Annotated in this window: 110 protein-coding genes, 2 tRNA genes and 2 pseudogenes (2 of these 114 only partly in view); 74 read left to right on the forward strand and 40 right to left on the reverse strand. The window is 69.9% G+C overall.

Translation table 11 applies throughout. The features are described 5' to 3' along the window. On the reverse strand, positions 1–540 hold the 5' portion of the coding sequence (locus SALPAC4_RS0113160; RefSeq protein ID WP_019870721.1) for a 2-oxoacid:ferredoxin oxidoreductase subunit beta. 495 nt of this gene lie to the left of the window's left edge; 540 of the gene's 1,035 nt are visible here — the first part of the coding sequence; the start codon lies at positions 538–540; its stop codon lies off the left edge, out of view. Next, positions 533–2,380: a 2-oxoacid:acceptor oxidoreductase subunit alpha gene (locus SALPAC4_RS0113165; protein ID WP_019870722.1), complete on the reverse strand. Its 1,848-nt coding sequence runs from the start codon at positions 2,378–2,380 to the stop codon at positions 533–535. Before SALPAC4_RS0113165 ends, SALPAC4_RS0113160 begins: the two co-directional genes overlap by 8 nt. 745 nt (positions 2,381–3,125) lie before the next feature. On the opposite strand from SALPAC4_RS0113165, the gene SALPAC4_RS0113170 reads away from it, so the two are divergent. Both SALPAC4_RS0113170 and ndhC read left to right on the forward strand, forming a co-directional pair. After that, positions 3,126–3,770, forward strand: coding sequence for a C39 family peptidase (locus SALPAC4_RS0113170; RefSeq protein ID WP_019870723.1), 645 nt, complete (start codon positions 3,126–3,128; stop codon positions 3,768–3,770). A gap of 108 nt (positions 3,771–3,878) precedes the next feature. Next, positions 3,879–4,256: an NADH-quinone oxidoreductase subunit A gene (ndhC, locus tag SALPAC4_RS0113175; RefSeq protein ID WP_018741853.1), complete on the forward strand. Its 378-nt coding sequence runs from the start codon at positions 3,879–3,881 to the stop codon at positions 4,254–4,256. Positions 4,257–4,295: 39 nt separating this feature from the next. On the opposite strand, the gene folP is transcribed toward ndhC, so the two are convergent. Continuing rightward, positions 4,296–5,165, reverse strand: coding sequence for a dihydropteroate synthase (folP, locus tag SALPAC4_RS0113180; RefSeq protein WP_019870724.1), 870 nt, complete (start codon positions 5,163–5,165; stop codon positions 4,296–4,298). 153 nt (positions 5,166–5,318) lie between these two features. On the opposite strand from folP, the gene SALPAC4_RS0113185 reads away from it, so the two are divergent. The 4 genes from SALPAC4_RS0113185 to SALPAC4_RS0113200 all read left to right on the forward strand — a co-directional run bounded on the left by SALPAC4_RS0113185 (position 5,319) and on the right by SALPAC4_RS0113200 (position 7,725). Further along, a complete protein-coding gene (locus tag SALPAC4_RS0113185) occupies positions 5,319–5,936 on the forward strand; it encodes a DivIVA domain-containing protein (RefSeq protein ID WP_019870725.1) in 618 nt (205 codons plus the stop codon). Beyond that, a complete protein-coding gene (locus SALPAC4_RS0113190; RefSeq protein WP_019870726.1) occupies positions 5,933–6,454 on the forward strand; it encodes an SRPBCC family protein in 522 nt (173 codons plus the stop codon). Before SALPAC4_RS0113185 ends, SALPAC4_RS0113190 begins: the two co-directional genes overlap by 4 nt. Positions 6,455–6,517: 63 nt before the next feature. After that, positions 6,518–7,117, forward strand: a complete 600-nt coding sequence (locus tag SALPAC4_RS0113195) for a DNA-3-methyladenine glycosylase I (RefSeq protein ID WP_019870727.1) — start codon at positions 6,518–6,520, stop codon at positions 7,115–7,117. Continuing rightward, on the forward strand, positions 7,114–7,725 hold the full coding sequence (locus SALPAC4_RS0113200; RefSeq protein WP_019870728.1) for a hypothetical protein: 612 nt from the start codon (positions 7,114–7,116) through the stop codon (positions 7,723–7,725). The genes SALPAC4_RS0113195 and SALPAC4_RS0113200 overlap by 4 nt, the downstream gene beginning before the upstream one ends. A 28-nt stretch (positions 7,726–7,753) precedes the next feature. On the opposite strand, the gene SALPAC4_RS0113205 is transcribed toward SALPAC4_RS0113200, so the two are convergent. Continuing rightward, positions 7,754–8,545: an enoyl-CoA hydratase-related protein gene (locus SALPAC4_RS0113205; RefSeq protein ID WP_019870729.1), complete on the reverse strand. Its 792-nt coding sequence runs from the start codon at positions 8,543–8,545 to the stop codon at positions 7,754–7,756. A gap of 3 nt (positions 8,546–8,548) precedes the next feature. Next, the gene (locus tag SALPAC4_RS0113210) at positions 8,549–9,367 is read right to left on the reverse strand and encodes a PaaX family transcriptional regulator (RefSeq protein ID WP_019870730.1); all 819 of its coding nucleotides are present in this window, start codon (positions 9,365–9,367) and stop codon (positions 8,549–8,551) included. Between the two features lie 190 nt (positions 9,368–9,557). Between SALPAC4_RS0113210 and SALPAC4_RS26545 the strand changes: the two genes are divergently transcribed. Continuing rightward, positions 9,558–9,725 carry a DUF3117 domain-containing protein gene (locus SALPAC4_RS26545; protein WP_018729424.1) on the forward strand — a complete coding sequence of 56 codons (168 nt, stop codon included), beginning with the start codon at positions 9,558–9,560 and terminating at the stop codon, positions 9,723–9,725. A 238-nt stretch (positions 9,726–9,963) separates the two neighbouring features. Continuing rightward, positions 9,964–11,430: a leucyl aminopeptidase family protein gene (locus SALPAC4_RS0113220; protein WP_019870731.1), complete on the forward strand. Its 1,467-nt coding sequence runs from the start codon at positions 9,964–9,966 to the stop codon at positions 11,428–11,430. A 111-nt stretch (positions 11,431–11,541) separates the two neighbouring features. Here the strand turns inward: SALPAC4_RS0113220 and SALPAC4_RS0113225 are convergent, their stop codons facing one another. Next, positions 11,542–12,129: an O-methyltransferase gene (locus tag SALPAC4_RS0113225; protein ID WP_018729426.1), complete on the reverse strand. Its 588-nt coding sequence runs from the start codon at positions 12,127–12,129 to the stop codon at positions 11,542–11,544. A gap of 330 nt (positions 12,130–12,459) precedes the next feature. On the opposite strand from SALPAC4_RS0113225, the gene SALPAC4_RS0113230 reads away from it, so the two are divergent. The 3 genes from SALPAC4_RS0113230 to SALPAC4_RS0113240 all read left to right on the forward strand — a co-directional run bounded on the left by SALPAC4_RS0113230 (position 12,460) and on the right by SALPAC4_RS0113240 (position 15,141). Beyond that, entirely contained in the window at positions 12,460–13,737 is a 1,278-nt protein-coding gene (locus tag SALPAC4_RS0113230) for a S1C family serine protease (RefSeq protein ID WP_080640970.1), read from the forward strand. Positions 13,738–13,810: 73 nt separating this feature from the next. Beyond that, positions 13,811–14,239: a Sec-independent protein translocase family protein gene (locus SALPAC4_RS0113235; protein WP_019870733.1), complete on the forward strand. Its 429-nt coding sequence runs from the start codon at positions 13,811–13,813 to the stop codon at positions 14,237–14,239. Between the two features lie 140 nt (positions 14,240–14,379). Continuing rightward, a complete protein-coding gene (locus tag SALPAC4_RS0113240) occupies positions 14,380–15,141 on the forward strand; it encodes a tyrosine-protein phosphatase (RefSeq protein WP_019870734.1) in 762 nt (253 codons plus the stop codon). Between the two features lie 87 nt (positions 15,142–15,228). Here the strand turns inward: SALPAC4_RS0113240 and SALPAC4_RS0113245 are convergent, their stop codons facing one another. Genes SALPAC4_RS0113245 through SALPAC4_RS0113255 form a run of 3 tightly spaced genes read right to left on the reverse strand, consistent with a single transcriptional unit; the run spans position 15,229 to position 18,319 of the window. Further along, on the reverse strand, positions 15,229–16,377 hold the full coding sequence (locus SALPAC4_RS0113245; RefSeq protein WP_019870735.1) for an Mrp/NBP35 family ATP-binding protein: 1,149 nt from the start codon (positions 16,375–16,377) through the stop codon (positions 15,229–15,231). Between the two features lie 57 nt (positions 16,378–16,434). Next, positions 16,435–17,040: a DUF1003 domain-containing protein gene (locus SALPAC4_RS0113250; RefSeq protein ID WP_019870736.1), complete on the reverse strand. Its 606-nt coding sequence runs from the start codon at positions 17,038–17,040 to the stop codon at positions 16,435–16,437. Further along, positions 17,033–18,319, reverse strand: coding sequence for a magnesium transporter MgtE N-terminal domain-containing protein (locus tag SALPAC4_RS0113255; RefSeq protein ID WP_019870737.1), 1,287 nt, complete (start codon positions 18,317–18,319; stop codon positions 17,033–17,035). The genes SALPAC4_RS0113250 and SALPAC4_RS0113255 overlap by 8 nt, the downstream gene beginning before the upstream one ends. A 33-nt stretch (positions 18,320–18,352) precedes the next feature. On the opposite strand from SALPAC4_RS0113255, the gene SALPAC4_RS0113260 reads away from it, so the two are divergent. The 3 genes from SALPAC4_RS0113260 (at position 18,353) to SALPAC4_RS0113270 (ending at position 20,827) form a co-directional block, all read left to right on the forward strand. Beyond that, complete coding sequence (locus tag SALPAC4_RS0113260; RefSeq protein WP_019870738.1) at positions 18,353–19,222, forward strand: PhzF family phenazine biosynthesis protein; 870 nt, start codon at positions 18,353–18,355, stop codon at positions 19,220–19,222. A 101-nt stretch (positions 19,223–19,323) separates the two neighbouring features. Further along, complete coding sequence (locus SALPAC4_RS0113265) at positions 19,324–19,833, forward strand: hypothetical protein (RefSeq protein WP_027644485.1); 510 nt, start codon at positions 19,324–19,326, stop codon at positions 19,831–19,833. Positions 19,834–19,915: 82 nt separating this feature from the next. Next, complete coding sequence (locus SALPAC4_RS0113270; protein WP_019870740.1) at positions 19,916–20,827, forward strand: DMT family transporter; 912 nt, start codon at positions 19,916–19,918, stop codon at positions 20,825–20,827. 11 nt (positions 20,828–20,838) lie between these two features. Here SALPAC4_RS0113270 and SALPAC4_RS0113275 read toward each other — a convergent pair whose 3' ends face one another. Continuing rightward, positions 20,839–21,669 (reverse strand): SDR family NAD(P)-dependent oxidoreductase, encoded by an 831-nt coding sequence (locus SALPAC4_RS0113275; protein WP_027644486.1) that lies wholly within the window; start codon positions 21,667–21,669, stop codon positions 20,839–20,841. 153 nt (positions 21,670–21,822) lie between these two features. Here SALPAC4_RS0113275 and SALPAC4_RS0113280 point away from each other — a divergent pair, with 153 nt between their 5' ends. Continuing rightward, a complete protein-coding gene (locus SALPAC4_RS0113280; RefSeq protein WP_018740831.1) occupies positions 21,823–22,776 on the forward strand; it encodes an HpcH/HpaI aldolase/citrate lyase family protein in 954 nt (317 codons plus the stop codon). Positions 22,777–22,936: 160 nt separating this feature from the next. Then, positions 22,937–23,836 carry an SDR family NAD(P)-dependent oxidoreductase gene (locus tag SALPAC4_RS0113285; RefSeq protein ID WP_019870743.1) on the forward strand — a complete coding sequence of 300 codons (900 nt, stop codon included), beginning with the start codon at positions 22,937–22,939 and terminating at the stop codon, positions 23,834–23,836. Between the two features lie 86 nt (positions 23,837–23,922). Here SALPAC4_RS0113285 and SALPAC4_RS0113290 read toward each other — a convergent pair whose 3' ends face one another. Next, complete coding sequence (locus SALPAC4_RS0113290) at positions 23,923–24,423, reverse strand: DUF4190 domain-containing protein (RefSeq protein ID WP_019870744.1); 501 nt, start codon at positions 24,421–24,423, stop codon at positions 23,923–23,925. Positions 24,424–24,587: 164 nt separating this feature from the next. On the opposite strand from SALPAC4_RS0113290, the gene SALPAC4_RS0113295 reads away from it, so the two are divergent. Further along, positions 24,588–25,784, forward strand: coding sequence for an acyl-CoA dehydrogenase family protein (locus SALPAC4_RS0113295; RefSeq protein WP_019870745.1), 1,197 nt, complete (start codon positions 24,588–24,590; stop codon positions 25,782–25,784). Positions 25,785–25,792: 8 nt separating this feature from the next. Here the strand turns inward: SALPAC4_RS0113295 and SALPAC4_RS0113300 are convergent, their stop codons facing one another. The 3 genes from SALPAC4_RS0113300 to trxA all read right to left on the reverse strand — a co-directional run bounded on the left by SALPAC4_RS0113300 (position 25,793) and on the right by trxA (position 27,774). Then, positions 25,793–26,200 carry a CoA-binding protein gene (locus SALPAC4_RS0113300; RefSeq protein ID WP_019870746.1) on the reverse strand — a complete coding sequence of 136 codons (408 nt, stop codon included), beginning with the start codon at positions 26,198–26,200 and terminating at the stop codon, positions 25,793–25,795. A 114-nt stretch (positions 26,201–26,314) separates the two neighbouring features. Further along, complete coding sequence (locus tag SALPAC4_RS0113305) at positions 26,315–27,352, reverse strand: Rv2578c family radical SAM protein (RefSeq protein ID WP_019870747.1); 1,038 nt, start codon at positions 27,350–27,352, stop codon at positions 26,315–26,317. 59 nt (positions 27,353–27,411) lie between these two features. Then, on the reverse strand, positions 27,412–27,774 hold the full coding sequence (gene trxA / locus SALPAC4_RS0113310) for a thioredoxin (RefSeq protein WP_018721305.1): 363 nt from the start codon (positions 27,772–27,774) through the stop codon (positions 27,412–27,414). 553 nt (positions 27,775–28,327) lie between these two features. On the opposite strand from trxA, the gene SALPAC4_RS0113315 reads away from it, so the two are divergent. The 8 genes from SALPAC4_RS0113315 (at position 28,328) to SALPAC4_RS0113350 (ending at position 34,011) form a co-directional block, all read left to right on the forward strand. Continuing rightward, positions 28,328–28,846 carry a MaoC family dehydratase gene (locus tag SALPAC4_RS0113315; RefSeq protein WP_019870748.1) on the forward strand — a complete coding sequence of 173 codons (519 nt, stop codon included), beginning with the start codon at positions 28,328–28,330 and terminating at the stop codon, positions 28,844–28,846. Between the two features lie 116 nt (positions 28,847–28,962). Further along, positions 28,963–29,478, forward strand: coding sequence for a hypothetical protein (locus tag SALPAC4_RS0113320; protein WP_019870749.1), 516 nt, complete (start codon positions 28,963–28,965; stop codon positions 29,476–29,478). A gap of 35 nt (positions 29,479–29,513) precedes the next feature. Continuing rightward, complete coding sequence (locus SALPAC4_RS0113325) at positions 29,514–30,137, forward strand: TrmH family RNA methyltransferase (RefSeq protein WP_019870750.1); 624 nt, start codon at positions 29,514–29,516, stop codon at positions 30,135–30,137. 373 nt (positions 30,138–30,510) lie between these two features. Continuing rightward, a complete protein-coding gene (locus SALPAC4_RS27960) occupies positions 30,511–30,669 on the forward strand; it encodes a hypothetical protein (RefSeq protein ID WP_018218449.1) in 159 nt (52 codons plus the stop codon). A gap of 6 nt (positions 30,670–30,675) precedes the next feature. After that, on the forward strand, positions 30,676–31,551 hold the full coding sequence (locus tag SALPAC4_RS0113335) for a PH domain-containing protein (protein WP_018729446.1): 876 nt from the start codon (positions 30,676–30,678) through the stop codon (positions 31,549–31,551). Positions 31,552–31,563: 12 nt separating this feature from the next. Then, on the forward strand, positions 31,564–32,418 hold the full coding sequence (locus SALPAC4_RS0113340) for a PHP domain-containing protein (protein ID WP_019870751.1): 855 nt from the start codon (positions 31,564–31,566) through the stop codon (positions 32,416–32,418). Between the two features lie 38 nt (positions 32,419–32,456). Beyond that, complete coding sequence (locus SALPAC4_RS0113345) at positions 32,457–33,071, forward strand: MarC family protein (RefSeq protein ID WP_018729448.1); 615 nt, start codon at positions 32,457–32,459, stop codon at positions 33,069–33,071. A gap of 31 nt (positions 33,072–33,102) precedes the next feature. Next, positions 33,103–34,011: a RecB family exonuclease gene (locus SALPAC4_RS0113350; protein WP_027644488.1), complete on the forward strand. Its 909-nt coding sequence runs from the start codon at positions 33,103–33,105 to the stop codon at positions 34,009–34,011. Positions 34,012–34,039: 28 nt separating this feature from the next. Here the strand turns inward: SALPAC4_RS0113350 and SALPAC4_RS0113355 are convergent, their stop codons facing one another. Continuing rightward, positions 34,040–34,468 carry a Fur family transcriptional regulator gene (locus SALPAC4_RS0113355; protein WP_018734134.1) on the reverse strand — a complete coding sequence of 143 codons (429 nt, stop codon included), beginning with the start codon at positions 34,466–34,468 and terminating at the stop codon, positions 34,040–34,042. A gap of 216 nt (positions 34,469–34,684) precedes the next feature. Between SALPAC4_RS0113355 and SALPAC4_RS0113360 the strand changes: the two genes are divergently transcribed. Further along, entirely contained in the window at positions 34,685–35,167 is a 483-nt protein-coding gene (locus tag SALPAC4_RS0113360) for a DUF2231 domain-containing protein (RefSeq protein WP_019870753.1), read from the forward strand. A gap of 3 nt (positions 35,168–35,170) precedes the next feature. On the opposite strand, the gene SALPAC4_RS0113365 is transcribed toward SALPAC4_RS0113360, so the two are convergent. Further along, a complete protein-coding gene (locus SALPAC4_RS0113365; RefSeq protein WP_019870754.1) occupies positions 35,171–35,524 on the reverse strand; it encodes a hypothetical protein in 354 nt (117 codons plus the stop codon). A 94-nt stretch (positions 35,525–35,618) separates the two neighbouring features. On the opposite strand from SALPAC4_RS0113365, the gene SALPAC4_RS0113370 reads away from it, so the two are divergent. From SALPAC4_RS0113370 to SALPAC4_RS28520, 3 genes are all read left to right on the forward strand, one after another. Continuing rightward, positions 35,619–35,801, forward strand: a complete 183-nt coding sequence (locus SALPAC4_RS0113370) for a hypothetical protein (protein WP_019870755.1) — start codon at positions 35,619–35,621, stop codon at positions 35,799–35,801. A gap of 300 nt (positions 35,802–36,101) precedes the next feature. Further along, the gene (locus SALPAC4_RS0113375; RefSeq protein WP_019870756.1) at positions 36,102–37,025 is read left to right on the forward strand and encodes an endonuclease/exonuclease/phosphatase family protein; all 924 of its coding nucleotides are present in this window, start codon (positions 36,102–36,104) and stop codon (positions 37,023–37,025) included. Between the two features lie 70 nt (positions 37,026–37,095). Further along, complete coding sequence (locus SALPAC4_RS28520; RefSeq protein WP_050564983.1) at positions 37,096–37,425, forward strand: hypothetical protein; 330 nt, start codon at positions 37,096–37,098, stop codon at positions 37,423–37,425. Positions 37,426–37,439: 14 nt separating this feature from the next. Here the strand turns inward: SALPAC4_RS28520 and SALPAC4_RS28525 are convergent. Then, positions 37,440–37,805 (reverse strand): annotated as a pseudogene (locus SALPAC4_RS28525) (FmdB family zinc ribbon protein); the annotation flags it as partial. Continuing rightward, positions 37,696–38,325 (reverse strand): 5-formyltetrahydrofolate cyclo-ligase, encoded by a 630-nt coding sequence (locus SALPAC4_RS0113390; RefSeq protein WP_019870758.1) that lies wholly within the window; start codon positions 38,323–38,325, stop codon positions 37,696–37,698. The pseudogene SALPAC4_RS28525 and the gene SALPAC4_RS0113390, both read right to left, overlap by 110 nt. A gap of 124 nt (positions 38,326–38,449) precedes the next feature. Between SALPAC4_RS0113390 and SALPAC4_RS0113395 the strand changes: the two genes are divergently transcribed. The 6 genes from SALPAC4_RS0113395 (at position 38,450) to SALPAC4_RS0113420 (ending at position 44,842) form a co-directional block, all read left to right on the forward strand. Continuing rightward, entirely contained in the window at positions 38,450–40,630 is a 2,181-nt protein-coding gene (locus SALPAC4_RS0113395; RefSeq protein WP_019870759.1) for a GGDEF domain-containing protein, read from the forward strand. Between the two features lie 9 nt (positions 40,631–40,639). Next, a complete protein-coding gene (locus tag SALPAC4_RS0113400) occupies positions 40,640–41,596 on the forward strand; it encodes a UTP--glucose-1-phosphate uridylyltransferase (RefSeq protein WP_019870760.1) in 957 nt (318 codons plus the stop codon). Continuing rightward, on the forward strand, positions 41,593–42,906 hold the full coding sequence (locus tag SALPAC4_RS0113405; protein WP_019870761.1) for a molybdopterin molybdotransferase MoeA: 1,314 nt from the start codon (positions 41,593–41,595) through the stop codon (positions 42,904–42,906). Before SALPAC4_RS0113400 ends, SALPAC4_RS0113405 begins: the two co-directional genes overlap by 4 nt. 43 nt (positions 42,907–42,949) lie before the next feature. After that, positions 42,950–43,597, forward strand: a complete 648-nt coding sequence (locus tag SALPAC4_RS0113410) for a GNAT family N-acetyltransferase (RefSeq protein WP_027644491.1) — start codon at positions 42,950–42,952, stop codon at positions 43,595–43,597. 181 nt (positions 43,598–43,778) lie between these two features. Then, positions 43,779–44,597, forward strand: coding sequence for a divisome protein SepX/GlpR (gene sepX / locus SALPAC4_RS0113415; RefSeq protein WP_019870763.1), 819 nt, complete (start codon positions 43,779–43,781; stop codon positions 44,595–44,597). 171 nt (positions 44,598–44,768) lie between these two features. After that, positions 44,769–44,842, forward strand: a tRNA-Ala gene (locus tag SALPAC4_RS0113420). A gap of 167 nt (positions 44,843–45,009) precedes the next feature. Here the strand turns inward: SALPAC4_RS0113420 and SALPAC4_RS0113425 are convergent. From SALPAC4_RS0113425 to SALPAC4_RS25330, 3 genes and pseudogenes are all read right to left on the reverse strand, one after another. Beyond that, positions 45,010–45,600, reverse strand: a complete 591-nt coding sequence (locus tag SALPAC4_RS0113425) for a TetR/AcrR family transcriptional regulator (protein ID WP_019870764.1) — start codon at positions 45,598–45,600, stop codon at positions 45,010–45,012. Positions 45,601–45,618: 18 nt separating this feature from the next. Continuing rightward, positions 45,619–47,142 (reverse strand): MFS transporter, encoded by a 1,524-nt coding sequence (locus SALPAC4_RS0113430; RefSeq protein ID WP_223874755.1) that lies wholly within the window; start codon positions 47,140–47,142, stop codon positions 45,619–45,621. 165 nt (positions 47,143–47,307) lie between these two features. After that, positions 47,308–47,790, reverse strand: a pseudogene (locus tag SALPAC4_RS25330) (IS110 family transposase); the annotation flags it as partial. On the opposite strand from SALPAC4_RS25330, the gene SALPAC4_RS28530 reads away from it, so the two are divergent. Continuing rightward, positions 47,735–48,133, forward strand: a complete 399-nt coding sequence (locus SALPAC4_RS28530; RefSeq protein WP_223874756.1) for a hypothetical protein — start codon at positions 47,735–47,737, stop codon at positions 48,131–48,133. The pseudogene SALPAC4_RS25330 and the gene SALPAC4_RS28530 sit on opposite strands and share 56 nt — an antisense overlap. Positions 48,134–48,514: 381 nt before the next feature. Here the strand turns inward: SALPAC4_RS28530 and SALPAC4_RS0113445 are convergent, their stop codons facing one another. The 10 genes from SALPAC4_RS0113445 to SALPAC4_RS0113485 form a co-directional block, all read right to left on the reverse strand. Further along, positions 48,515–50,929: an excinuclease ABC subunit UvrA gene (locus SALPAC4_RS0113445; RefSeq protein ID WP_019870767.1), complete on the reverse strand. Its 2,415-nt coding sequence runs from the start codon at positions 50,927–50,929 to the stop codon at positions 48,515–48,517. Continuing rightward, the gene (locus SALPAC4_RS0113450) at positions 50,926–51,501 is read right to left on the reverse strand and encodes a TetR/AcrR family transcriptional regulator (RefSeq protein ID WP_019870768.1); all 576 of its coding nucleotides are present in this window, start codon (positions 51,499–51,501) and stop codon (positions 50,926–50,928) included. The genes SALPAC4_RS0113445 and SALPAC4_RS0113450 overlap by 4 nt, the downstream gene beginning before the upstream one ends. A gap of 11 nt (positions 51,502–51,512) precedes the next feature. Then, positions 51,513–51,860: a hypothetical protein gene (locus SALPAC4_RS0113455; RefSeq protein WP_019870769.1), complete on the reverse strand. Its 348-nt coding sequence runs from the start codon at positions 51,858–51,860 to the stop codon at positions 51,513–51,515. A gap of 196 nt (positions 51,861–52,056) precedes the next feature. After that, positions 52,057–53,502, reverse strand: a complete 1,446-nt coding sequence (locus SALPAC4_RS0113460) for an MFS transporter (RefSeq protein WP_019870770.1) — start codon at positions 53,500–53,502, stop codon at positions 52,057–52,059. An 853-nt stretch (positions 53,503–54,355) separates the two neighbouring features. Next, complete coding sequence (locus SALPAC4_RS27965) at positions 54,356–54,532, reverse strand: hypothetical protein (RefSeq protein WP_019870771.1); 177 nt, start codon at positions 54,530–54,532, stop codon at positions 54,356–54,358. Between the two features lie 120 nt (positions 54,533–54,652). Beyond that, positions 54,653–54,952 carry a hypothetical protein gene (locus SALPAC4_RS0113470; protein WP_019870772.1) on the reverse strand — a complete coding sequence of 100 codons (300 nt, stop codon included), beginning with the start codon at positions 54,950–54,952 and terminating at the stop codon, positions 54,653–54,655. Between the two features lie 463 nt (positions 54,953–55,415). Next, complete coding sequence (locus tag SALPAC4_RS27755) at positions 55,416–56,351, reverse strand: trypsin-like serine peptidase (protein WP_162562131.1); 936 nt, start codon at positions 56,349–56,351, stop codon at positions 55,416–55,418. A gap of 611 nt (positions 56,352–56,962) precedes the next feature. Beyond that, a complete protein-coding gene (locus tag SALPAC4_RS0113475) occupies positions 56,963–57,484 on the reverse strand; it encodes a DinB family protein (protein ID WP_033664920.1) in 522 nt (173 codons plus the stop codon). 211 nt (positions 57,485–57,695) lie between these two features. Next, positions 57,696–58,364, reverse strand: coding sequence for an esterase/lipase family protein (locus SALPAC4_RS0113480; RefSeq protein ID WP_019870774.1), 669 nt, complete (start codon positions 58,362–58,364; stop codon positions 57,696–57,698). A 160-nt stretch (positions 58,365–58,524) separates the two neighbouring features. Then, a complete protein-coding gene (locus tag SALPAC4_RS0113485; RefSeq protein WP_027644493.1) occupies positions 58,525–60,150 on the reverse strand; it encodes an alkaline phosphatase D family protein in 1,626 nt (541 codons plus the stop codon). A 226-nt stretch (positions 60,151–60,376) separates the two neighbouring features. Between SALPAC4_RS0113485 and SALPAC4_RS0113490 the strand changes: the two genes are divergently transcribed. The 8 genes from SALPAC4_RS0113490 to SALPAC4_RS0113525 are packed head-to-tail and all read left to right on the forward strand — an operon-like array spanning position 60,377 to position 68,348. Continuing rightward, the gene (locus SALPAC4_RS0113490) at positions 60,377–60,700 is read left to right on the forward strand and encodes an NADH-quinone oxidoreductase subunit A (RefSeq protein ID WP_019870776.1); all 324 of its coding nucleotides are present in this window, start codon (positions 60,377–60,379) and stop codon (positions 60,698–60,700) included. Then, positions 60,691–61,797, forward strand: coding sequence for a hypothetical protein (locus SALPAC4_RS0113495; RefSeq protein ID WP_027644495.1), 1,107 nt, complete (start codon positions 60,691–60,693; stop codon positions 61,795–61,797). The genes SALPAC4_RS0113490 and SALPAC4_RS0113495 overlap by 10 nt, the downstream gene beginning before the upstream one ends. Then, on the forward strand, positions 61,790–62,719 hold the full coding sequence (locus SALPAC4_RS0113500; RefSeq protein ID WP_019870778.1) for a complex I subunit 1 family protein: 930 nt from the start codon (positions 61,790–61,792) through the stop codon (positions 62,717–62,719). The genes SALPAC4_RS0113495 and SALPAC4_RS0113500 overlap by 8 nt, the downstream gene beginning before the upstream one ends. Positions 62,720–62,722: 3 nt before the next feature. Next, positions 62,723–63,286, forward strand: coding sequence for a hypothetical protein (locus SALPAC4_RS0113505; RefSeq protein ID WP_018729473.1), 564 nt, complete (start codon positions 62,723–62,725; stop codon positions 63,284–63,286). After that, positions 63,283–63,585, forward strand: a complete 303-nt coding sequence (locus SALPAC4_RS0113510; protein WP_018729474.1) for an NADH-quinone oxidoreductase subunit NuoK — start codon at positions 63,283–63,285, stop codon at positions 63,583–63,585. Before SALPAC4_RS0113505 ends, SALPAC4_RS0113510 begins: the two co-directional genes overlap by 4 nt. Continuing rightward, a complete protein-coding gene (locus SALPAC4_RS0113515; protein WP_019870779.1) occupies positions 63,582–65,447 on the forward strand; it encodes a proton-conducting transporter transmembrane domain-containing protein in 1,866 nt (621 codons plus the stop codon). Before SALPAC4_RS0113510 ends, SALPAC4_RS0113515 begins: the two co-directional genes overlap by 4 nt. 4 nt (positions 65,448–65,451) lie before the next feature. Continuing rightward, positions 65,452–66,942 (forward strand): complex I subunit 4 family protein, encoded by a 1,491-nt coding sequence (locus tag SALPAC4_RS0113520; RefSeq protein ID WP_019870780.1) that lies wholly within the window; start codon positions 65,452–65,454, stop codon positions 66,940–66,942. A gap of 5 nt (positions 66,943–66,947) precedes the next feature. Continuing rightward, positions 66,948–68,348, forward strand: coding sequence for an NADH-quinone oxidoreductase subunit N (locus SALPAC4_RS0113525; protein ID WP_027644496.1), 1,401 nt, complete (start codon positions 66,948–66,950; stop codon positions 68,346–68,348). Between the two features lie 119 nt (positions 68,349–68,467). On the opposite strand, the gene SALPAC4_RS0113530 is transcribed toward SALPAC4_RS0113525, so the two are convergent. The 5 genes from SALPAC4_RS0113530 to SALPAC4_RS0113550 all read right to left on the reverse strand — a co-directional run bounded on the left by SALPAC4_RS0113530 (position 68,468) and on the right by SALPAC4_RS0113550 (position 75,293). Then, positions 68,468–69,232, reverse strand: a complete 765-nt coding sequence (locus SALPAC4_RS0113530; protein ID WP_019870782.1) for an enoyl-CoA hydratase-related protein — start codon at positions 69,230–69,232, stop codon at positions 68,468–68,470. Between the two features lie 17 nt (positions 69,233–69,249). Next, positions 69,250–70,641: a ferredoxin reductase domain-containing protein gene (locus SALPAC4_RS0113535; RefSeq protein WP_019870783.1), complete on the reverse strand. Its 1,392-nt coding sequence runs from the start codon at positions 70,639–70,641 to the stop codon at positions 69,250–69,252. Next, positions 70,638–72,284, reverse strand: coding sequence for an amino acid adenylation domain-containing protein (locus SALPAC4_RS0113540; protein ID WP_027644497.1), 1,647 nt, complete (start codon positions 72,282–72,284; stop codon positions 70,638–70,640). Before SALPAC4_RS0113540 ends, SALPAC4_RS0113535 begins: the two co-directional genes overlap by 4 nt. Positions 72,285–72,532: 248 nt before the next feature. Beyond that, on the reverse strand, positions 72,533–73,189 hold the full coding sequence (locus tag SALPAC4_RS0113545) for a 4'-phosphopantetheinyl transferase family protein (RefSeq protein ID WP_019870785.1): 657 nt from the start codon (positions 73,187–73,189) through the stop codon (positions 72,533–72,535). Positions 73,190–73,601: 412 nt separating this feature from the next. Continuing rightward, positions 73,602–75,293, reverse strand: coding sequence for a dolichyl-phosphate-mannose--protein mannosyltransferase (locus SALPAC4_RS0113550; RefSeq protein ID WP_019870786.1), 1,692 nt, complete (start codon positions 75,291–75,293; stop codon positions 73,602–73,604). 85 nt (positions 75,294–75,378) lie between these two features. Between SALPAC4_RS0113550 and rsmI the strand changes: the two genes are divergently transcribed. The 10 genes from rsmI to SALPAC4_RS0113605 all read left to right on the forward strand — a co-directional run bounded on the left by rsmI (position 75,379) and on the right by SALPAC4_RS0113605 (position 86,226). Further along, positions 75,379–76,227 carry a 16S rRNA (cytidine(1402)-2'-O)-methyltransferase gene (gene rsmI, locus SALPAC4_RS0113555; protein ID WP_019870787.1) on the forward strand — a complete coding sequence of 283 codons (849 nt, stop codon included), beginning with the start codon at positions 75,379–75,381 and terminating at the stop codon, positions 76,225–76,227. Between the two features lie 89 nt (positions 76,228–76,316). Then, positions 76,317–78,119, forward strand: a complete 1,803-nt coding sequence (metG, locus tag SALPAC4_RS0113560) for a methionine--tRNA ligase (RefSeq protein ID WP_019870788.1) — start codon at positions 76,317–76,319, stop codon at positions 78,117–78,119. Between the two features lie 133 nt (positions 78,120–78,252). Continuing rightward, positions 78,253–78,495, forward strand: a complete 243-nt coding sequence (locus SALPAC4_RS0113570) for a DUF3311 domain-containing protein (RefSeq protein ID WP_018741926.1) — start codon at positions 78,253–78,255, stop codon at positions 78,493–78,495. After that, positions 78,495–80,159, forward strand: a complete 1,665-nt coding sequence (gene mctP, locus SALPAC4_RS0113575; RefSeq protein ID WP_018729486.1) for a monocarboxylate uptake permease MctP — start codon at positions 78,495–78,497, stop codon at positions 80,157–80,159. The genes SALPAC4_RS0113570 and mctP overlap by 1 nt, the downstream gene beginning before the upstream one ends. A gap of 54 nt (positions 80,160–80,213) precedes the next feature. After that, a complete protein-coding gene (locus SALPAC4_RS0113580; protein WP_019870789.1) occupies positions 80,214–81,149 on the forward strand; it encodes a TatD family hydrolase in 936 nt (311 codons plus the stop codon). Positions 81,150–81,228: 79 nt separating this feature from the next. Next, positions 81,229–82,101 (forward strand): 16S rRNA (adenine(1518)-N(6)/adenine(1519)-N(6))-dimethyltransferase RsmA, encoded by an 873-nt coding sequence (rsmA, locus tag SALPAC4_RS0113585; protein ID WP_018737329.1) that lies wholly within the window; start codon positions 81,229–81,231, stop codon positions 82,099–82,101. A 96-nt stretch (positions 82,102–82,197) separates the two neighbouring features. After that, entirely contained in the window at positions 82,198–83,145 is a 948-nt protein-coding gene (locus tag SALPAC4_RS0113590; RefSeq protein ID WP_019870790.1) for a 4-(cytidine 5'-diphospho)-2-C-methyl-D-erythritol kinase, read from the forward strand. Positions 83,146–83,244: 99 nt separating this feature from the next. Next, entirely contained in the window at positions 83,245–85,041 is a 1,797-nt protein-coding gene (locus tag SALPAC4_RS0113595; protein WP_019870791.1) for an ABC-F family ATP-binding cassette domain-containing protein, read from the forward strand. 103 nt (positions 85,042–85,144) lie between these two features. Continuing rightward, positions 85,145–85,600, forward strand: coding sequence for a DUF4383 domain-containing protein (locus tag SALPAC4_RS0113600; protein ID WP_019870792.1), 456 nt, complete (start codon positions 85,145–85,147; stop codon positions 85,598–85,600). 149 nt (positions 85,601–85,749) lie between these two features. Then, entirely contained in the window at positions 85,750–86,226 is a 477-nt protein-coding gene (locus SALPAC4_RS0113605; protein WP_018729492.1) for a DUF4383 domain-containing protein, read from the forward strand. A gap of 1 nt (position 86,227) precedes the next feature. On the opposite strand, the gene SALPAC4_RS0113610 is transcribed toward SALPAC4_RS0113605, so the two are convergent. Then, positions 86,228–86,911, reverse strand: coding sequence for a TetR/AcrR family transcriptional regulator (locus SALPAC4_RS0113610; protein WP_019870793.1), 684 nt, complete (start codon positions 86,909–86,911; stop codon positions 86,228–86,230). A gap of 311 nt (positions 86,912–87,222) precedes the next feature. Here SALPAC4_RS0113610 and SALPAC4_RS0113615 point away from each other — a divergent pair. From SALPAC4_RS0113615 to SALPAC4_RS0113650, 8 genes are all read left to right on the forward strand, one after another. After that, positions 87,223–87,294, forward strand: a tRNA-Gln gene (locus SALPAC4_RS0113615). Between the two features lie 100 nt (positions 87,295–87,394). Beyond that, positions 87,395–88,933 (forward strand): bifunctional UDP-N-acetylglucosamine diphosphorylase/glucosamine-1-phosphate N-acetyltransferase GlmU, encoded by a 1,539-nt coding sequence (glmU, locus tag SALPAC4_RS0113620; RefSeq protein WP_027644498.1) that lies wholly within the window; start codon positions 87,395–87,397, stop codon positions 88,931–88,933. Positions 88,934–88,986: 53 nt separating this feature from the next. Further along, complete coding sequence (locus SALPAC4_RS0113625) at positions 88,987–89,967, forward strand: ribose-phosphate diphosphokinase (RefSeq protein WP_018218501.1); 981 nt, start codon at positions 88,987–88,989, stop codon at positions 89,965–89,967. A 367-nt stretch (positions 89,968–90,334) separates the two neighbouring features. Continuing rightward, positions 90,335–91,036, forward strand: a complete 702-nt coding sequence (locus tag SALPAC4_RS0113630; protein ID WP_019870795.1) for a 50S ribosomal protein L25/general stress protein Ctc — start codon at positions 90,335–90,337, stop codon at positions 91,034–91,036. A 93-nt stretch (positions 91,037–91,129) separates the two neighbouring features. Beyond that, complete coding sequence (gene pth / locus SALPAC4_RS0113635) at positions 91,130–91,720, forward strand: aminoacyl-tRNA hydrolase (protein WP_019870796.1); 591 nt, start codon at positions 91,130–91,132, stop codon at positions 91,718–91,720. Between the two features lie 62 nt (positions 91,721–91,782). Next, entirely contained in the window at positions 91,783–92,610 is an 828-nt protein-coding gene (locus SALPAC4_RS0113640; RefSeq protein ID WP_027644499.1) for an inositol monophosphatase family protein, read from the forward strand. A 69-nt stretch (positions 92,611–92,679) separates the two neighbouring features. Beyond that, entirely contained in the window at positions 92,680–93,591 is a 912-nt protein-coding gene (cysD, locus tag SALPAC4_RS0113645; RefSeq protein WP_018729499.1) for a sulfate adenylyltransferase subunit CysD, read from the forward strand. Next, positions 93,591–94,898, forward strand: a complete 1,308-nt coding sequence (locus SALPAC4_RS0113650; RefSeq protein WP_019870798.1) for a sulfate adenylyltransferase subunit 1 — start codon at positions 93,591–93,593, stop codon at positions 94,896–94,898. The genes cysD and SALPAC4_RS0113650 overlap by 1 nt, the downstream gene beginning before the upstream one ends. Before the next feature lie 97 nt (positions 94,899–94,995). Here SALPAC4_RS0113650 and galE read toward each other — a convergent pair whose 3' ends face one another. After that, positions 94,996–95,979, reverse strand: a complete 984-nt coding sequence (gene galE, locus SALPAC4_RS0113655) for a UDP-glucose 4-epimerase GalE (RefSeq protein ID WP_019870799.1) — start codon at positions 95,977–95,979, stop codon at positions 94,996–94,998. Between the two features lie 170 nt (positions 95,980–96,149). On the opposite strand from galE, the gene SALPAC4_RS0113660 reads away from it, so the two are divergent. The 5 genes from SALPAC4_RS0113660 to SALPAC4_RS0113680 all read left to right on the forward strand — a co-directional run bounded on the left by SALPAC4_RS0113660 (position 96,150) and on the right by SALPAC4_RS0113680 (position 100,401). Further along, on the forward strand, positions 96,150–97,172 hold the full coding sequence (locus SALPAC4_RS0113660) for a hemolysin family protein (protein ID WP_019870800.1): 1,023 nt from the start codon (positions 96,150–96,152) through the stop codon (positions 97,170–97,172). 33 nt (positions 97,173–97,205) lie between these two features. After that, the gene (gene trpS / locus SALPAC4_RS0113665) at positions 97,206–98,231 is read left to right on the forward strand and encodes a tryptophan--tRNA ligase (RefSeq protein WP_027644501.1); all 1,026 of its coding nucleotides are present in this window, start codon (positions 97,206–97,208) and stop codon (positions 98,229–98,231) included. Between the two features lie 30 nt (positions 98,232–98,261). Then, complete coding sequence (locus SALPAC4_RS0113670; RefSeq protein WP_027644502.1) at positions 98,262–98,840, forward strand: 2'-5' RNA ligase family protein; 579 nt, start codon at positions 98,262–98,264, stop codon at positions 98,838–98,840. Positions 98,841–98,957: 117 nt separating this feature from the next. Continuing rightward, a complete protein-coding gene (locus tag SALPAC4_RS0113675) occupies positions 98,958–99,950 on the forward strand; it encodes a YihY/virulence factor BrkB family protein (RefSeq protein WP_019870803.1) in 993 nt (330 codons plus the stop codon). Between the two features lie 7 nt (positions 99,951–99,957). Continuing rightward, complete coding sequence (locus SALPAC4_RS0113680) at positions 99,958–100,401, forward strand: hypothetical protein (protein WP_018729506.1); 444 nt, start codon at positions 99,958–99,960, stop codon at positions 100,399–100,401. 75 nt (positions 100,402–100,476) lie between these two features. Here SALPAC4_RS0113680 and SALPAC4_RS0113685 read toward each other — a convergent pair whose 3' ends face one another. Together SALPAC4_RS0113685 and SALPAC4_RS0113690 are read right to left on the reverse strand one after the other, a co-directional pair. Next, a complete protein-coding gene (locus tag SALPAC4_RS0113685) occupies positions 100,477–102,108 on the reverse strand; it encodes a glycoside hydrolase family 13 protein (protein WP_019870804.1) in 1,632 nt (543 codons plus the stop codon). Between the two features lie 169 nt (positions 102,109–102,277). Continuing rightward, the gene (locus SALPAC4_RS0113690) at positions 102,278–103,345 is read right to left on the reverse strand and encodes a LacI family DNA-binding transcriptional regulator (RefSeq protein ID WP_019870805.1); all 1,068 of its coding nucleotides are present in this window, start codon (positions 103,343–103,345) and stop codon (positions 102,278–102,280) included. 342 nt (positions 103,346–103,687) lie between these two features. Between SALPAC4_RS0113690 and SALPAC4_RS0113695 the strand changes: the two genes are divergently transcribed. The 7 genes from SALPAC4_RS0113695 to SALPAC4_RS0113725 all read left to right on the forward strand — a co-directional run. After that, positions 103,688–104,989, forward strand: coding sequence for an extracellular solute-binding protein (locus tag SALPAC4_RS0113695; protein ID WP_027644504.1), 1,302 nt, complete (start codon positions 103,688–103,690; stop codon positions 104,987–104,989). A gap of 111 nt (positions 104,990–105,100) precedes the next feature. Next, on the forward strand, positions 105,101–106,114 hold the full coding sequence (locus SALPAC4_RS0113700) for a carbohydrate ABC transporter permease (RefSeq protein ID WP_027644505.1): 1,014 nt from the start codon (positions 105,101–105,103) through the stop codon (positions 106,112–106,114). Next, positions 106,114–107,058 carry a sugar ABC transporter permease gene (locus tag SALPAC4_RS0113705; RefSeq protein WP_020113500.1) on the forward strand — a complete coding sequence of 315 codons (945 nt, stop codon included), beginning with the start codon at positions 106,114–106,116 and terminating at the stop codon, positions 107,056–107,058. The genes SALPAC4_RS0113700 and SALPAC4_RS0113705 overlap by 1 nt, the downstream gene beginning before the upstream one ends. Before the next feature lie 59 nt (positions 107,059–107,117). Then, positions 107,118–107,459: a hypothetical protein gene (locus SALPAC4_RS0113710; protein WP_018741951.1), complete on the forward strand. Its 342-nt coding sequence runs from the start codon at positions 107,118–107,120 to the stop codon at positions 107,457–107,459. A gap of 291 nt (positions 107,460–107,750) precedes the next feature. Further along, entirely contained in the window at positions 107,751–108,812 is a 1,062-nt protein-coding gene (locus SALPAC4_RS0113715; RefSeq protein ID WP_019870809.1) for a BMP family lipoprotein, read from the forward strand. Positions 108,813–109,064: 252 nt separating this feature from the next. Then, on the forward strand, positions 109,065–110,600 hold the full coding sequence (locus SALPAC4_RS0113720; RefSeq protein WP_317888991.1) for an ABC transporter ATP-binding protein: 1,536 nt from the start codon (positions 109,065–109,067) through the stop codon (positions 110,598–110,600). Next, positions 110,597–111,272, forward strand: the 5' portion of a protein-coding gene (locus SALPAC4_RS0113725; RefSeq protein ID WP_019870811.1) for an ABC transporter permease. 638 nt of this gene lie beyond the right edge of the window; 676 of the gene's 1,314 nt are visible here — the first part of the coding sequence; the start codon lies at positions 110,597–110,599; its stop codon lies beyond the right edge, outside the window. The genes SALPAC4_RS0113720 and SALPAC4_RS0113725 overlap by 4 nt, the downstream gene beginning before the upstream one ends.

The raw sequence follows: 111,272 nt of genomic DNA on the forward strand, positions 1-111,272 counted from the left end.
GTCCGAGTCGATGGTGCGGGCCACAAACGTGGCCTCCGCGCCCAGCGCCAGCGAGAGCGGGTTGAACGGTGCGTCCGCCGAGCCGACCGGGGTCGACTTGGTGATCTTGCCAACCTCTGAGGTGGGGGAGTACTGCCCCTTGGTCAGGCCGTAGATCTGGTTGTTGAACAGCAGGATCTTCAGATTGACGTTACGCCGGAGCGCGTGGATCAGGTGGTTGCCGCCGATCGACAGCGCGTCGCCGTCTCCGGTCACCACCCAGACGGAGAGGTCGGGGCGGGTGGTGGAGAGGCCGGTGGCGATCGCTGGGGCGCGACCGTGGATCGAGTGCATCCCGTACGTGTTCATGTAGTACGGGAAGCGCGATGAGCAGCCGATACCGGAGACGAAGACGATTCGCTCCCGGGGGATGTTCAGCTCCGGCATGAAGCCCTGGACGGCGGCGAGGATCGCGTAGTCACCACAGCCGGGGCACCAGCGCACCTCCTGGTTGGACTTGAAGTCCTTCGCGGTGAGCTTGAGGGCGACGGGCTCAGACATTCTTCAGGACCTCTTCCAGCATCGTCTCCAGCTCGTTGGCGGTGAACGGCAGACCGTGCACCTGGTTGTAGCTGATCGCGTCGACCAGGTAACGGGCGCGGATCACCTGGGCGAGCTGACCGAGGTTCATCTCGGGGATGACCACCCGCTCGTAGGAGCGCAGTATCTCGCCGAGGTTGGCCGGCATCGGGGCGAGGTGCCGCAGGTGCGCCTGGGCGACGGAGAGCCCACGCTGGCGGAGGCCCCGGCAGGCAGCCCCGATCGGCCCGTACGTGGACCCCCAGCCGAGCACCAGCACCTGAGCGTCACCGTCCGGGTCCTCGACCTCGAGGTCGGGCACCGGGATCGCCTCGATCCGGGCGGCACGGGTCCGGACCATGAGGTCGTGGTTGGCCGGGTCGTACGAGATGTCGCCGGTCTTGTCGGCCTTCTCCAGCCCACCGATGCGGTGCTCCAGTCCGGGCGTGCCGGGGACAGCCCAGGGCCGGGCCAGGGTCTCCGGATCCCGCAGGTATGGCAGGAAGGTGGCGCCGTCCTCGCCGTTGGGCCCGGTGGCGAAGTCGACCCGCAGGTCGGGCAGGGACTCGACGTCGGGGAGCAGCCACGGCTCGGAGCCGTTGGCCACGTAGTTGTCGGAGAGGAGGAGCACCGGCGTGCGGTAGGTCAGCGCGATCCGGGCCGCCTCCAACGCCGCGTAGAAGCAGTCGGCCGGGGACTTCGGCGCGAGCACCGCCACCGGCGCCTCGCCGTGTCGGCCGAAGAGGGCCATGTTCAGGTCGGCCTGCTCGGTCTTGGTCGGCATCCCGGTCGACGGTCCAGCCCGCTGCACGTCCACGATGACCAGCGGCAGCTCCAACGCCACCGCGAGCGAGATGGTTTCGCTCTTGAGCGCGACGCCGGGGCCGCTGGTGGTGGTGACGCCGAGCGCCCCGCCGTACGAGGCGCCCAGCGCCGCGCCGATGGCCGCGATCTCGTCCTCGGCCTGCATGGTGAGCACGCCGAAACGCTTGTGCTTGCTCAGTTCGTGCAGGATGTCCGACGCCGGGGTGATCGGGTAGGCGCCGAGGAACACCAACAGCTCGGAGCGGACCCCGGCGGCCACCAGGCCGAGCGACAGGGCCGCGTTGCCGGTGATGTTCCGGTAGGTCCCCGGTGGCATCTTCGCCGGCTTGACCTCGTACCGGACCGCGAAGTCTTCGGTCGTCTCGCCGAAGTTCCAGCCGGCCTTGAAGGCCGCGACGTTGGCCCCGACCAGCTCCGGCCGGGTCGCGAACTTGCGCTCCAGGAACCGCAGGGTCGACTCGTACGGCCGGGAGTACATCCAGCTCAGCAGGCCCAGCGCGAACATGTTCTTGGCCCGTTCGGCGTCCTTCTTGGACACCTCGTGGTCGGCGAGCGCCCCGACGGTCATCGAGGTCAGCGCCACCGGGTGCACCGTGTAGCCGGCGAGCGAGTCGTCCTCGAGCGGGTTCGCCTGGTAGCCGACCTTGGCCAGGTTACGGCGGGTGAACTCGTCGGTGTTGACGATGATGTCGGCTCCGCGCGGCAGGTCGGCGAGGTTGGCCTTGAGCGCGGCCGGGTTCATCGCGACCAGGACGTTCGGCGAGTCGCCGGGGGTGAGGATGTCGTAGTCGGCGAAGTGCACCTGGAAGCTCGACACCCCGGGTAGCGTCCCGGCGGGCGCGCGGATCTCCGCGGGGAAGTTGGGCAGCGTGGAGATGTCGTTGCCGAGTTGGGCTGTTTCGGAGGTGAATCGGTCGCCGGTCAGCTGCATCCCGTCGCCGGAGTCCCCGGCGAAGCGGATGACCACGCGGTCCAGCTGGCGGATCTTCTTGGTCATGACCGCACCCCGCTTTGGTCGGCGCGGTCGCCCGGATCGCCGTACTCGCTCCTGACCTCGCCCTGCCCGGTCACATGGCCTCCTCGGCGCGCCGCCGTGACCCACCTCGTGTGGTTGTCCGGCATGCTGTCGTTTCTCACCTGAGAGCCTACGTCGGATCACCTCCTCGCCAGCTCGAGAGGTCCGTCGACTGGGACTCGATTTGGCGAGTAGATGACCGTTTCATCGCTATTTTTGATCGGCTGTCGTAATCCAGATCACCGATTACTTCGCCGCCCCGGTGGCCCTGGACTTCCGGCGCCCTTTTGGCTGCTCCGGGGGTGCTTGGCTGATCAGGGTCTGGTGGGTGGAAGGCGCTTCGTGGCCGCCGGCGCCGCCGCCACGGAGGCGCGCTTTAAGGTCAATTGAGTGTTTTGACCGAATTGCGGTTACTGAATGTGAGGTACCTGACCTTTTGTCGGGTGGTGTGGGTCACAGTCGGCGGGGAATCGGCGCCGGGGGCCGGTGGTTATACCTGGCGTAACCATGCGGGGTAGCCGTGAGCGCCCCGCCGGACCGCCGGCAACCGGTGGTCGCCCGCCCCGGAATGCCGTGGGGCCGGCGTTGGTTACATCCCCCGGGCCGCCCGAGTAGCACCCCCGGCCGGGCGAACCCCCTCTTTCGATTTCTTCTCGAACCACCTCGTGCGACCCGCTGGCGCGCCCCCTGCGCCCGCGGCACCCCCGAGCGGAAGGCTTCGATCATCATGCGTACCGACATCCTTCGTAAGACCGCCCTGACCGCTGCTGGCCTGATCGCCACCGGTGGCGCCATCGCCGCCCCCGCGACCGCCGCCTTCGCCGCCCCCACCGCGGCCCCCACCGCGCAGAGCGAGCGCGACGGCACCCGCGTACTCTCGGTCGACTACGAGGCCCAGCCGAACTTCTACTACTGCGGCCCCGCCGCCGCCCGTAACGCCCTGTCCGTGCAGGACAAGGACATCGACGTCTACTCGATGGCCGAGCGGATGGGCACCACCGAGTCCGGCACCGACTCCATCAACGACATCACCCCGGTGCTGAACACCGAGACCGGCCGCGACGTGTACCGCAGCGTCGAGATCTCCACCCCCGAGGCCGACGACAAGCAGACCGACACCCTGCGCGAGGACATCATCCGCACCGTCGATGACGGCCGCGCCGTCGTAGCCAACATCGCCGGCACCGCCACCGACACCAACGGCGAGAGCCACTCCTTCGCCGGCGGCCACTACATCGCCGTCAACGGCTACCGCGACGCCGGCGACCAGGTGAAGATCGCCGACTCGGCGAACCCGAACACCGCCGAGTACTGGATCACCACCGAAGCCCTCGCCGACTGGATCGCCACCCGCGGCTACTCCACCAGCTGACCACCGACCACACCGACCAGGGCCGGCCCCCACCCGGGGGCCGGCCCTCGTCGTCGTCCGCGGCCGGACGGGTGCGGGCCGGGGGCGGGACCGGTAGTCTGAGCCACCGTGACCGGTTACCTGGGCTCCTACACGACGCTCGGGCTCCTGCTCCTCGCCAGTCTGCTCTTCTTCGTGACGGCCTTCTCGGCCAACCGGGTGCTGCGTCCCGCCCGCCCTGCCGAGCCACCTGGTAAGCGCGCCAGCTACGAGTGCGGGCTGGACCCGGTCGGCGGTGATTGGGCCCAAGCCCAGATCCGTTACTACGTGTACGCCTACCTGTACGTGTTGTTCGCGGTCGAGGCGGTGTTTCTCTTCCCCTGGGCCGTGATCTTCAACCGGCGCGGCTACGGGCTGGTCACCGTCGTGGAGATGGCGATCTTCGTGGCGGTGCTGGCGCTGGGCATCCTTTACGCGTGGCGGAAGAACATCCTGCGCTGGACCTGACGGTACGGCCGTGCCGCTCCAGCCCCGGTTGGCGGTGCGTTACGCCAGGCCGCGCCGGGTGGAGGCGGGTGGGCGGTCGCCCCGGATGGTGGCCACCATGTCCAGGACCCGGCGGGTCGCCTGGACCTGGTGGGCCCGGAACACCCGGGCACCCAACCAGGCGGAGATTGCGGTGGCGGCGAGGGTGCCTTCCAGTCGTTCGACGGCCGGTAGGTCCAGGGTCTCGCCGATGAAGTCCTTGTTCGACAGGGCAACCAGCAGCGGCCAGCCGGTCCCGGCGAGTTCGTCGAGGCGGCGGGTGAGCTCCAAGGAGTGGTGGGTGTTCTTACCGAAGTCGTGGGCCGGGTCGATCAGAATGCCGTCGGGCCGTACCCCCAGCGACACCGCCCGCTCGGCGAGGCCGGTTACGGTCGCCACCACGTCTGCGAGCACGTCGTCGTAGGCGACCCGATGCGGCCGGGTCCGCGGCGTCAGCCCACCCGCGTGGGAGCAGAGCAGCCCGGCACCGGTCTCCGCCGCGACCTGAGCCAGCGCTGGATCGGTGCCGGACCACGTGTCGTTCAGCAGGTCCGCACCGGCGGCCACCGCCGCCACGGCTACCTCGGCCCGCCAGGTGTCGATCGAGATGACCACGTCGGGGAAGGCGGCCCGGACCGCGGCGATGGTGGCCACGGTCCGGCGGATCTCCTCGGCCACGTCGACCTCGGCACCAGGACCGGCCTTGACCCCGCCGATGTCGATGATGTCCGCGCCCTCGGCGATCGCGCGTTCCACCGCCCGGAGCGCGCTCTCCTCCCCGAAGGTCGCGCCCCGGTCGAAGAATGAGTCCGGGGTGCGGTTGATGATCGCCATGACTCCGAGCTCACCTGGGCCGAAGGTTCGCCGGCCGAGCCGCAGTGCGTCCGCCATCCCGCCTCCCGAGGGTGCCGCCGGACCTCCCGGCGGTCACGACGCTAGTCGGTCCGCACCGGGGCGGCTGGACCGGCGGTTGTTTCGCCTGCTCACTGGGGATCCGGGGTGGTGGGGTCGCCCCGCCCCGGTTAACGTGCCACGATTTGGTGCATGGGTCAGGTTCTGCTCCTGTTGGTCGCGGCGCTCACCGTCGCGGCGGTGGTCTTCGGTGTGGCGGTGTTGGTCACCGGTCGGGATTCGGGTCTTGTGCCGGCCGAGCCGGACGGGACGGCGGTACCCCTGCCCAGCACCCGCCCGCTGCGGGAGTCCGATGTTGGTCAGGTGCGGTTCGACACCGCGTTGCGCGGGTACCGCATGGCTCAGGTCGACCAGGCGATGCGCCGGGCGGCGTACGACATCGGCTACAAGACGGAGCTGATCGGGGTGCTGGAGGCAGAGGTCACCGCGTTGCGGGAGGGACGCAGCGCCGATGCTGACGCGCTTCTGCGCGCCCGCGAGGCGGCGGCCGGCGCGCACCCTGGGGCCGGCGGCGACTCGCCCGATGCGGCAGCGCGGCGGTCCCAACCGCACACCGGCGAGGCCGCTGACGAGTCGGCGGACGAGGCCCGCTCCGACGGCGCGGCCAAGCCAGATCCCGAAGCTCGGTCCGGTGACCAGACGCGGGCAGATTCCGCGGCTGGTTCCGGCGGCGAGGCCGTGGGTGACCCGGGGCACGACCCGCGGTCCGCGGGGGTAGCCGACTCGACCGCCCGGTCGGAGTCGGTGTGACGGCGGGGGACAGCGCCGAGGAGTGGGTCCCCTCGGACGGTGCTGACCTGCGGGAGGTGGCGCGGCCAGGGGGCGCCGAGGTTACCGCCGCGGTGATCGTTGACGCGTCGGCCGAGCAGGTCTTCGCGGCACTCGTGGCCTGGGAACGACAGGGCGAATGGATCCCCTTCACCAAGGTCCGGGTGGTCGAGGGTGATGGTGGCGAGGGCAGCCTGGTCGAGGCGGTCACCGCGGTCGGGCCGGCCACACTCCGCGACGAGATGCGGGTGGTACGGGTGGACGCACCGTATGAGGTGCGCGTGGTCCACTGCGGGAGGCTGCTGCGCGGCCCCGGCGTGCTGCGGTGCACCCCGCTGGCCGGCGGGCGGACCCAGGTCGTCTGGCACGAGTGGTTCCAGCTGCCGGGCGGGGCGGCCGGACGGGTCGTGTGGCCCTTCCTGTGGCCCGGTTCGAAGGTCGGCCTGACCCAGGCCCTCCGGCGCTTCGGGCGGCGGGTGGAGCAGGGCCGCCTCCCCTGATTCGCGGGCCGGGCCACGGCCGGTCGTGGTCGGGGCGTCGGTGGGGTGTCGTAGCGTTGACGCGTGACTGACCTCGTGATCGGTGCTGACGGTTCGTCTCGCTGCGCCTGGGGGGCGGGCACGCCCGACTACGCCGTCTACCACGACACCGAGTGGGGCCGCCCGTTGCGCGGCGACGACGCCCTCTACGAGCGGATGACGCTGGAGGCGTTCCAGTCCGGGCTGTCGTGGCTGACCATCCTCCGGAAGCGGGCCGCGTTTCGGAAGGCGTTCGACGGGTTCCGGATCGAGTCGGTGGCAGCTTTCTCCGCCGCGGACGTCGCCCGGCTGCTCGATGACACCGGCATCGTCCGCAACCGGGCCAAGATCGAGGCGGCGATCTCCAACGCCCGGGTCGCACTGGAACTTCCGGTCGGTCTCTCCGACCTGCTCTGGTCCTTCGCCCCGCCGCCGCGCCGCGAACGGCCCGCCTCGTTCGCGCAGGTGCCGGCGCTGACCGTGGAGTCCACCATGATGGCGAAGGCGTTGAAGAAGCGGGGCTTCCGGTTTGTCGGCCCGACCACCGCCTACGCGCTGATGCAGGCCACCGGCATGGTTGACGACCATCTCGTCGGTTGCCACGTGCCGGCTGGCGATGACGACGTGATGGGATGGGGTGCATGACGACCGACACCGCGGACCGGACCGACCGGACGCCCCGTGCCGACGGCGCGGACACCTGGGCCGTGTTGCTGCCGCCGGGGCGGTACGAGGCCGAGCGGCTCGTGCACCATGACACGCTCGAGCTGGTCGGTGCCGAGGGAGCCCGGCCGCGCCCCGGCGACCAGGTCGCGGTGCTCGCCGACGCGCCGTCGAGGTTGGTTGCGCTGGGTCAGGTCACCGACATCAGCGACCTGCGCCCGGACGGCCCGCCCGCGGAGCGGGTCGAGCCGCGGCTGGTGATCACGTACACCCGCCGGTCTTTCGACACCCCGGTGTTGGCCGATGCCCTGACGGTTGACGGGCCGGTCACCCCGCTGGACCCGACGGCGTTCCAGGCGCTGGCCGACCAGCTCGGTCCGCCCCCGCCACGGCAGTCCTGGATGGTCAGTCTCAACCTGCCGATCGAGGCCGTGTCACCGGCGGAGGCGGTTCGGGAGTTCTGGGCCTATGTGCAGGAGTTGGGCCCCCGCGAGCTACCCGCATTCGTCTGGCCGTCCGGCAACGAGCTGGCCATGCAGGCGTTCGTCCTCGGCGAGGAAGCCAACCAGGACCCGGAGGAGGACGACTGACCGGGGGCGGCTCCGCCCCCGGGTGTCGTCAGCGGCCCTCGAAGACCGGCTTCTGCTTGGCGACGAAGGCCATGGTGGCGGAGCGGTGGTCGGCGGTGGCGCCGCAGATCGACTGAGCCTGCGCCTCGGCGGCCAGGGCGTCGGCGAGAGTGCCCGCGTCCGCGATGGAGAGCTGTCGTTTGATCGCCCCGTACGCGATGGTCGGGCCCGCCGCCAACCGGGCGGCCAACTCCTGCGCCGCCGGCAACACCTCCTCGTCGGTCGCGACCAGCCGGTTGAGGAGGCCAAGCTGGTGGGCCTCCGCCGCCCGTACCGGCTCGGCGAGCATCAGCAGCTCGACGGCCTTGGCGTGGCCGACGAGCCGGGGCAGCGTCCACGAGGCGCCGGTGTCGGCGGCGAGCCCAACCTTGGCGAAGGCCATGAGGAAGCTGGTGGAGGGTCCACCGACCCGAATGTCGGCGAGGAAGGCCAGCGAGGCCCCCGCCCCGGCGGCCATGCCGCCCACGGCGGCGACGACGGGTTTGGCCAGGCCCGCCAGCCGGGCGACGATCGGGTTGTAATGCGTTCCCACGGTGTCGAGCGGGTTACCCTCGCTGGACTCCAGCGTCCGCACGTGTTCGCGCAGATCCTGGCCAGCACTGAACGAACCGCCCGACCCGGCCAGCACCACCGCTCGGCAGCTCCGGTCATTTTCCAGCTCGGCCAGGGCGTCCCGGAGCGCCTCCTTCAGCGCCGTGTCGAACGCGTTCATGGCCGTGGGGCGGTTCAGGGTGAGGGTTACGACGGCGTCGGTGCGGTCGATGAGGAGTGGCTCGGTCACGGTTCAATGACCCTTCTGTCCAGTGATGCGGTTACCGGCGTCGAGGCAGGCCTCGACGTAACGGTCGGCGGCCGGCCGTAGTCGGGCCGCGTGGCGGTCGAAGAAGCTGCCCGCGGCGGTGCCCGGCCAACGCTCGGGGAGCAGCGCCGGCGGCAGCTGCGGGTCCCGGAACAGGAAGGTGCGCCAGGCGTGCACGAGCCGAAACCGGGCGGCGTACGCCTCCTCGTCGGGACTGCGTACGGTGACCCCGCTGAGCAGCGCCCGCTGTTCGGCGACGAACTGCTCGTACGCCCGGCCGATCTCGGCCAGGTCCCAGGCGCGGCGGACGACGCCCATCGCGCCCGGCGTGCCGGCCGCGTGCGCGGCGGTGAACCGCTCGTAGCGCACCCCCGCCTCGTCGAGGAGCAGGTCAACGTCCTCGCCCGGTCGGGTGGCCACCCACGTGCACTCGTCGAGCGTGCCGTAGCCGAGGAAGCTCAGGTTCGCGGCGAGACGCTGGCGTTCCCGGCGGGTGGTTGGTGCCGCCACGACGAGCAGGTCGAAGCGCCCGTCCCAGCCGGTTTTGCCGGTGCGGTAGATCCGGGTAGCCGCCTCGTCCAACCGACGAGCGGCTTTCGGGGTGATCGCGTATCCGGGTCCGGTGGCCATCCGGAGGGGTTCGAGCCAGCCCTGGCGTACCATCCGGGAGACCGCCGTCCGTACTGCTGGCGGTGCGATGCCCAGTGGCGCCAGCAGCTTGACCAGGGCAGCGACCTGCGCCCGGCCACCTCGAGGTCGGAGGTGGTCACCGTAGAGGTCGAAGAGTGCCGACCGTGCCTGCATGACCGCACATTGTGACAGGCCTTCTCGGGATAAGCTAGGTTCTGTTACATCAATACTGCCTCGGTTTGGGTCCAGCGGTGTTCATCAGGGAAAATCGTTGGTCGACACCCCGGTGAAGGTTGCGGGTGGTCGTGGCGAAGTGGCTGTGGGGCAACCCACCGACCCTGGTTCAGGTCTGAGGGGAGACAACATGGCGGCGATGAAGCCGCGGACGGGCGACGGTCCGCTGGAAGTCACCAAGGAGGGCCGTGGCATCGTCATGCGAGTCCCGCTGGAGGGCGGTGGCCGGCTCGTCGTCGAGATGACTCCGGACGAGGCCAACGCGCTCGGTGCCGCGCTGAGGGCGGCTGCCGGCTGAGTATGGGCCGTCCGCGCCTCGCGTGGACGGTCCATCCGCCTCCTGATTCACCGGTGTTCCCATGTCGGTGGTCGTAGGCGTGCTGAAGCGGACGGCGAGGCGGTGGCCGCCCGGGACTCCGGGCGGCCACCGCCGGTCGTCGGCCGGCCCACCGCGCTGCCCCAGCAGCCATTTGCGGATATTTATCCTGTTCTGCGGAGGTCGCTCCGCAGGCTTCACCTGGAAGGTACGGCGTCGCGTGTTCGCCATCCGGCTACTCGCCGAGCCTGAGCGGCTCGATGTTCTGGCCCTGCCCGTCCGACCTGCCGCCGAGGCGGAACCGTCAGCTCAGCTGGTGCCCGTCGCAGCGGCCCTGCCGGACGGGGTCGCCGACGAGCTCACCGCGCTGCTGCCGGCCGCGCGCCTGGGCGGCGATGCCGGTCAGACCTGGAACCAGATCCGACCGGGACAGGCGCCGGGCCGCCTGGTCCCGTTCGGGATCGGGGCCGGGGACGAGGCGGCCTGGCGGACGGCCGGGGCCGCCCTCGCCCGAGCGGCGGCCGATGCGGCGCACGTCACACTCCCGCTCCCGGTGGCTGCCACCCCAGCGGCCGTACGGGGGCTGGTGGAAGGGTTGCTGCTGGCGTCGTACCGGTTCCGGCTCGGTGCCGACAAGGCCGTACCCGCCCTGGCCGCGGTCGACCTGGTGGTGCCGGATCCGGCGGAGTACGCCGACGTGGTCGCGGGTGCCCGCACCACCGCGGAGATGACCCGACTCGCCCGCGACCTGGTGAACATGCCCTCGTCGGTGAAGAACCCGCAGTGGTTCGCCGGGCAGGTGGCCGACGCCGCGGCCGGCGTCCCCGACCTGCACCTACGGGTCCGGGAACCGGATGAGCTGGCCGTCGAGGGCTTCGGCGGGATCGTCGCGGTCGGCACGGGCTCCGCCAACGGTCCCCGTCTGGTCGAGCTGGACTGGCGGCCGGCCGGAGCGCGGATGCACGTCGTACTGGTCGGCAAGGGGATCACCTTCGACACCGGGGGAATCTCGATCAAACCCCGGGCCAGCATGAAGCTGATGCGCAAGGACATGGCCGGTGCGGCAGCGGTGGTGGCGGCCACGCTGGGGGCGGCCCTGCGGCGGCTGCCGGTCCGGGTCACCACCCTCGCCCCGCTGGCCGAGAACATGGTCAGCGGCGCCGCGTTCCGGCCAGGCGACATCATCCGCCATTACGGGGGCGTGACCAGCGAGACCACCAACTCCGACGCCGAGGGCCGGCTGGTCCTCGCCGATGCGCTCGCCTACGCCGTACGGGAACACCAGCCCGACCTGGTCGTCGATCTGGCCACGCTGACCGGTGCGAACGCGGTGGCGCTGGGCAAGCGCACCGCCGCCCTGTACAGCGAGGACGATCGCCTCGCCGAGGACGTGTTGGCGGCGGTCAACGCGGCCGGTGAAGCGGCGTGGCGGTTGCCACTGCCGACTGACTACGTCGACTACCTCCGCAGTGACCTCGCCGATCTGTACAGTGCGCCGGCCCAGGGCGCCGGCTCGGTGGTGGCGGCGCTCTACCTGCGTGAGTTCCTCGGCGAACTGCGGGACCGTTGGGTGCACGTCGACATGTCGGCGCCGTCCTGGTCGGAAGGGGCGGAGGCGGAGTTGACCCCGGGCGCCACCGGCTGGGGTGTCCGTTCGCTCCTGCGCTGGCTGGAGACGCTCGGCTGACCTGCGTCGGGCCGGACGGCGGTGGCAGCCGGCCCGGTCGGCAGCCGGCCCGGCCCGAGTGGAGTGCCGGCTGCCCGCTGGAGCCCCAACAGACAGCCGGCCTCTGGTTGCCTAGCCGCGCACTGCGGTGAGGAGCCCGTGGCCGACCGGGAGCAGGGCGGGAATCCAGTACTCGGACTCCCGGATCGCCTTGATCGTCTCCCGGGTAGTCACCGTCTCCGGGTCCCGGGCGGCGGGATCGGCGATCCGGCCGTCGGCCAGGGCACCGTTGAGGGCGAGCACTCCGCCCGGGCGGAGCAGCCGGTGGGCGGCGTCCACGCAGGCGGCGAAGCCAGTCGCCTCGGTGTCAACGAACACCAGGTCGTACGCACCGTCGGCGAGGCGTGGCAGCACGTCCAGCGCGCGACCGGTAATGATCCGACTCCGGCCGGAGGTGAAGCCGGCCTCGGTGAAGATCCGGCGCGCGATGCGTTGATGCTCGATCTCACCGTCGATCGTGGTCAGCACCCCGTCGGGGCGCATGCCGCGCAGCAGCCAGACGCCGCTGACGCCGGTGCCGGTGCCGATCTCCACCACCGCGCGGGCGTTCCCCGCGGCGGCCAGCAGCCGCAGGGCCGCACCCGCACCCGGGGTCACCGCCTCGAGGCCGACCTCGTGGGCGAGGGCGCGGGCGGTGCGCAGTACGAGATCCTCGGTCACATACGACTCCGCGAGCTGCAGAGCCTGGGCCGAAGAGCCGGAATTGGCGACCGTGGCGATGGGGCACCTCCGGACGGCGTTCGGGTCAGAGCGGGCTCCGGGTGGTGCGGCAGCATGATCGGAACACGCCCTTCAGGGGTGAGTGGGGCACTGTGAGCCTAGAGGCGATGTGCACGGGGCGCAGCCGCGCGTCCCCACATCGACGATCACGGTGGGCGACCGTGACGGCATCCGTGGCTTCCGTGCAATCCTGGAGGCGGTGTGCGAACGAGTGCGACCGGTCAGGTGTGGTTGGCGCGGATGGACCCGCGACGAGTGGGAGGCAGCGACGTGACCGACGGCTGGGACTGGCGCCAGCCCGGGACGGGTGCCACAGTGGCGGGCTCGTCGTCGGCCGCTCCTCCGCCGGGTGGCCCGGGGGCGCCGTGGTGGTCTGACGCGTTGGCCGACCCGTGGCGGGACCCGATGGCACCGGCGGCGGTGGTCGTGCCCGCCGCGCCGGTTCCCGGTACGGAGACGGAGCCGGTCACCGACCCGGATTCGTCGGCCCGTCCCGCCCTGCGACACGTGTTGATCATTCCGTTGGTCACCGCCCTGCTCGCCGGTGCGTTGGGAGGCGCGCTCGGTTACGCGTTCGCGATCCGGGGCGGGACCACTCCGGTCCTCGGCGGTGCCCCGATTCAGCCGCCGGAGCTGGCCCAGCGGAGGCCGGAGTCGCTCGCCGGCGTGGCCGAGCGGGTGCTGCCGAGCGTGGTCACGGTTCGGGTGGCGGGCCCCGACGGGATGAGTGAGGGTTCCGGCTTCATCGCCACCACCGATGGCTATCTGATTACCAACGACCACGTGGTGGCGGGTGCGACCGGGCCCGCCACGGTGATCTTCAATGACGGGAGCTCCGCCCCGGCCACCCTCGTCGGCCAGGATCCGGAGTCGGACATCGCGGTCATCAAGGTCGCGAAGGAGGGGCTCCACCCGGTGGCGTTCGGTGACTCGGAAGCGCTCGCGGTCGGCGATCCGGTGTTGGCCATCGGGTCGCCGCTCTCCCTCACCAACACGGTCACCGCCGGCATCATCAGCGCCCTCGACCGGACGATGCAGGCGGGCGAGCCGGGCGGCCCCACCCGCTACTACGCGGCGATCCAGACCGATGCGGCGGTCAACCACGGCAACTCCGGCGGCCCCCTGGTGGACGGTGCCGGGCGGGTGATCGGGGTCAACTCCACGATCAAGTCGTTGGTCGCCGAGGGGCAGGAGGCCGGCAACATCGGGCTCGCCTTCGCGATCCCGATCAACCAGGCCAAGCGGATCACCCAGGACATCATCGGCACCGGCAAGGCCCGTCGTACGGTGATCGGCGCTCAGGTGGGCGGCGGGGGCGCCGGGGCGGGGGTGCGGTTGGTCTCGGTGGAGCCGTCTGGCCCGGCGGCCAGCGCCGGGCTGCGGGCGAATGACGTGATCGTCACGCTCAACGGGCGGCCGACGAACGAGCCGACCGACCTGATCGCCCTGGTTCGTAAGTTCGCACCCGGGTCCGTGGTGGTGGTGGAGTACCGGCGTGGCACGTCGCGGCGGAACGCCTCGGTGACCCTGGTCGCGGATGCGAAGTGAGTCGCTCGGCCCCCTGCCGAGCTAGCCTGTGACGTGCGTAGGCTTGCGCTGAGGCCGAAGGGAGGATCGTGCGGTGTTCGACAACCTGAACTGGTGGGAGATCGGTGCGCTGTTGCTCCTGGCGCTGCTGATCTTCGGTGACCGGCTGCCCACGGTCATCAGTGACGGTCTGCGGATGGTGCGTAACCTGCGCCGGATGGCGAACAACGCCACCACTGACCTGAGTCGGGAATTGGGCACCGACATTCAGCTCCAGGACCTGCATCCGAAGACGTTCGTTCGCAAGCACCTGCTCAGTGAGGAGGATGAGGCGGCGATTCGGAAGCCGTTGCAGGGGGTCTACGACAACCTGCGGGCCGATGTGACCAGCGTGCACGAGGAGCTGAAGGACGTCGCCACCGCCGTTGACCCGGCAAGCCGTCCAGCCGGCCGCCCGGCCCCGGCGACCGGCGGTACCTCGCCCGCGCCCACTCCTCGGATCAGCTACGACGACGCGACCTGACTGACGCCGCAACCTGACCGACGGCACAACCAGCTACTGATGAGGCGACCAGTCGTGGCGGCGCGACCACTTACCGATGGCGCGACCTGACGGACGTCTCGTCGGGGTTCGGTTGCGGGGTCGAACTATGGTGCCGTGGCATGACTAACATCGACTGTGGATCGACGCCGCTCGTCAGCGCCGACGGCGATGACTCGGCGGCGGCGCGGAGCAGGGAGCTCTCCTGGGACGGGTGTGTCAATGCTCGGGATCTGGGCGGGCTCGGGCGGGTGCGGCCAGGCGCGGTGGTCCGGATGGAGGAGCCGAACCGCCTGAGCGCGGCGGGGTGGGCGGCGGCCTGGGCCTACGGGGTGCGCACGGTCGTTGATCTGCGCAACGCCGACGAGTACGGGCAGGACAGCGCGCCCAGACCAGCGGGGATGACGACGGTGCGGGTGCCGCTCGAACCGGTCGGCACACCCTTCTATGCACACTGGGAGAAGATCGACAACCTGGCGTCGCCGCTGTACTACCCGGCGATGCTGGCCGAGCAGTCGGAGCGGGTGACCGCCGCCGTCCGGGCGATCAGCACCGCCGCGCCCGGCTGCGTGCTGTTTCACTGCTCCGGCGGCAAGGACCGGACGGGGCTGCTCGCGCTGGTGTTGCTGACCTTGGCGGAGGCGACGCCGGAGGAGATCGTCGCCGACTACCTGCTCTCCTACGAGCGGATGCGGCAGCGCTACGCCGAGCTCGGTCACCCCGACCAACTCGTCGCGGTGACCGAGCGTTTAGCGACTCGGAACACCACCATCGAGGAATCGTTGAGCTCGACGGTCGCTGCCCTGACGATGCCCGGCTACCTCCTCGAGAGCGGCCTGACCGCAGCCGAGGTCAGCGACCTGCGGGCCCGCCTGATCACCTGACCGGCGGGCCCAGCAACCCGCCTGGACCGGTGGACCGGCGGGCCGCCCAGGAAGAGGTCCGGGGGAGTACGGCTCGACCAGGTGGCGCTAGCTGCCGGCCGGCTTGAGGCCCAGCGGTTTGCCGAGCAGTGACTCGCGTCGTACCGCGAGCCGGTCCGCGACCTGGCCCAGCGCCGCGGCGGCGGGGGAGGCCGGCGCGGCGAGCACGACCGGGTTGCCCTCGTCGCCGGCCTCGCGGACCCGGGTGTCGAGCGGGACCTGACCGAGTAGCGGCACCTGTGCACCGATGGCCTTCGTCAACGAGTCGGCGACCGTCTGGCCGCCGCCGGCCCCGAAGACCTCCATCCGGGTGCCGTCCGGCAGCTCCAGCCACGACATGTTCTCGATGACACCGACCACCCGCTGGTGGGTCTGCAACGCGATCGCGCCGGCCCGCTCCGCCACTTCGGCGGCGGCGGTCTGCGGCGTGGTGACCACCAGGATCTCGGCGTTGGGCAGCAGCTGGGCCAGCGAGATCGCCACGTCACCGGTGCCCGGGGGCAGGTCGAGCAGGAGCACGTCCAGGTCGCCCCAGTACACGTCGGCGAGGAACTGCTGTAGGGCCCGGTGCAGCATCGGGCCGCGCCACACCACGGCGGCGTTGCCGGGGGTGAACATCCCGATCGAGATGACCTTCACGCCGTGCGACTCGGGCGGCATGATCATGTCCTCGACGCGGGTGGGGCGACCCTCGGCCCCGAGCATCCGCGGCACCGAGTGGCCGTAGATGTCCGCGTCAACCACCCCGACGGAGAGTCCCCGGGCGGCCAGCGCCGCCGCCAGGTTGACCGTCACGCTGGACTTGCCGACACCGCCCTTGCCGCTGGCCACCGCGTACACCCGGGTGCGGGAGCCGGGCTGGGCGAACGGAATCACGGGCTCCTGGTCGGTGCCGCCGCCGCGTAGCTTGGTCTGGAGTTCCTTGCGCTGCTCGGGGCTCATCACGCCGAACTCGATCTCCACCCCCGTCACGCCCGGCACCGCGCTCACGGCGGCCGTGATGTCCGAGCGCAGCTTCTCCTTCAGCGGGCAGCCGGCGACGGTGAGCAGCAGCTCAACCTGAACCACGCCGTCGTCGCCGATCGCCGCGGAGCGGACCATGCCCAACTCCGTGATGGGACGGCGGATCTCCGGGTCGTTGACAGTGGCCAGGGCGGCCTGAATCGCGTCGGAGACGGTATTGGCTGGTGCAGACATGACGGCAATGCTACGTCGGCGACGATGCGGCGCCGCCCTGGGTGGCAGCGACGGCGATCACCTGTTCCCGGGACCGGTGTGCCCATCGCCGGCCGGGTCGGTCTCCACCTCATCCCGGGGTTCGTCGAGCCCGTCCCCGTTGACCGGCGATCCCGGGGCCCGGCGTTGCCGGCGTAGCCGGCGTTGGGCGGCGTCGTCCAGCTCCTCGGCGAGCCGGGCCAGCTCGGAGCGGAGGAAGTCGCGGGTGGCGACCTCGCCCATCGCGTTCCGGAGCGCCGCGATCTCCCGGGCCAGGTACTCGGTGTCGGCCTTCTGGGCGGTCGCCCGACGCCGATCCTCCTCCAGCGCCAGCCGGTCCCGGTCCGCCTGGCGGTTCTGGGCGAGCAGGATCAGCGGCGCCGCGTAGCTCGCCTGCAACGACAACATCAGGGTCAGGAACGTGAAGGTGTACGGGTCGAACCGAAGATCCGCGGGGGCGAGCGTGTTCCAGATGAACCAGGTGGCGATCACCACGGTCATGTAGACGATGAAGTGGGCGGTGCCCATCTTCCGGGCGATCGCCTCCGACCATCGGCCGAAGGCCTCCGGGTCGAACCGGGGCAGCTGGACGCGTCGGACCTCGCGTGGCTGGTCCAACCGCTCCGGCCGCCGCCGCTCAACCATCCGGGCCGTCCGACGATTCGGCGGTGCCGACCGGGGCGGGCGGCCGCGCGTCCCGGTCCCGCCAGTCCCGAGGTAGCAGATGGTCCAGTACGTCGTCCACGGTGACCGCGCCCACCAGGCGGCTGCTGCGGTCGATCACCGGCATGGCGACCAGGTCGTAGGTGGCCATCCGGCGGGTGATCTCAGGTAGCGGAGTGACCGGCCGCAGCGGGTCGATGTCGTTGACCACCACCCCGCCCAGCAGGTCGGCCGGCGGTTCCCGCAGCAGCCGTTGGAAGTGCACGATTCCGAGGTAGCGGCCGGTCGGCGCGGTCAGCGGTGCCCGGGTGACGAAGACCTGGGCGGCCACCGCGGGGGAGAGCTGGGGTTCGCGGATTCGGGCCAGTGCCTCGGCGACTGTCGCGTCCGGGGGCAGAATCACCGGTTCGGAGGTCATCACCGACCCGGCCGTGCCCGGCGTGTACTTGAGGAGCTGGCGTACGGGATCGGCCTCGTCTGGCTCCATCAGGTCGAGCAGGACATCCTGCTCCGGTGGCGGGAGCGCGCCGAGCAGGTCGGCGGCGTCGTCCGGGTCCATCTGCTCCAGCACGTCCGCGGCCCGCTCTCGGTCCAGTGCGGCCAGAACCTCCACCTGGTCGTGCTCCGGCAACTCGCTGAGTACGTTGGCCAGCCGTTCGTCGTCGAAGGCGGCCGCGATCTCGTTGCGCCGTTCGTCGGGCAGGTCCTGCAGGGCGTTCGCCAGGTCCGCGGGGCGCATCTCATCCAGGACCGCCAGCAGGTTGGCGGTACCCCGGTTGTCGGCGAACCCGCTCAACCCGCGGACCCGGTCCCACTCGATCTGGCGCAGGTTGCCGCGGCGGGTGAGTCGGCCGGTGTGCTCACGGACGGCGACCCGGGTCAACGTCCACTCGTCGCGGGCCGCCTCCATGGCGACATCCACCACGACCCCGGCCACCCCGTCCGGGTGGATCTGCACCCGCCGGTCGAGCAGTTCCTGGAGGACGAGCAGCTCGTTCGGGCGCTTCTCGAACCGGCGCAGGTTGAGGGTGCCGGTGCCGAGGACCACGGCGTCCGAATCGATCGAGGTGATCCGGTTGATCGAGAGAAAGATCCGCCGCCGCATCGGCATCTCGGCGACCAGGCCGACCACCTCCGGCGGGTGCTTCGTGGCCCGTAGCCGAGCTACCGCGTCGCGGACCCGGCCCACCTGGTCGCCGTTGGGGTCGTAGACGGCGACGCCGGCGAGCCGGGCGATGAAGACCCGGGTCGGCGTACTCACGCAGACCAGCCTAGGCGCCTACTGTCTATCAGCATGTCGACCCTGGATTACGAGATCGTGGACGTCTTCACCGATCGCCCCTTCGCCGGCAATCCCCTGGCGGTGGTGTTCGGCGCCCAGGGGTTGGCCACGGAGCAGATGCAGGCACTGGCGCTGGAGTTCAACCTCTCCGAGACGGTGTTCGTGCTCCCACCAACCCGGGCCGACGCTACCTATCGGGCGCGGATCTTCACCCCGGCTGCCGAGTTGCCGTTCGCCGGTCATCCGAGTGTTGGCGCGGCGGTCACCGCGAGCCGGCGTGGTCTCTTCGCCACCGGCTCGGTTCGGCAGGAGTGCGGCGCCGGTGTGCTGCCGATCGAGGTGGAGGCGACCGGCGCGACGCTGACCGGAGGCACGCCGACGCTCGGCCCCGAGCTGGATCCGGGACCGCTGCTGGAGCTGGTTGGCCTCACCGCGGACGACCAGGCCGGGCCGGCGCCCCGGGTGGCCGGCTGCGGGCTGGAGTTTCCATACCTGCCGGTGCATCGGGACGCGGTCCCCCGCGCCCAGCTGAATCCGGGGGCCGCGCAGCGGTACGGCGTGGAGCACATCGCGGTCTTCTCCTGGGACGCCGAGTCGCGGACCGCGCACACCCGGGTCTTCGTCCCCGGGCTGGGAGGGCCGGAGGATCCGGCGACCGGGTCGGCCGCCCTGGGACTGGGGGTGTGGTTGGTGGCCAGTGGGTTGCTACCTGGTACTGGTCGGACCGGATACGCCGTCCGCCAGGGCAGCGAGATCAACCGACCATCCGCGCTGACCTGTACGGTTACCGCGACGGATGGGGCCGCCCTCGGCGCCACCGTCGCCGGCCAGGTGGTACCGGTGGCCCGGGGTGAGATTGTGATCCCGCCGTTCGTCGGCTGAGCGGCGCGGGCGGTGACGTCGCTGCTGTGGCGGCGAACCGGAGCTGTCTCAACCCCCGACCGTGGGGTGCGGACCGGCGGGGGGTGCGGGAGGATGCGGGGGTGAGTGACGCGGTAGGACGCAGCAACCTGCTGGTTGACGAGGCGCTGAAGAAGGCGGCCATCGCCTGGGTCGGCGTCGCCGACGCCCCGGCGTCCGCGCTCTGGTGTATGCCCCTGGCGGGCGCGCTCCTCGTGGTCAGCGGGCCGGGGGAGCAGTCCGCTCCCGGGCTCGCCGATGCGAGGCGGGCGGAGGTCACGCTGCGGGGCGATCACGGCGGCCGGATCGTCACCTGGCCGGCGGAAGTTACCCGGTTGCTGCCCGGTACCGAAGACTGGGAGACCAGCGCGCCGCTGGTCGCAGCGAAGCGGTTGAACGCACCAGGGTCGGCTGCCGACCTGGTGGCCCGCTGGGCGACGGTCGGGTGCGCGCTCAACCGCCTCGTTCCCGCCGGTGACCCGCTGGCCGGCTCGGCACTCCCCGCCGCTTCGCTGGCCCAGCCACCCCGCCCGGCAGCGGTGGTTCGGGCCGCCCGCAAGCCGTTCCGGCTGCACCGCGTCCGACGGCGCTGACCTCAGCCCACGCCCCGGCGCGGTGGGGTGCGGGTCGGCATCGCTTCGGCCCGGCCTCGGATTCGTGTGACTATTGCTCCCCGTGCCCGCTCTGCCGTCCCGGCTGCCACCGGAGCCCCTGACCGTCGGTGCGCTCGCCCTCGCCGTATTCGCCGTGTCGTCCTCCGCACCGCTGGTTGCCTTCGCCGCCGCACCGGCCCTGGCGGTAGCCTTCTGGCGCAACCTGCTCTCCACCGCGGTGCTCGGTCCGGCCACCCTGCTCCGGCGGCGCGCGGAGTTGCGGGCGTTGGCCGCACCGGAAGGACGCCGCGCCGGCTGGTACTGCCTCTTCTCCGGGGTCGCGCTCGCCGCGCACTTCGCCGCCTGGATGCCCAGTGTCAAGCTCACCACGGTGGCGGCGGCAGCCGCGCTGGTCGCCACCCAACCCGTCTGGCAGGGGCTGATCGCGCAGGCCCAGGGTCGGCGACTGCCGAGGGCGGTGTGGGCCGGGGTCGGGGTGGCGGTTCTCGGCGCGGGAATGGCCGCCGGAGCCGACTTCGCGGCTTCCGGTTCGGCGTTCCTCGGTGATCTGCTCGCGATTCTCGGTGGAATGTTCGCCGCGGTCTACACGGCCCTCGGGGAGCAGGCCCGTCGTACGGTCAGCACGACCACGTACACCACTGTCTGCTATGGCGTCTGCGCTCTGGTCCTGGGCCTGGTCTGCTGGCTTGGTGGGGTGCGGCTGTCCGGCTTCGACACCCGTACCTGGCTCGCGGTGCTGGCCCTGGTGGCCGGCGCCCAGCTGCTAGGTCATTCGATGTTCACCTACGCGCTGCGTCGGGTCTCGGCCACCACGGTCAGTATGTTGATCTTGTTGGAGGCGCCGGGCGCGGCGCTGATCGGCTGGGCGTGGTTGGGTCAGTTGCCGCAGCCGTCAGCGTTGCCGGGTCTGGCGTTGCTGCTGGTCGGGGTCGCAGTGGTGATCCACAGCAGCGCGCGGAGTCATCGCGCCTGACCTTCCCCGGATCACTGACTCCCGTCGATGCCGACCGCCTTCGCGCTGGCTGCCCAGAGCTGAGTAGCCGATTCCGGATCAGTTGCCTTCCGGGCTGGTTGGCGGAGCCGTAGATCCTGGTAGTACCCGCCGCTGTGGAGCCGTTCCGGAGCCTGGTTGGCGAGCCAGACCAGGGTCTCGGCGCCCTTTTCCGCACGGCGGGCCGGCATCAGGCGCATGGCGATGCTGATCAGCCGGCTGTCACCGCCGAACCGGGTCCGCACCACGCCCGGGTGGAAGCAGTACGTCGGCAGCTCCGGCCAGCGTCGGGCTGCCTCCGTGGTGAACAGGATATTCGCCTGTTTGCTGGTGCCGTAGGCGCTCATCGCGCGGTACCGGCGCAGCGACTGGTTGAGATCATTCGGGTTGAGCGACCCGCTGCGGTGCGCGGTGGACGCGGTCACGACGACCCGGTCGAGCCGGTCCCGCAGGAGGTTGGTCAACAGGAACGGTGCGAGGTGGTTGGCCTGGATCGACAGCTCGTAACCGTCAACAGTGGTGGTTGGCTGGATCGCGATCAGCCCCGCGTTGTTGGCCAGCACATCGATCCGGTCGTAGGCGGTGCGTAGCCGTTCGGCCAGGGCGCGGACATCATCCAGGACGGCGTAGTCCGCGCGGAACGTCTCCGGGAGTTCGCCGGCGGCCTCCCGGACCTGTTCGGCGGCGGCCTGTAGGCGAGCCGGGTCGCGCCCGACGAGGACCACCTGGTCACCGCGGCAGGCGAGATCCGTGGCGGCGGCGAGGCCGATGCCGGAGCTGGCTCCGGTCACCACCACCAGTCGGCGTCCAGTGAGATCTTCCACAGGTCTGTTCACCCCAGTCACGGCACAAGGTTACCGTGGCGTACCCCGTACTTGGAGACCGGTAAAGCCGCTCTTTTGGATAGCTAAATCCCCATACGTTTGCATGTTTGAGGTGGCGTCGGCCCGTCCGCCGGACGCTGGAAGGAGCGCACAATGACCACAGTCGGTCGCCCCCGCCGGTCCTGTCTCGCGGTGCCAGGTTCCAGTGTCAAGATGTTGGGTAAGGCGCAGGGACTCCCCGCCGACCAGGTCTTCCTCGATCTGGAGGACGCGGTCGCCCCGCTCGCGAAGCCGGACGCGCGGAAGAATATCGTCGCCGCCCTCAACGAGGGCGACTGGACCGGCAAGACTCGGGTCGTCCGGGTGAACGACCTGACCACCCCATGGACCTACCGGGACGTGATCGACGTCGTTGAGGGCGCTGGCGCCAACCTGGACTGCATCATGCTGCCGAAGGTGCAGGACGCCGGCCAGGTGCAGTGGCTGGATCTCACCCTCACCCAGGTGGAGAAGACCCTTGGCCTGGAGGTCGGGCGGATCGGCATCGAGGCGCAGATCGAGAACGCGGCCGGTCTGGTGAACGTGGACGCGATCGCCGCGGCGGCGCCCCGGGTGGAGACCATCATCTTCGGTCCCGCCGACTTCATGGCATCGATCAACATGAAGTCACTGGCGGTCGGTGCGCTGATTCCGGACTACCCGGGCGATCCGTACCACTACATTTTGATGCGCATCCTGATGGCCGCCCGGATGCATGACAAGCAGGCGATTGACGGCCCGTTCCTGCAGATCCGGGATGTGGACGCGTTCCGCGAGGTGGCCAAGCGGTCCGCCGCGCTCGGTTTCGACGGGAAGTGGGTGCTGCACCCGGGCCAGCTGGAGGCCGCCAACGAGGTCTACTCGCCGGCCCAGGACGACTACGACCACGCCGAGTTGATCCTCGACGCCTACCAGCACTACACCTCCGAGGCGGGCGGGAAGCTCGGTGCGGTGATGCTCGGCGACGAGATGATTGACGAGGCGTCGCGCAAGATGGCGTTGGTGATCGCGGCGAAGGGCCGGGCGGCCGGGATGACTCGCACCTCCTCCTTCACTCCACCCGCGTAGTAGCAGGCCCGCTGGGGGCGGCCGCGGCTCTCGCCGGTTTCCCGGATCTGCTTCTCCCGCCAGGTAGTGGTGAGTGTCAAGGTGGTCAGCCGAATGACATTCGGGGAAGCCGCCACCGCGCCGCGTTGCTCGGGCCGGGGCAAACGGGCAGGATTCTGACATGGCGATTGATGCGAGTGCCGGGAGCCGACCGAAACGAGACGCGAGTCGTCGCGGCGCGGCCCGCCGTAGCCGGGCGACGGGCGGCAGCCTGGCCGCGCCCGGCGGGCAGGACGAGCCGGTACCCCTGCCGGAGCCGGTTACCATGCGGCTGGACGGGCGGGTGGCGTTGGTGACCGGAGCCGGCAGCCCGGACGGAATCGGGTACGCGACCGCGCGTCGCCTCGCCGACCTGGGCGCGCGGGTCGCCATCGTCTCCACCACTCGCCGTATCCACGAGCGCGCCGCCGAGCTCGGGGTCATCGGATTCGTGGCTGACCTGACCGACGAGTCGGAGGTCGGTGCGTTGGCGGATGCGGTCGCCGAGCAACTCGGTGATGTGGAGGTGTTGGTCAATAACGCCGGCCTGGCGAGTCGGGCGAGTCCGGAGGTACTGCGGCCGGTCGTCCAGCTCAGCTACGAGGAGTGGCACGGTGAGATCGATCGGAACCTCACCACTGCCTTCCTGTGTAGCCGCGCGTTCATCGGCGGGATGGCCGAGCGGGGTTGGGGCCGGATCGTGAACTTGGCGGCGACCGCCGGCCCGGTCAACGCCTTGCCGACCGAGGCCGCCTACGCGGCGGCCAAGGCTGGGGTCGTCGGGCTGACCCGGGCGCTGGCGATGGAGATGATCGCGGACGGGGTGACCGTCAACGCGGTAGCCCCGGGGACCATCCACACCGCCGCGTCAACGATGGCCGAGCTCAAACAAGGACTGGGTACGCCGGTCGGTCGGCCGGGTACGCCGGACGAGGTAGCGGCGTCCATCGCATTCCTCTGCTCGCCGGCTGCCTCCTACATCACCGGCCAGATGCTGGTGGTAGACGGCGGCAACAGTGTGCGCGAGGCGCAGTTCCGCTGACCTGTGGCGCTCGGTCAGGACGTGGGCCGGCCGACCCGTCGGTGGTCGCGGGTGGCCCCACGCCCCCACGGCTCCGGCGGTTCGACTCAGTACGTGCTGTCGTTGCCGCTGATGGTGGCCAGGACCGCCCATCCGCAGCAGGCCAACAGGATGAACGCGGTGAAGATGTAGCTGAGGATCAGGCCCACGGTGGCGAGTTGACCACCGGACTCGCCGCTGGTGCGCAGCTGCCGGCGGGCCAGGTGGCCGAGGACGATGCCAGCAGGTGCGAATACGAAGGCGAAGACCAGGGAGAGGACGGCCAGGACGTTCGTCGCAGGGCTTTTGGGTGCGCCATAGAGATGGTGCTGCTGCCCCCACTGTTGTTGCTGTTGTTCCCACTGGGGCTGCTGTTGCCCCCACTGTTGTTGCTGTTCCCACTGCTGCTGCCCCCACTGGGGCTGGCCGCCCTGCGCCTCACCGTGCTCCGGCGGCTGGTTCGGGTCGGCTCGGTGCGAGGGGGGCGGCTCCGGGCCAGCGGTGGGCTCTTCCCAGGGGGACGCGGGCCGGTCGGGATCCGGTGGATCGGGCGACGGTGGCTGGCTCACGGTTCTCTCCTCCTGCCGAGGTCCCTATGGCCGGACGCTACCCCGGCCGGTGAAACTTTTCACAGCGGTTGGGGGGACTGGTCACCTTGGCGGCAACGCCCGCGCCGCCGATACTGGCCGGGCATTTGGTTACCCCCGAGTAACGCATCGACCCGGAGGCGGATATGGCTCGACTCGCCCAGACACCCGGCCTGACCGACGTGCAACAGTCGATTCTGGAAACCGTCCGGGAGTTCGCGAACAAGGAGATCATCCCGCACGCGCAGCGGTTGGAGCACGCCGACGAGTACCCGGCCGACATCCTGGACGGGATGCGCGAGATGGGGCTGTTCGGCCTGACCATCGGCGAGGAGTACGGCGGTCTGGGGGAGTCTCTGCTGACCTACGCGTTGGTGGTCGAGGAGCTGTCCCGTGGCTGGATGTCGATCTCGGGCATCGTTAACACCCACTTCATCGTGGCGTACCTGATCTCTCAGCACGGCTCGGTCGACCAGCGAGCTCGGTTGCTGCCGAAGATGGCGACCGGCGAGGTGCGCGGGGCCTTCTCCATGTCCGAGCCGGAGTGCGGCTCCGACGTCTCGGCGATCACCTCGCGGGCGGTCCGGGACGGCGCGAACTACGTCCTCAACGGCCAGAAGATGTGGCTGACCAACGGGGCGTACGCGTCGGTGGTCGCCACCCTGGTCAAGACCGACACCGGTGCCGACTCGGTGTACGGGAACATGAGCACCTTCCTGTTGGAGAAGGAGCCGGGCTTCGGCGAGACCGCTCCGGGCCTCACCATCCCAGGAAAGATCGACAAGATGGGCTACAAGGGGGTGGAGACCACCGAGATGGTTCTCGACGGCGTGGCCGTCCCCGAGTCCGCGGTGCTTGGCGGCGCGGAGCAGGTCGGTCGCGGTTTCTACCAGATGATGGATGGAATCGAGGTGGGCCGGGTGAACGTGGCGGCCCGGGCCTGTGGCATCTCGATCCGTGCCTTCGAGTTGGCCGCCGCGTACGCGCAGCAGCGCCGTACCTTCGGCCAGCCGCTCGCCAAACACCAGGCCATCGCGTTCAAGCTGGCCGAGATGGGGACGAAGATCGAGGCCGCGCACGCGTTGATGGTCAACGCCGCCCGGCTCAAGGACGCCGGTCAGCGCAACGACGTCGAGGCCGGCATGGCCAAGCTACTCGCCTCTGAGTACTGCGCCGAGGTGGTCCAGGAGGCGTTCCGCATCCACGGTGGCTATGGCTACTCCAAGGAGTACGAGATCGAGCGCCTGATGCGGGAGGCCCCGTTCCTGCTCATCGGTGAGGGCACCTCGGAGATTCAGAAGACCATCATCTCCCGTGGTCTGCTTCGGGAGTACCGGCTCTGACGTCCTGGTCAGCCTCGGCGGCTCAGGCCGGCGGCGGCGCGTACGACGGCGAGGCAGCGGTCCTCGACGTAGTCGACGCCGGCGTCGGCGGCGATCCGCCGGGCCGTTGGCGAGACGATGCCGAGTTGCAGCCAGACCGCCGGTGCGCCGATCGTGACCGCCGAGCGGACGACCTCCACCGCGTCGTCGGCTGGGCGGAACACGTCGACCAGGTCGACCGGGTGCGGAAGGTCGGCGAGGGACGGGTAGGCGCGCTCACCGAATAGCTCGTCCACGGCCGGGTTGACCGGGATGATCCGCCAGCCGTGCTGTTGCAGCTGTAGCGGCACGGTGTGCGCGGGCTTTCGCGGATCACGGGACGCGCCGACAACGGCGATGACGGCGGCGTCGGCGAGGATCTGCTGGGGGGTGCGCATCCATCGACTCTAACGCCGCTGGTCGGGGCGGGTTGTCGGGGCGCAGGTGCCGGTGCGGTACCGCTGGCAGTGCCCGACCGGTGAGGCGGGGGGCTGAGGGTCCGGTGGGGGCGGTTAGAGCAGGCTGAGCTGCTCAGCGTGCGGCCGGTCGGGTGGCCGTGGCTCCTCCCGGGGAGCGCCGGGAGGTAGGCCGTGCCGGCGTGCCGCGATCCGGACCCGGGCGGTCAGCTCCCGTTGGTACGACCGCGGCGAGTAGGCCCCGGCGCCGTATAGCTCACGGTAGCGGGGAACCAGGTGCGGAAAGGCGCGTCCGAGCCAACGGGCATACCAGTCCCGGGCCCCGGCACGCAGGTGCAGCGCGATCGGGGTCACGCCGGTCGCCCCGGCGGCGGCGATCGCCGCCACGGTCGCGTCGATGGACTCGTCGTCGTCGCTGAGGCCGGGCAGGATCGGTGCCATCAGCACCTCGACGGCGAAGCCGGCCTCGGTGAGCTGGCGGATCACGTGTAGCCGGCGACCCGGGCTCGGTGTGCCCGGTTCGACCGCTCGCCAGAGCCGCTCGTCCACGAAGCCCAGCGAGCAGGCCAGGCTGACCCGGGTCACCTGGGCGGCCTGGCGGAGTAGGGGAAGGTCGCGCAGGATGAGGGTGCCCTTGGTGAGGATCGAGAAGGGGTTGGCGAAATCCCGCAGCGCGCTGATGATCTCCGGTAGGAGTTGGTAGCGCCCCTCGGCTCGCTGGTAGCAGTCCACGTTGGTGCCCATCGCGATCTGCCCGCCCCGCCAGCTGGGTGCTGCCAGTTCGCGGCGGAGCAACTCGCCAGCATTGGTTTTGACGATCACTCTTCGGTCGAAGTCGGCGCCGGCGTCGAGGCCAAGGTAGGTGTGTGTGTTGCGGGCGAAGCAGTAGACGCACGCGTGGCTGCAGCCCCGATATGGGTTGATGGTCCACTCGAAGGGGACCCGGGAGGTGCTCGGGACCCGGTTGATGATCGACTTCGCCTGGATCTCATAGAAGGTCATTCCGGCGAAGTCGGGCGTGGGAAAGCTGCGGGCGGTGGCGCCGGTGAGCGCCAGCGGCAGGGGTGGCGTCGCTGGCGCTGGCTCGTCAAGGTCGATCGTGCTCGGATCGGCGGCGAGGTTGTCCCAGCGCATGCCCCGTATTCGAACACAGGTTCGAATACGGGGCAAGTGAGTGCGCAGGTCCGGGCGGGTCAGTGGGGGTGCTCGGCGAGCTTCTTGCGGACGTCGTCCATGTCCAGCGCCTCGACCTGCTCGATCAGGTTCTCGAGGGCTGACTCCGGTAGCGCGCCGGGCTGGGCGAAGACGATGACCCCGTCGCGGATCGCCATGATTGTTGGGATGGAGCGGATGTCGAACTTTGCACCCAGCTCCTGCTGGGCCTCGGTGTCGACCTTGCCGAAGACGATGTCTGGGTGCTTCTCCGAGGAGCGCTCGTACACCGGGGCGAACCGCTTGCAGGGGCCGCACCAATCGGCCCAGAAGTCGACCAGCACGATTCCGTCGCCGCCGGTCAACTCGTCGAAGTTCGCCGTGGTCAGCTCAACGGTTGCCATCTCAGTCTCCGATCGCGTGGAACAGCTACCTCTGGTCGAACCAGGGCGCACCGCGGGGAATTCCCGGGCCCCGGTGGCCGAAACGCCACCGCCGCTGGTTCGGTTGCGGCCGGCGTTGAACTCATCGATATCCATCGGTTACGGGTGGGTACTGCAATACGCAAGTGCATGTCGCATTTGCGTTACCAGGGGTAGTGGGAGCGCTTCCATTGGTCCTGGACGACACTTTGCCTACGAGTCGGTAACTTGAAGCTTGACATGGCGCTATTGGATTTACCGTGATCACTTCCAGGGTGGGTGCAGATTACGCTGAGTAATGTAACAAAAAGGCAACTGTGATCCCCGTCTCTGTTGGACTGTGTCGTAGTGCGGCAGAATCTGTCGCATCAGAGCGTGGGCGGCGGGTGCCGGGGAGGGCCCCGCCGCTCATTGCGTCCGGCCTCTGGTGCCGCTGGTGTGACTTTTCCCGACCACCGTCGTCCCCTGGTTCGCCTTTACCATCGGTAAGGCATGCTGTGCCGAACTCATCACCGCCCGTCGAAGGGGGACCAGGATGCAGTTCGGCCGCTACTACGAGGATTTCGAGGTTGATGCGGTCTACCGGCACTGGCCGGGCAAGACGGTCACGGAGTACGACGACCATCTCTTCTGTCTGCTCACGATGAACCACCACCCGCTCCACCTGGACGCGCACTACGCCGAGACCGCAAGTCAGTTCAAGCGCAACGTCGTGGTCGGCAACTACGTCTACTCGCTGCTGCTCGGCATGTCGGTGCCCGACGTCAGCGGCAAGGCGATCGCGAACCTGGAGATCGAATCCCTGCGCCATGTCGCCCCGACCTTCCACGGCGACACGATCTATGGCGAGACCACGGTCCTGGACAAGCGGGAATCCTCCTCGAAGCCGGACCGCGGTGTGGTCGCCGTCGAGACCCGTGGTTACAACCAGGACGGCACTCTGGTGTGTGTGTTCCGGCGCAAGGTCATGGTGCCGAAGAAGGCGTACGCCGAGGCCGCCGCCGCCGCCGACGGGGTGGATCTGGAGCGGCCGAGTTTCCCCACGCCCCGCTGACGGCGCTGCCGCGCCGGAGGTTCGGAAAGGCTTCCGGCGTGGCCCCACCCTTCGCGCTGTTGCTGTTTTATCCGGCACTCCCCGTTTTGTTGGTCTTTTCTCGGTAATTGGGGCTTATGCTGGCGCCGGAGGTTCCCATGAGCCACTCCCTCGCCGGCGAGCCGCCCGTCGCTGGCCGCCACGCCGTACCGCTGACCGATCCTCCCTACTCCGCCGCGGAGTGGGACCTGCTCGCCAACCTGCCCAGCTGGACCGTTGCCGTTGCCGTCACCCAGGCGTCGGGGCAGCAGGGGGTCGCCGCGGGGCTGGCTGGCCTCGAGGCCATCGCCGCCGGCCGGTCCTTCGACAGTGACCTGGTTCGCGCGGTGGTGGCCACGATCTATGCCCGCCATGACGGTTCGGCGAGCGCGTCGCCCGGCCCACTGGCCGACACCGCCAGGCTGCTCGCCGTCGCCCGTACGGCGGCCCGGCTGCTCGAGCGGGCAGATCCGGCTGACTCGGCCGCCTATCGACAGTGGGTGCAGTCGGTCGCCGCCCGAGTCTGCCGAGCCGGGTCGAACCGGGGTGGGGCGGTTGCCCGCAGCGACCGTCGGCTTCTCGACCGGCTCGGGGATGCCCTGGGGCTGGGCTGAGTGGCGCGCCCGGCTGGCCGTACCCTCTAGGACCCGTGACCGGTGAGCAGTTTGAGGTCGGGGTGGGTCCGTGGCAGGGCACCCCGCCGGACGACCCGCGCTACGACCCTGACCTGCTGGCGCACGGTGACCGACGCAACGTGGTCGACCGGTACCGCTACTGGCGGCAGGAGGCCGTCGTCGCCGACCTGGACCAGCGGCGGCACGACTTTCACGTGGCGATCGAGAACTGGCAGCACGATCTGAACATCGGCACCGTGGTCCGCAACGCCAACGCGTTCCTCGCCGCCGAGGTCCATATCGTGGGCCGTCGCCGGTGGAATCGACGCGGCGCGATGGTGACCGACCGCTACCAACATGTGCGGCACCACGAAACGATCGAGGGCTTCGTCACCTGGGCGGCCGGTGCCGGGCTCGCGGTGGTGGGCATCGACAATCTGCCGGGTTGTCAACCGCTGGAGACGGCCTCGCTGCCCCGCCGGTGCGTGCTGCTCTTCGGGCAGGAGGGCCCGGGTCTGTCCGAACCCGCTCGGGCCGCCTGCGACCAGCTCTTCTCGATTGCCCAATACGGGTCGACCCGTTCGATCAACGCCGGCGTGGCCAGCGGCATCGCCATGCACGCCTGGATCCGGTCCTACGGCGGGCCAGCTCCGGCCTGAGGTGCGGCCATCCCTCCACTCCCACACGGGCCAGCTCCGGCCGGAGCCGGTGCCGCGCCTCCACTGTGTGGTGTGAGATCACCGACGGATCGACGCGCATCGGCCGGTGAAGCTCGGGGATTGTGGCCGCATGCGATAGCCTGGCCGGCGAGTGCGGGGTCGTTGCTCGGTGGGTTGTGCAGCGCGACCTCTCGAAGTGGACGCGCCCCGGGCTCAGGCACGGCGTACCAACTCCGGACCAGTCGGAGGGCTTGACAAGTCCCCCGGAATGTCGGAGAACGGACACAGTGAAATAACTGTACGGCATCACGCTGATACTCTGAGTGTCGCTGCGGTAATCGGACCCGGCGCCCGCGCGAGAGGATGGCCCGTCATGGTCAAGAAGGTCCTCACCTGGGCCGGTATCGCATTCCTGATCTTTTTCGTGGCCTACCGGCCGAACTCCGCGGCGGACGTCTTCAAGTCACTCGGCGGCGGCCTCGTGGACATCGCCCAGGGATTTGGCGAGTTCGTTACCAACATCGTCGCCTAGCCGACGATGGGCAGCCCCTCCGGTCCCCCCTTCGACCCCGACGACCCCGACCGGGAGCGCCGGGAGCGAGACACGGAGTCGATCCCCCGCATCGACCCAGAGGACCCATCTGGCTACGGATCCGGTCCACCCCCGTACCCGGGCCCCGGCCCGTTCGATGAGGCGAGGCTGGGCGAGGGTCCTGGGTTCCCCGACGACAGCCGGTCGGGGCGGACCTGGATCCCCGACCCCGAGGGTGAATACCAGCCGCCGCAGATCTCTGAGGACGAAATCGCCGGCCTGCGGGCGGACGCGGCCGGCATGGCGCCGCGCCGGGTCCTGCCGCTGGAGGACGAGCCCAGCTCCCTCGTCGCCCGTTATCTCTTCCCCACCGAGCGGTACCGGGGTGAGTGGAAGCGACACTGGATTCACCTCGCCACCCCGCTGCTCATCGGCGTGGTCGCCACCTTCGTGCTGGGATACCTCTCCGGCTTCCTCGCCGGGCGGGATGTCGGGGGGCTGACCACCGCCGCGGTGCTGGCGTGGTTCGCCGTGATGGGTTGGGTGGCGTGGCGGGTTGCCGACTGGTGGTACGACCGGTTCATTCTGACCAACAAGCGGGTGATGGTGGTCAACGGCATCATCACCCGCCGAGTGGCGATGATGCCGTTGGTCCGCGTCACCGACATGAAGTACGAGCAGACGCCGGCCGGGCGGGCGCTCAACTACGGCACGTTCGTCCTCGAGTCCGCCGGTCAGGAGCAGGCACTGCGTGAGATCAAGAACCTGCCCAACCCGAACGAGCTCTATCTGCGTGTCGTTGAGGAGATGTACGAGCCGCAGGCGGTCGAGGCGCGGCTGGGCAAGGAAGCCGACGAGGCGAAGGCCGACGACGGCGCCTGAGGCGGCAGCGGAGTGAGCACTCGGATCGACCTGCACACCCACTCCACCGCCAGCGACGGCACCCTTACCCCCGGCGAGTTGGTTCACGCGGCGGCAGCCGCCGGCCTCGACGTCGTCGCGATCACCGACCACGACACCACGGCCGGCTGGGAGCCGGCGGTCCGGGCGCTCCCAGCCGGGCTGCGGCTGGTCCGTGGTGCGGAGCTGTCCTGCCGGTGGGACGGGGAGGATCCCGCCGTGCCGCTGCACCTGCTCGCGTACCTCTTCGACCCGGACGACCCGGACCTCACCGCGGCACTGAGCCGGGTCCGGCATGCCCGCGTCGAACGGGGTGAGCGGATCGTCCGGCTACTCCAGGCCGACGGACTGGAGGTGAGTTGGCCGGAGATCCTGGCCGCCGCGCGGGGCGGGACGGTCGGCCGGCCGCACATCGCCCAAGCCCTCATCCGGGCCGGGTTGGTAGCGACGACGAGTGAGGCGTTCGGTCCGGACTGGCTGGGTGAGCGGTATCGCCTGCCCAAGGAGGACATTGAGGTCTTCGAGGCGGTCCGGTTGGTCCGGGCAGCCGGGGGAGTCCCGGTGTTCGCCCACCCCCGGGCCACCCGGCGTGGTCGAGTGGTTCCCGACGAACTCATCGCAGACCTCGCCGCCGTCGGGCTGGTCGGGTTGGAGGCGGACCACGAGGACCACACCCCCGCCGAGCGGGCGCACGTACGGGGGCTCGCCGCCGACCTGGAGCTGCTGGTGACCGGCGCCTCGGATTTTCACGGCACGCACAAGACGGTCCGGCTGGGCGCCTTCACCACCGACGTGCAGACCTACGAGCGGATCGTCGCGACCGGCGTGACCAGCGTCGCTTCCGGGTGAGGCGGTGTACGGTCCAGTCCGGCCGTTAGGTTGATCCGGTGGATATCAAGCTCTTCGGCGAGGTCTTCGTAACCCTGCTCGTGATCGTCGACCCGCCGGGCATGATGCCCATCTTTCTGGCGCTGACCGGACCGCTGTCGGCCCGGGACCGGCACCGGGCGGCCTGGCAGGCGGTGGCGCTGGCGCTCGGGGTGATCGCGATCTTCGCGGTGGCGGGCTCGACGCTGCTCGCCTACCTGCACGTGGACCTACCCGCACTGCAGGCCGCCGGTGGCCTGCTGCTCGTACTGGTCGCCCTGGAACTGTTGACCGGCAAAGCGGACGACCCCAGCCAGCAGGTCACCTCGAACATCGCGCTGGTGCCGCTGGGCACCCCGCTGCTCGCCGGCCCCGGTGCGATCGTGGCCACGATGCTCTTCATGCAACAGGCCGACGGCGCGGCCGACATCACCGCGATCGCCGTCGCGATCGTCGCCGTGCTACTCGCCGTCTGGGTGGTGCTCCGCTTCTCCGGCGGGATTGTCAAAATCCTGCGTCCGGGTGGGATCGAGGTGCTGACCCGGATCGCCGGGCTGCTGCTGGCGGCGATCGCGGTCCAGCTGATCGCCGACGCGGTGGCCGCCTTCGTCACCCAGTACACGACCGCGGGCTGACTCCGTCGGGGGCGGATGGCAGGATCGCGGTGTGCGACGATCCCGCCGAGCTTCCACCTCCCCGCCGCGACCCCGCGCCGCCGAGCCCGAACAGCTCGGGTTCGAGGGCATGCCGGAGCGGCTCTTCGTCTGCACCCCCAGCAAACTCGGCGCGTACGCGGACTGCCCACGGCGCTACCGCTACGCCTACCTGGACCGTCCCGCCCCGCCAAAGGGGCCGCCCTGGGCGCACAACTCGCTCGGCGCCAGCCTCCACACGGCGCTGAAGAACTGGTATGCGCTCCCCGTTGACCGGCGGCGGTCGGCGGCGCTGGCGACACTGCTCAACGGCACCTGGGTTCGCGACGGCTACCGGGATCACGAGCAGGAGCGGGCCGCGTTCCGAAAAGCGTTGGGCTGGCTGGAGGCGTACGTGGCGACGCTTGACCCGGAGACCGAACCGCTGGGGGTGGAGCGGGTGGTCGCGGTGAAAACCGGGGTGCTGGCGTTCAACGGCCGCGCCGACCGGATCGACTCCCGGGTCGGGCCGGCGGGGGCGGAGCTCGCCATCGTGGACTACAAGACGGGCCGGGCCGGGCTGGACACCGACGACGCCCGCGGCTCACAGGCGTTGGCGCTCTACGCGTACGCGGCGGAGCGGGTCTTCCGTAAACCGTGTCGTCGGGTGGAGCTACACCACCTGCCGACCGGGACCGTCGCGGCGCACGAGCACAGCCCGGAGTCGCTCGCGCGGCAGGTATCCCGGGCTGAGGAGACCGCTGGGGACATCATCGCCGGTGAGCGGTCGGTCGCCGCCGGCGGCGACCCGGACCAGGCCTTCCCCACCGCCCCAGGGCCGCGCTGCGGCTGGTGTGACTACCGGCGGCACTGTCCGGCCGGCGCGCAGGCGCCGGGGAAGGACCCGTGGGCCGCCGTGGAGCGGGTGACCGACGGCGGGTGACCGGCGGCCCGGGGACCTCGCCTCGCCGTCAGTCGTCGGCGAGACGGCGGGCCTGGCAGCGGGGGCAGAGACCCCAGAAGGTCACATCGGCCTCGTCCACCTCGAAACCGTGAGCGGTGTTCGGGTCGAGGCAGGGGGCGTCGCCGACGGTGCAGTCCACGTCGGCGATCTCGCCGCAGCCTCGACAGACAACGTGATGGTGGTTGTCGCCAACGCGGGCCTCGTAGCGGGCGGGGCTGCCGGCCGGCTCGATCCGGCGGGACAGCCCGGCCCGGGACAGCGCACCGAGCACGTCGTAGACCGCCTGGGTGGAGACCGAGTCGAGGCGCTCCCGGACCCGGCGGGTGATCTCGTCCACCTCCAGGTGGCCGCCGGCGGCGAGCACGTCGAGGACAGCGAGGCGGGGGCGGGTTACCCGCAGGCCCTTCGACCGAAGTAGCTCCGCACCACTGGACATGCACCAATGACAGCACGCGACAACCGAGAGCGACAACCGAGAGCGTCGCTGCACCACCGACGGTTCCGTGATCTCCAACTGTCCGACCACCGAGAGTCGAACCGACGGGTGACCCGGACTGATCACGACTGCGTGTAGCTCGGGTGTGGGGCCTAGGAGGGCGGGCCGGGCGACCGTAGGCTGGCCATCCCGTGCCGGCAATCACCGGAGGTGTCCATGTTCAAGGAGTTCATGGGGCTGCCCGCCCACGTTCTTGTGGTGCACGCTGTGGTGGTCTTCGTGCCGCTGCTTGCGCTGGTGGCGATCGCTTATGTCGCGCTGCCGCGGTTCCGGCCCCGGATCGACTGGGCGCTCGTCCTGCTGGCGGTGACGGCGCCGGCCACCGCATGGGTCGCCGTGCAGTCCGGCGAGGAGCTGAACGATGTCTTCACCGCCCGCGGGATACAGGGGCCGATCGTTGACCAGATCGCTGAGCATTCTCGGTACGGCGCCCTGGCCTTCCGGTACGCACTGGCGCTGGCTGTCGCCGCCGTCGTGCTGCTCGTGGTGACCAGCGGCCGCGCCCGGGCGCCGAAATCGCCGCCCTGGGTAACCCGCGTGCTGTCGGTGGCGGTAGTCGCGCTCGCGGTGGTCAGTGTGGTTTACGTCGCTCTCACCGGGCACACCGGCGCCGAGGCGGTCTGGGGGAACACCCTCTGACCGTCAGCGCATCAGCCGGAGACAGAACGCGCAGCTGAGCGCCAGCAGAATCACGGCGGCGACCGCCCCGATGGTCCAGGTGAGGCGCTGCGCCCGCTGCTCGGCCAAGTCCAGCGCCGGTAGGTCCTGCCTGGGGAGCTGTCGTGGTGGCGGCGGCTGGAGGTGCAGCGGCGGCTGCCAGTCAGCCGGTGGCGGGATGGTCGGCGGGGGGCCGGTGTATTCGCTGGCCGGAGTTGTCGCCGGTGGGCTGGGCGTGCCGGTCGGGTTGGCGACGCCGGTCGGGTTGGGCGCTTCGGCCGGAGCGCCGGCACCGGGGGGTCGCCAGTAGTCGTCCGCGGAACTGCCGGGGGTCGTCACGCCCGCTGACGCTACCAAGGGGCAGCAGGCGGTGCCGTCTGGTCGCCGACGCGCTGGGCTGGGGTTGGCATGCGCTGGGCTAGGGTTGGGATTCGTGACCCACCAGGAGCCGGAGCGATCCGGCGTGCGTGCCGAAGAGCGGCCGAGCAAGCCGCACGACGACGGCGGCTCAATGCTGCCGGAGCGGGCTGTCGACGACACCGACCAGGGCTGGGGGGAACCGGCCGGCGGACACGACGCCTGGTTACTCGAGCAGCGCCCGCCGCACTGGGACTGAGCATTCGGGCCTGATCCAGCTGCCGTAACCACTGCGTGGCAGGAGCGGCCCACTTCCGAAACGCCCCACCGGGCTCCCTGCTGGCCGCCGCCTGCGCCGTGGCGTTGGCAAGGGGCGGTATTTCGCTGTGGTTAATTAAATACTAATCAGTGTAGTGAAATACGCGAATACTTCTGGTGAATTGCCGCTAAAGGGTTAGTCGTGGCGCTGGTGGTGGATGGGGCGCGCATGTGAGTGTTGTCCCGTTGTTGGCATAGGAGGGAGATTGGGTTGTCTGCCAGGAGACTGACCACCGCCATCATGGTCTCGCTTACGCTGATACTCGGATCGGGCACGGCGGCGGTAGCCACAACTACGACCACGGCTACGACAACGACCGCGACGAAGACCTATAACACCTGGGTCTGGAACGTCGCCGGCTGGACGATGAATCGTGCATCAACAACGAACGGGCTGATCACGGCGCTCACCGACTCGATCCGAAACCGGTCCGCGGACTTCGCCGCTCTCAACGAGGTGTGCTGGGGGCAGTACGTGGCCGTTATTGAACGGCTGCGCTACCTGGGCTGGCCGGAAGACGACAGCAACTTCGCCCGGTTCGAGACGTCCCACTCCACCGCCTGCGACGGTGAGGCCTTCGGAAATGCCATCTTCAGCAAGGCCCCGCTCGGTGAAGCCTTGCGCCACACGCTGCCCTCGGATGGCTCATCCGAGGACAGGACGCTCCTGTGTGCACCGCTGTCGGCGACGCCGAAAATGGCGTTCTGCACCACGCACATCACGCCGTCGAATGCGATTATCGACGGAAAGAGTATCAATGAGCGGCAGCTGGACGAGGTGCACGGAATTATGGAGACCTTCCACGGGCTTGGGATGACCGTCATTCTCGCCGGCGATCTCAACAATCAGCCCGACTATGCGCGGTTGAACAAGTGGTACTCGTCCAGTCTGAACACCCCGTACAACTCCGCCAACTATGGCAGCTATCGGGAGTTGGATGACACGGATACCCGTTGTGCCGGGTACGGCGAGACCACCGTCTACGACGGTGACAACGGTGGCCCGTGTGGAGAGGGCCGCAAAATTGACTTCATCTTCGTGCGGGAGAATCGCCTTGCCGGGTCGTACACCGGTGACTCGCTCTCCATCTCCACCGCGTGTGGCGGCTCCTGTTCCGACCACCGGATCGTGATCGGCACCGCCACGGTCGACGTGAACCTCTGACCCGGTCGTCCGCCCGGTCACCGAGCTGCACCAAAGCGATCACGGGCAGCCCCGCGTGTGGACGGCTCCGATGAGGGACCGTTCACGACCGGTGCTGCCCGTGATCGACGTGCCGGAAGCTGGTGGCGGGGCGGGTGCCCCGCCGCATGCTCAGCTGGTGCCGCTGGCGGCGGGGGTCTTCGTGCCGCCGGAGTTGGCGGCGGCGCCCGTGCCCTTCGAGGAGGTCGCGCCGCCCGCTGCGGAACCCTTCGACGTCGATCCGCTCGACGTGGAGTCGCTCGAGGCGGAGTCGCTCGACTTCGAGTCGCTCGACGAGCCGGACTCGTTGCTCGCCGCGGCGGGCTTGCTGGCCGCGCTACCCGAGCCCGAGCCGGAGTCGGTGCGGGAGTCGGTGCGGTAGAAGCCCGACCCCTTGAACACGATGCCGACCGAGTTGAACAGTTTCCGCAACCGTCCCGCGCAGGTCGGGCACTCGGTCAGCGGCTCGTCGGTGAAAGACTGCACCGCCTCGAGCTGGTGGCCGCACGCGGTGCAGGTGTACTGGTACGTGGGCACGTTCTCCTCCGGAACTGGCGCTGTCGGTTGGCACTCGGCATATTCGAGTGCCAATGGTGCGTCATCGCCCCCGGGTTCGTCCAGCGGACGTGTGGGGCGCGACACCGGCGCGGGTTCAGCGCGGTGCGGCACCATCCAGCCTACGCAGCCCGCCGGCCGGGGTGACCACAGCGTGGACCGGACGGTCGTGTGGCTCCGCCGGCAGCGCGTTGACCAGCTCGCCATCGTGCAGCGGCACCACGGTCAAGGTGGTCGCCGGGACCCGGGCGAGTGCCCGGTCGTACGAGCCGCCGCCCCGCCCCAGCCGCACCCCCCGCCGGTCCACCGCGAGCGCCGGCAGGACCACCAGGTCGGCCGCTGCGACAGCGGCTCGCCCGAGCGGGGGCGCGGTCGGCTCCCGCATTCCCCGCCCGGCGGCGGCCAGATCGTCGGGCCCGGTCCACGGCGCCCAGTCCAAGTCGAGGTCCGCCCGCAGTACCGGTAACAGCAGTTCGGCCCCCGCCGGCAGCGCGGCGTGCAGTACCGCCGGCAGATCTGGGCCCCCGGGTTCGGTGGCGACCGGCACATACGCGGTCACCCGGCGCGGGCGCAGTCGGCGAACCAGGGCGACCAGGCCGGCCTGGACCTGCTTGGCGGCGGCGGCCCGCTCGGTGTCGCCGAGCCGCCGACGGTGGGCGAGTAGCTTGGTCCGTGTCGCAAACTTCGCACTGCGGGAAACTTCCGCCTGATCGGGAAAATCTGGCACGCAACACTCCTGACGCAGGGCTCATCCGGGAGCGACTCTGTGTCAGCATCGCAAGCATCGGCCGGCGAAGTCCCGGGGGGACCGAGTGACATTACGGGCACGCTTAACCGCAGCCTTCCTCACGGTGGTGGCCGGCCCGGTGGTGATCGGGGCGTACTTGGTGGGATCCGCCGTGACCAGCATCGATCGAAGTCGCTCCGCTGACCGGCTCGCGGTCGCCGCGACCACCGTCCGAACCGCGGTTGACACGCTCTGCCAGCAGCTGCGGACCGCCGCGGAGGTGGTGGCCCTCGCCGGCGACCAAGCGGTCGCCGCGAGGCAGGTGGTCGATCGGGGTCTCGCCGCCGCCGTACGGATCACCGACCTTGGGGGGCAGGTGCTCCACACCACCACGCCGCTGCCCGCCGCGTCCTGGCGGGACTGCGCGGACCGTACCCCGGCCGACGCTCCGCCCGGCGCGTTGGCCGCCCGGGTGGAGCTGCGCGATGCCACCGGGGCCGCCCGGGGCGCGGTCACCGCCGCGCAGCCGGTCGACCCCGCGTTCGTGGCGCGGCTGGCGGTGCTCACCGGGGCGGCGGTCACCCTGCTCGAGGGCCCGGACCCGGCCAGCCGGCTCCGGCACACCACCGAGTCCGCGGGAGTCCGTGAGGCGGTACTCGGGGCTGTCGGTGGACTGGAGGATGAGCAGGTGGTGGGCACCGACGACGGTCGGTACCTGCGGCGGGTCGGGCCGTCCGACGGGCAGCCGCTGTCACTGGTGCTCTCCGTTCCGAGCGACCGGCCCCCCAGCCTGTACGCCGTTCTGGTCGCCGCCGTGCTGTTGGCCGTGCTGCTGGCGGTCGTCGTCGCCGGACGCCTGGCCCGGGCCACCAGCCGGCCCTTGGTCGAACTGGCGGGGGCGGTAGACCGGGTGGCCCGGGGTGACCTGACCGCGCGGGTGCCGGTGCGCGGCCGGGACGAGATCGGGCGGCTGGCCGGAGCGTTCAACCGGATGACCCGGGAGACCGGCACCTACGTCGCCGCCCTGACCAGTAGCCGGGACCAGCTGCGCGGACACCTGGAGGTGTTGGGGGACACCCTGGCCAGCACCCACGACCTGCAGCGCATCCTGCGGGTCATCCTGCACAGCGCGATCGCGGCGACCGGCGCCCGAGCGGGGGCGGTACTCCTCGTGGACCCGGGCGGGCTGCTGGTCGCGCAGGCCACCGAGGGGCTCGAAGCGCCGGCCGGTGAGCCGGGGCCGGTCCGGGTGCCGCTGGCCGACCTGGTGGGCGCGGTTACGGTCAGCGGCGAGGCACGCCGCGGCCGGGTGGAGCCGACCGTGGCGCCGTCGGCGGAGCCCCCCTGCCGGACGTACATCGCGGTGCCCTTCGCAGCCCCGCGGGACGGCGGCGTCCCGTGGGCGGACAGCCCGTCCCCCCGCCCGGGCGGCCCGCCGAGTGGTGCGGCTCCGGCGACGTTCGGCGTGCTCGCCCTCTACGACCGGCTCGGTGGGGAGGATTTCGCCGACGATGACCTGGTCACTCTGCGTACCTTCGCCGGCCACGCCGCCGTGGCGGTGGACAACGTCCGGGTGCACGAGGAGACCCAGCGGCTGTCACTCACCGATCCGCTCACCGGTCTCTGGAACTACCGCTACCTGCGCCAGTCGCTTCGCCGTGAGGTGGAACGGGCCACCCGGTTCGGCCGAATGCTCAGCGTTCTCGCCCTCGACCTGGACCGCTTCAAACACGTCAACGACACGCACGGGCACGCCGCCGGGGATCGGGTGCTGGTCGAGTTCGCCCGACGGATTCGCGGCGAGATCCGTGAGGTCGACCTCGCCTTCCGGTTGGGGGGAGAGGAGTTCGTGGTGCTGTTGCCGGAGACCGACGCCGTGGGCGCGGCGACTGTCGCGGAGCGGCTCGGTGCGGCGGTGCGGGACGCTCCGATCGCCGTCGGCGGGTTGGCTGCCCCGGTCCTGGTGCCGGTGACCGTCTCCATTGGTGTCGCTGTCCACCCCGACCACGGCGGCACCGGACAGGAGGTGCTCAACGCCGCTGATGAGGCCCTGTACGCGGCGAAAGCCAGCGGCCGAGACACCTGCCGGGTCGCCGGGGCGGCGAAGGCGCCCGCGCCCGGGCTACCGGCGCCGGCCGGCTCGGACGAGGGTGCGCCCCGCGCCGGGGCGCGGCGCGAGCCGCCGGCGCAGCCCGGTGCCGGTGGGAACGGGTCGGAGAGCGAGGTGGTGCCGGGCTCTGGGGCGGCCACTCCCCGCGGCGCGACTTCCGGTCCTCACCCGCCACGCCAGAGCCGCGGCCGATAGTCTCGCGGCATGTCGGAGCACTCAGCGAATCCTCCATCGGCTGCCGCCTTGACCGGTGGTCCCCGCGCGGTCAAGGCGGTCATTCCGGCCGCCGGGCTCGCCACCCGCTTCCTGCCCGCCACCAAAGCGGTGCCCAAGGAGCTGCTCCCCGTGGTTGACCGGCCGGTGTTGCAGTACATCGTCGAGGAGGCCACCCAGGCCGGGATCACCGATGTCCTACTGATCACCGGGCGAGGCAAGACCTCCATGGTCGATCACTTCGACCGCCGTCCCGACCTGGAAGAACGGCTCGCGAAGAAGCCGGAGCTGCTGGCCGCGGTCAAGCGGACCGAGGACCTGGCCGCCATCTACACCTGCCGGCAGCCAGATCAGCTCGGGCTCGGCCACGCCGTTGGCTACGCCGAGTCCCACATGGGGGACCAGCCCTTCGCGGTGCTGCTCGGGGACGAGTTCGTGAAGCCGACCGAGCCGCTGCTGCCGGCCATGTTGGAGCTGCAGGCCCGTACGGGCGGGGTCGTGCTGGCCTTCTTCGAGGTCGAGCCGGACCAGACCTCCCGTTACGGCATCGCCTCGGTGGCTCCAACCGAGGCGGAGTTCGCCGACATCGGCGACGTGGTCCGGGTAACCGGCATGGTGGAGAAGCCGGAGCCGGAGGAAGCCCCCAGTAATCTCGCCGTGTTGGGCCGCTACGTCCTTCCTGGCCGCATCTTTGACGCGATCCGCCGGACCGATCCGGGCAGCGGCGGCGAGATCCAGCTGACCGATGCGATGGAGCTTCTGCGCACCGAGGGGGTGCCGGTGCACGCCATCGTCTACCGGGGCACCCGGTACGACACGGGCATGCCGTTGGGCTATCTCCAGACCGTCGTGCAGATCGCCGCGGAGCGTGACGACCTTGGCGCCGAGTTCCGTAAGTGGCTCGCCGACTTTGTCAACGCGGGCTCCTCGGGTGGTCCACGTACATGACCGCGACGGCCGACGCCGAGGCGGCCGTGAACGAGTTGACGCCGCTCGCCGACTACCTGGGCAGTGTGCTGCGCAGGTTACGCGCGCTGCCGCCGCTCGACCTCGACCTCACCCAGGCGTACGGCAACGTCCTCGCTGAGGACGTCGCCGCTACCCACTCCGTCCCGGCCTTCGACCAGGCGGCCGTGGACGGGTACGCGGCGTGCTGGGAGGACATTGCCGCCGGTGGCCGGGGCATCGTGTCCCTGCCGGCCCAGGCCGGCTCGCCCGGCGGGCGAGCCGTGCAGCTCAACGTCGTCGGTGACCTGGGTGCCGCTAGTTGGCGTCCGGTCCGACTCACCCCGGGGACCTGCTTCTCGGTGGCCGCCGGCGCGCCGCTGCCGATCGGTGCGGACGTGGTGGTTCCGGTCGAGTGGACCGACCAGGGCATGGCCTCGGTGGAGATCTACCGAGTGCCGAAGCGGGGGTACAGCGTCCGCAAGGCCGGCGAGGAACTCCCGGCCGGCACGTTGCTCGCCCGGGCCGGTGCCTACGTCTCGCCGGCGCTGGTCGCGGTGCTCGCCGCCACCGGAATCGGCCATGTGGTGGTCCGGCCCAGCCCACGCGTGGTGGTCGTGGCCACCGGTGACGAACTCGTTGAGGTGGGGCGGGGCAGCCAACCCGGCCAGGTGGTGGACGTGAACTCGCACGCGTTGACCGCGGCGGCAGCTGAGGCCGGCGCTCTCGCGTACCGGGTGGGCATCTGCGACGACGACCCGGAGGCGTTACGTGGCCTGCTGGAGGACCAGACCCTGCGGGCCGATCTGATCATCACCACCGGTGGCACCGGCACCGGGCCGGGGGACATGGTCCGGCGGATTCTCTCCCGTCGGGAGGGGAACCGGACCGGACCGGTGGCCTTCACCGAGGTGGCGCTCTACCCCGGCACCGCCCTCGGCTTCGGTACGGTCGGCCCGGAGGAGGTACCGGTGGTCTGCCTCCCCGGTGATCCGGGGGCGGCACTGATCGGTTTCGAGGTACTCGCCCGACCGGTGATCAATATGTTGGCTGGGGCGGAGCCGGTCTTTCGCCCCGGTGTTCGGGGACATCTGCTGGAGACGATCTCCTCGCCGGCGGGGTTGCGTGAGTTCCGGCCGGCCCAGGTCGCGGAACGGCGTGGCGGCGGCTACACCGTCCAGCCGCTACGAGGCGGGCCGCTGGCCCTGTCCGGGCTGGCCGAGGCGAACGGGTTGTTGGTGCTCGGTGAGCGGGTGACCACCGCCGCGGCGGGTTCCACGGTGGACGTGTTGCTGCTGGACCGACGTCGGTGAGGGTGCTTGCCCCGGCCGGTGCCGTGGGCGGAGGATCAGCCAGGTGAGCCTTCTGGGACGCCGAACGCCGGGATGGCCCGCCGTGTTGGCGGACGGTCCGGTGTTGTTGCGGCCCTACCGGCGTTCCGACGCCGTGGCCTGGTCTGAGGTGCGCCGCGCCAACGAGGCGTGGCTCGCCCCCTGGGAGGCGTCGCTCCCGGGTGCCTGGGCGAACCTGAACTCACCCGACGCCTTCCGCTGGGTGTATCGGGAGCAGCGCCGCTCGGCCCGGATTGGCGAGAGCATGCCGTTTGTGGTGTGTCTCCGCGAGGGAGGACGGGAACGCCTGGTCGGGCATCTGAATGTCGGCAGCATCGTGCGCCAGGCGTTCTGCTCGGGCTGTGCCGGCTACTGGGTCGATTCCCGGGTGGCGGGGCGAGGCATCATCCCTACCGCGCTTGCCCTGGCGGTGGACCACGCCTTCGGGCCGGGCCGGCTGCACCGGATCGAGATCAGCATCCGCCCGGAGAACCAGCCGTCGCGTCGGGTGATGCAGAAGCTGGGCTTTCGCGAGGAGGCGTACCACGTGCGCTACATGCACATCGACGGCACCTGGCGTGACCACATCGGGTACGCCCTGACCAGCGAGGACGTGGCTGCCGAGGGGGGCCTGCTGGCCCGTTGGTACCGGGTTCGGGCCACGACCGGCTGAATGGGTCCAGGACGGGACGATCGGCGCGGCGTGCCAGCATCCGGTGCCTTCGCCCGTAACCTCAGGTAACTGCAAGCTACGGCATTTGCAGCCCACCCGTAGGATCTTCGGCTTCAGGCCGAAAAGTGAAAGATCGTCCGGCGTTGGCCTGCGCTTGCCTGAAATTCGGTGAACGGGAGGGGTGCGGGTGCCGACCTCGGTGCTCCTCGCCGTCCTCGCCGCCGCTGGCCTGCTCGCCCTGGCGCCGGCCCTGGTCCGCCGGTACGACGCGACCGAGCGGCTGGCGGCGGAGCGGGCGAAGTCGACGGCGCGGGTGCTCCAGCGCCGTCGACGACGCCGCACTGTCCCAGGCCGCCGACCGATAAATCCGCCGCGTTCGCTATCGGTCACGTTAAGTGAAAATGGGGGCTCCGGTGCCGGCGGTGCCGAATCGGCGCCAGGGTCCCGTCGGTCGGACCAGCTGCGTGCGGTTCCAGCGAACCCCGGTCGGCAGCGTCGGCTCGCCCGGCGCCCGGCTGCCGGTCCCCGCCGGCCCCCGCCGCGTCGTCGCCAGCACACCCCAGCCGTCTATCGGCGGCGACGGGTACTCGCCGCGCTGATCCTGCTCAACGCCGTTGAGCTGGTCGGCGTGCTGGTCGTCGGCCCCGGATTCTGGATCGGCTTCGCGGTCACCGGCACTCTGCTCCTGGTCTACGTCGCCCACCTGCGTTCCCGTGCCCTCGCTGACCAGCGCCGCCGGCGCGTCGAAGCCCGCGAGGCAGCCTGGCTGGCCGCCCGCCAAGCCGAGGTGCGGCGGGAGCAGGCACGCCGGGCCGCGTCTCGGCGGGAAGCACAGCGCCGCCTCGCGGCCCAACGGGAGTCGGTGCGCCGTACCGCGATGGGCCTGGATCGGCCGGCGGACCTGCCGGCGGCGGCGAACGGCGGGACCGTCTCCTACCGGCGGGCCGGCGGCCTCCGTGGACGCCCGTACCAGTCCGGCCGTGGTGCCCACCCAGCCTGACCTCGGAGCGGCCGCCCGGCCCGGCGGGAACCGGGCGTTCCACCCGCTCGGCTCGTGGCGTACCCCTTCGCCGCGTCGGGGGTAATTCGCAGGTTGGCCCAGCAACCTGTTAGCCTTAGCGCCGGCCCGCTCGGTGATGCCGAGTGGGACCTAAGCCGGTACACCGGCGGAGGGGCTGTGGCGCAGACCGGTAGCGCACCTCGTTCGCATCGAGGGGGTCAGGGGTTCAAATCCCCTCAGCTCCACATAAAAAGGCCCTGACCAGCAATAATGCCGGTCAGGGCCTTAACTGTTGTCTATGCAATTTTGAATCACCCCCCGGAAACCCCCACAAACGCGTGGGCGCGACCGGGTTCCCGGTGACGGCGGGTCTGCCCGGTTCGCGGGCCGTCAGTCGTTCGCCCGCGTGTGTCTAGATTGCTGGGGACGGCCTATCGCCTGCGCGCTCGGGACCAGTTGTCGGGCTGGAGACGAGGTCGGCGATGTGCTGGGCGATGTACCGGCGCATCTGGTCGGGCATGGGTGTGCCGGTGAGTGTTTCGTGGAGCCAGAGGCCGTCGGCGGCGAGGCGTGCGATCAGCGCGCGGAGTTGGTCGGTGGTCAGGGGTGGGGTGGGTGGTGGGGGTGGTGGTGTCCAGCGGTTCATCACGTCGATGAATGGCGCGCCGGTCGCCGGTTCGGCGCTGATGTGGAGGATGAGTTCGAGGTCGGCGCGGGTGGCGGCTTGAGCGGTGACGGTGGCGTAGGCGGCGAGCCGTTCGGCTGGGGTGATCGTCTCGGCGGGTCCGCCGGCGACGCTGGTCATTGCGGTTTCCCATTGGGCGGCGAGGTGTGCCTGTACGGCGTGTAGGAGCACTTCGCGGGTCGGGAAGTGGTAGACGAGTCCCGCTTTGGTGATGCCGGCTTCCTCGGCGACGGTGTCGTAGGTAACGGCGGTGACGCCGTCGCGTTCGAAGACGCGTAGGGCGGCGTCGAGGATGTGGGTCCGCTTGCTCGGTCGCATGGTGGGCCCGTTCTGTCGTTAGTGGTCGGTTGGGTAGACGCCGGCTGGGGTGCCGGGGCCATGGTGGCGCAGGAGCCGTCCGGTGAGGGCCGCGCCGATGGTGAGGACGACGGCCACGACGGCGACGGTAATCAGGTAGCCGGTGTCGTAGGCGGTGTGTGCGGCGTCGATGATGATCTGGTTACCGTCGGCTGTGCCGAGGGCGTCAACCAGGCTGTCGCCGGCCGCTGTCGGTGCGCCCGGCGGGAGGCGAACCGCAGTGGCGTAGACGAAGGTGCCCAGGCTGCCCAGCAGCGCGACGGCGGTCAGCGCCCCGAACTCGTAGGAGACCTCCTCGACGGAGGCTGCCATGCCGGCACGGCGGGCAGGGGCGTTGCCGACGATGGCGGTAGAGGCGACGGACATGGCCATGCCGAGCCCGGCGCCGGTAACGACCATGCCGGTGACCAGGACGGGAGGGCCGGCGTGCAGGCCGACGGCGACGAGGACGACACCGGGCACGGCGAGGGCGAGACCGCCGGTGATCAGCGGCAGTAGTCCGGTGCGGTGTAGGACCGCGCCGCCCAGCATGGTCGTCGGGATCGAACCGGCAGCGACCGCCGCGACCAGCAGGCCCGCTTGCAGGGGGGTGTAGCCCGCGACGAGCTGGAACCGCTGGGTGGTGATCAGTTGGAGCCCGGCGATGGCGAACAGAGCGACCGCGGCGGCCAGGACTCCGGAGGTGAAAGCCGGGTTCCGGAAGATCGCGAAGTCCAGCAGCGGATCGGCCAGGCGTCGCTGCCGGCGGACGAAGAGGGTGCCTCCGACGGCCGAGGCGAGTACCGCGGCTGCCAGCACGGTCGGCGACGGCGGCTGGTGCGCGAGTTCCTTGATCGCGAACACCGCGCCGACCAGGCCGACCATCGCCTGCAACGAGGACACCAGGTCCCACCGCTTGCTTGGGTCCGGGGCGTTCGGTGGCGCGACCAGCAGTGTCGCCGCCACGGCGGCGACGACGACTGGAACATTGACCAGGAACACCGATCCCCACCAGAACGCTTCCAGCAGTGCCCCGCCGACGATCGGTCCAAGCGCGGCACCCACGATGGCCAGGGAACCCCACACCGCGATCGCGATGTTGCGTTCCCGCTCCACCTGGAACGCCACCCGGATCAGGGCCAGGGTAGCGGGCATCATCGTCGCCGCGCCCACCGCGAGCAACGCCCGCGCGGCGATCAACACCCCCGTACTGGGCGCAAACGCCGCCAGCAGGGACGCGGCGGCGAACACCACTAGCCCAACCAGGAACATCCGGCGGTGCCCGACCCGGTCACCCAGCGTGCCGCTGCCCAGCAGCAGCCCCGCCATCACCACCGGATAGGCATTGATGATCCACAAGCTCTGCGTGCCGGTCGTCCCGAGATCGGCGGTCAGGGTCGGCAGGGCGGTGTACAGGATCGAGTTGTCCAACGTGATCAACAACAGTCCCGCGCCCACCGTGACCAGCAACCCCCACCGCTGCGCCCTCGTCGGCGCCGTCCGTGCCATTTCCGCAATCTGCATACAGTAACTCTACTCGACGTATAGTTATGAGACCCAGGTTAGCCAGGCCACATTTCCCCAGCCGTGCGGGACCATTGACGAGACCCGCCCCAACCCCAGGAAGCACCTCGGCTTCCAATGCAGATGGAGCGGCTCCAGATCTCCGTCGCCATCGTCCACGGCAGGTTCCAACACGGCCTTGTGGTGCACTTTCGGGCCGAGGACCCGTTCCAGCGCGGGGTGAATCTGTGTCAGCAGACCCCGGATCCGGTTGGACACGCGAGTGGCCTCGCCAGCGAGGTCGTCGTCGAAGCCGACCAGGACTTCCAACTCGGCGAGGGCCTCGTCGCCGGTGTCGACCCGTCGCAGGGTGTGGGGCAGGGTGCGGGCGGCGTCGGCGATGACGTGGGCGTCGCGGGCGTCGGTCTTCGCGCTACCGGGGTGTAGGTCAGCGATGCGTCGCATGGCCAGGCCGGGCAGGTAGGCCACCTGATGACCGCACGCCCGGGCGACCGCGACCGGCAGGGCGCCGATCGAGGCGGGCTGGTCAACCACGACCAGCACCCGACCGTGGCGGGCCAGCTTGTCGAACAGCTGCCGCAGCCGGGCCTCGGTGTTCGGCAACGCCGCGTCATGCAGCCGTCTGCCGTCCGGACTCAACCCGACCGCGCTCGACGATCACGCGGCCTCGCTGCAGCGCCGCCTAGATGCCGTGCGCGCTGCCCAGCCGGTCTTCGGCCAGCATCTAAATCGACGGCACCGTCGTCCTGGCAGAAAGGAAAGCCCCGTGAACCGCTCCGGCACGATCCCTATGTGGATCCTGGTCATGGGTCTCGCGTCGCTCGTCGCGGCCCTCGTGACGGCGATGCTGAAGAACAGCCTTGACGCGCCGGTCGCCGAAGCCGTGCTGTCCGCCGGGATGGCGTTCGGGTGCACTTTCGGCCTGGGCCTCGGCATTCTCGGCGCACTGCAACAACCCCGGTCCAGGAGCACCCACCGCGGGTCGAGGTGACGCAGCAGACAGCGGAATGCTTGCGGTGATGGTCAGCTCGGTGGCCCCGGGCGAGACGCCAACCTGCGCCAGCATCCCGCTCCCGCACGACGCCGGGACACCGGCACCGGGTTCATGCCCCCGTTTATCCCCCGGAAACCCGTTCCAAGTAGTTACCATCGGTGACAAGCAACGGCCACGGCCTGGTGGCGTCCGTGCAGCTCAGTGCATAAATACGACGACCAATGACAAGCCTAAGGCCGTGACTATCGGTGAGAGGGGGTCAGGGGTTCAAATCCCCTCAGCTCCACATAAAAAGGCCCTGACCAGCAATAATGCCGGTTAGGGCCTTAACTGTTGTCTATGCGATTTTGAATCACTCCCCCCGCCACACAACGCTGCTCAGCCCAGGACGTGCTGGAGGTAGCGTGCTGTCTTGGTGTCGGCAGTGACCAGATCTGCTGGTGTGCCGGTGGCGACCACTCGGCCACCGGCAGGGCCGGCTCCCGGGCCCAGGTCGATGATCCAATCGGCGCGTGCAGCGAGGTGGAGGTCGTGCTCCGCCACAACCACGGTGTTGCCGGCGTCGATGAGGACGTCGAGGGCTTCGACGAGGCGCTGGACGTCGGCGGGGTGCAGGCCCGTCACCGGCTCGTCCAGGACGACCAGGCCGCGTTTGCGGCCCCGGTTGCCTCGTTGGATCGTGGTAGCTAGTTTGAGGCGCTGTGCTTCGCCGCCGGAGAGGTCGGTCGCGCTCTGGCCGAGGGTGACGTAGCCGAGGCCCACCTGGCGCAGGGCGTGGAGTGTGGCGACCAGGGAGTCGGGGCCGGTGAAGAACTCCGCGGCTTCGTCGATGGTCAGGTCGAGTACCGCGTCGATGGAGAGGCCTTGGTACTCGACGTCCAGGACCTGCTGGGTGAAGCGGCGGCCCGCGCAGGTGGTGCAGGTGACCCAGACGTCTGGCAGGAAGTGCATGTCGACGAGTTTGCGGCCATGGCCGGAGCAGTCCACGCAGCGGCCACCGGCGGTGTTGAAGGAGAACGTGGAAGCATTCAGCTCGGCTTTGCGGGCGTGGTCTGTGGAGGCGAACAGGGTGCGGATCGCGTCGAAGGCCTTGCTGTAGGTGGCGGGGTTCGACCTCGGGGTGCGGCCGATGGGGTCCTGGTCGACGACGGCCACCCAGGCGACGGGTGCTGTGTCGTCGGCTTCGACGGCCGAGGCGAACGCGTGCAGCAGGCTGCTCTTGCCGCTGCCGCTCGGGCCTGTCAGGCAGGTGAGTCTGCCCTGGGGCACCTGTACTTCCGCGACGTCGACGTTTTGGTTGCTGATGTCGCGGACGGTGAGCCAACGGGCTGGATCGGCGTCTCGGGTCTTGCGTTCGACGCGTTGTTTGCGGCCGGAGAGGTAGGCCGCGGTCGGTGAGGTCTCGTGGTGGGCCGCTTCGGCCGGTGGTGCGGAGATGAGGAGGTGACCACCGTCGCGGCCGGCTCCCGGTCCGATGTCGACGACCCAGTCGCAGGCCTTGACGATCTCCGGGTCGTGTTCGACGAGCAGCACGCTATTGCCGTTGTCCCGCAGCGCCTTCAGCATGTCGAGGACATCTGCCTTGTCTGCGGGGTGCAGGCCGGAGGTGGGTTCGTCCAAGACGAACGTGATGCCCTCAAGCGGAGTGCTGAGCTGGGCTGCGAGGCGTGCGCGTTGCAGCTCGCCGCCGGAGAGGGTCGAGGCCTCGCGGCTCAGTTGCAGGTGGGACAGGCCGGTGCGGTGCAGGACGGTCAGGCGGGCGCCCAGTTCGCGCAGCAGCGGGAGGCCGACCGCGCGATCCTGGTTGCCGAGTTCGGCTTCGGCCTGGTGCACCCAGTCGATGAGGTCTGTGCCGGTGAGTGTGATCAGTTCCGGATAGGTGCGACCGCCGACGGTGACGGTGCGGGCCGCCTCGCCGAACCCACTGCCAGCGCAATCCTGGCAGGGCGCCATGCGCATGTACCGCTGGTAGCGCTGCTTGCTCGATTCGCTGCCCGCGTTGGCGAACACGCGCTCCACCTCGGCGAGGGCGCCGCGCATCGGCTGGCTGCTGCTGTAGGTCCACTCGGTGCCGGTGGCCCGGCTCGGAATGGTGACGCTGGCGTCGATGACCTGCGCACCGGTGCCGTGCAGGACCGCGTGCTGGAAAGTCGCTGGCAGGTCGCGCCAAGGCACGGACAGATCGACGCGGTGCAACTCGGCGAGGGCGGGAACGAACGAGTGCTCGCCGGAGCGCCACTTCGCGAACCAATGCGAACCCCCTGAGAACAGGGGAAGTTCAGGATTGTCGATGATCAGCTCCGCGTCGGCACGCACGGTACCGCCCGCTCCGTGGCACACCGGGCAGGCTCCCTCGGGGCTGAACCTGTCGAAGCTGGTCGTCGCGAGCTCGGCGCCGGTGCGGAGCGCGGGCAGGCGTGAGTAGACCAGGCCCAGGTACGCGTCCATGCCGGTGACGGTGGCCATTGTGGAACGAGGATTGTTGTTGAGTCGGCGCTGGTCCACCGCGAGCGTCGCGCCGAGGCCGGTGATGCGGTCGACCTCGGGCCGGTCGCGCTGGCCGAGGTAGCGCCGCACGAACGGCGAGATGCCCTCGAGGTAGCGCAGTTGTGCCTCGGCGTGCACGGTGTCGACCGCCAGCGAGGTCTTCCCGCTGCCGCTGACGCCGGTGAACGCCACCAGCTTTCCGCGCGGGATTCGCACGCTAATGTCGCGCAGGTTGTGGGTCCGGGCACCGGTGACTTCGATCCAGCCGCGGTCGTCGTGACGCCGCACGTCGTTCGCTCCGTTCACTTCGCTACCAAGAAAGGGTTGAGCAGGAACGCGACATCGCGCCGCACCCACTCCGAGAGCTCGCCGTCACCGAGGATCGCCCACATGATCAACGCGCCGTTGTACGTCGTCTGCACCGCCCTGGCAATACCGTCCACATCGCACTCGACGAGCTCACCCTGCTCAACGGCCCGCTCCAGCAGCGACGCGATGCCCGTGCGCATCGACTGGGCGAACCTCACGGCGTGGTAGTGCAGTGCGTCGTCGCTGAGGTCGAGATGCAGGAACGCCACGTGGTTGGCCATCTCCGCGGGGCTGTCCACGTCGCTGCTGAGCGCCGCGATGAATGCGTAGAGGGCTTCAAGCGGCGACTCGAACTTGGCGACGATCTCAGTGAAGAACTCGTCGACCTTGGACGCCTCGTACTCGTTGATCGCGACCAACAGGTCGTGCTTGGACCCGAATCGCTTGACCAGCGTGGCCGCCGAGATTCCGAGGTCGGATGCCACGTCGTTGAGCGTGACGCGGAGCGGGCCGATGCGGGCCAGCGTGCGGGACGCGCTGACGAAGATCTGCTCGTTGGTGACGGACATCGGTCGCGGGCTCATGGCACGGATGGTACCCGATAAGTGAATTGGCGTTTACTAACGCCGCGTCGCGTGATCATCTGACCCTCCCGCCGCAGCACTGAGATGACAGAAGCCTCCTCATGGCCGCGCCTCTCCGCTGCCAGAGCCGGCTTGACGGCAGCCGGCCGTTCGAGGAGCCGACGCAACAGCAGTTGCATGCCGGTAGTCGCCCGGATGTGGTTCATCGCGCGGACGCCGGGAGAGGTAGGTGCCAGCGGCAGGCGGAAGGCGTCCGACACGCGCCACAGCAGCCCGGCCCCGGTGGCAGCGGCCTTCTCCCACAGACCGAAGGAGGGAAAGCCGCGGTCGGCCAGCAGGAGCATGTCGGCCTTCAGGCGGTGCAGCAGCCGGTGCGCGAGGGTGCGCTCGCCCTCTCCTTCTCTTTCGGCCAGCGGATCACTTTGACCCCGTTGGCATCCATGTTCAGAAGCCTCCCAGGCTGGATGTTCGTCTTGTATCTCCCTCCGGTTCGTTCGATACGCACAGGAGTAGTGATCGTTTGGCGCTACCAGGCTGTGTTCAGTTTTCGGCACTCGCCGCAAGGGGTGCCGGAGCCGATCCGATGTAGCTGCGCCGCGGTACGAGGAACGTGGCAAGGCCTGCCAGCACGTACATGACCACCGCGGAGACGAAGGCGACGTGGTAGTGGTCGAGCAGCCGCACGGGTGTGTCGTCGGCGGTCACCGGAACGATCGCCGCTGCCATGGTGACCGCCACCGTGAGACCCAGCACCGGGCCCACCTGTTCGGAGGTATTGATCAGGCCGGCCGCGAGCCCCTGCTTTCGTTCCGGCAGCCCGCGCGTCGCCACGATGATCGCGGGAGCCTCGATGAACGCCGCGCCGACGCCGATCAGCAGCAGGGGTGGGAAGATCCACGCCAGGTAGGAGCCGTCGCCGGGCGCGAACACGAACCACAGCGAACCGGCCGCGCCACCTGCTGTGCCCATCAGAAGCAGTGCTTGCGCACCCACCTTCTCCATCAACCACGCCACCCTGGTCGCGATCACCGCCATCACCAGCGTGATCGGCAGGTAGGCCAGGCCGGCGTCCGTGGCTGAGTAGCCGAGCACACGCATCATGTAGAAGGTCACGTAGAACATGACGCCGAGGTTGGCGGCGGTGGACAGCAGATTGATCACATTGCCCGCTCGAACCCCAGGTTCGGCGAACACCGCCAACGGCACGAGCGGGTCGCTGTGCCTGCGCTCCACGGCCACGAAGGCTGCCAGCAACACCACCGTCGTGGCCGCGCTCATTGTCATCACCAGGGCGCTTGACCCGTGCTCGACCCTCGTCAGCGTGAACACGAGCATCCCGAGCCAGCCGGTGAGCGTGAGCGCACCGAGCACGTCCGGCGACACCCGCTGCACCGGCCGGGTGCGCGGCAAAAGCGATGCCACGGCGAGTCCGGCCACGAGCCCGATCGGCAGGTTGAGCAAGAAGATCCAGCGCCACCCGAATGCATCGGTCACGAGTCCGCCCACGACCTGGCCGAGCGCCGCCCCCGCGAGACCGGTGAAGCTCCACCACGCGACAGCCCGGTTGCGTCCGGAGCCGGTGGTGCTGACGAGGTTGAGCAGGGCCAGGGCGGTGGGGGAGACCATCGCCGCGCCCACGCCCTGAACAGCCCTGGCCGCGAACAACTCGGTACCGCTCGTCGCAAAGCCGCACCACACCGACGCGGCCACGAACACCCCGAGGCCGACCAGCAGCAACCGCCGCGGTCCGAATAGGTCGCCGAGTCGCCCGGACAGGGCGAGCAGACTGCCGAATGTCAGCATGTAGGCGCTGGCCACCCACTGCGTGTCCGCAGCGTCCACCTTCAGGTCCACCTGGATGACGGGCACTGCGACGCCGAGCACCGTCATATCGAGGATCAGCAGCATCTGGACCAGGCACAACGTTGCGATGGCAGCGAAAGGTGGCTGGCTTGTCGCCTCTGGCTTCTGGTTCAGTTCGGTCACGTTCGGTCTACCTCCATAGGGTGTGTCGAAGTCTCTACTGACGGTAAATGAACGTGCATTTACTTATCAACTCGGGGCCCCGGAACTTGTCCCGACATCTCCGCCAGCCTCGCTCGCTTTCGCCCGCACCACAGCCATCCCGCTGGGCGATCGAGCCGTGGACGTGACGCGCAGACAGCCGTCACCAACAGTCGCTCCACGTGCTCGACAGTCCGCTCCCTTCCGCCGGACCCACCGAACAGCGACATCGAGTAGAGATCCATCGAAGCCGCAGCCCGAGCCGCGGGTCCGGTCTGACCGGGTGCGGGACGATCGAGGTCAACCCCGAACCAGCATCACTGCCGGCGGGCTTGTCTGGTCGGGAAGTCGACGCCGTAGCGCGGGGACCGCAGGGTGGCATTGTCTTCGAGGTGACCTCGCGGCGAGCGCTCAAGAATCCGTACAAAACGTGGGCGAGCCGGATGGCGTGCCCGGTCTCGATGTCGAGCAGGCGCAACATGATGTGAATCGGCACGGAATATGCCGGGGAGTTGCGCCCCTTACTGGCCTCTTTTGGCGCACGAGTCGGCCCGGGTGGATCGGGCCGATCGCGTGTCCCGATCCGCCCCGGCCGGATTCCGGGCCGGAATGAAAGCACAGCCGACTGGGTACGGGTCGCGGCCGTTACGACGAGGTGCGGCGGCGGAAGACCCACCCCGCGAGCGGGACCACCTGCAGTCCGCTCCAGCAGGCCAGCGCGATCCACGCGTCGTTGCCGATCGGCAGGTCGAGCAGCAGACCGGCGGCCGCCAGCCACTCCGTACCCCCGCTTCTGGCCGGAAGCCGACCACCAGGCCGCCCAGCACGATCACCGTCATCGACAGGAGGTGCCGGGCCAGGAGCCCACCACATGGCCGGTGAGCAGGGACGTCGAGACCATCGGCATGGACCGGAAGCGGTCGACGAGGCCTTCGGCGAGGTCGTTGGCCATGCTGACCGAGGAGTTGGTGGCGTTGAAGCCGACGCTGATGACGACCAGGCCTGCGACCATGTAGCTCGCGCAAATTCACGCTGCCGGTCTCGATCGCGCTCGGACGGGCCACCCGGCGCGTGGGCCCGGCGGTGCGGTTCGCTTCCACTCAAGCCCTGCGCAAAGATAGTTGCCAAGTGCTCAGTCGTATTTGGTGTGCCCCGTGTTGGGATCGACTTCGACCAAAAAGTTGCGAATCTTTTCCCGGTGTTCGTCGAGCGACAGCTCCCGGGCCGGAAACGAACCAAAGCCGCAGCCGGGGTCTGGTCCACTGAGCCAGGTGTAGTCGGTGCCAGCGGAGTTGCTACTGCGGATGGCGAATATCTCGCCATCGACTTCAAGTAGGGACGAGGTGGCGTCGGTTTTGGGGCACAGGCCGGGCGCAGCCTCCGGGTCGGCTTCCCCGTCACCACTGTCGTCGGCTGAGTAGATCGCCTTCATCTGGCTATCTTCGCGGATGCGCCCGGCCGGGCGCGTATCTGTCGTAGATCGAGCACCACCGAACGCCCGGCAGGTTCGGCCCGTGCGGCCGTGGCGACTGCGGCGGCGGGTCTGCCCTGCCGAGCCGATCTGCCGTGAACCGCGGTGGAGTGCGAGGGTTCGCGCGAACAATGGCGTTGCGTTCACCTGGCGACGTCGGCTCACCGCATGACAAGCGCGGCATGGCCGGGGTCGTGCTTGCGGAGTTGGCGCGACGAGCACACAACGACGGCCTCGCGCACGTGGTTGCTCCGCTTTGACCGACGTGGAAGTACCGGTATCCGATAGCGCCGATGGCCGGGGCCGGGTGGACCCGCCCGGACGGTCTCTCTGTCGATCCGTGGATCCGTATCCACCAACGCATGGGAGAACGCGGTCACCCGGAGGGTGGCCGCGTTCACCGACTAGCGGATCACGTGAGTCGCTACACCGAGTCTGCGTAATCGTATGCTATGAGGAAGCTGTCATCGAACTTCGGTCCGTAGGCCGAGCCAGGATCAAATGATTGGTGGCCGTAGAGACTGACTATCTTGCCGAGACCGTTCGAACCGTAGTCTTTTACGATAGGGCTACCCTTGCCCGCAGCGCTCCCTTTTCCGAACAGTTCGCAATCGCCTCCTACCTCGACTACCTCGGGATCACTGGAGAGGCTCATGTTGGAAAAGCAGAATCTCGGGGTTATGCTAGCGTATCCAAGTATGTGCACATAACCGGAAGTCTGGTATGTTGCCCACCCGTGGGCACCGTACTGTGACGTCACATCGTCATCATCGTGCAAGATTGCAAACCCGATATTGCTGCTAACCCTACCCTGTTGTGTCCAACCAGTCACGCTGGATAGAGTCCGGGGGACGTGTTTGTTCCACGGGGCAGTGGTATCTGGGCCGTTAAAATCGGAGAGCCAGGCCCAATTTTTTGCCCACTCTCCGTGCAAGTGGTTGTAGACGCAGTTCCCGGAGGTCAGGATCAGGTTGTTGTCGCCAACTATCGTGCTGCCAGTGCATACATAGTCTTGTCCGCCGGCTGTGTATCCAACCAGGCCCTGCGAATTTGTGATCCGGTCCATAGTGCCGTTATCGGCGGTCGGCGGTACCGGGTCCATCGAAATTTCCGGAACATCGGATCGCGGTGACTGTGGGGCCTCTAGATTCATGTCCTCCGGAAGGGGTGCGGGTATGGCGTTGGCTATTCGCTCCGGAGTCCAGTATTCCTTAACCTTTTCGACAAGTGCTTCGCTGGTGATAGCCTGACCATCGCTGGTGCGATTGGGGTAGGAGACGCCGACACTAGTAGGGTCCGAATTAACCGGGGAGGACTGGTCTGCTTGGGCAGCGGGTGAAGCACTCCCAATGAGGGTCAATGCTAGGAATGCAGGCGCAGACCATCGTAGTAGTGGTCTCAAGGGTTTGTTTTCCTTCCTTTGTGAGTTGCGAGATGACCATAGTCCTAAAAGGACAAACCACACAATGAGTGTGTGATCTATGTCACCCTATGCCCGATTATGCCGTCATAGTCTTCGAGGTGACTCGTGGTGGGGTTTGGCCAGGGCCAGGTAGCTATGGTTGCCTTCCTGGCGCCGGGGCAGGGCAGCGTCCCCGCAGAACGGGCCGAGGACTCGCCACCGCCCAGGGCGTCCCGACGCGGGGCATTCCGCAGGTGGCCATGGACGTTGCCGGATGGGGAGCTCGCCGCCGCGTACGCACAGCTGGGAGCCTCCCTCCAGGAAGGCTGGTCGACGCCGACCCGCTGCTGACGAGGTCGTCGCCCCCAGGGCTCCGGACACGGCCTCACCTACGCGGCCACGGTCATCCCGGACCGGCTTCGCGGAAGCATGTATGACGCGCCCGTCGTCGGGGCGCGGACCTCGTCCCCGACCGAACAACTCGCCCACCTTCCCGGTCACCGGAGATACCGGCGATGAGGTGTACGGCGGCCGGGGCCTCGTGCGGTCCAGGTGTACGGCGGCAGCGGTCAGAAGGCGCCGGTTGACCCGTCGGTCAGCTCGCGCAGGATGTCGGCGTGGCCGGTGTGCCGAGCCGTCTCTTGGATCACGTGCACCAGGATCCAGCGGAGCGAGACCTCGCCGAGCTGCGGCTGCGGCACCACATGATCGAGGTCGAATCGGGCTGCCACCGTGCGGGACCGAACGCACTCTGCCTCGTAGGCCGTCGCGAGCCGCTCGACGGTGTCGTCGTCGGTCAGGGTGAAGCTGGCCAGTGCGCTCTCCGCGGTGGCCAGGACAACCTCACCCTCGCTGGGGTCGAGTAGTGCCGAGAACCAGTTCCGCTCCACGAGGGTGAGGTGCTTGACCAGGCCGGCGACCGTGGTCGCGGACGGCACCAGGCGGCGAGCGGCATCGGTTTCGGAGAGCCCACGCAGCTTGCGCAGCACCGCGCCGCGGTGGAAGTCGAGGAAGGCTTCGAGCACCGCGCGTTCACTGCCCGTGCGTACCTGCACCAGACCAACTGTGGGATCGACATTCCTCGTAACCATGCCGGGACCCTAACCGACCGCTGGTGCCTTCACATCCCGAGTTTTCGCGAGCCCCTTCGACCGGGAGGTGGAGACCGGTCAGGGGCGGGTCTCGGTTGCTAGAGTACCCGCCCCGGACCGGTTGGCTGAGCGCGTTGGCCCGGGAGGTCTTCGCCGTCGGGCTGCCGGCGGTGGCTCCGCCAGAAACACAGTAGACCGCAGGCCGGTCTGGTCAGGCGATGAAGTCTCGGACCTTGGTGTAGTTGCTGGGGTCGTCGTTCATGTCGGTGTGCCCCTTGCAGCCCACGGAGGTGTTCACCGCGCCGTCGAGCTTCGCCGAACTGTCGGGGTTGATCAGTGCGTCACACGTCGACCACAGGGTGGCGTAGTTGACGTTTCCCGGGGTTTCGTCGCCGGAGTTCAGCGAGTCGAGGAAACTGCTGCCGCGAATCATTTCCCGGCACGAGGTGTAGAAAAAGCAGAACAGGGAGACGTCGGTTCCGTGGTTCACCCCGGCCACGGAGACGAAGTCGTCCACGGTGGCGGTCCCGCCGCCGTTCTTGAGGTACCAGCGGGAGCTCAGCGCTCCCATCGAGTGGGCGACGATATCAACCTTCGTGGCGCCGGTCGCGTCGAGCACCTCCTGCACCTTGGTGATGAGCTTCGATCCGGTGGTCGCGTTGGACTGCTTCCAGTCGTAGGACCAGTTGTGCAGCTCAGAGTCCTGGTAGCCGTCCGCCTTGAACTTGTTGATCCAGGTGTTCCAAGTGCTGGCGGAGCTGCTCAGCCCATGGACGAAGAGGACGGGATTGCGGACTGCGGCCTGTGCGGCCGACGGGGCGACCAGTGCCACCGTCGCCACCAGGGCGGCGGCGACGGCGGTGCGGACGAAGCGTCTCATGGGGGTCTCTTTCGATCCAGGCGGCCCAGAGTTCGGACCTGACGGTGGTGGGGTGGGAGACAATCCAGTGACGAACGTCAATGTGACATGAGGGTGTCAGGGGGTGCTAGTGGTGTAATGTTTCAATCGGGTAACATCGATAGAAATTTGGTGTTGCTGGTCAGGGTAGGGGCGAATTCTCTTCGCGTAGCTTCGCCGACCCGGCGCCGACCGACCAGCCGGCAACCCACTGGCTGGATGTGGTCGGCTTGGTCCGGTCCGCCAGGTGGTACCAGTCCATTCGGCACGAGGCCTGGGTCACCTCCAGCACGCCGTAGCCGTGTCCGTCCAGTTCGGTCCAGCGCACGTGTGGATTCGTCGCGCGGATCAGGCTCGCACCGAGCTTGCTGATGACGTTGTCGGGCCGGAGTCGCAAGAAGTCGTCCACGTTGTCGGTGGTCACCGATGGCACCACGAATTCGGCGGCGGCCGGTGACCAGGGGCCGGTGGCTTTCGTCGTCAGTTCGTTGGCCCACGAGGTGTGGATATCCCCGGTGAGGAAGACGACATCACGGGTGTCGGTGGCGCGGAGATGGTCGACCAGATCGTTGCGGTCAGCGTTGTAGCCGTCCCACTGGTCGGCGTTGAGCACCAGGCCGTTCTGTGGCACGCCCAGCAGTTCGCCCAGCGGGCCGAGGAGCCAGGCGGGCAGCGTGCCGACATCGAGGCGAGAGATCATCACCGAGCTGCCGACCAGCTTCCATCGCGCGTCGGAGGCGGCCAGACCGCTCTTCAGCCAGGTCATCTGGTCCTCACCGGTGATTGTCCGGTCGCCGTCGTCGACGTCGCCCCAGTTCTGCTCTGACCGGTACGTTCGCAGGTCCAGCATGGAGAGGTCGGCCAGTCGCCCGAAGCGGAGCCGGCGGTAGATGGCGCCGTCCACTCCCGCGCGTACGGGCATCCATTCCAGGTACGCCTGCCGCGCCGCGGCCAGCCGGGCCGCGTAGTCACCCTCATCGCCCGGGGTGTGGTTCTCCGCGCCGCCGGACCACGAGTTGTTGGCGACCTCGTGGTCGTCCCAGGTGATCGCCCAGGGTAGTGCGGCGTGCAGGGCCTGCAGGTCCGGGTCGGTCTTGTAGGTGGCGTGGCGGATGCGGTAGTCGGTCAGGGTGAGCGTCTCGTGCGGTGGGCTGACCGGACGGATGACCTGGCCCCCGGTGCCGAGCTCTCCGGTGCCGTACTCGTAGAGGTAGTCGCCGAGGTGCACGACGAGGTTCAGGTCGCCCCGCTCGGCCAGGTACCGGTAGGCCGCGAAGTAGCCACCCTCCCAGTTCGAGCAGGAGACCACGCCCAATCGCAGTCGATCGATCTCGGCGTCCAGGTCCGGCGCCGTCATCGTTCGCCCGGTCGGCGACCAGCCGCCGTCGTAGCCGAAGCGGTACCAGTACGTGGTGGCTGGCTCAAGCCCGGTTGCCTCGACGCGGACGGTGTGGTCTCGCGCGGGCCCGGTGGGAATCGTCCCCTGTGCCAGCAGCGTGGTGAAGTCTGGGTCGGCGGAGATCTGCCAGGACACCTGCGCCTCGGGGCCGAGCCCGGAGCCGGGTTGGGCCTCCTCGGTCGGAGTTAGCCGGGTCCAGAGTAGGACCCCGTTGGGGAGGGGGTCGCCGGAGGCGACGCCATGCCGGAAGGCGCCGCTGGCGGCCTGCGCGGGATTGCCGCGGGCGACGGTGGCGCTGGCGAGGGCGGCGGTGCCAGCGGAGGCACCGGCCACCCGGAGTAAGGTCCGGCGATCAATTGCATTCATCATGGACTATGTCTACCGGAATGTGTGTTGGGTTCGCTACCGCCGGCTGCGGCGTCGGCGGTGCCCCGTCCGGGCGTCGAGAGGTTGCGGGGTGGGGCCGGAACGGGTCTCAAAAGGGTGAGGAGACCCGCCCTCCGGGTGGAAAATCCATTTTGTTCCTAATGTGATATCGCGCCCTCGCGGGTGGGGCAGGGCGGGGTGAAGCGTGATGTACGCAGGGGCGGCGAGTATGGCGCTGGTCGCCGTAGTGGTCGTGGCGGGCTGCTACCTGGCGCACCGTGCGCTGGCGATTGCTCGTCGGCCGCTGCTGGTTTCGCCGTTCCAGTCCGGCTGGCCCCCCGCGGAGCACGCCCTGTCTCGGTACCACGTCCGTTGGTACCTGGTGACGGTGCTCTTCCTGGCGTTCGACGTGGAGATGCTCTTCATGTACCCGTGGGCGGTCGTCGTCGCCGACCTGGGGGCCACCGCCGTGGTGGAGATGTTCGTCTTCCTGGCGGGCGTGCTCGTCGCGGTCGTGTGGGCCTGGCGGGAAGGCGCGCTGCGATGGGTGTGAGCGGTGCGCTGGCGCGGCTCGCCCTCCGGCACGCCCATTTGCTGGTCATTGAGGTGCCCGGGAACTGGCTGACCCGGGTCGCCGTCGAGCGGCTCGCGGGAGCCCGGGGGTGGCGGCTGGCGGTGTCACCGGCGGACGCCGACATCCTGGCGGTGTGTGGATCGCCCGGACCCGAGCTGTCGCTGGTGGTGGCGAGCCTGTGGGAGCAGCTGCCCGGGCCGCGGGCCCGGATCGATGTCGCCGCGCCGGAGCTGGTGGCGGCCGCCCTGGACCAGGCGGAGGCCGTGCTGCGGGATACGCCCCGCCAGCGGCGGGACAGTGCCGCCCGGGACGGACGCGGACCCGACGACGCCTCGGACGACGACATCGCCTTGGCGCACGGCAGCGAGGATCGCGATGGGCTGGAGATGGACGTGCTACACGTGCGACTCGGCCCGGTGCTGCCGGACTGGCCAGCCGGCCTGGTCCTCCGTGCTCACCTGCACGGCGACCTTGTTGCCAAGGCGCACGCGGGTGTCGTTGACGCTGGGCACGGGCCTGCCGGCGGTGCGCATGTCGTCGGTGGTGGCCCATCCGGCGAGGTCGGGCCGGCAGATGCTGCGGAGCTCGCCGCCCAACGCTGCGACAACGCGGCGCGGCTACTGGCGCTGGCGGGCTGGCGGGACGCGGCCCAGCGGGCCCGCGTGGTCCGCGATCGGCTCCTGGCCGGCGAACGGTCGGCGGCGACCACGGAGCTGGCGCGGCTGCGGCGCCGGGTCCGCCGCTCGCGGCTGCTGCGCTGGTCGCTGCGGCGGGTCGGGCCACTGCCGCCCGACGAACTGGCCCGGTTGGGGCTCGCCCCGGAGCTCACCGGTGACGTGTGGGACCGGCTCAACGGCATGCTCAGCCGGGCAGCCCTCACGGTCGGTGGTCCCGCCGGCGTGGCGGTCGGTCCCGTCGGCGTCGAGGCTGGTGCTCCCGCCGGCGTCCCGGTCGGTGTGCCGGCCACCCCGCCCGCGGCGGTCGCCAGCGTGGTGTCCGGGTGGGACCTGGCCACCGCCCGGCTCATCGTCGCCAGTCTCGACATTGCCGCGTTGGGTGTGGTCACCGATGGCTGAAGTGCCGGCAGCCGTCTCCGGTGGCTGGGCGCCGGTCGCGGCGGGGCTGCTGGGGACGCTCGCGGTCGCCGCGGCGCTGTTCGATGGCGCCCTGGCCGAACGGGCCGCCGGTGCCCGGCTCGGGACGGGGCGGCCAGTGGGTGAGGTGGCGCGGTTGCTGCGGCAGCGCCGGCGAACCACCGTCGCCGCGGACCGTCTGCTCTGGCGAATCGGCGGGGCCGGGCTGCTCGGGATGGCGCTGATGATCGTCACGGTGGTGCCGCTCGGGCGGTGGACCCTGTTCGACCTGGCCGTCGGGGTGGTGTGGGTTAACGCGCTCGATGTCCTGGCGTGGGCCTTCGTGTGGCTGACCGGGTGGGGCGCCAACTCCGCGTACACGATGGTCGGCGGTTACCGGTTCCTCGCACACGGATTGGCGTACGAGTTGCCGCTGATGTTCGCGCTGGTGGCGCCGGCGGTTGCGGCGTCCAGTCTGCGGGTGGGGGAGGTCGCCGCCGCGCAGCAGGGGTTGTGGTTTGTGGTGTGGATGCCGGTGGCCTTCGTCGTCTACTGCCTCGGCGTGGTGGCGATCGCGGTGTGGGGGCCCTTCTCGCCGGCGCTCGGTCGCGACCTGGCGGGTGGGGTGACGGCGGAGCTCTCCGGTGTGGACCGGCTGTTGTTTCTGGCCGGCCGGTACGCGCTGCTGGCGGCGGGAGCCGCCTTCGCCGTACCGATGTTCCTCGGTGGTGGGGCCGGGCCGCTGCTGCCGGCCTGGGCCTGGGTGCTGGTGAAGGCCACCGTGCTGCTGGCGGTGTTGGTGTGGCTGCGCCGTCGGGTGCCCGCGCTGCGTCCGGACGTGTTCATGGAGGTGGGCTGGCTGGTGCTGTTGCCGGCGGTGCTGCTGCAGGATCTCCTCGTCGCCGTCATCGTGATCGGAGGCTGAGGCATGCTCACCCACCTTGTCTTCTGGGGCCTCGCGGTCGTCGCGGTGCTCGCCGGGGTCGCCGTCTTCGTCGTCAACTCGATGGCTCGGGCCAGCTACTCCCTGGCGCTCTCCTTCATCGCGGTCGGCCTTCAGGTGCTCCTGCTGCAGCAGCTCTACGTTGGCGTACTGGTCATTCTGATGATGGTGATGGAGATGGCGATCATGGCCGTCTACATGAACATGTTCATGGGCATGAATCCAGCGATGATGTCGATGAACATGGTCCACGGTGCTCGGCACGCCCTACCGGTGTCGGTCGGGGTCTTTCTGCTCCTGGCCGCCGGGGCACTGTTCGCGCCCTGGCCGAGCCGTCGCGGCAGCCCGCCGGAGGACGTCACCGTCGCCCTCGGCACCGAGCTGATGGGGCCGAAGATGTTGACCATGGGAGTGGTGGGTGTGGTGATGGCGGCCACCATCGTCAGTGGGGTCGTCCTGGCCGCGCACCGCACCCGCTACGACCGGTTCGGGGACGACCTTCGTCGCCGTCGGGTGGCCGATCCGCAGCCGGGGGGAGTGGGGCGGTGACGGTCCGGACTGTGCTGCTGGTGGCCGCGGCCCTGATCGCCGTCGGTTTGTACGGCGCCCTGTCCCAACAGGTCGTGGTGATGGTGATGATGGGCCTGGAGCTGATGCTCAACGGCCTGATCCTGGCCGTGGCCGGGCTGTGGTGGTTCTGCGCCCCCGACCCGTCCGGGCAGGTGCTGCTTCTGGTGGTCCTCACGGCGATGACGGTGGAGATGGCGATGGGCTTCGCCGTCGCCACTTCGCTGCACCGCCTACGGCGGTCGGATCTGACCGACACGGCCGCGGACCTGTCCGGATGACCACGCCCGGGACGGCAGCGTTGTGGGCGGTGGTCGGCCTGCCCGCCACCGCCGGTGCCGTGCTGGTCGTCGCCCGGCCCGGAGACCGCGTCGCGGTGCGGGTCGCGGTGCCGGTCGCGGCCACGGCCGTGCTGCTGTCAGCACTGGTCGCCGTCACCCGGCCGACGGTGGCGGTGCCGTTCCTGGCCGGCGTGGATTTCGTCCTGACGGTGGATGGGCTGGCCGCGCTGGTCCTGCCGACGGTGCTGGTGGTGACGCTACTGGTGCTGGTGGCCGCCGTCGGCGAGGCACTCACCCCGGCGGCGCGGTTCCACGGCCTGATGCTGCTGTTCGCCGCCGCGGCCGCGCTGACCGTCACGGCAGGCACCCTGCCGACGTTGCTCTTCGCCTGGGAGCTGATGGGCGCCGCGTCCTACGCGTTGATCGGGTTCTGGTGGTGGGACGAGGCCCGGGTCGCCGCCGGCCGCACGGCATTCCTCACCACCCGTACTGCGGATCTTGGCCTCTACCTGGCGGCCGGGGCGGCGCTGGCCGGCGGCGCGGGCCTGGCCCTGGCCGACCTCGCCGCCAGCAGCCCGGGGTGGCGACACGTCCTGGCGGCCGGGGTCCTCGTCGCGGCGCTCGGCAAGGCCGCGCAGCTGCCGTTCTCCTTCTGGCTGTCCCGGGCCATGGCCGGGCCGAGCCCGGTCAGTGCGCTGCTGCACTCCGCGGCGATGGTGGCACTGGGCGGCTACCTGCTCCTGCGGATGCAGCCGCTGCTGGCCGCCACCGGCTGGGCCCCGTGGGCGGCCATGTGGGTCGGTGCGGGGACCGCGCTGCTGCTCGGCGCGGTCGCGCTTACCCAGCCCGACCTCAAGCAACTCCTCGCCGCTTCCACCTGTGCGCAGCTCGGGTTCGTGGTGTTGGCCGCCGGGGCCGGCGCGGTAGCGGGCGGGGCCGCGCATCTGGTGGCCCACGCCGCGGTCAAGGCGCTGTTGTTCCTCGCCGCCGGGGCGTGGCTTGCCGCGCTGGGCACCAAACAGCTCGCCGGTCTGGCGGGGGTGGCCCGGCGCTGGTCGCTTGCCGGCTGGTCGGCCACGGTCGCGCTGCTCGCGTTGGCCGGGATCGCGCCGCTGTCGCTCTGGGCGACCAAGGACGCCATCCTCGCTGCCGTCCGCGAGGAGTCGCCGGCGCTGTACGCGGTCGGCCTCGCGGCCGCAGCGCTCTCCGCCGCCTACGCGGGGAAGGTTCTCGTCGTGCTCTGGCGGCGGGTCCCCGCTGATCAGCAGGGCGCGGTGGACGCGTACCGGGACCAGGAGGGGACCGGCACCGGGCGGATTCCCCGGGCCGGGTGGTTGCCGCTGCTGGTGTTGGCGGTCGCCGCCGCGGGCGCCGGGTTGCTGGCGCTGCCCCCGACCGGCGCTGTGGTCGCCCACGCCGTCGGTCAGCCCGGCGGCTATCAACCGGTTCCGGTGGTGGAACTGGCCGCGTCGGCGTTGATCGCCCTGGCGGCCCTCGTCGTCGTGGCGCGGTGGCGGGCGCCGGCACCGCGCTGGGCACGGCGGTGGCTGGGCCTTCGACACGCGGCTTCGGTGCTGGTGACGCGTCCGACCCTGGCGCTCGGTGCGGCGGCGGCTCGGTTCGACGACCGGGTGCTGGACCGGGGCGTCGCGCAGGCGGCGCGGGCCACGGTCGTCCTCGCCCGGCGGGCCGCTCGGATCGACGAGCGCCGGGTCGACCGGACGGTGGAGGTTGTCGCGGCCGGGCTGCGGCGGCTGGGGCACCTCGCGCGCCGGCCGCAGACCGGGCAACTGCACCAGTACTACCTCCAGGCCGTGGTGGTGCTCGTCGTCGGTGCCGTCGTCCTCGTGGTGCTGGGGTAGCCGGATGCTGACCGCGATCGTCTTCCTGCCCCTGCTCGTCGCGGTGCTGCTGGCCGTCGTCCCCCGGTGCGGCGACGCCGCCGCGCGCTGGGTCTGGGTGGGTACGGCGACGGTCGAGCTGGCGCTGGTCGGCGTCGTCTGGGCGGGGTACGAGACGCCGCCGCCGGGACAGCTGGCCTTCGCCGTACGGGCGACCTGGATCCCGGGGGTGGGCAGCAGCTACCACCTTGGCGTGGACGGGCTCTCCCTGCCCCTGATGGCGATGACGGCGGTGGTCTTCCTCGCCTGCGCGGTGTACGCCCTGCGGGAGCGGCACCGCCCCCGCGTACAGGCGTCGCTCTTCCTGTTTCTCCAGAGTGTGTGCCTCGGGGTCTTCGCCGCGGCCGACCTGATTCTCTTCTTCGTCTTCTTCGACCTGTCCATCGTCGGGATGTACGCGGTGATCGCCGGCTGGGGACACGGCGACCGGGCCCGGTCGGCGCTGAAGTTCTTCCTCTACACCTTCCTCGGCTCGCTGGCGCTGCTCACCGGGTTCATCGGCCTGTACGCGGCCGCCGACCCGCACACCTTCGACATGCCGACCCTCACCGCGGAGAACCCGCTCGCGGGGCGCCCTCTGGCCGGCGGCGTGGTGCTCGCCGCGATCCTGATCGGCCTGGCGGTGAAGACCCCCACCGTGCCGTTTCACACCTGGTTGCCGCCGGCGCACACCGACGCTCCCGCGGTCGGCTCCGCCGTTCTGGCCGGGGTGCTGTTGAAGCTGGGTACCTACGGCTTCGTGCGGATCGCCGCACCGATGCTGCCCCAGGCGTGGCGGGGTTGGGCGTGGGCTATCGTCGCCGTCGGGGTGGTGTCGGTCCTCTACGGCGCGCTGGTCGCCCTGGCCCAGACCAACCTCAAGCGGATGATCGCGTATACCTCGATCAATCACATGGGCTACGTCGTGCTCGCCGTTGGCGTCGCCGGTCTGGTCGGCGTGGACACCGCGGAGCCGCGGGCGGTGGCGGTTACCGGTGCGGTCACCCAGATGGTCAGCCACGGTCTGATCACCGCTGCCCTGTTCCTGCTCGCCGGGGTCCTGTACGAGCGGGCCGGCAGTTACGACCTGCACGCGTACGGCGGTCTCGCCGCCCCCGCCCCGATGTTCGCCGCGCTCTTCGCCGTCGGCGCCTTCGCCTCCCTCGGCCTGCCGGCCTTCTCCGGCTTCATCGCCGAGTTTCAGGTCTTCGCCGGCAGCATCGCCACCGCCCCCGTGACGGCGGTGGCGCTGCTCGGCATCCTCGTCACGGCCGCGTTGTTCCTCCGCGCCGGGCAGGCGTTGCTGACCGGCCCCACCGCCGGCTGCGCGACGGGCTTCGGCGACCTGCGCCCCACCGAGCTGTGGTCGGTGGGGCCGCTTTTGGGGTTGTCCCTGCTCATCGGGGTGCTGCCGCGCCCGCTGCTCGATCTCATCGAGCCCGCTGCCCGTACCGTCGTTGACCTGCTCGGCCGGTGACTCAGGTGGCGTCGGAGATGATGCGCACCGAGCTGCTGCTGCCGGAGCTGCTGCTCGCCGGCGGTGCGCTCGTCGTCCTGCTCGGCGGCTCATTCGTGCCCCGCCACCGGCAGTGGATCCTGCGGGGGGTCGCCGCCGCCGTCTGCGGCACGGTCATCATCACCGCCGCGGTCGCGCTCTCCGCTCCGGCCAACACCGCCTTCGACGGCACCTACGCGATCGACACCGGCACCGGCGTCGCCCGGATCCTCGCCGCCGCCGGCTGCCTCCTCGTCCTCGCTCTCGCCGGGGACGAGCTCGCCGGGGCCGCCCGGGAGAGCGACGCCTACGCGCTGCTGCTCTTCGCCACCGCCGGGGCGGTGCTGCTCGCCGGCGCCACCGACCTGCTCGCCCTGGTGGTCGGCTTTCTGCTGGCCAGCATCCCGCTGTACGCGCTGATCGGCCTGGCCGGCACGGCCGCCGGTGCCGAAGCGGTGCTGAAGACCTACCTCCTCGGCGCCCTCTTCGGCATCCTGCTCCTGCTCGGTGTCACGCTGCTCGCCGGGATCACCGGCACCACGGCCTACGGCGAACTCGTCGCTCGGCTGCCGGACGCGCCGCGGCCGGTGGTCACCGTCGCCGCCGTCGCGGTGATCGGCGGGTTGATGTTCAAAGCCGGTGGATTCCCCGCGCACTTCTGGGTTCCCGACGCGGCCCAGGGCGGTACGGCCATGGCGGCGACGTTCCTCACCACCGTGCCCAAGATCGGTGCGTTGCTCGCGGTCCACCGGCTCGCCGGGGTCCTCCCCGGCTCCTCGAACTGGCCGGCGGTGGTGGCCGCGCTGGCCGTGGCGTCCATGCTGCTGGGTAACCTCGCCGCCTTCTGGCAGACCGACGTGCGGCGGCTGCTCGGCTGGTCCACGGTGAGTCAGGTTGGTTACCTGCTGGTGCCGGTGGTCGCCACCGGACGCAGCGACCTCGCCCAGCCGTCGTTGTTGGTCTACCTCGCCGGCTACACCGTGACCAACGTCGCCGCCTTCGCGGTCACCGCCGCGCTACCGCGGCACCGTGACCGTACGTCCTGGCGCGGGGTAGCGGCGACCACACCGTGGCTGGCCGCCGCCCTGGTGGTGGCGCTACTCGGGTTGGTCGGCACCCCGCCGACAGCGGTCTTCGTCGGGAAACTGACCGCCGCGAGCGCCGCCTGGGACGGCGGGTACGCGTGGCTGGCGGTCGTCGTGTTCGGCAACTCCGCACTCAGCCTCTTCTACTACCTGCGGTGGTTGGTTCCGCTCTATCAACCCTGGGCGGTCGCCCCGCCCGACCGCCCAGGGCGATGGAGTGCGACGGTGGCCGTCGTGGCAGCCGCGCTCAGCCTCGTCGTTGGGGTCGCCGCCGGCCTGGTGTGGCGGGCCGCCGGCGGTTAGTTGGCTGATGAGGTCGCGGCGCGGTGCGAGTGGGCCGGAGCACGAGGTCGGCGGCGGGGCTCGCCGGGCACCTGTCGCCGGAGCTCACCGGGCACCTGTCGCCGGCGCTCACCGGGCACCTACCGACCGGTGAACTGTGGCGCCCGCTTGTCTAGGAAGGCCTGCATCCCCTCCCGCTGGTCGGCGGTGCCGAACAGGGAGTGGAAGCTGCGTCGCTCAAAGCGGACCCCCTCCCGCAGGCCGGTCTCCAGCGCGTGGTCAACCGCCTCGCAGGCGGCCGTGGTGGCCGCTTTGCCGAATCCGGCCACCGTCCGGGCGACGCCCTCCGCCTCCGTTAGCAGCTGGTCGGCCGGAACGACCCGGGAGACCAGGCCGCTGCGCTCGGCCTCCTCGGCGGTCATGAGCCGGCCGGTCAGAACCAGGTCCATAGCCTTGGCCTTGCCCACGAGCCGGGTCAACCGCTGCGTGCCACCGATGCCGGGGATCACGCCGAGTTTGATCTCCGGCTGCCCGAAGCGAGCCGTGTCGGCGGCGACGATGATGTCGCACATCATCGCCAGTTCACAGCCGCCGCCGAGGGCATAACCGGCGACCGCCGCCACGGTGGGCGTGCGAAGCGCGGTGAACGCCTCCCAGCCGGCGAAGAAGTCCTCGACCACCATCTCCGCGGCTGACTTCGCCGCCATCTCCCGGATGTCCGCACCCGCCGCGAAGAACTGGTCGGTGCCGGTGAGGACGAAACAACCGACGCCCGGGTCGGCATCCAGCGGCTGCAGCGTGGCCAGCAGCTCGGTCAGCAGTTCGGTGTTGAGCGCGTTGCGGGCGGCGGGCCGGTTCAGCCGTACGGTGACGACCCGGTCGGTTCGCTCCACGATGAGGTGCACAGTCTTCTCCTTGTCGCTCAGGAGTCCCAGATGGCGCCGTAGGCGGGGATGCCTCGTTGCTCCAGCCCGTGGACGACCTGCCAGGTCAGCTTCTTGTTGGAGATGCAGATGACGGCTTCGGCGCCGTGTTCGCGGTAGGCGCGGTAGGCCAGGGCCACCATGTCGGGCTTACCGTCGGTGGCGGTGTCCCAGATCGTGGCGCCCGGCCGGGCGGTGCGAATCTCGTCGATCAACGCGTCGCCGTAGGTGGTCCGGGGGCTACGGACCGCCCAGACCAGGTGCGACGGGACCGCATCTGCCAGCAGGTGGGGCAGCACCGGCCCGATTCCGCTGCCGGTGGCGACGTAGACCACCTTGGTGAAGAGCGTCTCGATGTTGGCCACCCCGGCGGTGGTGATGCCCTTGACCCACAGGTGGGACGGGGGGTCGTCCACGAGGGCGCCGGTCCAGTCGCCCGCGCGGGAGATGGTGATGCGGAAGCGCCGTTGCCCTGGCACGGGGACGTTGGCGAATGAGTGCCACTCCAGCAGCGGGCTACGGCTGACCGCGGTGGAGGAGCCGGGGAAGGGAACCCGGCGCCGCTCGAGCTGGACCAGCGCGACGTGGGTGGAGGGTCGTTCGACGTCCACGGGCACCCGGCGCAGGCGGAGCCACGGCAGAGCGACGCTGAACGTCATCAGGGCGAGTGCCCAACTGCTCGCCTCGGTCAGCAGCGCGGTGGCGAGCGGTCGGGAACCGGGCTCTGCGGCGATCAGCAGGACCGTCAGCGCCCAGAACAGCGTCAGGGCCAGCCACCCGCCGAAGCGGTGGACTCGCTCGAACAGGTCGTGGTGCCGGGCGCGTACCGGGGGCAGGGCGGTGCCGCAGACGGTGAGGAGCAGCGCGACCAACAGGTAGGTCACGACCAGGGTCGCGGGCAGGCCCGAGCCGGACCGGAGGGCCTCGACGGTGGCGGTCGCGGCGAAGGCGAGGAACCACAGGGTCCCGGCGAGCGCGCCGCCGACGTGTAGCCCACCGAAGTGGTAGACCTTGCCGAGGGTCCGGCGGATGCGCAGGGGCCAACTTGTTCGGGCCCGGGTGGCCAGCCAGAAGAACAGATTGATGACGTACTGCTGTCGGACGACGACGGCGAGGGTGAAGTTCGCCAGGGTTAGGTCGGCGAGCTGGGAGGTCGGCAGCTCGGCAGTGGACCATCCACCGGGGCCGAGCCCGTACCCGGCCAGGCCGAGGTTCACGACCAACACCACCGCGGCCAGCCGGTGATAGTGCGTCAGGGCCGGGTGCGCGAAGATTCGCCGCGGTAGCGGAAGCCGTGGTGGCAGCGTGACGCTACGGGCGGAGCGTGCGGAGTCCGGAGCCGCGCTGGCCGGTGGGGCGGGCCGTGTTCTGGTCAGCGGGGTGGTGGTCATCGCGTCGCCTCTCGCTCGTGGTCGGTTACGAGCCGGCGGAGGGCGGTCTTGTCGATCTTTCCTCGGCTGGTTGTCGGAAGCTCCGGCAGGGTGTGCACGGTCTCTGGCACGCAGTAGTACGGCAGTGCCTCGGAGACGGCCATCCGGGCGAGCCCCGAATCCACCTGGGTGGGTGCCACGAATGAGACGAGAGTGCGGTCATCCAGTTTGATGGTCGCCGCTCGGGTGCAGCCCGGTACCGCCTCCAGAATCGCCGACACCGAGTCCAGCTCCACCCGAAAACCACGGACCTTTACCTGGTCGTCAGTCCGTCCGAAGTGTTCCAACTCGCCGTCGGGGGTCCAGCGCCCCAGATCCCGGGTGCGGAACATTCGGCGTCCGCCGCCGAGGAACGGGTCGAGGGCGTACCGTTCGGCGGTGAGCTGAGGATTTCCGAGGTACCCCGCCGAGACACAGTCACCTCCGGCCCACATCTCACCGACCGCGCCGATCGGGCAGGGCCGAAGGTCGGCGTCGAGCACGTACACGGTGTTGTTGGGGGTCGGCCGGCCAATGGTGAGTCGTTCGGTGGTCGGGTGGTGCCGGCTCATCGTGTTGACGATCGTGGTTTCGGTGGGGCCGCAAGAGTTGTAGAAGGAACAGACCGCGGACCAGGTGTCCGCGAGCGACCGGGGGCAGGGCTCACCGGCGACCGCCACGACCCGGACCCGGCGACACTGGTCTGGGGCGATGCGGCTGAGCACCGTGGGGGTCGCGATGATGACGTCCACCCGGGACATCGTCTCGGCGATGTCTGGGCCGCGGATGACGAGCGTGGCACCGTGGCTGAGCGCCCCCAGGATCTCCCAGGCGGCCATGTCGAAGGCGATGTTGAGAATCTGGCCGACCCGCCATCCCGGCTGGATACCGAGGTCGCCGGGGGAGGTCAGCAGGATGTTGCAGATGTTGCGGTGGGTCACGACCACGCCGTTGGGGCGTCCGGTGCTGCCAGAGGTGAACAGCACGTAGCAGGGGTCGTCGGGCTGAGGCGGCGTCGTCGGGGTGAAGCGACGGACAGGGCGTTCGGCGGGCTCCGCAGCCCAGCTGTCCAGGGCGATCACGACGTGGCCGTCGGGAGCCGGAATGCGCTCGGCGGTGGCGGCGAGCGTCAGGATCACCCGGGTCTCGGCGGTCTGGATGACATGCTGCAACTGGGCCGCGGGCACGGAGTCGACGTGTTGTGGCACGTAGGCTGCGCCGGACTTCAAGGCCGCGATCAGGCCGACGACCATGGGGATCGACCTCCGGACGAAGAGCGCGACCCGGTCGCCGGGACGGACGCCGGAGGCGGCGAGCCGGGCTGCCAACTGGTCGGCTCGCCGGTCCAACTCGCGGTAGGTGATGGTCTCGTCGCCGTGTTCGACGGCGACGGCATCCGGGGTGACGGTGGCCCAGTACTCGAAGGCGTGGTGGATGTGGGAGTACGCGACGGATTCGGTGGGCCCGTGACCGAAGCGTACGAATAGCTCGCGGTCGCGGGGTGGCAAGGTTGCCAGTGGCTCTGGCAATTGACGGGGGAGCGACGGGGCGGGCACGTTCGGGCGGCTGGTGGTTCGGGTTGAATTAGTTGTCTTTCCGGTTTGGGTAGTTGAGGTGCGCTGCATGGGTCCTACTTCCTGGCTTGGGTTCCAGACCGATGGCGACAGCGCAGGTCGCCGTCTCCAGAGAAGCGGACCGATCGTGAATGGACATGCTTATATCGATTTACGTAAGTAAATGGTAATAGATTTAGATGTATCAGGGTCGGCGGGTTTTGCGCAGGGATGGGGTGGCTCCGGCGCCGGGGTGCGAGCGCGGGTTGGCCTCCGACGGCAGGTGGTGCCGCGCCGACGGGCGCCAGTGAGTCCGATCGCTACGCCGGAAACAGCACCGCCGCGGTGCGGACCAGGCCGCCCGCAACGGCGAACCGGCCGGACACCGTGGCCGGTGGGGCGGGCACCGGGGCGGCGGCTACCCGCGCGGGGGCGATCCGGGCGGTGAATCGACCCGCTTCGGGATCCAACGTCACGGTCGCGTCATGGAAGTCCAGCCAGGTTCCGACGACCGGGTGCCAGACCTTGTAGACCGTCTCCTTCGCGCTGAACACCACGGTCGGCCAGGAGACGCCGCTGGGCAGCCGCGGAAACAGCGCCTCCTCCTCGGGTAGGCAGATCGCCGAGACCACCCCCGGGTCCAGCGGCCGGTGCTGCTCGGCGTCGAGGCCGACCGACCGGATCTCGTCGGCCCGGGCCGCGGCGGCGGCGCAGTAACCGCGGGTGTGGGTGATCGCCCCGACCACCCCGGCCGGCCAGACCGGCGCTCGGTTGGCGGCGGTGGGGACGGCGACCGGGGGCCGGCCGAGCGCGGAGATGGCGCGGCGTGCGCAGACGCGACCGGCGGTGAAGTCACGACGCCGGCTGGTCACCACTCGATCGCCGAGGCCCGCCTGCTCCTCCGGCAACAGCGCACCCTCCCAGTCGGGCGGCTCCGCGACCGCGACCGCGACGGTGGCGGGCAGCAGGTCACGCATCGAATGCTCCGGTGAGGTGTCGCCGACGGAAGGTCCGTGCGGCGCGGTCCAGAGCCTGCGTGCCGGTCATGGCTGCCCAAGGTAACGCACTCGCCGTGATGCTGCTGGAGTCCCTCCGTGCGGAAGCCCCGCCCCGGCGGTTGATAGTGGTTCATCCGCGTCGACCGCAACAACCGCCCGGCGTGGCGATCGTCGTAAATCTGACCCAACCTGGCCAGTTGTGCCGCCGCTGCAACCTGGTTAAGCTTTTGTTGCGCGCTCCAATCGCCCGCTTCCCCCGTGGCAGGCGATCGGAGCGCGCTTTTTCGTGGCAGGGCCCGCACGTCTCGTGCGGGCCCTGCCCGTTATCCCGGGCGCCGAGGGTCGGGCCGGTCAGACCCAAGCAGGACCGGTCAGCGCCGAGCCGGACCGGTTAGATCCACCGGCCGTCCAGCCACATTCGGTTGGACCAGCTGTCGTATGGAAGCGGCTCGCCGACGAAGATTGGATAGAAGTAGGCGAAGTTGAGCGCCACCAGTAACACGTACCCCCCGGCGATGACCGCGCCGACGAGCCGTCGATCTCCGTCGCCCGCTGGTGCGGTCTCCGACAGGCGCTCCGGAGCGGTCGCCGCGGACCTGCCGATGATCACACCCAGTACATAGGTCACGGCGAGCACCAGGAACGGTAGTGCTGGGGCGGTGTAGAAGGAGAACATGGTCCGGCCGCTGTCCGCCGCGTACCAGAACCAGGGCAACAGCCCGGACGCCACACAGAGCAGGATCGCCCCGGCCCGCCAGTCGCGTCGCGCGAGGCCCAGCCAGGCGAGCGCGGCCAGGGCGGGTAGGAACGACCACCAGAGCAGCGGTGTGCCCAGCAGCAGCACCTCGGTGGCGCAACTCGCCGCGGCGCAGGGTCCCTCGGCCGACCAGTAGAACGCGACCGGTCGCGCCAGGAGGAGCCACTGCCAGGGCCAGGACTGGTAGGTGTGGGCGTCGTCGAGCTGCGAGTGGAAGCCGTACGCGGCCTTGTGATACTCGATGAGGTTCTGTAGCGCCCCGATGACGGGGGTGTCGCTCAGCGGGGCGTTCGGCCACCGCTGTGCGTCGGGCACCCGGTAGTACCCCTCGTCGCCCAGCAGCCACCCGGACCAGGCGGCGACATAGGCGACCACCATCAGGAGTCCGGCCAGCGCCAGCCAGGGGGTCTCGTCGAGCAGGGTGCGCCGCCACGGCCGGCGTACTCCGGCGGAGCGGCGGGCGCCGACCTCCCAGAAGACCACCAGGAGCACGAACGCCGGGAGGAAGTACAGCGCACTCCACTTCACCGCGCAGGCGCAGCCGAACAGCACCCCGGCGACCAGTCGCCACCACGGCCACCTCCGCCAGCCACCGACTGGTCGGTCGGTGGTTGGTGGGTGGACCGGGTCCGACTCGGGGTCGAGGGTCTCCGCCCAGCGGCGGCGCCGGGCGTCGCGGTCGAGAACCAGTGCGCCGAACGACGCCAACACGAAGAAGAGCAGGAAGATGTCGAGCAGCGCGGTGCGGGACAACACGAGGTGGAAGCCGTCCAGGGCCAGCAGAAGCCCGGCGGCGCAGCCCAGCACCGTGGAGCCGAAGAGCCGGCGGGCGATCCGGACCAGGAGTAGCACCGAGAGGGTGCCGATCAGGGCCGCCGAGAATCGCCAGCCCACCTCGGGGGCGGTGGTGAGCAGGTGCCCGGCGGCAACGACCCCCTGTTCGGTGTCGCTGTAGCCGAAGGCCCACTCGCCGAGCCCGATGAGCCACTTGCCCAGGGGTGGATGGACCACGTACGACGGGCCGCCGTCCTGGTAGTTCCACTCGACGCCCCGGTCGATCAACCCCCAGCCGTCGCGGGCGTAGTAGACCTCGTCGAAGATCTTGCCCGGCGGGTTCCCGAGGTTGACGAAGCGCAGGACCGCCGCGATCGTGACGATCACCGCGGTGGCCAGCCAAGACCGCCGGTCGAGCCGGTTGTCAACGGTGGCCAGCCGGCGGCGGACGATGTCGGGAAGGCGGTTGCCGAGGGGCTGGCCCCGGTCCGTCTGCTCGGGCTGCTCCGGCCCGGCTTGGCCGGCGGGTTGCGCTGTTGACGCCTGGGTCACCTCGTGATCGTAAGCTGCCAAGGTGGGCCGGCGGGCCCGCCGCCCCAAGGAAGACCCATAACTGTCGATGAAGGAGCGTCCTTTCGTGGATGCGAAGTCCGATGTCGGACGCCTGGTCCTGCTCGGCGCGCCGCTCGGAAACCCGGCCGACGCCTCCGCCCGGCTCCGCGAGGTGCTCGCCACGGCTGACCTGGTGGCAGCCGAGGACACCCGGCGCCTGGCGCGGTTGGCCCGGGAGCTCGAGGTGACCCTTTCTGGGCGGATAGTCTCATATTTTGAGGGGAACGAGGAGCGCCGTACGCCAGAACTTGTCGAGGCGCTCCGCGCCGGCCTCAGCGTGGCCCTGATCACCGATGGCGGCATGCCCAGCGTCTCTGACCCGGGCTACCGGCTGGTCCGGGCGGCGGTGGACGCTGGGATACCGGTCACCGCCGCCCCCGGCCCCAGCGCGGTCACCACCGCCCTCACCCTCTCCGGGCTGGCCAGCGACCGGTTCTGCTTCGAGGGCTTCCTGCCCCGCAGCCCGGGCTCGCGCCGCGCCCGGCTGACCGCGCTCGCCACCGAGGAACGCACCCTGGTCTTCTTCGAGGCGCCGCACCGGGTCGCCGCGGCCCTCGCCGACCTGGCCGCGGCGTTCGGCGCCCACCGGCCGGCGGCGCTCTGCCGGGAGCTGACCAAGACCTACGAAGAAGTGCTCCGGCGTCCGCTCGGTGAGTTGGCGAGCTGGGCCGCCGAGGAGTCGGCGCGTGGCGAGATCACGTTGGTGGTGGCGGGGGCCTCGGGTCCGGCCCGGCAACGGCCGGACGACGAGACGTTGCGGGCGGCGGTCGCCGCCCGGGAAGCGACCGGTCGTTCCCGTCGGGACGCGGTGACCGAGGTCGCCGTCGAGTACGGGCTACGCCGGCGGGAGGTGTACGACATCGTCCACCGGTGAGGTGTGGCGAGGCGGAGAAGTGACCAGGGCAGGCTGGGCGGGCCTGTTGGTTCGCGGCTCCGCGGCCGGGGTCACTAGGCTTGTTGGCCATGAGTCACGTTCTCGCGGCGGTTGCCTGGCCTTACGCCAACGGCCCGCGCCACATCGGCCACGTCTCCGGCTTCGGCGTTCCCTCCGACGTCTTCGCCCGGTATATGCGGATGGCCGGCCACGACGTGCTCATGGTCTCCGGCACCGACGAGCACGGCACGCCGATCCAGGTGCAGGCCGACGCGGAGGGGGTCACCCCCCGCGAGCTGGCCGACCGCTACAACCGGGTGATCGTGGCGGACCTGCACGGGCTCGGGCTCTCCTACGACCTGTTCACCCGCACCACCACCGGCAACCACTACGCCGTGGTGCAGGAGCTGTTCGAGGGGATGTACCGCAACGGCTACATCGTGCCGAAGACCACGATGGGTGCCATCTCCCCGTCCACCGGTCGGACCCTGCCCGATCGCTACATCGAGGGCACCTGCCCGATCTGCGGCTACGAGAGCGCCCGCGGCGACCAGTGCGACAGCTGCGGCAACCAACTCGACCCGATCGACCTGCGAAACCCGAAGTCGAAGATCAACGGGGAGACGCCGAAGTTCGTCGAGACCGAACACTTCTTCCTCGACCTGCCGGCGCTCGCCGACGTGCTGGGGCAGTGGCTGAACACGCGGGAGGGCTGGCGGCCGAACGTGCTGCGCTTCTCCAAGAACCTGTTGGACGACCTCCAGCCCCGGGCGATCACCCGGGACCTGGAGTGGGGTGTGCCGGTCCCGCTCGACGGCTGGCGGGAGCGCGGCGACAAGCGCATCTACGTGTGGTTCGACGCGGTGATCGGCTACCTCTCCGCCTCGATCGAGTGGGCCCGCCGCTCCGGTGACCAACAGGCGTGGCGCCGGTGGTGGTCGGCGGACGGGCCCGGCAAGGACGCCCCCAGCCACTACTTCATGGGCAAGGACAACATCGTCTTCCACTCGGTGATCTGGCCGGCGCTGCTCGCCGGCTACTCCGGCGAAGGCTCCCACGACGGGCAGCCGGGCGAGCTGGGCCGGCTGAACCTGCCCACCGAGGTGGTCTCCAGCGAGTTCCTGACCATGGAGGGGCGAAAGTTCTCCTCGTCCCGGCGCGTGGTCATCTACGTCCGCGACTTCCTGGAGCGCTACGACGCCGACGCGTTGCGCTACTTCATCGCGGTGGCCGGCCCGGAGAGCAACGACACCGACTTCACCTGGGCGGAGTTCCTCCGGCGCAACAACGACGAGCTGGTAGCCGGCTGGGGCAACCTGGTCAACCGCTCCATCTCGATGGCCGCGAAGAACTTCGGGGGGATTCCGCCGGTCGACCCGGCCGGGCTCACCGAGGCCGACGAGGCGCTGCTCGCGGTGGCCCGGGCCGGCTTCGACACGGTCGGCGAGCTGATCGGCCGGCACCGGCAGAAGCAGGCGATCGGCGAGGCGATGAAGGTGGTGGCCGAGGCCAACCGCTACCTCTCCGAGCAGGCGCCGTGGAAGCTCAAGGGCGAGGCGGACCGGCCGCGGATGGGCACCGTCCTGCACGTCGCCCTCCAGGTGGTCAGCGACGCGAACACGCTGCTCACCCCCTTCCTGCCGCACTCCGCGCAGAAGATCCACCAGCTGCTCGGCGGCACCGGGGTGCACGCGCCGATGCCCGTGATCGAGGAGGTTGAGGACCTCGACGGCGGGCCGGCCTACCCGGTGCTGACCGGCGACTACACGGTCGGTACCCGGTGGGAGTCGGTGCCGTTGGAGGTGGGGCGGGCACTCGACCCGCCCAAGCCGGTGTTCCGCAAACTCGACCCGTCGATCGTGGACGAGGAGCTGGCCCGCCTGGCGGGCTGAGCGCTGGTGGCCGCGCCGCTCGCCGCAGCGGATCCACCGCTCGGCGCAGCGGCCCACCGGCGGCAGGTGATGGTGATCATGCGGTCGTAGTCTCGGCCGGCACACCCCAATCACCCGCACCGGAGGTGGGCCGATGGCCACGCCCGAACCCCAGACGCCGGCCGCCGCGAAGACCCGGGCGAAGGACAAGAGTCCCTGGAACTGGCTGCTCTTCGTGCCGGTCGTCGTGCCGTTGATCCCAGCGTTCTACAACTCCGACTCGCCCCGGGTTCTCGGCTTCCCGCGGTTCTACTGGCTCCAGCTCGCGTACATTCTGCTCGGCGTCGCGGTCACCACGCTCGTGTACCAGCTCACGAAGAAGCGGGGTGACCGCTGATGTGGCGTGACCACGTCACCGAGATCAGCATCTTTACCGCGCTATTCCTGCTGGTGAGCGCCATGGGATTCGTCGCATCCCGTTGGCGCGCGCCGAAGGACATGGCCCACCTCGACGAGTGGGGGCTGGGCGGGCGCAACTTCGGCGGTTGGATCACCTGGTTCCTGATCGGCGGTGACCTGTACACCGCGTACACCTTCGTGGCCGTACCGGCACTGGTCTTCGGTGCCGGCGCGATGGGCTTCTTCGCGGTGCCGTACACCGTCGTCATCTACCCGATGGTCTTCCTGGTGCTCTGTCGACTCTGGTCGGTGTCGCACCGGCACGGCTTCGTCACTCCGGCGGATTTTGTCCGTAGCCGCTTTGACTCGCCGGTGCTCGCACTACTTGTGGCGATTACCGGGATTGTGGCGACGATGCCGTACATCGCGTTGCAGCTCGTCGGGATCGAGGCGGTGCTCAAGACCATGGGCGTGACCGGGGAGAGCAGTCTGGCTCGGCACCTGCCCATCATCATCGCGTTCGCGATCCTGGCGGCGTACACGTACCAGTCCGGGCTCCGCGCGCCGGCGCTGATCGCCTTCGTCAAGGACACCCTGATCTACGTGGTGATCCTGGCGGCGGTGCTGTACCTGCCGTACAAGCTGGGGGGCTGGGGTGAGATCTTCGACGCTGCCGACGCGAAGTTCGCGGCATCACCGAACCCCAATGACGGGATTCTGCTCAACGCCAACAACCAGGTCCAGTACGTCACCCTGGCCTTCGGCTCGGCGCTGGCGCTCTTCCTGTACCCGCACAGCATCACCGGTGTGCTGGCCAGCCGGAACCGGGATGTCATCAAGCGGAACATGTCGGCGTTGCCCGCCTACAGTGTGCTGCTGGGGCTCATCGCGCTGCTCGGCTTCATGGCGATCGCGGCCGACGTGCAGCCGCTACCCGGGGCCACCGCGGGCACGGTGGACAACAACACCATTGTTCCGGTGCTCTTCGACCAGCAGTTCCCGAGCTGGTTCACCGGTGTCGCGTACGCGGCGATCGGCATCGGGGCGCTGGTGCCGGCGGCGATCATGTCGATCGCGGCAGCGAACCTGTTCACCCGCAACATCTACAAGGAGTATTTGCGGCGGGACGCCACTCCGGCGCAGGAGGCGAAGGCCTCCAAGCTCACCTCGTTGGTGGTGAAGATCGGCGCAGTGGCCTGCATCGTCTTCCTCGACCCGCAGTTCTCCATCGACCTCCAGCTGATCGGCGGCGTGATCATCCTGCAGACGCTGCCGGCGGTGGCCCTCGGCCTCTACACCCGCTGGTTCCACCGCGGTGCGCTGATCGCCGGTTGGGCCGTCGGCATGTCCCTGGGCATGTGGATGCTCTACCAGGTGTCCAGCCCGACCCGGAGTCACTTCGGCGGCTCCGCGTTCCCCCTGGAGAGGTTCGGCTTCGACACGACGATGACCATCTACGCCGGATTCGTGGCCGTGCTGGCCAACCTGTTGGTCGCGACAGCGCTGACGCTGGTGCTGCGGACCGCGCAGGTGGCCGATGGGGGCGACCGGACCAGCCCGGACGACTACTTCGCCGACGAGGGGGACCCGCGGGTGAGCCGGGACGACCGCCGGGGCGTCGACCCGGCCCCGGAATCGGTGGCGGGCGCGAATGCCGGGTAGCCGATGGTCCGGGTGAACACCGGGTAGCGGGCGGCTGCCGGCACGTGGTGTGTGATGCTTGCGCTGATGACCGAGCAGACCGAAACCCGTAAGCAGCGCGCGGCCCGCCGGGCCGGGGAGTTCCCGGCCGCTCCCGCGCCGCTGCCCCGACCGGTGCCCGACAGCCACACCCACCTCGACATCACGATCAGCGAGGCCGGGGTCCCGCCGCGCCGGGAAGCGGCGGCCGTCGACGCAGGGGCCGACACCGGCCCGGCGGTCGACCCGGTCCAGGCCGCGGTGGAGGCGGCCGCGGAGGTCGGGGTGGACCGGTTGGTGCAGGTGGGGGTGGACGTCGACTCGTCCCGGTGGGGGTCGGAGCTGGCCCAGCGCTACCCGGCGGTCGTCGCCACCGTCGCGCTGCATCCCAACGAGGCGCCCCGGTTGGCGGAGCTGGACGAGGCGCTGCGGGCCATCGAGTCGCTGGCCGGCCAGGACCGGGTACGGGGCGTCGGCGAGACCGGGATGGACTTCTACCGCACCGGCGAGGACGGGCGGGCCGTGCAGGAGGCCAGTTTCCGGGCGCACATCGACATCGCCAAGCGGTACGGCCGGACCCTGGTGGTCCACGACCGGGAGGCGCACGCCGACGTGTTGCGGATCCTGGACGACGAGGGCGCTCCGGAGACGGTGGTGATGCACTGTTTCTCCGGCGACGCCGAGTTCGCCCGCGCCTGTGTGCGCCGCGGCTACCTGCTCAGCTTCGCCGGCACCGTCACCTTCAGCAGCGCCGCGGCACTGCGGGAGGCCGCCGCGGTGACGCCGCTGGATCACCTCCTCGTGGAGACGGACGCGCCATATCTCACCCCGGTGCCGCACCGGGGCCGGCCCAACGCGTCGTATCTGATCCCGCTCACCGTCCGCGCGCTCGCCGCCACCACCGGCAGCGACCTGGATGAGCTCTGCGCGGCCCTCTCCCGTACCGGCGAGCGGGCCTTCGGCCCCTGGTGACGGCGGGGCTGACGGGATTCCGCGGGGAGGTGGCGGGCCCCTGCCCGAGGCGCCCCGGCGCCCACCTACGCTAGCGGGCGTGACCGGTCTCCTCGGCCCGGCGGAGATCCGGGACCTCGCCGCCCGCCTCGGCGTCGCTCCCACGAAGCGGCTCGGCCAGAACTTCGTCCATGACCCCAACACGGTGCGGCGGATCGTCACCACCGCCGGTCTGACCGCCGAGGACGTGGTGTTGGAGGTCGGGCCGGGACTCGGCTCGCTCACCCTCGCGCTGCTGCCGGCCGCCGCGCACGTGCACGCCATCGAGATTGACCCGGTCCTCGCCGCCGCCCTGCCGGAGACCGCTGCCCGGCACGCCGGTCCCGCCGCCGACCGGCTCTCCGTGCACCGCGCCGACGCGCTCCGGGTCACCGCCGGGCAGCTCGCCGATCCCGCGCCAACCGCGTTGGTCGCCAACCTGCCGTACAACGTCGCCGTGCCGGTGGTGCTGCACCTGCTCGCCGAGTTGCCGACGCTGCGGCACGGCCTGGTCATGGTGCAGAAGGAGGTCGCCGATCGGCTCGTCGCCGGTCCCGGTTCCCGGGTGTACGGCGTGCCGTCGGTCAAACTCGCCTGGTACGCCCACGTCCACGCGGCCGGGAAGGTGCCGCCGAACGTGTTCTGGCCGGTGCCGAACGTCGACTCCGGGCTGGTCGCCTTCACCCGTCGGGAACCGCCGGGCGTGGGTGGTTCCCGGGAGCGGGTCTTCGCGGTGGTGGATGCCGCGTTCGCCCAGCGTCGGAAAACCCTTCGGGCGGCCCTGGCCGGCTGGGCCGGCGGTGCGGACCGGGCGGCCGCGGTGCTCACCGCCGCCGGAGTGGATCCCCGCGCTCGCGGGGAGGCGCTCCCGGTCGAGCAGTTCGCCGCTATCGCCGCGTCGGCCCCGGCCGCCTCCGACCGGGCAGTAGGCTGACGCCGTGCTCGCCGAGGAAGTACGACAAACTACGCCGCTGCCCCCGCCCGTCGCGCCCGGGACGGGGAGCCGGGACTCGGTCTGGGACATCATCCCGTGACCGAGGCATGGCGGCCGGAGGATGACGAGCCGCGAGGTGCCAGCGGGCCGGTTCGGGTCCGAGTCCCCGCGAAGATCAACCTGCACCTGGGGGTGGGGCCGCTGCGCGGGGACGGCTATCACGAGCTCAACACCGTCTACCACGCGATCTCCATTCACGACGAGTTGACCGCCCGCCGGGGCGACACCCTCACCCTGACCATGGAGGGTGAGGGGACCGGTGAATTGGCCCTGGACGAGTCAAACCTGGTCATCCGGGCCGCCCGCGCCCTCGCCAGCTCCGTCGGGGTGCCGCCGCATGCCCGGCTACACCTGCGCAAGCAGATTCCCCTGGCTGGTGGGCTCGCCGGGGGCAGTGCCGACGCCGCCGCCGCGCTGGTTGCCTGCGATGCCCTCTGGGGGACCGGGCTCTCCCGCGACGAACTGGCGGAGATCGCCGCCGGCCTCGGTTCCGACGTGCCGTTCCTGATCCACGGGGGCACCGCGCTCGGCACCGGTCGGGGCGAGGCGGTCAGCCCAGTACTGGCCCGGCCGACCATCTGGCACTGGGTCGTCGCGGTCGCCGACGGCGGCCTGTCCACGCCGGTCGCGTACCGGGAACTCGATCGGCTCCGAGCTGCCGGGGCCGCCGGCCCCCCGCTTGGCAGCACCGACACCCTCCTCGCCGCCCTCCGGCAGCGAGACCCGCGGGTGCTCGCCGCGGCCCTCGGCAACGACCTCCAGGACGCCGCGCTCGCCCTGCGACCGTCCCTGGCCGCCACGCTGAAGGCGGGTGAGGCGGCGGGTGCGCTCGCCGGCATCGTCTCCGGCTCCGGGCCGACCTGTGTCTTCCTCGCCACCGGAGCCGCCGACGCGGAGCGGATCGCCACCGAGTTGGACGCCCTCGACGTGTGCCGACAGGCGCGCACCGCGCACGGCCCGGTCGCCGGGGCCCGGATCGGCTGACCGTCCCCGGCGCCGCCCGCCGGGCGCCCGCGTACCCTTGCCTCGGGCGTCCTTGGCTGCCGATCCGGTGCCGGACGCCCTGACCATGGAAGGGGTGTAGTGGCCAACATCGTCAACCTGGACCGGGTGTCCAAGGGCTACGGCGCGGCCGGGCCGCTGCTCACCGATGTCTCGCTCGGTCTCGACGACGCCGACCGGATCGGTGTGGTGGGGCTCAACGGCGCCGGCAAATCTACCCTGCTGCGCCTGCTCACTCGGCAGGAGGAGCCGGACGACGGCCGGGTGACGCACCGTCGCGACCTGCGCGTCGCCGGGTTGCCGCAGACCCTGCAGCTCGCCCCCGACGCGACCGTCCGAGACGTGGTCCTCGGCACCGCGTGGCTGGCCGAGGGGATGGGCGCCGAGCACGAGTGGGCCGGCGACGCCGGAGTCCGGGCGGTCCTCGACGGTCTCGGGATGCCGCACCTCGGCCTCGACGCTCCGGTCGGCCCGATGTCCGGCGGCGAGCGCCGGCGGGTCGCCCTGGCCGCGCTGCTGGTCCGCGACGCCGACCTGCTGATCCTCGACGAGCCCACCAACCATCTCGATGTCGGCGGCATCGACTGGCTGGCCCGGCACCTGCTCACCCGCCGCGGTGCGCTCGTCGTGGTCACCCACGACCGGTGGTTCCTCGACGCCGTCTGCACCACCACCTGGGAGGTCGCCGACCAGACCGTCCGGGCGTACGAGGGCGGTTTCGCCGCCTGGACCCTCGCCCGGGTCGAACGGGAACGGGTCGCCGCCGCCACCGAGGCGCGCCGCCAGAACCTACTCCGTAAGGAGATCGCCTGGCTGCGCCGCGGCGCGCCGGCCCGTACCGCCAAGCCGAAGTTCCGCATCGACGCGGCGAACGCGCTGATCGCGGACGTTCCGCCGCCGCGGGACAGCATGTCGCTGCAGCGGCTCGCCACCGCCCGGCTCGGCAAGCAGGTCTACGACCTGGAGCACGTCCGGTTGGACGCGGGGCCGAAGGAGATCCTGCGCGACCTCACCTGGCAGGTCGGTCCCGGGGATCGGATCGCCGTTCTCGGCCGTAACGGCGCCGGCAAGACCACGCTGCTGCGGATGCTCGCCGGCGTCACCCGACCGGATCATGGCCGGTTCGTGGCCGGTTCCACCGTGCGCCCCGCGTTCCTCTCCCAGGAACTCGCCGAGCTCCCCGGCCGGCTGCGCGTCCTCGAGGCGGTAGAGGAGGTCGCCCGCCGGGTCCGGCTCGGTGACCGAGAGATCTCCGCCGCCCAGCTCGCCGAGGTCTTCGGCTTCGACGACCGCCGGCTCTGGACCCCGGTGGCTGATCTCTCCGGTGGCGAGCGGCGGCGGCTGCAGCTGCTGCGCCTGCTCGCCGGTGAGCCGAATGTGCTCCTGCTGGACGAGCCCACCAACGACCTCGACACCGACACCCTCGCCGCGCTCGAGGATCTGCTCGACTCCTGGCCCGGCGTGATCGTCGTGGCCAGCCACGACCGTTACCTGGTGGAACGGGTCGCCGACACCGTGTATGGCATGTTCGGTGACGGCGAGCTGGTGCACCTGCCCGGCGGGGTTGACGAGTACCTGGCGCGGGCCACCGACGGCCCCCGTCCAGCACCGGCGACGGGGCCGGCACCGGCGAAGGCGAAGGCGAGCGGGATGTCTGCCGCGCAGGTCCGCCAGGCCCGCAAGGAGCTGGCCCGGCTCGAGCGGCAGGTCGGCCGGCTGGAGCAGCGGGAGGCGGAGCTGCTCGACCAGCTGGCCGCGAACGCGACCGACTACGCGCGGGTCGCTGAGCTGGATAGCCAGCTCAAGGAGGTCCGGGGCGAGCGGGAGCAGGTCGAACAGGCCTGGCTGACGCTCGCTGACGAGATCCCGAGCGACTGACCGCCGCTGCGCCGCAGCCCGCCCGGACCGTGTGCGGCGTCACACCGGCCGGTACGGGACAATCGGCGCCGACCCTCACCGTAACGTCGTTGGAGACTCAGCCATGGCCCACACCCCCGTGAACCACCCCGCGCGGCCGATCTACCGGGCGATCGGCGGGCTGACCGGCCTGTACCTGGTCGCCTTCGGCGCGCTCGGTCTCGTCGCGACCGCCGGCGACGAGCTCTGGGCCCAGGGCGACACCGCGGTGCTCGGTCAGGGCACGAACCTTGGTTTCTCGTTGCTCAGCGTGCTGCTCGGCGGCGCCGTGCTGGCCGGTACGGCGATCGGCCGCAACGTCGATGTGTTGATCAATCAGGGGCTGGGGTACCTGGGTATGGTGCTCAGCCTCGCCGGCCTCGCCTTCCTCCGGACCGAGGCGAACATCTTCAACTTCAGCATCGCCACCGTCCTCGTGCTGATGGTGACCGGCCTGGTCCTGCTCATGGTCGGGATGTACGGCAAGGTCGGCACCGACGCGGAGCAGGAGGCCTGGCAGCGGGCGCGGCTGGTGCTCTGACCATCGGCCCCGGCCGCGGCGCCCAGCCGCCCCCACTGGGGCGTTGCTGGGCGCCGTGGTGCTTGCGGCTACCGGTCGATTCCCCGTACGTGCGGCCCCGGCCCGGGTGACAATGGCCCCTGACTGTCGTCGATCGGTCGGAGGGCGTCATGGCGCACATCCCGCTGAACCATCCGGCGCGGCCGATCTACCGGGTCCTCGCCGGGCTGATCGGTCTCTACATCCTGGTCTTCGGCGTCTGGGGCACCGCGCAGACGCTGGGTGACCCGCTCTTCGACCGGGACGGAGAGTGGGTGCTCGGCCTCCGCACCAACCTCGCGTTCGCGCTGGCCTCGGTGGTCTTCGGCGCCTTCCTCCTGGTGGGGGCGTCCCGGCGGGGCAATCTGGGCCACTACATGAACCTGACCGCCGGGGTCGTCTTCCTGGTGACCAGCATCCTGATGATGGCGGTGCTGCAGACCTCGGCCAACTTCCTCAGCTTCTCAATGTCGACCGTGGTCGTGTCGATGCTTTTCGGGCTAATCCTGCTCGGCACCGGCCTCTACGACAAGGTCGGGCCCGTGGAACACACCGAGACGGAGCAGGGCGGCTCCGGCCAGCCGGTCGCCGACCAGAACCGGTCCTGACTCAGCGTCTCCGGATGGTGATCAGGTCGGGCTTCGCCTCGAGGTGAGACAGGCCGTTCCAGGCCAGGTTCACCAGGTGCGCCGCCACCGTCTCCTTACGCGGTCGGCGCACCTCCAGCCACCAGCGCCCGGTTAGCGCCACCATTCCCACCAGGGCCTGGGCGTAGAGTTCGGCGAGTTTCGGGTCGTAGCCGCGGCTGGAGAACTCGGCGCCGAGGATGTGCTCCACCTGGTGCGCGACGTCGTTCATGACGCTGCTGAAGTTGCCTGTTGACGACATCAGGGGTGACTCCCGGACCAACACCCGGAACCCGCTGGTCTCCTCCTCGATGTAGGTGAGCAGGGTCAGCGCGGCCTGTTCGAGCAGCTCCCGCGGGTGGCCGGCGGTCAGGGCGGTGGTGATCCGGTCGAGCAGGCTGCGGACCTCCCGGTCCACCACCACCGCGTACAGCCCCTCCTTGCCGCCGAAGTGCTCGTACACCACCGGTTTGGAGACCTTCGCCCGAGCCGCCACCTCTTCGATCGAGGTGGCGTCGAAGCCGCGTTCGGCGAAGAGCTGGCGCGCGGTCGAGATGAGTTGTTCGCGTCGCTGCGCCGCGGACATGCGTACCCGTGCGCTCTTGCCGGCCGCCGCGGCTCCCCGTCGCCGACCGGGGGTGGGGTCGGTGCCCAGGCCATCCATCATGTCGTCACCTCATCGGCGCTCGGTGCCGTCCAGTCGTGTGGGGTCGAGCCGGTCACCGGCCATCCTGCCAGGTGGGCTCGGGCGCTCCGTTCGGCGGCGGTCGGGAGCAGGGCCGCCGTGGCTGTACCGCGCCGCGGCACGGTGTGCCCCGTGCCGACCCACCACCCGGTTGCCCCTCCGGGGGCGGGGACTATCGTGGCTTCCGGTAATCCGACACGCGGTCCGGTGCCGTCCGGGCGGATCGCAGGTATGATCACCAAGCTGTTCCGGATCGTAGGTCTGCCCGACTGCGCCTTCGGATGACATGGCGATGGGGTGTGGGGTAACGGCAACCCGCAGGCCTTTGGAGCCTTGAGCTCCTGGTTCGAATCCAGGCACCCCAGCTCATGCCACCGGTCAGCATTGTGAAGGCCCCGCCGATGCCGCGTTGATGTCTGGTTAGCATGACCGCGAGACTGTCACCGCACCGACGGGAGCCCCTCCGTGTCCCAGCAGCCCCCTCCCCGTACCGTCGTCGTGCTCGCCGCTGGTGCGGGTAAGCGGATGAAGTCCGGGCTCCCGAAGGTGCTGCATCCCCTGCTTGGCCGCACGCTCGTCGGCCACGTGCTCAGCGCCGCCGCACCGCTCGCCGCCGACCGCACGGTGGTGGTGGTCGGCCACGGCGCCGACCAGGTCCGGACTCATCTGGCGGAGATCACCCCGCAGGCCACCCCGGTGCTCCAGGCCGAACAGCTCGGCACCGGGCACGCGGTGCGGATCGCGTTGGCCGCCGTCCCGGAGAGCAGCGGCACCGTGGTGGTTCTCAACGGGGATGTGCCGCTGCTGCGGCCGGAGACGCTCGGCGGGTTGGTCGAGGCGCACGAGCGGGCGGGTGCCGCCGCGACGGTGCTGGCCGCGGAGGTGCCCGATCCGACCGGGCTCGGCCGGGTCGTCCGGGACGCGGACGGTCGGCTCCAGCAGATCGTGGAGCAGCGCGACACGACCCCCGCCCAGCGGGAGATTCGGGAGATCAACGCTGGCATCTACGCCTTCGACGCGGACCGGCTGCGGGGCGCGCTCGGCAAACTGTCGACCGACAACGCCCAGGGCGAGGAGTACCTGACCGACGTCTTCAGCCTGCTGCGGTCGGCGAACGAGCCGGTGGCGGTGCACGTGGCCCCGGACCACATCGAGACGCTGGGCTGCAACGACCGGGTGGAGTTGGCCGGGCTGCGGCGACTGCTGCGCGACCGGGTCAACGAGGCCTGGATGCGCAGCGGGGTCAGCCTGCTCGACCCGGCGACGACCTGGATCGATGTGACCGTGGCGCTGGACCGGGACGCGGTGGTCGATCAGAACACGCAGCTGCGGGGTGGCACCGTGATCGGTGCCGGGGCGCAGGTCGGCCCGGACGTCACGCTGGTGGACACCGTGGTCGGGCCCGGTGCCACCGTGGTCCGTAGCCACGCGATCGGGGCGGAGATCGGCCCGGCGGCCAGCGTCGGCCCGTACGCGTACCTGCGGCCGGCGGCACGGCTCGCGGAGAAGTCGAAGGTCGGCACCTTCGTCGAGGTGAAGAACTCCGAGGTCGGCGCGGGGTCGAAGGTCCCGCACCTGACCTACGTCGGGGACGCCACGATCGGCGAGCAGACCAATATCGGCGCGGCGACCGTGTTCGTCAACTACGACGGGGTACGTAAGCACCGCACCGTCATCGGTGACCACGCCCGTACCGGTGCGGACAACATGTTCGTGGCGCCGGTCGAGGTCGGCGACGGGGCGTACACGGCGGCCGGTTCCGTGATCGATCAGGACGTGCCGTCCGGGGCGATGGCGGTGGCCCGGTCGCGGCAGCGCAACGTCGAGGGCTGGGTGCTCAAGCGGCGGGCCGGCACGGCCGCCGCGGCGGCTGCCGAGCGTGCGGGGCAGGCCGGTGTCGCGGGAGTGTCTTCCGGGGCGACGGCAAGTGAAGGTGAGGCAATGCACGCGGGGGCCGAGCCGGTGGGTGGGGCGCACGGCACCGGGGATACTGCAACCGACTAGCCCCGGCCCACCACCCGCGCCGGGCACCACCAACCAACAGGAGCAGACGGGCCATGGGCAGCATCGTCGCCGAAAACCGCAAGAGCCTGATGCTCTTCTCCGGGCGTGGCTTTCCGGAGTTAGCCAAGGAGATCGGCGAGGTGCTCGGGGTCGCCCCGACACCGGCCGACGCCTACGATTTCGCCAACGGTGAGATCTTCGTCCGCTACAAGGACTCGGTGCGCGGTTCGGACGCCTTCGTGGTGCAGTCCGTCACGCACGGGGTCAACACCTGGGTCATGGAGACCCTGATCATGATCGACGCGTTGAAGCGTGGGTCGGCCAAGCGGATCACCGTGGTCCTGCCGTTCTACCCGTACTCGCGGCAGGACAAGAAGCACCGGGGCCGGGAGCCGATCTCGGGCCGGCTGATCGCGGACCTGTTGAAGACCGCCGGCGCGAACCGGATTCTCACCGTGGATCTGCACACCGCCCAGATCCAGGGCTTCTTCGACGGCCCGGTGGACCACCTCTTCGCGATGGACGTGCTCGCCGAGGAGGTGGAGCGTCGGTACGCGGGGCGTCCGATGACGGTGGTCGCCCCGGATTCGGGTCGGGTCCGGGTCGCCGAGCGGTGGACCGACCGGCTGGGCGGCTGCCCGCTGGCGTTCATCCACAAGACCCGGGACCCGTCCAAGCCGAACCAGGTGGTGGCGAACCGGGTGGTCGGTGAGGTTGAGGGCCGGGTCTGCCTGATCGTCGACGACATGATCGACACGGGTGGCACGATCACCAAGGCGGCGGAGATCCTCAAGGAGTTGGGTGCGGCCGAGATCGTCGTCGCCTCCACCCACGCGCTCTTCTCGGACCCGGCGACCGAGCGGCTGAAGAACAGCCCGATCAGCGAGGTACTGGTGACGAACACGTTGCCGCTGCCGCCGGAGAAGCAGCTCGACAAGATCACCGTGCTGTCGATCGCACCGCTGCTGGCCCGGGCGATCCGGGAGGTCTTTGACGACGGCTCGGTGACCACCCTCTTCGGTGGCCTGAGCTGAGTTGCGCCGGAGCAGCCCGGTCCGCAGTGGTCACCGCCGCCGGACCGGGCTTCTCCGGCGGCCTCGGCGTCGCCACGCTCAGTGAGCCCGCGGCCACCGCGCCGGCTTCGGCCTCGGCGCGGTGTCGGGGGGCTCCGGCAGGAGCGATCGAATCGCGGGGTGCCGCCGGAGTGAGCGGACAACCTTCGGGTAGACTAGTCGGGTTGCCACGGCGAGGGTGCCCTGCGGGCCGCTGATCAGGACCGCACGGAGGCGCCGTCATCGACGCGGCGCTCCTAGGCGGTCGGTCATGACGCAGGAGCCCCAGCGAGCCCCTCACCCGGCACCGAGACGACCATCGCCGCAGCGAAGCATCAGGAGTTTCCCCGTGTCCGAGGTAAAGATCAGCGCCGAGCCCCGTACCGAGTTCGGCAAGGGGGGTGCCCGTCGTACCCGCCGGGCCGGCAAGGTGCCTGCCGTGCTGTACGGCCACGGCGAGAAGCCCAAGCACATCGCGCTGCCGGCCCGGGAGTTCGCCGCGGCGATCCGGCGCGGTGGTGCCAACCAGCTCTTCACGATCGACGTCAGCGACGGCACGCAGGTGCTGGCGCTGCCGAAGGCGATCCAGCGGGATCCGATTAAGGACACCTTCGAGCACGTGGACCTGCTGCTGGTCCGCCGTGGCGAGCAGGTCACGGTTGAGGTCCCGGTGCAGCTGGTCGGGGAGGCCGCGAAGGGCACGCTGATCGTGCACGACCACGACAGCCTCTCGGTGACCGCTGACGCCACCAAGGTGCCGGACCACCTCGACGCCACCATTGAGGGCCTGGAGGCGGGCACGCAGGTCGCCGCCGGCGACGTGCAGCTGCCGGCCGGAGTCGAGCTGGCCACCGACCCGGAGCTGCCGGTCGCCGCGGTGACCGCCGCCCCGACCGAGGAGCAGCTCGAGGCCACGCTGCCGGAGGTGGAGGAGGCCGCTGCGGAGGCCGAGGCCGAGGTTGGCGAGGTCACCGAGGTTTCGGAGGGCGCCGAGGCTGGTGCTCCGGCGACCGAGCAGGAGGCGGGTACCGAGGCGAAGGCCGAGGCCTGATCGTTCGCTGCGCAGGTGCCAGGCGTCCCCGCTCGTCGGGGGCGCCTGTTGGCGTATTGGTGGGCGGCACGGTGTGAGCGGAAGGGGTAGACGGTGGCGGAGGAGACAGGGCCGTGGCTGGTCGTCGGTCTGGGTAACCCCGGTCGGCAGTACGCCGGGAACCGGCACAACGTCGGCTTCCTCGTGGCTGACCTGTTGGCCGGGCGGCTGGGGTCCCGCTTCGGTCGACACAAGCGGGCGATGGCGGAGGCCGCTGAGGGACGGTTGGGTCTCGGCGGCCCACGGCTGGTGCTGGTGAAGCCGCTGACGTACATGAACCTCTCCGGTGCGGCGGTGGCGGGCCTGGCGCAGTTCTATAAGGTGTCGCCGGCGCGGGTGGTCGCCGTCCATGACGAGCTGGATATCCCCTACGGCCAGATTCGGGTGAAGTGTGGCGGCGGCGAGGGCGGCCACAACGGCCTGCGGTCGATGACGAAGTCCCTGGGGACGAAGGAGTACGCCCGGGTACGGTTCGGGGTCGGCCGGCCGCCGGCGCGGCGGGACCCCGCGGATTTCGTACTGTCGGATTTCGGTACCGTCGAGCGTAAGGAGCTGGATTTCCTGGTGGATCGGGCGGCAGATGTCGTGGAGTCGGTTCTCCAACGCGGGGTGGAGCCGACCCAGAACCTCTATCACGGTGCCTGACGGCCGGTGTGGTGATGGTCTCCGACCCTTCAGGCGGGTGGCGCGGCGACGGGAGTACGGGAATGAGTAGCCCTCCGATGATCGACGGGGCGTTCGCCCGTTGGCTGGCGGTCCGGGCCGGGCAGGCGTTGGCCAGCCTCCGCGACGAGGTGGGCTTCGGTGACCCGGCCGCCCTGAAGGCCGCGGGGGACAAGGTCTCGCACGACCTGCTCCGTACTGAACTGGCGACGTGGCGTCCGCAGGATGCGGTCCTGTCGGAGGAGGACGAGGGCTCCCGGCTGGCCTGGTCGGCGGAGGCGGGCGCTTCGACCGCGCCCCGACTGACCAGCGACCGAGTGTGGATCATCGACCCCTTGGACGGGACCCGGGAGTTCGCCGAGGCCGGCCGGGTGGACTGGGCCGTGCATGTGGCGCTCTGGGCGAGGAATGCCCCGACGCCGCACGGGCTGGTGGCGGGTGCGGTCGGGTTGCCGGCCCAGGATCGGGTACTGGGAACGGACTACCCGCCGGGGTACCCGCCGGTGCCGGCGGCGACCACTGCGGGCGAGCCGGCGATCCGGTTGGCCGCCAGTCGCAGCCGTCCCCCGCTCTTCCTCACCGACCTGGCCGCCGAGGTTGGTGCCCAGCTGGTGCCGATGGGTTCGGCCGGTGCGAAGATCGCGGCGGTGATCACCGGTGAGGTGGACGCGTACATCCACGCGGGCGGGCAGTACGAGTGGGACTCGGCGGCGCCGGTGGCGGTGGCGACCGCCGCTGGGCTGCATGCTTCCCGAATCGACGGCTCCGAACTGAGGTACAACGAAGCCAACCCGCGCCTGCCGGACCTGCTGGTCTGTCGCAAGGATCTCGCCAGTCGGTTGCTTGCGGCGTTGCAGCGCCATTGCGGGTAGCCTGAGCGCTACTTCTGGTAAAGCCGACCGGAAAGGTCTGGAAATGAGTGCGGGAATCGAGTCGGCGTCATGACGACGACGGCCGCCTACCAGGTATCCCACCTCGATGCGCTGGAGGCGGAGAGCATCTTCGTGCTGCGCGAGGTGGTCGCGGAGATGGAACGACCGGTGCTGCTCTTCTCCGGCGGCAAAGACTCAATTGTGATGCTGTGGCTGGCGCAGAAGGCGTTCGCCCCGGCGAACATTCCGTTCCCGGTGCTGCATGTCGACACCGGGCACAACTTCCCCGAGGTGCTGGCGTACCGGGACCAGCGGGTCGCCGAGCTGGGCCTGCAGCTGGTGGTGGCGAGCGTACCGGAGGCCCTGGCCAGTGGGCTGGTACGGGAAAGCGCCGACGGCATGCGCAACCGGATCCAGACCCCGGTGCTCCTGGCCGCGGTCGAGCAGCACCGCTTCGACGCGCTCTTCGGTGGTGCCCGCCGGGATGAGGAGAAGGCGCGGGCCAAGGAGCGGGTGTTCAGCTTCCGGGACGAGTTCGGCCAGTGGGATCCGAAGAACCAGCGTCCGGAGCTCTGGTCGCTTTACAACGGCCGGCACCAGCCGGGTGAGTCGATCCGGGCGTTTCCGCTGTCCAACTGGACCGAGCTGGATGTCTGGCACTACATCGCCCGGGAACGGATTGAGGCGCCCTCGATCTACTACGCGCACGAGCGCGAGGTGATCGAGCGCGACGGGATGCTGTACGCGGTGAACGAGTTCATCCGCCCCCGCGCCGGTGAGGAGCGGTTCAAGGCTCGGGTGCGCTATCGGACGGTGGGCGACGCCTCCTGCACGGCGGCGGTCCGGTCGGACGCCGACACGGTGGCGAAGGTCATTGCGGAGGTGGCAGCCACCCGGATCACCGAGCGGGGCGCGACCCGTGGTGACGACCGGGTCAGCGAGGCCGCGATGGAGGACCGCAAGCGGGAGGGCTACTTCTGATGACCACCGAGACGACCGCCGAGGTCGGTGCCGAAGCGGCGTCCGCCCGTCCGATGGACTTGTTGCGGTTCGCCACGGCCGGCAGCGTGGATGACGGCAAGTCGACCCTGATCGGCCGCCTGCTCTATGACACCCGGTCCCTCTTTACTGATCAGCTCGCCGCGGTGGAGGCGGTCAGCGCGGCCCGCGGCGACGAGTACACCAATCTCGCGCTGCTCACCGACGGCCTGCGGGCCGAGCGGGAGCAGGGCATCACGATCGACGTGGCGTACCGCTACTTCGCCACCCCCCGGCGGAAGTTCATCATCGCCGACACCCCGGGGCACATCCAGTACACCCGGAACATGGTCACCGGTGCCTCCACCGCCGACCTGGCGCTGATCCTGGTCGACGCGCGGAAGGGGTTGGTGGAGCAGTCCCGTCGACACGCCTTCCTCTGCTCCCTGCTGCGGGTGCCGCACCTGGTCCTCTGTGTCAACAAGATGGACCTGGTGGACTGGTCGCGCGAGGTCTACGAGAGGATCGCCGACGAGTTCACCGCGTTCGCGGCGAAGCTCGACGTACCCGACCTGACGGTGGTGCCGGTCTCCGCGCTGCACGGCGACAACATCGTCTCCCGGTCGGAGAAGATGCCCTGGTACGAGGGGCCGTCCCTGCTGCACCACCTGGAACGGGTGCACATCGCCAGCGATCGCAACCTGGTCGACGTGCGTTTCCCTGTGCAGTACGTGATCCGCCCGCAGTCCACCACCGTCACCGACTACCGCGGGTACGCGGGTCAGGTCGCCTCCGGCGTACTCAAGCCCGATGACGAGGTGATGGTGCTGCCGAGCGGTTTCACCAGCCGGATCGCCGCGGTGGAGACCGCCGACGGGCCGGTCCCGGAGGCGTTTCCGCCGATGTCGGTGACCGTACGGTTGACTGACGAGATCGACATTTCCCGAGGCGACATGATCTGTCGTCCGAACAACGCCCCGGCCGTTGCCCAGGACATCGAGGCGATGGTCTGTTGGATGGACGAGACCCGACCGTTGCAGCTCGGTGGCAGGTACGTGATCAAGCACACCACCCGGTCGGCCCGAGCCATCGTGCGTGGGCTGCACTACCGGCTGGACATCAACTCGCTGCACCGGGACGAGTCGGCGGGGGAGTTGCGGCTCAACGAGATCGGCCGGGTCCGGTTCCGGACGATGGTTCCGCTGCTCGTTGACGAATACCGCCGGAACCGCACCACTGGTGGATTTGTTGTCATCGACGAGACAACGAACCGGACGGTTGGCGCCGGCATGATCGTAGAGGCGGGCTGACCCACCGGTCACGCGAGCGCTTCGGGCCGCCGCTCATCAAGGATGGCCGCGTGCCGGCGACGACGTGCCCCGGCACGCGCCGCCGGCACCCTGCCGGCTACCCCCGTTCCGGCAGTTGGTCGCGGTAGAAGGTCCAGGCGTCACGAATGATGTCGTGCAGGGCAGGCTTGGCGGGTGTCCAGCCCAACTCGGTCCGGGCCAGGTCGGCGGCGGCGACCAACTCGGCGGGGTCGCCGACGCGGCGGGGGGCGACCACCACCGGAACCGGACGGCCGGTGACCTCGCGGACCACCTCGACGACCTCACGGTTGGTGAACCCGCTGCCGTTGCCGAGGTTGTAGATCCGGTGCTGTCCGCCGGCCGTGGCGTCGAGCGCGAGCAGGTGCGCCCGGGCAAGGTCGGTGACGTGGATGTAGTCGCGGACGCAGGTGCCGTCGACGGTCGGGTAGTCGTCGCCGAAGAGCTGGAGCTTCTCCCGGCGGCCGGCGGCAACGTCGAATGCGATGGGGATGAGGTGCGTCTCCGGATCGTGCCGCTCCCCGAGGGGCACCGGGGCATCCAGGTGAGCGCCGGCGACGTTGAAGTAGCGCAGCGAGACGGCAGCCAACCCGTTCCCGGCCGCTGCCGAGGTGAGTGCCATGTCGACGGTGAGCTTGGTGGCCCCGTAGGTGCTAGTGGGGGCGGTGATCGCCGTCTCCGGGATGGGTAGCTCGGTCGGGTTGCCGTACACGGCGGCGGTGGAGGAGAAGACGACCTTCGGCACCCCCGCGACGCGTACGGCCTCGAGCAGGGCGAGGGAGCCGACGACGTTGGTGTGCCAGTACAGCTCTGGCCGGACCATCGACTCACCGGCGGCGATCAGGGCGGCGAAGTGCAGCACCCCGTCGAAGCCCGCCTGCGGGGTCAGCACCTGTGCCACGTCGTCCAGGGGGGCGACGACGTGGGTGGCGTCGGGTGCCACGGCGACGCGGTGTCCGGTCCGGAGGTCGTCCAGGACGACAACCTCGTGGCCGGCGTCGAGCAGCATCCGGGTCACCACGCTGCCGATGAAGCCGGCGCCGCCGGTGACGAGCAGTTTCACGTTGATCTCCTCCTGCCGGGTCGCCCCGCCAGCGACCTTCGGTGGTCACCCTACGGCGGCTCGCTGTGACGGCGCTGCGAGTCAACCGGCGGGGCGGGCCGCCGTCTCCGTCGAGGAAGAACTGGCGCAGTGCTGTCCCGCCACTGCGATCGGTGTCTACCATCCATCTCATGCGGGAAGCGGGTCGTCCCGGGCTCCGGCGCCGTGCGCGGGGGCGACCCCGCCGCGAACCCAGCCCGCTGGCCTGGGCGGTCGCCCGGGTCGTGGTCCGCACCGCTACCGCCGCCACCCGGCTGGTGACCGGTCTGCTCGGCACCAGCCCGGCGGCCGGCCGGGAACGGATCAGCGAGGACGAGTTGCGCGACCTGGTCGCCGCGGCGACCGTGTTGGGCCCGGTGGAACGGCGGATCATCGACGAGGTCCTCGTGGCCGGTGCGAGCCTGGTACGCGAGGTGATGATGCCGCGCACCGAGGTGGTCTTCCTCTCCACCGAGCTGAGCACCGCCCAGGCGGAGCGCCTGGTCCGGGCCGAGCCGCACACCCGCTACCCGGTGGTTGACGGGACCCACGACGACGTGGTCGGCTTCGTGCACCTACACGACGTGCTGCTCCGTACCGACGAAGATCCCCAGGTCACGGTCGGCGAGCTGGCGCGGGAGGTCAAGCGCCTGCCCGGCAGCAAACGGGTGCTTCCGGCCCTGACCGAGATGCGCCGGGAGGGGCATCACCTGGCGGTGGTCGTTGACGAGTACGGGGGGACCGCCGGCATCGTCACTTTTGAGGATCTGATCGAGGAACTGGTCGGCGAAGTGCACGACGAGTACGACACCCCGCCGGAGCCGACCAACGCCGGATTGCCCACCACCGTTGACGGTCGGCTGAACCTGGCCGACTTCGCCGAGCGGACCGGGGTGAACCTGCCGAACGGACCGTACGAGACGGTTGGTGGTTATGTCATGGCCGCGCTGGGGCGGCTGCCGGTGGCCGGCGACGAGGTATCGGTGATCGTCGCCCCGGCCGCCCCGGTGGAGCCGGTGCGGGAGACGCCCGGGGGGTGGCGGCTGCGGGTGCTGGCGCTGGAGGGGCGTCGGGTGGCCCGGGTGACGGTAGCCGCCGCTCGGCCCCCCGAGTCGAGACGGGAGACGGGCGTCCCCACCCGGTCCGGCCACGATCGACCCGCCGGCCCGTCCTGACGGACGCCCCGGGTTGCTGACAGAATTGCCAGCATGTCCAACGTACCCGTTCGACCGCGCGTGTTCTCCGGCATCCAGCCGACCGCCGACTCGTTCCATCTCGGCAACTACCTGGGCGCGGTTCAGCACTGGGTGGCGTTGCAGGAGACACATGACGCCACCTACTGCGTGGTTGATCTGCACGCGATCACCGCCGGGCACGACCCCCGGGTGTTGGCGCAGCGGTCCCGGGTGGCCGCTGCGCAGCTTCTCGCGGTGGGGCTGGACCCGGAGCGCTGCACCCTCTTCGTGCAGTCCCAGGTGCCCGAGCACGCGCAGTTGGCCTGGGTGTTGGGGTGCATCACCGGGTTCGGCGAGGCGGGCCGGATGACCCAGTTCAAGGACAAGTCGCAGAAGCAGGGCAACGAGCGGGCCAGCGTCGGCCTGTTCACGTATCCGGTCCTGCAGGCGGCCGACATCCTCCTCTACCAGGCGGACGCGGTGCCGGTCGGCGAGGACCAGCGGCAGCACCTGGAGCTTAGCCGCGATCTGGCGCAGCGGTTCAACACGCGGTTCGGGCCAACCTTCACGGTTCCCGCGGCGCACATCGTCAAGGACACGGCGAAGATCACGGACTTGCAGGACCCGACGGCGAAGATGTCGAAGTCGTCCTCCTCGCCCGCGGGTATCGTCCTGTTCCTGGAGGACGCGGCCCGGTCGGTCAAGAAGATCCGTTCGGCGGTCACCGACACCGGCCGCGAGATCGTCTTTGATGTCCAGCAGAAGCCGGGTATCGCCAACCTGCTGACGATCTACTCGGCGCTCTCCGGCCGGAGCATCGACGATCTGGTCGGCGCCTACGCGGGCAAGGGCTACGGTGACCTGAAGAAGGACCTCGGAGAGGTGGTACGCGAGTTCGTGACGCCGATCCAGGAACGCACCCGCGGCTACCTGGACGACCCGGCCCAGCTCGACAAGCTGCTCGCTGCCGGGGCGCAGAAGGCGCGGGCGGTGGCGGCACCGACCCTGCAGGCGGTGTACGAGCGGGTGGGCTTCTTCCCGCCGGTGCGCGGCGAGTAGGCAGCGACGCGACCTGTGCGGGTGAGCGGGATGGAACCGGTGGCCGAAGAGGTGACACGAGGCGTGGACCTGCGGGACGGGTCGCCGGCAGCTGGCGGCACAATCCAGATCGGCATCGCTGTGGACATCCCCGAGCCGTGGGGGAGTGTGCTGACCCAGCGGCGAATGGCGGCGGGGGACCAACAGGCCGTCCCGGCGCACGTGACGCTGCTCGGGCCGACCGAGATTCCAGGTGCCGCCCTGCCGGTAGTCGAACGGCACCTGACCGCGGTCGCCGCCGCGCACCTCCCGTTCACCCTGCACCTACGCGGGACCGGGACGTTCCGGCCGGTCACCCAGGTGGTTTTCGTGACGGTGGCGACCGGGATCAGCGAGTGTGAACTGCTCGCCGCGGCGATCCGGGCGGCTCCGGAGCTGCGTCGGGAAACCCGTTTTCCGTACCATCCGCACGTCACGGTGGCGCAGGATGTCTCACCCGAGGCACTGGACCAGGCGTACGGGGACCTGGCCGACTTCTCGGCGATGTTCGAGGTGGAGGCGTTCACCCTCTTCTCCCATAGTGGTCAGACGCGGTGGCAGCCCCGGCGGGACTTTCGGCTCGGCGGCTGAGCTGGTGCCCCGGCCCCGACGGCGCAACCCGTACCCCGTTCCCGGCGGGTCCGCGTCGGTCCGGGCTTACCACGGGGGATGCCGGCGTGCCGGTGACGCGTCGGCGAGGATGGCGGGGTGAACGTGTTCCGCCGTATCCAGGATGGTGCCCACGGGCGGATCACCACCGCACGGCGCCGCTATCCGGCCTTCGACCACGGGTTGCGGGCGGCCCTGCTCTACAACCGCCGGTTCGGCAGCCGGCTCGCCGCCGCGATCGCATACTACGGCTTCTTTGCGGTCTTCGCGCTCGCCCTCGTCGCCTACTCCGTCTTCGGGGCGATCCTGGAGGGCAACGCCGAGGTAAATTCTGCCGCGGCGGGATTCCTCCGGGAAAATCTGCCCTTCCTTGACCCGGTGCAGGTGGCGGAGAGTAGCGGGGCCGTCGGTGTGGTCGGCCTGATCATCCTGGTCTTCACCGGGGTCGGCTGGGTGGAGGCGATCCGTTCCTCCCAGCGGCTGCTGTACGACCTCGACCAACAACCCGGCAACTTTGTCGTTCGCCGCCTGGTCGACCTGGGCGTGCTGTTGGTGGTGTTCGTGCTGCTCGGCGTCTCGGTAGCGGCGGTGGACACGCTGGAGTCGCTGCTGCGGTGGCTGTTGGGCAGTGCCGGCTCGGCCGGGCTCACCACGATCAGCGCGGTGCTCAGCATCTTCGTGAACGCGGTGCTGGCGACCCTGCTGCTGGTGGCGGTGCCTCGGCTGCGGCCCAGCCGGGTCCGGCTGCGCCCGGCGGTGCTGCTGGTGGCGGTGGGGATCACCCTGCTCAACACCATCGGGCGCTACTACGTGGTGCGGACCGAGCGAAACCCCGCGTACACGGTGGTGGCGGGCGCGGTGGGGCTGCTGCTCTACCTCTACCTGCTCAACCAACTCGTGCTCTTCGGCGCGGCGTTGGTGGCTACCGACACCCGGGGACAGGTGGTGGACCTCACGGCGGAGCGGGGGGTGGGCGATCAGGAGGAGGAGGGCTCCCCACCTCCCGGGCAGACGAGTGCGAACCGGCCGACGGCACCCGAACAAGGGACGGAGCGTCGAACCGGGGATCCGCCCACGGCCGGGGAACGATGATTGGCGGGTGGGCGCTCTCGTGACACTCGATCTGCCGGACGACTCGCCGATGCTCGACCTGCCGTGGATCATCACCTTCGGGCCGCTCGGCGACGCTGACGAGTGGGAGCCGGTGGTCTGCGGCCCGTACGAGCGAGCGCCCGCGTTGGCGCTGGCCGAGGTGATGGTTGCGGAGGAGGCGTTGATGGCGGTGGTCGAGCCGCTGCTGCCGGCGGTGTCGGCGGAGCAGATCCGCGATGAGATCACCGCGGCGCAGGCCGCCGCCGAGGATGAGGCGGCGGCGCAGGCGGACAGCGCCGAACTCTACGGCAACTTCGAGGACACCTTCGACGAGGAGCTGGCGGCGGCGGAGCGGGAGTCGGAGGCCCAGCCGGCGATGCCCCCGAGCGAAGCCGCGATCCGGGCGGGGTTTGCCCGGATCGCGGCGAAGTTGCCGGGCCTCGAGCGGTGACCCGCACCGGTCGGTGCCTAGCCGCCCGGCGGCCCGGGGCACGCCGAACGACCAGGTCGATCGGGGCTTACCCGCTCAGCGTCGTTCGAACCAGGCAGCCGCGTCGACCGGAATCAGGTAACTGGAGCCCTCCCGGGTGAGCGCGGCGCTGGCGACGAGCGGCTCGCCGTACTCGGTGCTGACGGCGGGTGCGTCGCTGATGTTCACCACACAGGTGAGGGCCGTACCGTCGGCGGTACGGGTGAAGGCGAGGACGCCCGGTTGGGTCTCCTCCCAGCAGAGGTGGGCCGCGGCGGTGGAGAGCGCCGGGTGCGCTCGGCGGATCCGGAGCGCGGTGCGATACAGCTCGAGCGTGGAGTCGGGGGCACCGTTCTGGGCGGCCACCGACAGTTCACGCCAGGTGGCCGGGGCGGGCAGCCAGCTCGGCGCGCTGCCGTCGGGGCTGAAGCCGTACGGGGCCAGCTCGCCGCTCCACGGGATCGGCACCCGGCAGCCGTCCCGGCTCTGGCCGGTCCGCAGGTACTGCGGGTCCTGTCGCAGGTCGTCGGGGAGGTCGAGGACCTCGGGTAGGCCCAACTCCTCGCCCTGGTAGACGTAGGCGCAGCCGGGCAGCGCGAGCATCAGCAGGGCCGCGGCGCGGGCGCGGCGCAGCCCTGCTGGCCCATCCCCGTACCGGGTGACGTGTCGCTGCTTGTCATGGTTTGACAGCACCCAGGTGGTGGGCGCGTTGATGACCGCTGACTCGGCGAGGGCGCTGTCGATGACCTTGCGGAAGGAGTCGGCTGACCAGTGGGCGTCGAGGAAGTCGAAGCTGAACGCCTGGTGCAGCTCGTCTGGACCGATGTAGCGGGCGAGCCGTTGCGGGGTCTCCGCCCATGCCTCGGCCACCGCCATCCGGCCGCCGGGGTAGCTGTCCAGGATGGGCCGCCAGGCACGGTAGATGTCGTGCACCTCGTCCTGGTCAAAGTAGGGCAGTCGGCTCTTGCCGAGCAGCTCGACCTGTCGTTGGCCGGTCCGCTGGCCGAAGCCGACATCCGGCAGGCCCTCCGCCTTGATCATTCCGTGGGCCACGTCAATCCGGAAGCCGTCCACACCGCGGTCCAACCAGAACCGGAGCACCTCCTCGAACTCGGCGCGGACCTCGGGGTTGCGCCAGTTCAGGTCCGGCTGTGCCGAGTCGAACAGGTGCAGGTACCACTGCCCGTCGGGCAGTCGGGTCCAGGCCGGTCCGCCGAAGATGCTCTCCCAGTCGTTCGGCGGCAGTTCGCCCGCCGTGCCGCGCCCCGCGGCGAAGTGGTAGCGGGCCCGTTCGGGGGAGCCGGGGGCCGCCGCGAGGGCAGCCTGGAACCAGGGGTGGACGCTCGACGTGTGATTGGGCACCAGGTCGACGATGATCCGTAGGCCCAGTGCGTGCGCGTCCACGACCACCTCGTCGAACTCGGTGAGGGTGCCGAACATCGGGTCGACATCGCGGTAGTCGGCGACGTCGTAGCCGCCGTCAATCATGGGTGAGGGGTAGAAGGGGGTCAACCAGAGCGCCTCCACCCCGAGGTCCCGTAGGTACGGCAGGCGTTGCCGCAGGCCCAACAGGTCGCCGATCCCGTCGCCATTCGCGTCGGCGAAGCTGCGGAGGTAGACCTGATAGATGGCGGCGGAGCGCCACCAGTCATCGTCGGAGGTGGGCGGGGTGGGGTTGCGGACGGTCATGCGGGGTTCCCCGATCTCGCGCGGTACGGCGGTCTCCGGCGCGGGCAGGGGTGGTGGCGCCGGTTGCTGTGCAGAATGCCGGCAGGGCGTTGCAAGAGTCAAGCAGAGCTTGCGCAAGATTGGTCGGGGCTTGCGTCCGGGGGAACCCGACGGGCGGACGGCGGGGTGTTCAGACCGAGACCGCCAGGGGGGACGGGGCGGGGGCACCGGGGTCAACGCCGGGCGTCCGGGCGACCGCGGTCGAGCCGCGTACCACCAGCTCTGGCCGGAACAGGTACTCCGAGTGTGGCGCGGCGTGCCCGTTGATCTCGTCCACCAGAGCCTGGACGGCGGCAACCGCCATCGCCGCGACCGGTTGGCGCATGGTGGTCAGGGGTGGGTCGGTGAAGGCCATCAGCGGGGAGTCGTCGTATCCGACGACGGAGATGTCGCGGGGCACGGCGAGCCCGCGCTGCCGGGCGGCGCGGATGGCACCCAGCGCCATCGGGTCGGAGCCGCAGACCAGGCCGGTGACGCCGCGGTCCAGCAACCGGGCGGCGGCGGCCTCGCCTCCCTCAACGCCGAAGAGGGAGAGCTCGGTCAGCTCGGTGAGCTCGGCCGCGGAGACATCGGTGCAGCGCCGCATGGCGGCCTTGTAGCCGGCGACCTTGCGCTGCACCGGGACGAACCGGTCCGGTCCCGTGATCAGGCCGATCCGTCGGTGTCCCAGCGCGACCAGGTGGGTGACGGCCAGCTCGGCGGCCTCCCGGTCGTCACAGGAGATGAAGGGCGCGGGGAGGTTCGGCGCGTAGCCGTTGACCATGACGATTGGCAGCGGGCGGGCGATCAGTGCGCGGTACCGCTCATGGTCGGCGGCGGTGTCGGCGTGCAGGCCGGAGACGAAGACGATGCCGGAGACCTGTCGGTCGAGCAGCATCTCGACGTACTCATCCTCCCGGATTCCCCCGGGGGTCTGGGTGCACAGCACGGGGGTGAAGCCGGTTGGTGCCAGGGCCGACTCGATGATCTGCGCGAAGGCGGGAAAGATCGGGTTGTCGAGCTCCGGAACGACCAGGCCCACCAGTCCGGCGCAGCGTTTGCGCAGCCGGGCTGGGCGTTCGTAGCCGAGCACGTCGAGGGCGGTGAGGACGGCCTGTCGGGTCTCGGGCGCCACTCCGGGTCGGTCGTTGAGCACCCGCGACACGGTGGCCTCACTGACCTCTGCCTGCTGGGCGATGTCGGACAGTCGAGCGCGCATGGCGGCACTGTAGCTCACCGGATGGTTCTTGCGCTGACGGGAAAGTTCTTGCAGTCGTGCGTTCCGAGGCTGCTAACCCGGGCCGAGGCCGGCGTGTGGGCGGTCTGCGCCGAGGAGACCGCATCGAGCAGCGTCAACGCAGCGGGGGTCCTGGCGGCCGGGGGGTGGCGGCCGATGGCCGGCCGATGCCTGGGCCTGCCGTTTTGTCGCGCAAGCCCGGCATGAGAGGAGTCTAGATGACAAGATGGCCCCGGTTGTTGCAAGACCGTTCGCAAAGGGTTTCTAACTTAGAAAACTCTTGCTAGTGTCCCGCCGACACCGGCAGGCAATCTAGGAGCGAACATGCGTCGCACAGCCAAGGGAGTCGCCGTACTCGCCTCCGCCGCCCTTGCTCTGACCCTCGTCGCCTGTGGCGAGGACGAGCAGAGCGCGGGGGAAGGGTCAACGACCGACCCCGCAGCCATGAAGGCCGAGCTGACCTGGTGGGACACCTCGGACCCGAAGAACGAGGGTCCGGTTTTCCAGGAGCTGATCGCCAAGTTCAACCAGGCCTATCCGAACGTGAAGATCAATTATCAGTCGGTCCCGTTCGGTGAGGCACAGAACCAGTTCAAGACGGCAGCACAGGCCGAGACCGGCGCGCCGGACATCTTGCGGGCGGAGGTGGCCTGGGTTCCGGAGTTCGCCTCGCTGGGCTACCTCTACGCGCTGGACGGCTCCGAGCTGCTCGCCGACGAGTCGGACTTCCTGGCTACTCCGCTCGCCTCGAACAAGTACGACGGCAAGACCTACGGCGTCCCGCAGGTAACCGACACGCTCTCGCTGATGTACAACAAGAAGCTGTTGGCCGAGGCGGGTGTCGCCGCCGCGCCGACGACCTGGGCCGACCTGAAGACCGCCGCCCAGGCCGTCAAGGAGAAGACCGGCGCGGACGGCCTCTACCTCAATCCGGAGGGCTACTTCCTGCTGCCGTTCCTCTACGGCGAGGGCGGGGACCTGGTGGATGTCCCGGCCAAGAAGATCGTCGTCGGCTCGGACCAGAACGTGACCGGGCTGAAGATCGCCAAGGATCTGATCGACAGTGGCGCGGCGGTCGCGCCGCCCGCGACGGACTCCTACGGAACCATGATGACCCTCTTCAAGGAAGAGAAGGTCGCAATGATCATTAATGGTCCCTGGGAGGTCAACAACGTCTCGCAGGCTCCGACCTTCGGCGGCGTGGAGAACCTCGGCATCGCCCCGGTCCCCGGCGGCTCGGCCCGGGCCGGCGGTCCGGTCGGCGGGCACAACTACACCGTCTGGTCCGGTATGCCGGAGGAAAAGGTCGAGGCCGCAGTCGCCTTCGTGGCCTTCATGAGCTCCGCCGAATCACAGGCATTTCTCGCTGAGAAGCTCGGGTTGCTGCCGACGCGCAAGTCGGCCTACGAACTCGACGCGGTACGGAGCAATCCGATCGTGGCCGCGTACCAGCCGGCCGTTGAGGCCGCGGTCAGCCGCCCCTGGATCCCCGAGGCCGGCCAGTTCTTCGAACCGCTGGACCAGATGGCCACCGAGGTCCTGATCCAGAACCGGGACCCGAAGGAGTCGCTCGACGAGGTCGCGAAGAGGTACCAGGCGGAGGTCGTCACCGCGTACGGCTTCTGATCCACCCGCCGGCGGGCAGAGGCCGGCGACGATTCGTCCCTCGGCATCCGGCCGGGCCGGCGACCGCTCCGGTCGCCGGCCGGTCGGCTCACCTACTGGAGCTCAGCTGATATGCGCACCGTGACCGCCGCGCCAGCGTCCGCGCCGCCGGACCGTCGCCCCACCCGCCCGTCTCGACTTCGTCGTAGCTGGGACCGGAACTGGTACGCCTGGGCGATGGTCCTGCCGGTGGTGATCGTCCTGGCAGTCTTGATCTTTTACCCGCTCGGCCGGGGAATCTGGCTCTCCTTCACCAACCTCAACGAGGCCAACCAGGTGGCGGAGATCTGCACCAAGTCGATCACCGGCGGTGAGGTCTGCGAGGAGAACCCCAACCGGTGGCAGTATGTGGGTCTGGACAACTACGTCCGGGTCCTCACGGGCCAGGTTGGCCGGTTCTGGGAGTGGACCGGGATCACCCTGATCTGGACCTTCGTCGGTGTCGCCTTCCACTATGGTCTCGGGCTTGGCCTCGCCATCCTGCTCAACCGCCCGATCCGTGGCCGTGGCCTCTACCGGGTGCTGCTGGTGCTGCCGTGGGCGGTGCCGGCCTTCGTCAGCGCCTTCGCCTGGAAGTTCATCTTCAACGAGCGCTTTGGCCTGGCGAACTCGCTGCTCACCGGGCTCGGGGTCGACCCGCTCCCGTGGTTCTCCGAACGGTGGACGTCACTGTTCACCGCGATCGTCACCAACGTCTGGCTCGGCGTGCCGTTCATGATGGTGGCGCTGCTCGGCGGGCTGCAGACCATTCCCGGTGAGCTCTACGAGGCGGCGGAGATCGACGGCGCGTCGCCGTGGCAGCGGTTCCGGGCCATCACGATGCCGGGTCTGCGGTCGACCAGCATGACCGTGATCCTGCTCGGCACCATCTGGACGTTCAATCTCTTCCCGGTCATCTTCCTGGTGACCGAGGGAGAGCCGGCTGGAGAGACCGAGATCCTGGTGACCGGCGCGTACCGGGCCGCCTTCGAGGGCATTCGCAACTACTCGCTCGCCTCCACGTACGGCGTGTTGATTCTCTCCATTCTCTTGGTCTTCTCCGTGTTCTACCGGCGGGCACTGCGTAAGCAAGGCGAGGTGTGGTGATGAGCCAGTCGACCAGCTCCGGGATGGCCGCGTCCACGGCGGGGACACCGGCGGCCCCGATCAGGGCCGGGGCCACGCCGACCGCCCGGGCCGAGACCACGCGGCGTGCTGGCCGTAGCCGGCGTAGCCCGGCGACGTCGCTGCTGCTGCACGGGACCTTGATCGTCGCGTCGCTGGTCGCGATCGGTCCGATCGTCTGGGTGCTGCTCTCCTCCTTCAAGCCCGGGTACGCGGTGCAGAGCACCGACCTGACCCTGGTCCAGGATCCGACCCTGGCGAACTACCGCTACGTGCTTTTCGACACCAGCTTTCTGCGGTGGCTGCTGAACTCGGTGATTGTGGCCGCCGGCACGATGGGGATCGGCATCTTCCTCTCGGCGACCACCGGTTACGCCGTTTCCCGGTTCAACTTCCCGGGCCGCCGTCCGTTGATGATGGTCTTCCTGGTCACCCAGATGTTTCCGGTGGCCATCCTGATCGTGCCGATTTACACGATCATGGCGCGGCTCGGGTTGATCAACACGTTGCCGTCACTGGTGATCGCCTACCTGACCATCGCCGTTCCGTTCTGCTCCTGGATGCTGAAGGGCTACTTCGACTCCATCCCCACCTCGCTGGACGAGGCGGCGGCGCTGGACGGCTGCGGCCCGTTCGCCACCTTCTGGCGGGTGGTATTGCCGCTGGCCCGTCCGGCCGTGGCGGTCACCGCCTTTTACACCTTCCTCACCGCGTGGGGGGAGGTCGCGTACGCGTCGGCCTTCATCCAGACCGACAACCAGTTCACCCTGGCGTACGGGCTTCGGCAGTTCGTGCCGCAGTACAACCCGCAGTGGGAGTACCTAACGGCGGCGGCGGTGCTGGTGACGATCCCGGCCGGGCTGGTCTTCCTGGTCGCCCAACGGCACCTGGTCTCGGGTCTGACCGCGGGTGGTACGAAGGGCTGAGGCGCCGATCGACCGAGCCCCTCTACTACGACTCGTCGTTGTGGGGGAGGATAGGCCGCGTGGAAGCTCTACGACTCACCCTCCGTTACATACACCTGATCGGGTTCGCGCTGTTACTCGGTGGCGCGGTGGTGCAGTACCTCAAGGGCAGGTTCCGGATCAACCCGGCCATGCTCTGGGGTGCGACGCTCACGTTGCTGACCGGAATCGGCCTCTCCGCACCACTGCGGGACGGAGGTGAGCCGGATCCCGCGAAGCTCGTCACCAAGCTGTCGCTCGCGCTGCTCATCTTCGTCATGGTCTTCTTCTCCCGGAAGCGGGAAGCGGTCAATCGTGGACATTTCCTCGCGATCATCGGGCTGACCCTGGTCAACGCTGCGGTGGCGGTCTTCTGGCGGTAACGTCCGACTGGGGGTACCTCCCCTGCACGAGGAACCCCTGCAGCGGAGAGTTCGTCCCACCCGCGCTCCCTTTGACCGGCATGTCGAGTGACCGAAAACCCCCAGGATCACGTCGGGGTAACAGGCACTCAACAGTCACGCATGATTGCCGGCCGGGGTAGGTGCCGGGGCGTACGCTCGGCGTCCGGAACGTGGGACACCGGCGGCACAATGCAGGCCGGTTCACAAGGGCTGCCACCGTGGTGGACGCGGTGCGCAACGGAAGGAGTCGTCTTGCGCTCGGTGCGTGGGATGCGGATCGCCTCAGTCTTCGCGGTGGGTGGCCTCGTGCTGGCCGCCTCCGCCTGCGGTGAGGCGCCCGAGGAGAACAACGCCGGCAACGGCGGCGAGAAGTTCAGTGCCTGCATGGTGACCGACGTCGGCGGGATCGACGACAAGTCCTTCAACACCTCGGCCTGGCAGGGCTTGGAGGCAGCCAAGGCCGAGAACAAGGACATCGACATCAAGTACGTCGCGTCGAAGGCCGAGGCCGACTACGAGCCGAACCTGACGCAGTACGTCAACCAGGACTGCGACTTCATCCTCGCCGTCGGTGGCCTGATGGGGGGCGCCACCGCCAAGATCGCGGAGGCGAACCCGGACCAGCAGTTCGGCATCGTGGACACGAAGTTGCCGCAGAGCAACGTCTACCCGATGCAGTTCGACACCGCCCAGGCCGGCTTCCTCGCCGGTTATCTGGCCGCCGGCTTCAGCCAGACCGGCAAGGTGGGCACCTACGGCGGCGAGAAGATCCCGCCGGTGACGATCTTCATGGACGGCTACGTCGACGGGGTCGACCACTACAACCAGGCCAAGGGGAAGGACGTCCAGGTCCTGGGGTGGGACAAGGCCAGCCAAGACGGCTCGTTCGCCAACAGCTTCGTCAAGCAGGACGAGGGCAAGAAGGTCAGTGACGCGCTGGTCGCCCAGGGCGCGGACATCATCATGCCGGTCGCCGGCGGTGCGGGCCTCGGCACCACCGCGGCGGCCCAGGCCTCCGGCGGCAAGTACAACACCATCTGGGTCGACGTCGACGGCTGCGAGAGCACCTCGAACTGCCCGGCGATCATCACCACCGTGGTGAAGAACATCCCCGGCGCCGTTCAGGAGGCCGTGCTCAAGGCCGCCGCCGGCGAGAAGCTGGAGGCGAACCCGGGCTTCACGGGCACGCTGGCCAACGAGGGCGTCTCGCTCGCGCCGTACCACGATTTCGACAGCGAGATCCCGGCCGAACTGAAGGCCGAGGTCGACAAGCTGAAGGCGGACATCGCCGCTGGCCTGATCAAGGTTGAGTCGAAGTCCCAACCGCAGTGAGCTGATGCCGGCTCGCCGTGGTGAGATGCTCTACCAAGCCGTTCGGCGAGCGGCACCGCACGACGATCCGGCCGCCTTGGCGCCACGGGACCTCCCGCTGGCGCCGGGGCGGCCGATCGGCTCCACCACGAGTGTCGTTGCCGGCGTACCGGCAACTCCCCCGCACCATCGCTTCGTACCCGGGAGGTTGCGCTGAGACTCGAACTGCGCGGCATCACCAAACGCTTCGGTGACCTGGTCGCCAACGACCACATCGATCTCACGGTGGAGCCGGGGGAGATCCACGCCCTGCTCGGGGAGAACGGCGCGGGTAAGTCGACCCTGATGAACGTGCTGTACGGGCTTTACCAGCCCGACGAGGGCGAGATCCTGGTGGACGGGAAGCCGCTGCAGCCGCGCGGCCCGGCGGACGCCATCGCGGCCGGGATCGGGATGGTGCACCAGCACTTCATGCTGGTACCGGTCCTCACCGTGGCCGAGAACGTCATGCTCGGGGCCGAGCAGGTCCGGGGTGGCATCGTCGGCTTCCTCGACCGCCGACGTGCCCGGCGCGAGGTAGCGGAGGTCTCCGCCCGCTACAACCTCCAGGTCGACCCGGACGCGACCATCGAGGACCTGCCGGTCGGCATCCAGCAGCGGGTCGAGATCGTCAAGGCCCTCACCCGCGACGTTGACCTGCTCATCCTCGACGAACCGACCGCGGTGCTCACGCCGCAGGAGACCGAGGAACTGCTCACCGTCATGCGGGAGCTCAAGGCCGCTGGTAGGTCGATCGTATTCATCACCCACAAGCTCGGCGAGGTGAAGGCCATCGCCGATCGGGTCACCGTGATCCGGCGTGGGCGGACCGTCGGCACCGCCACGCCAGAGGCGAGCCGGGACGAGCTGGCCGCCCTGATGGTTGGCCGCACCGTCCGGCTCACCGTGGACAAGCAGCCCGCGACGCCGGGCGAGCCGGTTCTCGAGCTCTCCGGGCTGGTGGTTGACGACGACCGGCAGGTACGTGCGGTGGACGGCGTTGACCTATCCGTGCGCGCGGGTGAGGTGCTCGGTATCGCCGGCGTGCAGGGCAACGGCCAGACCGAGCTGGTCGAGGCGGTCATGGGGCTCCGTCCGCTGCTCGCCGGCTCGGTGCAGCTGGGCGGGGAGCGGATCGACGACTGGTCAACCAAGGAGGTCCTCCGCGCGGGCGTTGGCTACGTGCCTGAGGATCGCAGTGTTGACGGGTTGGTCAAGGAACTCAGCATCGCGGAGAACTTGGTGCTGGACCTGTACGACCGACCGCCGTTCGGCCGGGGGCTCGCGCTCCGGCCGGAGGCGATCAAGAAGTCGGCGCAGGAGCGGATCGCCCAGTTCGACGTCCGTACCCCGTCGGCGGAGGCGGCGGTCGGCACGCTCTCCGGCGGGAACCAGCAGAAGGTGATCGTCGCCCGGGAACTGTCCCGGCCGCTGAAACTCCTCATCGCCGCCCAGCCGACCCGCGGCGTTGATGTCGGCTCCATCGAGTTCATCCACAGTCGGGTCATCCACGAGCGGGATGCCGGAACCGCCGTCCTCCTCGTCTCCAGTGAACTCGACGAGGTGATCGGCCTGGCGGACCGGATCGCGGTGATGTATCGCGGCCGGATCATCGGCATCGTCGGCCCGGACACCCCCCGCGAGGAGATCGGCCTGCTGATGGCGGGCATCACTCCGGACCCGGCGGACGCCGGGGCGAACGGAGCGACGGCGGGTACCGACGGCGGGGCGCCCAGCCCGTCGGGCCCCGGCAGCGAGGACGAGGCATGACCAACGCAGAGTCCGGCTCCCCGGACAAGGAACCGGCGACCGCGGACCAGGCGGCCAGGATGGCGGTCGACAACACCGAGCGAGCCGAGCCGACAAGTCAGCAGCCACCGGAGCGCCCCACGCTCGGGCGGCTCTTCGTGGCGAATCTCTGGGCCGCCAACACCTTCACGGTGACATTGCTGTCGCTGGTCCTGGCGATGATCGTCGGCGGCATCCTGATGATCGTCTCCGATCCGGACGTGCTGGCCACCTTCAGCTACATCACCGCCCGCCCGGCCGACGCCCTCAACGCCAGCTGGACGTTGGTCAGCGAGGCGTACGGGAACCTGTTCAAGGGCGCGGTCCTCGACCCGGACGCGGTCGGTCTCACCGCGGCGCTGAGCCCGATCTCGGAGACGCTGACCTACACCGCCCCGCTGGTCTTCACCGGTCTCTCCGTGGCGCTCGCCTTCCGTGGCGGCCTGTTCAACATCGGTGCCCAGGGGCAGGCCACGATGGGCGTCATCGCGGCCGGGCTGGCCGGGTTCCTGCTGCCGCTGCCGGCCGGGCTGCACCTGCTCGTCGCGGTGTTCGCCGGTGCGGTCGGCGGTGCCGTGTGGGGTTTCATTCCGGGGATCCTCAAGGCCCGCACCGGTGCCCACGAGGTGATCAACACGATCATGCTCAACTACG

It is taken from the genome of Salinispora oceanensis, assembly GCF_000383575.1.
Taxonomy (GTDB): Bacteria; Actinomycetota; Actinomycetes; order Mycobacteriales; family Micromonosporaceae; genus Micromonospora; species Micromonospora oceanensis.

Coding starts and splice junctions, on each gene's coding strand:
- SALPAC4_RS0113165 (WP_019870722.1), bottom strand. CDS start 2,380: ATGACCAAGAAGATCCGCCAGCTGGACCGCGTGGTCATCCGCTTCGCC.
- SALPAC4_RS0113170 (WP_019870723.1), top strand. CDS start 3,126: ATGCGTACCGACATCCTTCGTAAGACCGCCCTGACCGCTGCTGGCCTG.
- folP (WP_019870724.1), bottom strand. CDS start 5,165: ATGGCGGACGCACTGCGGCTCGGCCGGCGAACCTTCGGCCCAGGTGAG.
- SALPAC4_RS0113185 (WP_019870725.1), top strand. CDS start 5,319: ATGGGTCAGGTTCTGCTCCTGTTGGTCGCGGCGCTCACCGTCGCGGCG.
- SALPAC4_RS0113200 (WP_019870728.1), top strand. CDS start 7,114: ATGACGACCGACACCGCGGACCGGACCGACCGGACGCCCCGTGCCGAC.
- SALPAC4_RS0113210 (WP_019870730.1), bottom strand. CDS start 9,367: ATGCAGGCACGGTCGGCACTCTTCGACCTCTACGGTGACCACCTCCGA.
- SALPAC4_RS26545 (WP_018729424.1), top strand. CDS start 9,558: ATGGCGGCGATGAAGCCGCGGACGGGCGACGGTCCGCTGGAAGTCACC.
- SALPAC4_RS0113240 (WP_019870734.1), top strand. CDS start 14,380: ATGACTAACATCGACTGTGGATCGACGCCGCTCGTCAGCGCCGACGGC.
- SALPAC4_RS0113245 (WP_019870735.1), bottom strand. CDS start 16,377: ATGTCTGCACCAGCCAATACCGTCTCCGACGCGATTCAGGCCGCCCTG.
- SALPAC4_RS0113250 (WP_019870736.1), bottom strand. CDS start 17,040: ATGGTTGAGCGGCGGCGGCCGGAGCGGTTGGACCAGCCACGCGAGGTC.
- SALPAC4_RS0113260 (WP_019870738.1), top strand. CDS start 18,353: ATGTCGACCCTGGATTACGAGATCGTGGACGTCTTCACCGATCGCCCC.
- SALPAC4_RS0113280 (WP_018740831.1), top strand. CDS start 21,823: ATGACCACAGTCGGTCGCCCCCGCCGGTCCTGTCTCGCGGTGCCAGGT.
- SALPAC4_RS0113285 (WP_019870743.1), top strand. CDS start 22,937: ATGGCGATTGATGCGAGTGCCGGGAGCCGACCGAAACGAGACGCGAGT.
- SALPAC4_RS0113295 (WP_019870745.1), top strand. CDS start 24,588: ATGGCTCGACTCGCCCAGACACCCGGCCTGACCGACGTGCAACAGTCG.
- SALPAC4_RS0113300 (WP_019870746.1), bottom strand. CDS start 26,200: ATGCGCACCCCCCAGCAGATCCTCGCCGACGCCGCCGTCATCGCCGTT.
- SALPAC4_RS0113305 (WP_019870747.1), bottom strand. CDS start 27,352: ATGCGCTGGGACAACCTCGCCGCCGATCCGAGCACGATCGACCTTGAC.
- trxA (WP_018721305.1), bottom strand. CDS start 27,774: ATGGCAACCGTTGAGCTGACCACGGCGAACTTCGACGAGTTGACCGGC.
- SALPAC4_RS0113315 (WP_019870748.1), top strand. CDS start 28,328: ATGCAGTTCGGCCGCTACTACGAGGATTTCGAGGTTGATGCGGTCTAC.
- SALPAC4_RS0113320 (WP_019870749.1), top strand. CDS start 28,963: ATGCTGGCGCCGGAGGTTCCCATGAGCCACTCCCTCGCCGGCGAGCCG.
- SALPAC4_RS27960 (WP_018218449.1), top strand. CDS start 30,511: ATGGTCAAGAAGGTCCTCACCTGGGCCGGTATCGCATTCCTGATCTTT.
- SALPAC4_RS0113335 (WP_018729446.1), top strand. CDS start 30,676: ATGGGCAGCCCCTCCGGTCCCCCCTTCGACCCCGACGACCCCGACCGG.
- SALPAC4_RS0113355 (WP_018734134.1), bottom strand. CDS start 34,468: ATGTCCAGTGGTGCGGAGCTACTTCGGTCGAAGGGCCTGCGGGTAACC.
- SALPAC4_RS0113360 (WP_019870753.1), top strand. CDS start 34,685: ATGTTCAAGGAGTTCATGGGGCTGCCCGCCCACGTTCTTGTGGTGCAC.
- SALPAC4_RS0113375 (WP_019870756.1), top strand. CDS start 36,102: ATGGTCTCGCTTACGCTGATACTCGGATCGGGCACGGCGGCGGTAGCC.
- SALPAC4_RS28520 (WP_050564983.1), top strand. CDS start 37,096: ATGAGGGACCGTTCACGACCGGTGCTGCCCGTGATCGACGTGCCGGAA.
- SALPAC4_RS0113400 (WP_019870760.1), top strand. CDS start 40,640: ATGTCGGAGCACTCAGCGAATCCTCCATCGGCTGCCGCCTTGACCGGT.
- SALPAC4_RS0113405 (WP_019870761.1), top strand. CDS start 41,593: ATGACCGCGACGGCCGACGCCGAGGCGGCCGTGAACGAGTTGACGCCG.
- SALPAC4_RS0113425 (WP_019870764.1), bottom strand. CDS start 45,600: ATGCGACCGAGCAAGCGGACCCACATCCTCGACGCCGCCCTACGCGTC.
- SALPAC4_RS0113430 (WP_223874755.1), bottom strand. CDS start 47,142: ATGCAGATTGCGGAAATGGCACGGACGGCGCCGACGAGGGCGCAGCGG.
- SALPAC4_RS0113450 (WP_019870768.1), bottom strand. CDS start 51,501: ATGTCCGTCACCAACGAGCAGATCTTCGTCAGCGCGTCCCGCACGCTG.
- SALPAC4_RS0113455 (WP_019870769.1), bottom strand. CDS start 51,860: ATGCTCCTGCTGGCCGACCGCGGCTTTCCCTCCTTCGGTCTGTGGGAG.
- SALPAC4_RS27965 (WP_019870771.1), bottom strand. CDS start 54,532: ATGGTCGCAGGCCTGGTCGTCATCAGCGTCGGCTTCAACGCCACCAAC.
- SALPAC4_RS0113470 (WP_019870772.1), bottom strand. CDS start 54,952: ATGAAGGCGATCTACTCAGCCGACGACAGTGGTGACGGGGAAGCCGAC.
- SALPAC4_RS0113475 (WP_033664920.1), bottom strand. CDS start 57,484: ATGGTTACGAGGAATGTCGATCCCACAGTTGGTCTGGTGCAGGTACGC.
- SALPAC4_RS0113480 (WP_019870774.1), bottom strand. CDS start 58,364: ATGAGACGCTTCGTCCGCACCGCCGTCGCCGCCGCCCTGGTGGCGACG.
- SALPAC4_RS0113485 (WP_027644493.1), bottom strand. CDS start 60,150: ATGATGAATGCAATTGATCGCCGGACCTTACTCCGGGTGGCCGGTGCC.
- SALPAC4_RS0113490 (WP_019870776.1), top strand. CDS start 60,377: ATGGCGCTGGTCGCCGTAGTGGTCGTGGCGGGCTGCTACCTGGCGCAC.
- SALPAC4_RS0113495 (WP_027644495.1), top strand. CDS start 60,691: ATGGGTGTGAGCGGTGCGCTGGCGCGGCTCGCCCTCCGGCACGCCCAT.
- SALPAC4_RS0113500 (WP_019870778.1), top strand. CDS start 61,790: ATGGCTGAAGTGCCGGCAGCCGTCTCCGGTGGCTGGGCGCCGGTCGCG.
- SALPAC4_RS0113505 (WP_018729473.1), top strand. CDS start 62,723: ATGCTCACCCACCTTGTCTTCTGGGGCCTCGCGGTCGTCGCGGTGCTC.
- SALPAC4_RS0113515 (WP_019870779.1), top strand. CDS start 63,582: ATGACCACGCCCGGGACGGCAGCGTTGTGGGCGGTGGTCGGCCTGCCC.
- SALPAC4_RS0113520 (WP_019870780.1), top strand. CDS start 65,452: ATGCTGACCGCGATCGTCTTCCTGCCCCTGCTCGTCGCGGTGCTGCTG.
- SALPAC4_RS0113535 (WP_019870783.1), bottom strand. CDS start 70,641: ATGACCACCACCCCGCTGACCAGAACACGGCCCGCCCCACCGGCCAGC.
- SALPAC4_RS0113540 (WP_027644497.1), bottom strand. CDS start 72,284: ATGCAGCGCACCTCAACTACCCAAACCGGAAAGACAACTAATTCAACC.
- SALPAC4_RS0113545 (WP_019870785.1), bottom strand. CDS start 73,189: ATGCGTGACCTGCTGCCCGCCACCGTCGCGGTCGCGGTCGCGGAGCCG.
- metG (WP_019870788.1), top strand. CDS start 76,317: ATGAGTCACGTTCTCGCGGCGGTTGCCTGGCCTTACGCCAACGGCCCG.
- SALPAC4_RS0113570 (WP_018741926.1), top strand. CDS start 78,253: ATGGCCACGCCCGAACCCCAGACGCCGGCCGCCGCGAAGACCCGGGCG.
- mctP (WP_018729486.1), top strand. CDS start 78,495: ATGTGGCGTGACCACGTCACCGAGATCAGCATCTTTACCGCGCTATTC.
- SALPAC4_RS0113580 (WP_019870789.1), top strand. CDS start 80,214: ATGCTTGCGCTGATGACCGAGCAGACCGAAACCCGTAAGCAGCGCGCG.
- SALPAC4_RS0113600 (WP_019870792.1), top strand. CDS start 85,145: ATGGCCCACACCCCCGTGAACCACCCCGCGCGGCCGATCTACCGGGCG.
- SALPAC4_RS0113605 (WP_018729492.1), top strand. CDS start 85,750: ATGGCGCACATCCCGCTGAACCATCCGGCGCGGCCGATCTACCGGGTC.
- SALPAC4_RS0113610 (WP_019870793.1), bottom strand. CDS start 86,911: ATGATGGATGGCCTGGGCACCGACCCCACCCCCGGTCGGCGACGGGGA.
- SALPAC4_RS0113625 (WP_018218501.1), top strand. CDS start 88,987: ATGGGCAGCATCGTCGCCGAAAACCGCAAGAGCCTGATGCTCTTCTCC.
- SALPAC4_RS0113640 (WP_027644499.1), top strand. CDS start 91,783: ATGAGTAGCCCTCCGATGATCGACGGGGCGTTCGCCCGTTGGCTGGCG.
- cysD (WP_018729499.1), top strand. CDS start 92,680: ATGACGACGACGGCCGCCTACCAGGTATCCCACCTCGATGCGCTGGAG.
- SALPAC4_RS0113650 (WP_019870798.1), top strand. CDS start 93,591: ATGACCACCGAGACGACCGCCGAGGTCGGTGCCGAAGCGGCGTCCGCC.
- SALPAC4_RS0113660 (WP_019870800.1), top strand. CDS start 96,150: ATGCGGGAAGCGGGTCGTCCCGGGCTCCGGCGCCGTGCGCGGGGGCGA.
- trpS (WP_027644501.1), top strand. CDS start 97,206: ATGTCCAACGTACCCGTTCGACCGCGCGTGTTCTCCGGCATCCAGCCG.
- SALPAC4_RS0113670 (WP_027644502.1), top strand. CDS start 98,262: ATGGAACCGGTGGCCGAAGAGGTGACACGAGGCGTGGACCTGCGGGAC.
- SALPAC4_RS0113685 (WP_019870804.1), bottom strand. CDS start 102,108: ATGACCGTCCGCAACCCCACCCCGCCCACCTCCGACGATGACTGGTGG.
- SALPAC4_RS0113690 (WP_019870805.1), bottom strand. CDS start 103,345: ATGCGCGCTCGACTGTCCGACATCGCCCAGCAGGCAGAGGTCAGTGAG.
- SALPAC4_RS0113695 (WP_027644504.1), top strand. CDS start 103,688: ATGCGTCGCACAGCCAAGGGAGTCGCCGTACTCGCCTCCGCCGCCCTT.
- SALPAC4_RS0113700 (WP_027644505.1), top strand. CDS start 105,101: ATGCGCACCGTGACCGCCGCGCCAGCGTCCGCGCCGCCGGACCGTCGC.
- SALPAC4_RS0113705 (WP_020113500.1), top strand. CDS start 106,114: ATGAGCCAGTCGACCAGCTCCGGGATGGCCGCGTCCACGGCGGGGACA.
- SALPAC4_RS0113715 (WP_019870809.1), top strand. CDS start 107,751: ATGCGGATCGCCTCAGTCTTCGCGGTGGGTGGCCTCGTGCTGGCCGCC.